The sequence below is a fragment of the Pedobacter sp. BAL39 genome, assembly GCF_000170795.1.
In the GTDB taxonomy this organism is placed as follows: domain Bacteria; phylum Bacteroidota; class Bacteroidia; order Sphingobacteriales; family Sphingobacteriaceae; genus Pedobacter.
On record NZ_ABCM01000008.1, the window covers coordinates 115,343 to 229,502 of the forward strand.

At 47.0% G+C, this 114,160-nt stretch carries 109 protein-coding genes and 4 tRNA genes (2 of these 113 cut by a window edge); 63 read left to right on the forward strand and 50 right to left on the reverse strand.

The genetic code is table 11. The features are described 5' to 3' along the window. The 6 genes from PBAL39_RS12185 to PBAL39_RS12210 form a co-directional block, all read right to left on the reverse strand. A protein-coding gene (locus PBAL39_RS12185; RefSeq protein ID WP_008241814.1) for a thioredoxin family protein crosses the window boundary here: on the reverse strand, positions 1-58 show its 5' end (the start). The gene continues 1,136 nt to the left of window position 1, outside the view; the window shows 58 of its 1,194 coding nt (coding positions 1-58); its start codon is at positions 56-58; its stop codon lies beyond the left edge, outside the window. A gap of 602 nt (positions 59-660) precedes the next feature. Beyond that, the gene (locus PBAL39_RS12190; RefSeq protein ID WP_008241816.1) at positions 661-3,249 is read right to left on the reverse strand and encodes a phosphoenolpyruvate carboxylase; all 2,589 of its coding nucleotides are present in this window, start codon (positions 3,247-3,249) and stop codon (positions 661-663) included. Positions 3,250-3,515: 266 nt separating this feature from the next. Continuing rightward, entirely contained in the window at positions 3,516-5,063 is a 1,548-nt protein-coding gene (locus tag PBAL39_RS12195; protein ID WP_008241818.1) for a DHA2 family efflux MFS transporter permease subunit, read from the reverse strand. 4 nt (positions 5,064-5,067) lie between these two features. Continuing rightward, positions 5,068-6,111, reverse strand: coding sequence for an HlyD family secretion protein (locus PBAL39_RS12200; RefSeq protein WP_008241820.1), 1,044 nt, complete (start codon positions 6,109-6,111; stop codon positions 5,068-5,070). Positions 6,112-6,132: 21 nt separating this feature from the next. Then, complete coding sequence (locus PBAL39_RS12205) at positions 6,133-7,446, reverse strand: TolC family protein (RefSeq protein ID WP_008241823.1); 1,314 nt, start codon at positions 7,444-7,446, stop codon at positions 6,133-6,135. Continuing rightward, positions 7,443-8,066 (reverse strand): TetR/AcrR family transcriptional regulator, encoded by a 624-nt coding sequence (locus PBAL39_RS12210; protein ID WP_008241824.1) that lies wholly within the window; start codon positions 8,064-8,066, stop codon positions 7,443-7,445. The genes PBAL39_RS12205 and PBAL39_RS12210 overlap by 4 nt, the downstream gene beginning before the upstream one ends. 228 nt (positions 8,067-8,294) lie before the next feature. Between PBAL39_RS12210 and PBAL39_RS12215 the strand changes: the two genes are divergently transcribed. Both PBAL39_RS12215 and PBAL39_RS12220 read left to right on the forward strand, forming a co-directional pair. Next, positions 8,295-8,477 (forward strand): hypothetical protein, encoded by a 183-nt coding sequence (locus PBAL39_RS12215; RefSeq protein ID WP_008241826.1) that lies wholly within the window; start codon positions 8,295-8,297, stop codon positions 8,475-8,477. 54 nt (positions 8,478-8,531) lie between these two features. Further along, on the forward strand, positions 8,532-9,086 hold the full coding sequence (locus PBAL39_RS12220) for a DUF2911 domain-containing protein (protein WP_008241828.1): 555 nt from the start codon (positions 8,532-8,534) through the stop codon (positions 9,084-9,086). 5 nt (positions 9,087-9,091) lie between these two features. On the opposite strand, the gene PBAL39_RS12225 is transcribed toward PBAL39_RS12220, so the two are convergent. The 6 genes from PBAL39_RS12225 to PBAL39_RS12250 all read right to left on the reverse strand — a co-directional run bounded on the left by PBAL39_RS12225 (position 9,092) and on the right by PBAL39_RS12250 (position 12,829). Next, on the reverse strand, positions 9,092-9,598 hold the full coding sequence (locus tag PBAL39_RS12225) for a hypothetical protein (protein WP_008241831.1): 507 nt from the start codon (positions 9,596-9,598) through the stop codon (positions 9,092-9,094). Further along, entirely contained in the window at positions 9,595-10,179 is a 585-nt protein-coding gene (locus PBAL39_RS12230) for an RNA polymerase sigma factor (RefSeq protein ID WP_008241833.1), read from the reverse strand. The genes PBAL39_RS12225 and PBAL39_RS12230 overlap by 4 nt, the downstream gene beginning before the upstream one ends. A gap of 26 nt (positions 10,180-10,205) precedes the next feature. Beyond that, positions 10,206-10,574 (reverse strand): DUF6249 domain-containing protein, encoded by a 369-nt coding sequence (locus tag PBAL39_RS12235; RefSeq protein ID WP_039866504.1) that lies wholly within the window; start codon positions 10,572-10,574, stop codon positions 10,206-10,208. A gap of 131 nt (positions 10,575-10,705) precedes the next feature. Continuing rightward, positions 10,706-11,131 (reverse strand): hotdog fold thioesterase, encoded by a 426-nt coding sequence (locus tag PBAL39_RS12240; protein WP_008241836.1) that lies wholly within the window; start codon positions 11,129-11,131, stop codon positions 10,706-10,708. Continuing rightward, a complete protein-coding gene (locus tag PBAL39_RS12245; RefSeq protein ID WP_008241840.1) occupies positions 11,131-11,634 on the reverse strand; it encodes a DinB family protein in 504 nt (167 codons plus the stop codon). Before PBAL39_RS12245 ends, PBAL39_RS12240 begins: the two co-directional genes overlap by 1 nt. Then, positions 11,612-12,829: a HAMP domain-containing sensor histidine kinase gene (locus PBAL39_RS12250; RefSeq protein WP_008241841.1), complete on the reverse strand. Its 1,218-nt coding sequence runs from the start codon at positions 12,827-12,829 to the stop codon at positions 11,612-11,614. Before PBAL39_RS12250 ends, PBAL39_RS12245 begins: the two co-directional genes overlap by 23 nt. A 90-nt stretch (positions 12,830-12,919) precedes the next feature. On the opposite strand from PBAL39_RS12250, the gene gltX reads away from it, so the two are divergent. The 8 genes from gltX to PBAL39_RS12290 all read left to right on the forward strand — a co-directional run bounded on the left by gltX (position 12,920) and on the right by PBAL39_RS12290 (position 22,386). Beyond that, a complete protein-coding gene (gene gltX, locus PBAL39_RS12255) occupies positions 12,920-14,428 on the forward strand; it encodes a glutamate--tRNA ligase (RefSeq protein ID WP_008241844.1) in 1,509 nt (502 codons plus the stop codon). Positions 14,429-14,502: 74 nt separating this feature from the next. Further along, positions 14,503-15,342, forward strand: a complete 840-nt coding sequence (locus tag PBAL39_RS12260) for a neutral zinc metallopeptidase (RefSeq protein WP_008241845.1) — start codon at positions 14,503-14,505, stop codon at positions 15,340-15,342. Between the two features lie 141 nt (positions 15,343-15,483). After that, positions 15,484-16,608, forward strand: coding sequence for a hybrid sensor histidine kinase/response regulator (locus PBAL39_RS12265; RefSeq protein ID WP_008241847.1), 1,125 nt, complete (start codon positions 15,484-15,486; stop codon positions 16,606-16,608). A 15-nt stretch (positions 16,609-16,623) separates the two neighbouring features. Next, complete coding sequence (locus PBAL39_RS12270; protein WP_008241849.1) at positions 16,624-20,220, forward strand: response regulator; 3,597 nt, start codon at positions 16,624-16,626, stop codon at positions 20,218-20,220. Positions 20,221-20,243: 23 nt separating this feature from the next. After that, positions 20,244-20,615 (forward strand): response regulator, encoded by a 372-nt coding sequence (locus tag PBAL39_RS12275; RefSeq protein WP_039866507.1) that lies wholly within the window; start codon positions 20,244-20,246, stop codon positions 20,613-20,615. A gap of 1 nt (position 20,616) precedes the next feature. Next, positions 20,617-21,438: a protein-glutamate O-methyltransferase CheR gene (locus PBAL39_RS12280; RefSeq protein WP_008241852.1), complete on the forward strand. Its 822-nt coding sequence runs from the start codon at positions 20,617-20,619 to the stop codon at positions 21,436-21,438. After that, positions 21,438-22,001 (forward strand): chemotaxis protein CheB, encoded by a 564-nt coding sequence (locus PBAL39_RS12285; protein WP_008241855.1) that lies wholly within the window; start codon positions 21,438-21,440, stop codon positions 21,999-22,001. Before PBAL39_RS12280 ends, PBAL39_RS12285 begins: the two co-directional genes overlap by 1 nt. 22 nt (positions 22,002-22,023) lie before the next feature. Then, the gene (locus tag PBAL39_RS12290) at positions 22,024-22,386 is read left to right on the forward strand and encodes a response regulator (RefSeq protein ID WP_008241856.1); all 363 of its coding nucleotides are present in this window, start codon (positions 22,024-22,026) and stop codon (positions 22,384-22,386) included. A 58-nt stretch (positions 22,387-22,444) separates the two neighbouring features. Here the strand turns inward: PBAL39_RS12290 and PBAL39_RS12295 are convergent, their stop codons facing one another. After that, the gene (locus PBAL39_RS12295; RefSeq protein ID WP_050784342.1) at positions 22,445-24,124 is read right to left on the reverse strand and encodes a Zn-dependent hydrolase; all 1,680 of its coding nucleotides are present in this window, start codon (positions 24,122-24,124) and stop codon (positions 22,445-22,447) included. 136 nt (positions 24,125-24,260) lie between these two features. On the opposite strand from PBAL39_RS12295, the gene PBAL39_RS12300 reads away from it, so the two are divergent. Then, positions 24,261-25,097 carry an N-acetylmuramoyl-L-alanine amidase gene (locus tag PBAL39_RS12300; protein WP_008241859.1) on the forward strand — a complete coding sequence of 279 codons (837 nt, stop codon included), beginning with the start codon at positions 24,261-24,263 and terminating at the stop codon, positions 25,095-25,097. A 103-nt stretch (positions 25,098-25,200) separates the two neighbouring features. Here PBAL39_RS12300 and PBAL39_RS12305 read toward each other — a convergent pair whose 3' ends face one another. Next, entirely contained in the window at positions 25,201-26,862 is a 1,662-nt protein-coding gene (locus PBAL39_RS12305) for a glutamine--tRNA ligase/YqeY domain fusion protein (RefSeq protein ID WP_008241861.1), read from the reverse strand. Between the two features lie 217 nt (positions 26,863-27,079). Here PBAL39_RS12305 and PBAL39_RS12310 point away from each other — a divergent pair, with 217 nt between their 5' ends. The 6 genes from PBAL39_RS12310 to PBAL39_RS12335 all read left to right on the forward strand — a co-directional run bounded on the left by PBAL39_RS12310 (position 27,080) and on the right by PBAL39_RS12335 (position 31,641). Beyond that, positions 27,080-27,862 carry an enoyl-CoA hydratase/isomerase family protein gene (locus tag PBAL39_RS12310; RefSeq protein WP_008241862.1) on the forward strand — a complete coding sequence of 261 codons (783 nt, stop codon included), beginning with the start codon at positions 27,080-27,082 and terminating at the stop codon, positions 27,860-27,862. 168 nt (positions 27,863-28,030) lie between these two features. Then, positions 28,031-29,431: a sigma-54 dependent transcriptional regulator gene (locus tag PBAL39_RS12315; RefSeq protein WP_008241864.1), complete on the forward strand. Its 1,401-nt coding sequence runs from the start codon at positions 28,031-28,033 to the stop codon at positions 29,429-29,431. Between the two features lie 3 nt (positions 29,432-29,434). Beyond that, positions 29,435-30,487: an AI-2E family transporter gene (locus PBAL39_RS12320; protein ID WP_008241866.1), complete on the forward strand. Its 1,053-nt coding sequence runs from the start codon at positions 29,435-29,437 to the stop codon at positions 30,485-30,487. Between the two features lie 46 nt (positions 30,488-30,533). Then, the gene (locus tag PBAL39_RS12325) at positions 30,534-30,800 is read left to right on the forward strand and encodes a YtxH domain-containing protein (RefSeq protein WP_008241868.1); all 267 of its coding nucleotides are present in this window, start codon (positions 30,534-30,536) and stop codon (positions 30,798-30,800) included. Positions 30,801-30,830: 30 nt separating this feature from the next. Next, a complete protein-coding gene (locus PBAL39_RS12330) occupies positions 30,831-31,214 on the forward strand; it encodes a phage holin family protein (protein WP_008241869.1) in 384 nt (127 codons plus the stop codon). Then, a complete protein-coding gene (locus PBAL39_RS12335; RefSeq protein ID WP_008241870.1) occupies positions 31,198-31,641 on the forward strand; it encodes a hypothetical protein in 444 nt (147 codons plus the stop codon). Before PBAL39_RS12330 ends, PBAL39_RS12335 begins: the two co-directional genes overlap by 17 nt. Positions 31,642-31,705: 64 nt before the next feature. On the opposite strand, the gene aspS is transcribed toward PBAL39_RS12335, so the two are convergent. Further along, positions 31,706-33,451 (reverse strand): aspartate--tRNA ligase, encoded by a 1,746-nt coding sequence (aspS, locus tag PBAL39_RS12340; RefSeq protein ID WP_008241872.1) that lies wholly within the window; start codon positions 33,449-33,451, stop codon positions 31,706-31,708. 147 nt (positions 33,452-33,598) lie between these two features. Between aspS and PBAL39_RS12345 the strand changes: the two genes are divergently transcribed. The 6 genes from PBAL39_RS12345 to PBAL39_RS12365 all read left to right on the forward strand — a co-directional run bounded on the left by PBAL39_RS12345 (position 33,599) and on the right by PBAL39_RS12365 (position 37,966). Further along, positions 33,599-34,153, forward strand: a complete 555-nt coding sequence (locus PBAL39_RS12345; protein WP_039866509.1) for an RNA polymerase sigma factor — start codon at positions 33,599-33,601, stop codon at positions 34,151-34,153. After that, entirely contained in the window at positions 34,146-34,679 is a 534-nt protein-coding gene (locus PBAL39_RS12350; RefSeq protein ID WP_008241880.1) for a hypothetical protein, read from the forward strand. The genes PBAL39_RS12345 and PBAL39_RS12350 overlap by 8 nt, the downstream gene beginning before the upstream one ends. Further along, positions 34,676-36,025 carry a hypothetical protein gene (locus PBAL39_RS12355; RefSeq protein ID WP_008241881.1) on the forward strand — a complete coding sequence of 450 codons (1,350 nt, stop codon included), beginning with the start codon at positions 34,676-34,678 and terminating at the stop codon, positions 36,023-36,025. The genes PBAL39_RS12350 and PBAL39_RS12355 overlap by 4 nt, the downstream gene beginning before the upstream one ends. Before the next feature lie 97 nt (positions 36,026-36,122). Further along, a complete protein-coding gene (locus PBAL39_RS25815) occupies positions 36,123-36,422 on the forward strand; it encodes a TerC family protein (RefSeq protein WP_008241884.1) in 300 nt (99 codons plus the stop codon). A gap of 2 nt (positions 36,423-36,424) precedes the next feature. Beyond that, on the forward strand, positions 36,425-36,904 hold the full coding sequence (locus PBAL39_RS25820) for a TerC family protein (protein WP_008241887.1): 480 nt from the start codon (positions 36,425-36,427) through the stop codon (positions 36,902-36,904). Positions 36,905-36,910: 6 nt separating this feature from the next. Next, positions 36,911-37,966 (forward strand): nucleoid-associated protein, encoded by a 1,056-nt coding sequence (locus tag PBAL39_RS12365; RefSeq protein ID WP_008241889.1) that lies wholly within the window; start codon positions 36,911-36,913, stop codon positions 37,964-37,966. Here PBAL39_RS12365 and PBAL39_RS12370 read toward each other — a convergent pair whose 3' ends face one another. Continuing rightward, a complete protein-coding gene (locus PBAL39_RS12370) occupies positions 37,967-38,866 on the reverse strand; it encodes a bestrophin family protein (RefSeq protein ID WP_008241891.1) in 900 nt (299 codons plus the stop codon). 179 nt (positions 38,867-39,045) lie between these two features. Between PBAL39_RS12370 and PBAL39_RS12375 the strand changes: the two genes are divergently transcribed. Both PBAL39_RS12375 and PBAL39_RS12380 read left to right on the forward strand, forming a co-directional pair. After that, positions 39,046-40,593: an MFS transporter gene (locus PBAL39_RS12375; RefSeq protein ID WP_008241894.1), complete on the forward strand. Its 1,548-nt coding sequence runs from the start codon at positions 39,046-39,048 to the stop codon at positions 40,591-40,593. Then, positions 40,590-40,835 carry a DUF6814 family protein gene (locus PBAL39_RS12380; protein ID WP_008241896.1) on the forward strand — a complete coding sequence of 82 codons (246 nt, stop codon included), beginning with the start codon at positions 40,590-40,592 and terminating at the stop codon, positions 40,833-40,835. Before PBAL39_RS12375 ends, PBAL39_RS12380 begins: the two co-directional genes overlap by 4 nt. A gap of 21 nt (positions 40,836-40,856) precedes the next feature. On the opposite strand, the gene PBAL39_RS12385 is transcribed toward PBAL39_RS12380, so the two are convergent. After that, positions 40,857-42,041: a class I SAM-dependent rRNA methyltransferase gene (locus PBAL39_RS12385; RefSeq protein WP_008241898.1), complete on the reverse strand. Its 1,185-nt coding sequence runs from the start codon at positions 42,039-42,041 to the stop codon at positions 40,857-40,859. 33 nt (positions 42,042-42,074) lie between these two features. Between PBAL39_RS12385 and PBAL39_RS12390 the strand changes: the two genes are divergently transcribed. From PBAL39_RS12390 to PBAL39_RS12400, 3 genes are all read left to right on the forward strand, one after another. Beyond that, positions 42,075-42,410 carry a tRNA-binding protein gene (locus PBAL39_RS12390; RefSeq protein ID WP_008241900.1) on the forward strand — a complete coding sequence of 112 codons (336 nt, stop codon included), beginning with the start codon at positions 42,075-42,077 and terminating at the stop codon, positions 42,408-42,410. Further along, the gene (locus PBAL39_RS12395; protein WP_008241903.1) at positions 42,410-42,883 is read left to right on the forward strand and encodes a nucleoside deaminase; all 474 of its coding nucleotides are present in this window, start codon (positions 42,410-42,412) and stop codon (positions 42,881-42,883) included. Before PBAL39_RS12390 ends, PBAL39_RS12395 begins: the two co-directional genes overlap by 1 nt. A gap of 80 nt (positions 42,884-42,963) precedes the next feature. Beyond that, the gene (locus PBAL39_RS12400) at positions 42,964-43,569 is read left to right on the forward strand and encodes a superoxide dismutase (protein ID WP_039866510.1); all 606 of its coding nucleotides are present in this window, start codon (positions 42,964-42,966) and stop codon (positions 43,567-43,569) included. Between the two features lie 54 nt (positions 43,570-43,623). Here PBAL39_RS12400 and PBAL39_RS12405 read toward each other — a convergent pair whose 3' ends face one another. Together PBAL39_RS12405 and PBAL39_RS12410 are read right to left on the reverse strand one after the other, a co-directional pair. Further along, a complete protein-coding gene (locus tag PBAL39_RS12405; RefSeq protein ID WP_008241907.1) occupies positions 43,624-44,556 on the reverse strand; it encodes a hydrogen peroxide-inducible genes activator in 933 nt (310 codons plus the stop codon). A 37-nt stretch (positions 44,557-44,593) separates the two neighbouring features. Then, complete coding sequence (locus PBAL39_RS12410) at positions 44,594-45,541, reverse strand: GDP-L-fucose synthase (protein WP_008241909.1); 948 nt, start codon at positions 45,539-45,541, stop codon at positions 44,594-44,596. A 118-nt stretch (positions 45,542-45,659) separates the two neighbouring features. On the opposite strand from PBAL39_RS12410, the gene trmB reads away from it, so the two are divergent. The 4 genes from trmB to PBAL39_RS12430 all read left to right on the forward strand — a co-directional run bounded on the left by trmB (position 45,660) and on the right by PBAL39_RS12430 (position 47,697). Further along, positions 45,660-46,310 carry a tRNA (guanosine(46)-N7)-methyltransferase TrmB gene (gene trmB / locus PBAL39_RS12415; protein WP_008241912.1) on the forward strand — a complete coding sequence of 217 codons (651 nt, stop codon included), beginning with the start codon at positions 45,660-45,662 and terminating at the stop codon, positions 46,308-46,310. A gap of 144 nt (positions 46,311-46,454) precedes the next feature. Then, complete coding sequence (locus PBAL39_RS12420) at positions 46,455-46,781, forward strand: MGMT family protein (RefSeq protein ID WP_008241916.1); 327 nt, start codon at positions 46,455-46,457, stop codon at positions 46,779-46,781. A gap of 9 nt (positions 46,782-46,790) precedes the next feature. After that, positions 46,791-47,132 (forward strand): carboxymuconolactone decarboxylase family protein, encoded by a 342-nt coding sequence (locus PBAL39_RS12425; protein WP_008241931.1) that lies wholly within the window; start codon positions 46,791-46,793, stop codon positions 47,130-47,132. Between the two features lie 4 nt (positions 47,133-47,136). Beyond that, positions 47,137-47,697, forward strand: a complete 561-nt coding sequence (locus tag PBAL39_RS12430; protein WP_157274008.1) for a DNA-3-methyladenine glycosylase I — start codon at positions 47,137-47,139, stop codon at positions 47,695-47,697. Positions 47,698-47,720: 23 nt separating this feature from the next. Here the strand turns inward: PBAL39_RS12430 and PBAL39_RS12435 are convergent, their stop codons facing one another. Beyond that, complete coding sequence (locus tag PBAL39_RS12435; RefSeq protein ID WP_008241935.1) at positions 47,721-48,422, reverse strand: hypothetical protein; 702 nt, start codon at positions 48,420-48,422, stop codon at positions 47,721-47,723. Between the two features lie 167 nt (positions 48,423-48,589). On the opposite strand from PBAL39_RS12435, the gene polA reads away from it, so the two are divergent. Beyond that, positions 48,590-51,403, forward strand: a complete 2,814-nt coding sequence (polA, locus tag PBAL39_RS12440) for a DNA polymerase I (protein WP_008241938.1) — start codon at positions 48,590-48,592, stop codon at positions 51,401-51,403. Positions 51,404-51,594: 191 nt separating this feature from the next. On the opposite strand, the gene PBAL39_RS12445 is transcribed toward polA, so the two are convergent. Together PBAL39_RS12445 and PBAL39_RS12450 are read right to left on the reverse strand one after the other, a co-directional pair. Further along, on the reverse strand, positions 51,595-52,272 hold the full coding sequence (locus PBAL39_RS12445; protein WP_008241940.1) for a metal-dependent hydrolase: 678 nt from the start codon (positions 52,270-52,272) through the stop codon (positions 51,595-51,597). A gap of 46 nt (positions 52,273-52,318) precedes the next feature. After that, on the reverse strand, positions 52,319-52,624 hold the full coding sequence (locus tag PBAL39_RS12450) for a YbaB/EbfC family nucleoid-associated protein (protein ID WP_008241944.1): 306 nt from the start codon (positions 52,622-52,624) through the stop codon (positions 52,319-52,321). A 339-nt stretch (positions 52,625-52,963) separates the two neighbouring features. Here PBAL39_RS12450 and PBAL39_RS12455 point away from each other — a divergent pair, with 339 nt between their 5' ends. After that, positions 52,964-53,299 carry a hypothetical protein gene (locus tag PBAL39_RS12455; RefSeq protein ID WP_008241953.1) on the forward strand — a complete coding sequence of 112 codons (336 nt, stop codon included), beginning with the start codon at positions 52,964-52,966 and terminating at the stop codon, positions 53,297-53,299. Positions 53,300-53,318: 19 nt separating this feature from the next. Beyond that, a complete protein-coding gene (locus PBAL39_RS12460; protein WP_008241959.1) occupies positions 53,319-54,023 on the forward strand; it encodes a DUF2931 family protein in 705 nt (234 codons plus the stop codon). Positions 54,024-54,139: 116 nt separating this feature from the next. On the opposite strand, the gene namA is transcribed toward PBAL39_RS12460, so the two are convergent. Together namA and PBAL39_RS12470 are read right to left on the reverse strand one after the other, a co-directional pair. Then, positions 54,140-55,216, reverse strand: a complete 1,077-nt coding sequence (gene namA, locus PBAL39_RS12465) for an NADPH dehydrogenase NamA (protein WP_008241960.1) — start codon at positions 55,214-55,216, stop codon at positions 54,140-54,142. A 114-nt stretch (positions 55,217-55,330) separates the two neighbouring features. Then, positions 55,331-56,488, reverse strand: coding sequence for a M28 family metallopeptidase (locus tag PBAL39_RS12470; RefSeq protein WP_008241961.1), 1,158 nt, complete (start codon positions 56,486-56,488; stop codon positions 55,331-55,333). 505 nt (positions 56,489-56,993) lie between these two features. On the opposite strand from PBAL39_RS12470, the gene PBAL39_RS12475 reads away from it, so the two are divergent. The 10 genes from PBAL39_RS12475 to PBAL39_RS12520 all read left to right on the forward strand — a co-directional run bounded on the left by PBAL39_RS12475 (position 56,994) and on the right by PBAL39_RS12520 (position 67,477). Further along, positions 56,994-57,692, forward strand: coding sequence for an N-acetyltransferase (locus PBAL39_RS12475; RefSeq protein WP_008241962.1), 699 nt, complete (start codon positions 56,994-56,996; stop codon positions 57,690-57,692). Positions 57,693-57,705: 13 nt separating this feature from the next. Next, positions 57,706-58,899, forward strand: a complete 1,194-nt coding sequence (gene argG, locus PBAL39_RS12480) for an argininosuccinate synthase (RefSeq protein ID WP_008241963.1) — start codon at positions 57,706-57,708, stop codon at positions 58,897-58,899. Further along, positions 58,889-59,860, forward strand: coding sequence for an N-acetyl-gamma-glutamyl-phosphate reductase (gene argC / locus PBAL39_RS12485; protein ID WP_008241965.1), 972 nt, complete (start codon positions 58,889-58,891; stop codon positions 59,858-59,860). Before argG ends, argC begins: the two co-directional genes overlap by 11 nt. 77 nt (positions 59,861-59,937) lie before the next feature. Continuing rightward, the gene (locus PBAL39_RS12490; RefSeq protein WP_008241967.1) at positions 59,938-61,071 is read left to right on the forward strand and encodes an aspartate aminotransferase family protein; all 1,134 of its coding nucleotides are present in this window, start codon (positions 59,938-59,940) and stop codon (positions 61,069-61,071) included. Positions 61,072-61,109: 38 nt separating this feature from the next. Beyond that, the gene (locus PBAL39_RS12495) at positions 61,110-62,072 is read left to right on the forward strand and encodes an acetylornithine carbamoyltransferase (RefSeq protein WP_008241968.1); all 963 of its coding nucleotides are present in this window, start codon (positions 61,110-61,112) and stop codon (positions 62,070-62,072) included. A gap of 10 nt (positions 62,073-62,082) precedes the next feature. After that, positions 62,083-62,871, forward strand: a complete 789-nt coding sequence (argB, locus tag PBAL39_RS12500; protein ID WP_039866513.1) for an acetylglutamate kinase — start codon at positions 62,083-62,085, stop codon at positions 62,869-62,871. A 30-nt stretch (positions 62,872-62,901) separates the two neighbouring features. After that, on the forward strand, positions 62,902-63,720 hold the full coding sequence (gene proC / locus PBAL39_RS12505) for a pyrroline-5-carboxylate reductase (RefSeq protein WP_008241970.1): 819 nt from the start codon (positions 62,902-62,904) through the stop codon (positions 63,718-63,720). A gap of 5 nt (positions 63,721-63,725) precedes the next feature. Beyond that, positions 63,726-64,793: a M20 family metallo-hydrolase gene (locus tag PBAL39_RS12510; protein ID WP_008241971.1), complete on the forward strand. Its 1,068-nt coding sequence runs from the start codon at positions 63,726-63,728 to the stop codon at positions 64,791-64,793. Positions 64,794-64,867: 74 nt separating this feature from the next. Next, the gene (gene argH, locus PBAL39_RS12515; protein ID WP_008241973.1) at positions 64,868-66,199 is read left to right on the forward strand and encodes an argininosuccinate lyase; all 1,332 of its coding nucleotides are present in this window, start codon (positions 64,868-64,870) and stop codon (positions 66,197-66,199) included. A 24-nt stretch (positions 66,200-66,223) separates the two neighbouring features. Further along, positions 66,224-67,477 (forward strand): pyridoxal phosphate-dependent aminotransferase, encoded by a 1,254-nt coding sequence (locus PBAL39_RS12520; RefSeq protein WP_008241975.1) that lies wholly within the window; start codon positions 66,224-66,226, stop codon positions 67,475-67,477. A 261-nt stretch (positions 67,478-67,738) separates the two neighbouring features. Here PBAL39_RS12520 and PBAL39_RS12525 read toward each other — a convergent pair whose 3' ends face one another. Then, positions 67,739-69,319 carry a peptide chain release factor 3 gene (locus PBAL39_RS12525; protein WP_008241976.1) on the reverse strand — a complete coding sequence of 527 codons (1,581 nt, stop codon included), beginning with the start codon at positions 69,317-69,319 and terminating at the stop codon, positions 67,739-67,741. 182 nt (positions 69,320-69,501) lie between these two features. After that, complete coding sequence (locus PBAL39_RS12530; RefSeq protein WP_008241977.1) at positions 69,502-70,977, reverse strand: DUF6600 domain-containing protein; 1,476 nt, start codon at positions 70,975-70,977, stop codon at positions 69,502-69,504. A 344-nt stretch (positions 70,978-71,321) separates the two neighbouring features. Here PBAL39_RS12530 and PBAL39_RS12535 point away from each other — a divergent pair, with 344 nt between their 5' ends. After that, the gene (locus tag PBAL39_RS12535; protein WP_008241978.1) at positions 71,322-72,035 is read left to right on the forward strand and encodes an SAM-dependent methyltransferase; all 714 of its coding nucleotides are present in this window, start codon (positions 71,322-71,324) and stop codon (positions 72,033-72,035) included. A 44-nt stretch (positions 72,036-72,079) separates the two neighbouring features. On the opposite strand, the gene nadD is transcribed toward PBAL39_RS12535, so the two are convergent. From nadD to PBAL39_RS12550, 3 genes are read right to left on the reverse strand one after another with little or no spacing between them, the layout of a single operon-like run. Beyond that, positions 72,080-72,652 carry a nicotinate (nicotinamide) nucleotide adenylyltransferase gene (gene nadD / locus PBAL39_RS12540; RefSeq protein ID WP_008241979.1) on the reverse strand — a complete coding sequence of 191 codons (573 nt, stop codon included), beginning with the start codon at positions 72,650-72,652 and terminating at the stop codon, positions 72,080-72,082. Positions 72,653-72,673: 21 nt separating this feature from the next. Further along, on the reverse strand, positions 72,674-73,246 hold the full coding sequence (gene gmk, locus PBAL39_RS12545; RefSeq protein WP_008241980.1) for a guanylate kinase: 573 nt from the start codon (positions 73,244-73,246) through the stop codon (positions 72,674-72,676). Between the two features lie 6 nt (positions 73,247-73,252). Further along, positions 73,253-74,116, reverse strand: a complete 864-nt coding sequence (locus tag PBAL39_RS12550; RefSeq protein WP_008241983.1) for a YicC/YloC family endoribonuclease — start codon at positions 74,114-74,116, stop codon at positions 73,253-73,255. A 219-nt stretch (positions 74,117-74,335) separates the two neighbouring features. On the opposite strand from PBAL39_RS12550, the gene PBAL39_RS12555 reads away from it, so the two are divergent. Continuing rightward, positions 74,336-75,049: a hypothetical protein gene (locus PBAL39_RS12555; protein WP_008241985.1), complete on the forward strand. Its 714-nt coding sequence runs from the start codon at positions 74,336-74,338 to the stop codon at positions 75,047-75,049. A 28-nt stretch (positions 75,050-75,077) separates the two neighbouring features. Here the strand turns inward: PBAL39_RS12555 and rnc are convergent, their stop codons facing one another. The 3 genes from rnc to PBAL39_RS12570 all read right to left on the reverse strand — a co-directional run bounded on the left by rnc (position 75,078) and on the right by PBAL39_RS12570 (position 77,388). Then, positions 75,078-75,806: a ribonuclease III gene (gene rnc / locus PBAL39_RS12560; protein ID WP_008241986.1), complete on the reverse strand. Its 729-nt coding sequence runs from the start codon at positions 75,804-75,806 to the stop codon at positions 75,078-75,080. Positions 75,807-75,869: 63 nt separating this feature from the next. Next, the gene (gene fabF, locus PBAL39_RS12565; protein WP_008241987.1) at positions 75,870-77,123 is read right to left on the reverse strand and encodes a beta-ketoacyl-ACP synthase II; all 1,254 of its coding nucleotides are present in this window, start codon (positions 77,121-77,123) and stop codon (positions 75,870-75,872) included. A 28-nt stretch (positions 77,124-77,151) separates the two neighbouring features. After that, entirely contained in the window at positions 77,152-77,388 is a 237-nt protein-coding gene (locus tag PBAL39_RS12570; RefSeq protein WP_008241990.1) for an acyl carrier protein, read from the reverse strand. 158 nt (positions 77,389-77,546) lie between these two features. Here PBAL39_RS12570 and PBAL39_RS12575 point away from each other — a divergent pair, with 158 nt between their 5' ends. The 5 genes from PBAL39_RS12575 to PBAL39_RS12595 all read left to right on the forward strand — a co-directional run bounded on the left by PBAL39_RS12575 (position 77,547) and on the right by PBAL39_RS12595 (position 80,918). After that, positions 77,547-77,969 (forward strand): IPExxxVDY family protein, encoded by a 423-nt coding sequence (locus PBAL39_RS12575; RefSeq protein ID WP_008241991.1) that lies wholly within the window; start codon positions 77,547-77,549, stop codon positions 77,967-77,969. A 140-nt stretch (positions 77,970-78,109) separates the two neighbouring features. Beyond that, on the forward strand, positions 78,110-79,540 hold the full coding sequence (pyk, locus tag PBAL39_RS12580; RefSeq protein WP_008241992.1) for a pyruvate kinase: 1,431 nt from the start codon (positions 78,110-78,112) through the stop codon (positions 79,538-79,540). A 47-nt stretch (positions 79,541-79,587) separates the two neighbouring features. Continuing rightward, positions 79,588-79,675: transfer RNA gene (locus PBAL39_RS12585), tRNA-Ser, on the forward strand. 258 nt (positions 79,676-79,933) lie between these two features. Further along, positions 79,934-80,476 (forward strand): Crp/Fnr family transcriptional regulator, encoded by a 543-nt coding sequence (locus PBAL39_RS12590; RefSeq protein ID WP_198139816.1) that lies wholly within the window; start codon positions 79,934-79,936, stop codon positions 80,474-80,476. 82 nt (positions 80,477-80,558) lie between these two features. Then, positions 80,559-80,918, forward strand: coding sequence for a DUF4260 domain-containing protein (locus tag PBAL39_RS12595; protein ID WP_008241994.1), 360 nt, complete (start codon positions 80,559-80,561; stop codon positions 80,916-80,918). An 11-nt stretch (positions 80,919-80,929) separates the two neighbouring features. Here the strand turns inward: PBAL39_RS12595 and PBAL39_RS12600 are convergent, their stop codons facing one another. From PBAL39_RS12600 to PBAL39_RS12615, 4 genes are all read right to left on the reverse strand, one after another. Continuing rightward, positions 80,930-81,316, reverse strand: coding sequence for a VOC family protein (locus PBAL39_RS12600; RefSeq protein ID WP_008241995.1), 387 nt, complete (start codon positions 81,314-81,316; stop codon positions 80,930-80,932). 80 nt (positions 81,317-81,396) lie between these two features. After that, the gene (locus PBAL39_RS12605) at positions 81,397-81,873 is read right to left on the reverse strand and encodes a DinB family protein (protein WP_008241997.1); all 477 of its coding nucleotides are present in this window, start codon (positions 81,871-81,873) and stop codon (positions 81,397-81,399) included. Positions 81,874-81,941: 68 nt separating this feature from the next. After that, on the reverse strand, positions 81,942-82,700 hold the full coding sequence (locus PBAL39_RS12610; RefSeq protein WP_008241998.1) for an AAA family ATPase: 759 nt from the start codon (positions 82,698-82,700) through the stop codon (positions 81,942-81,944). Between the two features lie 224 nt (positions 82,701-82,924). Continuing rightward, entirely contained in the window at positions 82,925-84,178 is a 1,254-nt protein-coding gene (locus PBAL39_RS12615; protein ID WP_008241999.1) for a hypothetical protein, read from the reverse strand. A gap of 352 nt (positions 84,179-84,530) precedes the next feature. On the opposite strand from PBAL39_RS12615, the gene PBAL39_RS12620 reads away from it, so the two are divergent. Then, positions 84,531-86,924 (forward strand): outer membrane beta-barrel protein, encoded by a 2,394-nt coding sequence (locus tag PBAL39_RS12620; RefSeq protein WP_198139817.1) that lies wholly within the window; start codon positions 84,531-84,533, stop codon positions 86,922-86,924. Positions 86,925-86,941: 17 nt separating this feature from the next. On the opposite strand, the gene PBAL39_RS12625 is transcribed toward PBAL39_RS12620, so the two are convergent. The 3 genes from PBAL39_RS12625 to PBAL39_RS12635 all read right to left on the reverse strand — a co-directional run bounded on the left by PBAL39_RS12625 (position 86,942) and on the right by PBAL39_RS12635 (position 88,635). Beyond that, positions 86,942-87,679, reverse strand: coding sequence for an NUDIX domain-containing protein (locus PBAL39_RS12625; RefSeq protein WP_008242001.1), 738 nt, complete (start codon positions 87,677-87,679; stop codon positions 86,942-86,944). 214 nt (positions 87,680-87,893) lie between these two features. Then, positions 87,894-88,103 carry a hypothetical protein gene (locus PBAL39_RS12630; RefSeq protein ID WP_008242002.1) on the reverse strand — a complete coding sequence of 70 codons (210 nt, stop codon included), beginning with the start codon at positions 88,101-88,103 and terminating at the stop codon, positions 87,894-87,896. A 19-nt stretch (positions 88,104-88,122) separates the two neighbouring features. Beyond that, on the reverse strand, positions 88,123-88,635 hold the full coding sequence (locus PBAL39_RS12635; RefSeq protein ID WP_008242009.1) for a hypothetical protein: 513 nt from the start codon (positions 88,633-88,635) through the stop codon (positions 88,123-88,125). Between the two features lie 360 nt (positions 88,636-88,995). On the opposite strand from PBAL39_RS12635, the gene PBAL39_RS12640 reads away from it, so the two are divergent. The 3 genes from PBAL39_RS12640 (at position 88,996) to PBAL39_RS12650 (ending at position 94,015) form a co-directional block, all read left to right on the forward strand. Further along, on the forward strand, positions 88,996-89,610 hold the full coding sequence (locus PBAL39_RS12640; protein WP_039866545.1) for a porin family protein: 615 nt from the start codon (positions 88,996-88,998) through the stop codon (positions 89,608-89,610). Between the two features lie 184 nt (positions 89,611-89,794). Continuing rightward, on the forward strand, positions 89,795-92,227 hold the full coding sequence (locus PBAL39_RS12645) for a DUF1963 domain-containing protein (protein ID WP_008242011.1): 2,433 nt from the start codon (positions 89,795-89,797) through the stop codon (positions 92,225-92,227). 63 nt (positions 92,228-92,290) lie between these two features. Continuing rightward, complete coding sequence (locus PBAL39_RS12650; protein ID WP_008242012.1) at positions 92,291-94,015, forward strand: glycoside hydrolase family 3 protein; 1,725 nt, start codon at positions 92,291-92,293, stop codon at positions 94,013-94,015. Between the two features lie 65 nt (positions 94,016-94,080). Here the strand turns inward: PBAL39_RS12650 and PBAL39_RS12655 are convergent, their stop codons facing one another. Beyond that, complete coding sequence (locus PBAL39_RS12655) at positions 94,081-94,578, reverse strand: thioredoxin family protein (protein ID WP_008242013.1); 498 nt, start codon at positions 94,576-94,578, stop codon at positions 94,081-94,083. Between the two features lie 85 nt (positions 94,579-94,663). Here PBAL39_RS12655 and PBAL39_RS12660 point away from each other — a divergent pair, with 85 nt between their 5' ends. From PBAL39_RS12660 to PBAL39_RS12680, 4 genes are all read left to right on the forward strand, one after another. Beyond that, positions 94,664-97,906 (forward strand): exodeoxyribonuclease V subunit beta, encoded by a 3,243-nt coding sequence (locus PBAL39_RS12660; RefSeq protein WP_008242014.1) that lies wholly within the window; start codon positions 94,664-94,666, stop codon positions 97,904-97,906. Between the two features lie 2 nt (positions 97,907-97,908). Continuing rightward, a complete protein-coding gene (locus PBAL39_RS12665) occupies positions 97,909-100,821 on the forward strand; it encodes a PD-(D/E)XK nuclease family protein (protein ID WP_008242015.1) in 2,913 nt (970 codons plus the stop codon). A gap of 98 nt (positions 100,822-100,919) precedes the next feature. Then, a complete protein-coding gene (locus tag PBAL39_RS12670; RefSeq protein ID WP_008242016.1) occupies positions 100,920-101,906 on the forward strand; it encodes a pyruvate dehydrogenase complex E1 component subunit beta in 987 nt (328 codons plus the stop codon). Between the two features lie 834 nt (positions 101,907-102,740). Beyond that, on the forward strand, positions 102,741-105,089 hold the full coding sequence (locus PBAL39_RS12680; protein ID WP_008242020.1) for a Tex family protein: 2,349 nt from the start codon (positions 102,741-102,743) through the stop codon (positions 105,087-105,089). A 153-nt stretch (positions 105,090-105,242) separates the two neighbouring features. Here PBAL39_RS12680 and PBAL39_RS12685 read toward each other — a convergent pair whose 3' ends face one another. The 6 genes from PBAL39_RS12685 to PBAL39_RS25370 all read right to left on the reverse strand — a co-directional run bounded on the left by PBAL39_RS12685 (position 105,243) and on the right by PBAL39_RS25370 (position 108,630). Further along, positions 105,243-106,304, reverse strand: coding sequence for a DNA polymerase beta superfamily protein (locus PBAL39_RS12685; RefSeq protein WP_008242021.1), 1,062 nt, complete (start codon positions 106,302-106,304; stop codon positions 105,243-105,245). Continuing rightward, complete coding sequence (locus PBAL39_RS12690; protein WP_008242022.1) at positions 106,301-107,056, reverse strand: nucleotidyltransferase domain-containing protein; 756 nt, start codon at positions 107,054-107,056, stop codon at positions 106,301-106,303. Before PBAL39_RS12690 ends, PBAL39_RS12685 begins: the two co-directional genes overlap by 4 nt. 8 nt (positions 107,057-107,064) lie before the next feature. After that, positions 107,065-107,676, reverse strand: a complete 612-nt coding sequence (locus PBAL39_RS25580; protein WP_198139818.1) for a slipin family protein — start codon at positions 107,674-107,676, stop codon at positions 107,065-107,067. Continuing rightward, positions 107,565-108,161 (reverse strand): hypothetical protein, encoded by a 597-nt coding sequence (locus PBAL39_RS25585; RefSeq protein WP_008242024.1) that lies wholly within the window; start codon positions 108,159-108,161, stop codon positions 107,565-107,567. Before PBAL39_RS25585 ends, PBAL39_RS25580 begins: the two co-directional genes overlap by 112 nt. A gap of 173 nt (positions 108,162-108,334) precedes the next feature. After that, entirely contained in the window at positions 108,335-108,496 is a 162-nt protein-coding gene (locus PBAL39_RS25365) for a hypothetical protein (protein ID WP_008242027.1), read from the reverse strand. A 67-nt stretch (positions 108,497-108,563) separates the two neighbouring features. Next, positions 108,564-108,630: transfer RNA gene (locus tag PBAL39_RS25370), tRNA-OTHER, on the reverse strand. Between the two features lie 401 nt (positions 108,631-109,031). Between PBAL39_RS25370 and PBAL39_RS12700 the strand changes: the two genes are divergently transcribed. Next, on the forward strand, positions 109,032-110,054 hold the full coding sequence (locus PBAL39_RS12700; protein ID WP_008242029.1) for a YafY family protein: 1,023 nt from the start codon (positions 109,032-109,034) through the stop codon (positions 110,052-110,054). On the opposite strand, the gene PBAL39_RS12705 is transcribed toward PBAL39_RS12700, so the two are convergent. The 3 genes from PBAL39_RS12705 to PBAL39_RS12715 form a co-directional block, all read right to left on the reverse strand. Then, complete coding sequence (locus tag PBAL39_RS12705) at positions 110,051-111,451, reverse strand: RtcB family protein (RefSeq protein ID WP_008242031.1); 1,401 nt, start codon at positions 111,449-111,451, stop codon at positions 110,051-110,053. The two genes, PBAL39_RS12700 and PBAL39_RS12705, sit on opposite strands and share 4 nt — an antisense overlap. A gap of 14 nt (positions 111,452-111,465) precedes the next feature. After that, the gene (locus tag PBAL39_RS12710) at positions 111,466-112,218 is read right to left on the reverse strand and encodes a hypothetical protein (protein ID WP_008242033.1); all 753 of its coding nucleotides are present in this window, start codon (positions 112,216-112,218) and stop codon (positions 111,466-111,468) included. Between the two features lie 313 nt (positions 112,219-112,531). After that, positions 112,532-113,005 (reverse strand): Lrp/AsnC ligand binding domain-containing protein, encoded by a 474-nt coding sequence (locus PBAL39_RS12715; protein WP_008242034.1) that lies wholly within the window; start codon positions 113,003-113,005, stop codon positions 112,532-112,534. Between the two features lie 154 nt (positions 113,006-113,159). Here PBAL39_RS12715 and PBAL39_RS25375 point away from each other — a divergent pair. Together PBAL39_RS25375 and PBAL39_RS25380 are read left to right on the forward strand one after the other, a co-directional pair. Beyond that, positions 113,160-113,267, forward strand: a tRNA-Asp gene (locus PBAL39_RS25375). Between the two features lie 69 nt (positions 113,268-113,336). Continuing rightward, positions 113,337-113,481: transfer RNA gene (locus PBAL39_RS25380), tRNA-Asp, on the forward strand. Positions 113,482-113,603: 122 nt separating this feature from the next. Here the strand turns inward: PBAL39_RS25380 and PBAL39_RS12720 are convergent. Further along, positions 113,604-114,160: the 3' portion of a glycerophosphodiester phosphodiesterase family protein gene (locus PBAL39_RS12720; protein ID WP_039866522.1), read on the reverse strand. Its footprint extends 475 nt past the window's final position; only the last 557 of its 1,032 coding nucleotides appear in the window; the start codon falls outside the window, past its right edge — the gene reads right to left on this strand; the stop codon is at positions 113,604-113,606.

The window sequence follows — 114,160 nt, forward strand, 5'->3', positions numbered from 1 at the left end:
TCATCAGTCCCAGCACAAGGACCACCTTAGTATGACTGCCGATTTTATGGAATTGCATAGGCGTATAAGAAGATTGATGAAAGCAAGCTAATTTAAAAAAGCAAGCTAAATAAAAAACACTTCCGCTGCCATTTTGTAAAGCATTATTTACTTTCCGAGCCATTCTTTTTTTGTAAACCATCGTAATTTATCGAATCATTCTTGCTCGCAAAATTATTCTTACCCGATAAGCCATGCTTTACCTGATCATTACTCTTAATCCAAAAACATACTAGGAACTATTCATTGAACCTTCGTTATTGCATAGCCACCCAGATCACTTAACACAATAAATATAACATGTCGGCAAACCTTTTGTAAACATCTTCCAAAAACACCTCACATCTGCCTAACCTTCGGATATGCTCCATATTTGGACCGCGGAATTCCTCAGGTGAAAAGTACTTTACGTCCTCCGGGATCTTCAGCATATCGGCTATTGCAACAGCAAAAAACTCCCTGACGCAAAAAAAGCCAGCGGAAGCTGGCTATAAAACACTGGTAACGCATCATCTAATGCGTACCGCTAATGTAGAATGTTAAAAAAGGGGTTGTGTTTTGAAGACATGCGAAGATTTGCCCTTCAGCAAATATTCGAGGATGAAAAACACAACCCCTTTTTTATGCGAGATTTCGGCCCGCATTCACGATTCCGTAAACTGTGCGGATCGCCAGTTTCTCGAAGGCTTGCTTTTCCGCGCCTTCAGGGTCGTTTTGCAGCTGTTCAAGCGCATAATGCTGGATGAGCACCAAAGGAAGTACGATCTTTTCCCTGACGGCAATGGAGCGCTTTTCGACTGGGTAATTTTCCATGAGCGTCTCATGTCCCGAAAGGCTCAGCAGCATATTTTTAGACAGCTCAAACTCATCATGGAGCATTTTCCAGAAGTCGCCATATTCCTTATCGTTGGCAAAGTGTGCCGTGATGGCGAAGTCGGACTTACTCATGGACATCATGCAATTGTCGATGATGGTTTTAAAGTATCCCGATTCCTGGTAAGTCTTGACGATATTGTCCCAGTTACCTTTTTCTTTTTGATTTTTAAGGGCCGTACCAATACCATAGAAGCCCGGTATGTTTTGTTTCAGCTGACTCCATGCCGTCACGAAGCTGATGGCACGCAGGTCTTCCAGTTTGAGGGCTTCACCGGAGTTTCTTTTTACCGGTCTGCTGCTGATGGTAATTTTAGACAGCAACGTCAGCGGCGAGAATTTCTCCAGGTAGCTGAGGAAGAGCGGGTGTTTGCGGAGGCTGACAAAGGCCTCATAGCTGTCGCGGGCCATATTGTCGAGCAGGTCTTTATGCAAAGGGTCCAGGAGGATGTTGTGTGTCTCTTTCATCCCTGCGGAGATCCCTGCGTTGATCATCTGTTCGATGTTAAACTCGGCACTATCGATGGAGCCATACTGGGAGCTGATGGTTTGTCCCTGGATGGTCAGCTGGATATTTTTGTTGGCGATTTCCTTGCCCATGGAGGCGTAGAAGCGGTGGGTTTTGCCGCCGCCTCGAGAAGGAGGGCCACCTCTGCCGTCGAAGAAGGCCAGCTGGATGTTGTGTTTGTTGGCCGTTGCGGTGAGGGATACCTTGGCATTGAAGATGGACCAGTTGGCCATCAGGTAACCTCCGTCCTTGGTGCTGTCGGAGAAGCCAAGCATGATGTGTTGTTTTCCGCCTCTGCTTTCCAGGTGTTTTTTATAGAAAGGATGACTGTAAAGTGTTTCCATAATTTCGGCAGCACCTTCGAGGTCATGGACTGTTTCAAAGAGCGGCACGAAGTCTACTGTCAGTTCATCTTCCGTCCATCCGTTCCAGAGGAAAAGTTCTATGAGCTGCAGGATGTCGCTTGCTTCCTGGCAGTTGCTGATGATGAACCTATGGCAGGCCAGCTCGCCATTGCTTTGCTGGATCTGTTTAATTTCGGCGATGGTCTGCAGCGTATCCAATGTCAGGGGGTCTGGCTCCTGTGTGAAGTTGATCTTGGCACTTTTAAAGACCATGGTGTCAATTTTTTCCGCTTCACTGAGCTCATCATAATTTTCAGGAAATATGGATACCAGCGGCTTGTTATTGCGGCAATAAGTATGTACGTCCCTAAGGATCCTGCTGTCCTGTCTGATGTCAAGGGAAGCAAAGTGGCTGCCGTAGAGCTCTACCTTGCGAATGAGGTCGGAGACCACATCTGTAAAGAGGCCATCATGACCATCATTGAGGGTCGTTTTAATTTTATTGAGGTGTTCAATCAGGAACTCAGCGATATTTTCTGAGCCTGTATTGGGATCAAAAGCATTTTTATAGAGCACGTCATGGATCAGGGCGAGGTCATCTTCGACCCCTCTGAAGGTGATGCGTCGTTTCAGGTTTTTGAAATCGCGGTAGTAACACCTGAAGAGTATCTGGCGCAGCATTCGGGCCACCTGGATGGTAGAGTCGATGTGCACGTTTGGATTTCCATCTCTGTCGCCCCCAGGCCAGAAGCCCAATTCAATGATCTTTTTAGACTCCAGGTTATAGTCATTCAGGCTTTTGTCCACTTCCGACTGGATGTTGGCGGCGGCGAAGTAGAATACGTTTTCCAGGTACCATGCGAGGCTGAGTGCTTCATCTACCGGCGTTGGCGATTTCTTGTTAAAGAAAGGCGTTTTTCCCAGCTGCTGCAGCAGAAGGTCTATGCTGGAGATGTCATTTTTCTTGATGGCCGCGGTGAGGTCGGTGATGATAGACAGGACGCTGCCCGGATAAAACTGGGTAGGGTGGGCCGTCAGCACCAGGCGCATGGAAAATTCTTCAATGAGCTTCTCTATTTTGTTGTTGAGTGACGCGTTGTCTACCCCTTTTTTAAGGTAAGACAGCAGGGCACTGTGTTCTTCATCCGCATTCAGTTTATTGAATGAGGCATCTTCAACCGCATCAAAAAGTACCACCTGACGCTCGATGTATTGGATAAAACGGAACAGCAGGTCGATGATGTCTTTGGTACTATTATTTTGCGTATACTTTTTAAAGAAGGCATCGATAATTTCTGCCGGTTTCTCCCGCTTATTGACTCCATCTTCACAATATTTGATAAAAAGGGGGAGCAAAGTACCGGTGTCTTTGATCTTGTAGAACGGAAGGGTAAGGAAAAGGCTGTTGTATAACTGAAAACGGGAGATCACTTCGTTGTTAAACAATGATTCACGCTGGCCTTTTGCACGTAATTTCTGCATCATTTGTAAAAGTATATTGATTCGCGATCAAGCTAGTAAAAAGTTCCGAAAAACTGAGTAAAAGCGCAGTAAAATTATTTTGATCTTTTCTGTAGATTGCGTAACTTAGTAGAACAGAGGATAAGCGTCCTTTTAAAAGTATGAAAGCTTTTAGTATAATGAGCGTGCTAATTGCTGAAAATTAATAATTAATTTTTTTTGGGATAAAAAAGCCGTTAAGAATTTCTTAACGGCTTTTTTATGAAAATATAATCTGAAGGAGCAGAACCTTAGTGGAGATCTGCAGGCACCTCTACATTTTTCTTGAACTTCTGGAGGTATAACAATGGGATGGAGCAGAGCAGCACCAGTCCGGCGATCCAGTACGCATCACTATAGGTGAGCAACATGGTCTGACGTGTTACAGTACCTTCAATTGCTTTAATGCCCAAGGCTTTTGCATCCAGGAAAGTATATCCTTCGGCCATAAACTTCCTGATGAAGCCATTCAGCCTGTCGGTGAATGCCGTATTGTATTCGTTGACATTGACCAGCAGGTTGCTGCGGTGAAAGCCTTGTCTGACGTGGATCATGGTCGTCAGTGCGGCGATTCCGAAAGAACCACCCAGCTGCCTCATCATGTTGTTCAGTCCCGATCCCTGGCCGATTTCTGCACCTTTAAGATCCTGGATCGCCAGCGTGGTCAGTGGTACGAACAGCAGTGCCATTCCGATACCACGGATCACCAGCGGGAGGAAGAAATCACCTTCGCCAGACTGGAGGGTGGACTTGCTGAGCATGGAACAGAACACGAAGAAGAGGAACATACCGATGGTTGCCATGAACTGCGCGGGGATGTTTTTCTTCAGCATGATCCCAATGAAGGGCATCATGACAATCGTACACAAACCACCTGGAAAGAGGAGCTCGCCCGTTTGCAACGGCGAGAACCCAAGTAGGTTCTGACAGAAAATCGGAAAGACGAACACCGATCCGTAAAGGCCGAAGCCCAGGATAAAGGAGGTGACCATCCCAATGGAGAAACTCCTGTGTCTCATGATCTTGAAGTTAACGATAGGATGGTCTGTACTCAGCTCACGCCAGATGAACAGCAAGACGCCAAGCACGGAAGTTACCGCAAGGGCCGTGATATATGGGGTAGCAAACCAGTCTTCGCTTTCTCCTTTTTCAAGAACTGTCTGCAGACTACCTACAGCCACTGCCAGTAAAACGATACCCCACCAGTCGACCGGCATACCTTTACCGTCTTTCGGCGTTTCTCTGACGAAGGCATAGGTACAGTAGGCGGCGAGGATCCCTATCGGGATGTTTACGTAGAAGATCCATGGCCACGAGCTGACTTCCAGCAGGTATCCGCCGATGGTTGGCCCTACAGTAGGACCCACTACAGCACCAAGACCGAAGAGGGCTGTGGCAATACCCACATCTTCACGCGGCCAGGTTTCAATTAGGATGGCCTGAGCGGTGGAGATGAGCCCCCCACCGGCAATACCCTGCAGGATACGGAAGACGATCAGTTCCTCCAGGTTGGTGGCATTTCCGCAAAGAAAGGAAGCTATAGTAAAGAGAATGATGGAAAACAGGAAATAATTTTTGCGTCCGAAGCGGCTGCCGAGCCATCCGGACATGGGCAATACGATGACATTTGCCACCGCATAGCCCGTTGATAACCAGGCGACATCCTCAAGGGTTGCCCCCAGGTTACCCTGGATCTGGGGGATCGCCACGTTGACGATCGTCGTATCAATCAGCTCCAGCAGGGAGGCGGTGATGACGGTAAACGTGATGACCCACTTTTTTAAACCTTTTTCGGCCATTTTATTAGTCTTTTATTGAAACAGATACCTTAACACTCATGCCGGGACGCAACTTCGCCAGGATGTCTTTCTGTGCTTTGGTGATCTTAATTTTTACAGGTATGCGCTGTACTACTTTCACGAAATTTCCGGTGGCATTGTCAGGAGGCAGCAGGGATCCTTTTGCTCCCGTGATCGGCGCGAAGTTGTACACTTCACCAATCACTTCATCATTAGGATAGGCATCCACCTCAATTTTTACTTTCTGTCCGGGGGTGATGTCTTCCAGCTGTGTTTCCTTAAAATTCGCGGTTACGTAAATGCTGTTTTCATTGACGATAGAGAATAATGCTTGTCCGGCGGCGATCAGCTGTCCTTTTTGGATGTTCTTTTTGGAAACGATACCCGTTGCAGGAGCTTTAACGTCGGTATAGGATAGCTGAAGCTTGGCGAAGTCCACATCCGACTGGCGTTGGGTGACACCGCTGTTGCTTACCGCCAGCTGCGATTGTGTCGTACCTACTTGTTTCAGCGCTGCGGTATATTGGTCTGTTGCTGCCTTGAATGCGGCTTCAGCAGACTCTTTTTCTGCTTTTGCCTGGTCAAACTGCTGCTGGGTGATCGATCCGTCTTTCACCAGGTTGGCATAACGGGCATAGTCCTTTTGGGCGAGGTTTAATTTTACCCTTGCCGCATCAATATTGGCCTTTGCAGTGCTGGTATTGGCTTGCGTAGCGATGATCTGCGATTGAGAAACGCCAACACCGGCGTTCGCGCCCACCTGACCTGCCTCCGCCTGTTCCACTTTCACTTTATAGTCGCGATCGTCCAGTTTTACCAGCACATCACCTTCTTTTACCATGGTGTTTTCTTCAAAGTTGATGTCCTGCACATAACCTCCCACACGTGCCACTACCGGACTGATGTCGCCATCAATCTGTGCATCATCTGTATCTACGTGTTTGCTGTAGTAGATGTATTCTCTGGTACCAAAAATGGCACCGATGATAATTAAAACCCCTAATATGATGGGAATAACTTTATTCTTTTTTTTCGTTTCAGTTGTCATTGTTTTTGTATAAAAAGGTTTTTACTGGGAAATTTTTCCTGTGGATTTCAATAAGGTGTAATAGGCAAGTCCGGCATCAGCCTTCGCGATCTCCAGGTTGATTTTTGCCTGGTAGAGCAAGGTCTCCGCATCGATTCTGTCGATGGCTGAGGCTACATTGTTTTTGTATTTTGAAGCCAGCAACTTATCGTTTTCTGTGGCCTGCGCAATAGAGGTTTCCAGTACGCTGATCCTGTTGACGGCCAGCTGGTAGTCCTGGTAGTTTTTGTTCACTTCTTTTTTTACCTCATCAGAGAAGATGTCTTTCTGTAGGCCGACATCTTTTTGCTGGATGCGTGCTTCCGTCACCTTGTGTTTGTTGGTCCATAGGTTTCCTATGTTCCAGGAGATGTTGGCACCCAGGGTGATGGGCATGATGAACTGATCTGTTGGCGGGATAAACTTGCCGCTTGGATTGATATAGTAAAGGTCAGCACCCAGTCCGACGGTTGGCAACGTGTTGGCCTTTACCGATTTGATGTTTAAGTCTGCAACTTTGGTATTCAGATCAAATTGTTTGATCTCCTGCCTGTTGCCGAATGCCATGTCCATATATCCGCTGAGTGGCGCCAATGTTTTGGATCCTGTTTCAGGTTCTGCAGGTACAACTTCAGTATTCTCGTCGATGCCAAGTAGTACATCCAGGTTATAGTTGATGATTTTTCTGTTGTTCTCAATTTCAAGGTCCGTCAGGGATACATTTGCTTTCTGCAGCTGGAAACGAAGCACGTCGTTTTTAGTAACAATTCCCTGTTCAAAGAAACGCTGCGATTGTTTAAGCTGGCTCTCGATGGACTCCAGGTTCTGCACAACGACTTTTTTGCTTTGAAGCACTTTGTAAAGCGCATAGTATGTGTTGATCACGGCATAGCTGATCTCCTCTTTGTCTTTATCGGCATCCAGCTGGGCCACTTCAGTGAGCAGCTTTGTAGAAGCTTCTGCATATTTGAGTTTCCCGCCGCCGTAGATCAGTTCTTTTACAGACGCCGTGCCCACAAAGGCATCTGCCCGTTTGGGCAGCTGGAATGGATCGCCGCCGCCAATCACCAATGTGTTGGTGGGAATTTCCGCGTGGTTGTAAAGGAATGACGTTGTTGCTGTTGGCAGCGCTTCATCTTTCACCATGGCCAGTCTGGAAACGGCAAGATCAATTTTATTTTGTGAGCGCTTCAGGTTTTTGCTGTTTTCAATCCCCAGCTGGATTGCCTCATTCAGGCTGAGGTTTTTAGTTTGTTGCGCATATAACATTCCCGGCAGAAGGAAAGCGACGATGCTGAATTTAATACGGTGTGTCATTTTTTGGGTGTTAAGTATGTGATGATGAGGTCTTGCAGGTGACTGATCATCCGTTCAGTGATGGCGTCCCTGTCCTCCGGTTTGTTGATGTCCAGGCTCGTTCCCGAGGTAATCTTCGCGGGGGAGTTGGTGACATAACTGATGGTGCCCATGATGGTGGCGATTAACATCCTGATGTCCACAGCAGGCCTGAACTGGCCCTCTTCGATTCCTTCCCTGATGATCTTTTCTATGACGGCGATGTTTTCCGCCATGGCATTTTTGATCGTGGAGAACATCTCCGGGCGCTGTGACAGGGAGAGCTCCCTGTGCATCATCTTGTGTAAACCCGGGTTGCAAAGGATTTTCCTGGCATATCCTTCCATCACCTTCAGCAATTTCTGCATGGCGGTGAGGTTGTCCTGGCTGACGCTTTCGATGACGGTCCTGAAGACCTTCACACGGTCGGACATGATTTCCATGAATACCCCTTCCTTGGAACCGAAGTAATAGTTGATCATCGACATGTTAGCGCCGGCTTCTTTGGCAATTTGCCTGGTAGAAGTACCTTCGTAACCTAGCTCCATGAATAACCGCTCCGCGGCTTCCAGGATATTAGCTCTTTTATCTTCTTTTTCCATTACTTGATTTGATGGGACAAAATTAATCAATCGATTGATCAATTTTAAGAAACACTAATCGATTTCTAATAATTGACGAATTGCTGACAAGAGTCAGTAATCTGAGGAATACCGTTTAGCTTAATCGTTTAAACATGAAACAAAACTGTGAGGTGTTGGCTCTGGTAAACTCCGGATGCTTTCTATTTTAAAATAAATGAATATCTTTGGGGCTTAAGTATACATACAATGACAAATCAAGAGAACAAAAACAATTTTGACTGGGTTTACTACGTTTTAGGACTGTTTTTCGGCATATTAACTGCAGCCATCATTTCCGGCAGCTTTGGCTGGTCAATTTTAGGTGGGATTATCGGATTCATCTTCGGTGCAGTTTTCTTGAACTCTATCGTTAAGGGACGGGTATATTAATTTTTTGCCTTTTAAATTTTGGCTTTCCCAAAAGGCCATTCCAATAATTTTCACATGAGAAGATTGGCTCTGATTGCCCTGTTCGGGCTGTTCACACTTGTTGCTGAAGCACAAGAGCTCAAATTGCCTGCTGTAGACGCAAGTCCGGCAGACATCGTTTATTATCCATTAAATGCGGCGAAGGTAAAAGATGGCAGTATGCCATTGCTGAGGGTAATTTATTCACGTCCAACAAGGAAAGGGCGTGACATCTTTGGTATTCTTGAGCAGTATGGGAAAGTATGGCGTGCAGGGGCCAATGAGAATACAGAAATCAAGTTTTTCAAAACGGCATTGATTGGTGGCAAGAAAATCAAGGCCGGCAGTTACAGTCTCTTTGCGATCCCGGGGCAGGAAGAATGGACCATCATCATCAACAAACAAACAGACCGTTGGGGAGCGTTCACTTACGACCAGTCGAAAGATGTGGTCCGGGTAAAGGTTCCTGTGAAGTCCGTTAAGGAGCCCGTTGAAACCTTATCTATGACTTTCAGGACGGAGCCAAAAGGTGTCAATCTGGTGATTGCATGGGATAAGGTCTGGGTTGAATTACCTGTTGCGATCAACTAGTTCGTTCAGTTAACGGAATTCTTTGTGTCGTGATTTCTCAGCCGCCGTTTCATCAGGGTGTCCAGGTAAGCAAATGCCAGCAGGACATCTACAAATAGAAAAACTTTCAGGACCATAGGACTGACGGCTTGGCGTAGACCCTGCGTAGCCAGGTCAAGGTTAAGATCAAAGCTGGAGGCACTGCCTTTTACCTGCCCAAAGATATCGGCAAGCAAGAACGCAATCGACGCGATGAAGAAGGCGCTGATGCTGTAAATGATGCGTTTGTCGACCTTTGTGCGCAGCCTGACCGGTGCAGGTTCTGATTTCAGCTGTTCCATCACATTCCTGCTGAAAGACATGGAAGGCGTATCGAGATCGATCTCTGCAATTTGCTGATGTACAGACTGGAGCTCATGATAGATTGCCGCATAAGCTGCATCAGTAACAATCTTATCTGCCGTTGCCTGTAGTTGTGCTGCAGTCCCATGACCATCTATATAATCCCAGATTTCCTCTTCTATTGTTGTCATAACAACTCCTTTACTTCGTCTTTTAATAAATATTGTAATTTTTCTTTCAACCTGATCCTGGCGCGGTGCAGCTTCACTTTGACGGCATTGCTGCTCATGTGCAGTGCTGTCCCAATTTCTTCCAGGCTCTGTTCCCCTTTGTAGAACAGGGTGATGATGACGGCATCATCGGCTGGAAGCGCCGCAATGGCGTTATTCAGCCAGGTATGTCCGGATTTACGTTCTACGGAGAGGAGGTCAACATCTGTCGAGCTCCGGTCCTGGAGCTGGATGCCACTTTCAACGTCGTCTATAGAAGTGGTATCCATCTTTTTCCTGCGCAGGAAGGTCATGGCCGTGGTATAGGTGATGGTATACAGCCAGGTAGAGAACTTTGAGTTTTGCTGAAAGGTGCCCAGTGCGCGATAGGCCTTTACAAAGCAGTCCTGTGCCACCTCTTCTGCATCCTCCCTGTTTTTGGTAAAGCGCATGGCAAGGGTAAAGACAAAGCGCTGGTGGCGCTTTACCAGCTCAGTATAGACATCGGTATTACCTGCCAATACTGCGTTGATCAAGTCTGTGTCGGACTGCTGTTGCGTCATACCTGTATGGGTGCTTCAATATAGGATTAAAGTCCCGGATCTTGTTTCTGCTTGTCCAGCCAGTTTTTCTCTACGATGTAGGAGGCAATCAATCCAAGTCCTCCAAAGATGCTCAGACAGCCAAAATATACAGCCGCCGCCTCATCGTCATCTACGGAGATGCCCCTTACAATAAACAGGGAGATGAGTAAACCCAGGCCAAGGCCGACGAGCAGCAGGCCGAATTTCAGGCTTACAAATGGTTTTGGCGGACTGACATTGTTTTTTAAGCCAATAGGGTCTAAACCCCGCTCAATCATAGCCATTTTCTCTTTATTTGACATGTACCGGATGCCGAAGATCAAGGCTGTTGTAGTGATAAAAAAGGTGGTCGGTACTAATACTTCTGGTCCCATTATTTCTCTTTTTGATGATAGGTCATTATATGTTTTATACCACTATGACCACATGGAAATCAAGCAGGTTACAGCCGAACTCAAAAAAATAATTTAGTTGCAGAAGGGAGCCACAATGTTGTGAAATCGGGTTAGGCCTTTGGCTTCGGCAATATGGCTACAGTAAGACGGCAGATGCAGCTCATTTTACCTTTGTCCGTATAGATCCTGATCTCCCAAACATGCGTTTTGGCACCGATATGGAGTGCTTTGCAGATGCCTGTAACATGACCACTTTTTACCGGGCGGAGGTGATTGGCATTCACTTCCAGTCCTACGGCAATGAATTTTTCCTGATCGATGCACATGGTGGAGGCTACGCTGCCGAGGGTTTCAGCGAGGACAACGGAGGCCCCTCCATGAAGGATTCCCGCAGGCTGCTGCGTACGCTCATCGACGGGCATGGTTGCTGTCAGCGCATCTTCACTGACCTCCGTAAAACGAATGTCCAGTAAAGTGCCCAGGTGTTGTCCGGGCCTTTCATTGAGGCTTTCAGGGCTAAAGGAGGTGAACCACATTATAAATACCTTTCTTCAATGATCTGTGTATGGTGGATCAGGTGTCCTGCGATCACAAAAAGGAGGGCGTGGACATTGATCTGCCTTCCGGAGGCAGTGCCGCTGCGACTGAGTTCGTGTTCATTCAGGGAGCGGAAAAGGAAGAGGTTTGCCTTTCTCAACAACATAAATTCCTCTGTTAGACTCTCCAGGCTACGTTCTGAGAAACGGGCATTGCTCACATAGTCGTCTTCTTCAAATCCAGGCAGGGCATGTTGCTCTGCGCGGGCAAAGCAGGTGAGCCGGTAAACCAGGATGCGCTCAGTGTCAATGATGTGGCCCGCCATCTCCCTGATGGTCCATTTGCCAGGTGCGTAAGCGTGGTCCGCAATGTGCTCCAGGCTTTTTAGGTATTCAGGAAAGCCGGTTGCCTGTTGTTCAAGGATGGCCATGACGTCATCACCTACCTTGCTGATGTAGGTTTCCGCCCAGGCGGGGTAATCATGAGTTTGAGGTCGGTTCATAGGTAATGCTGCTTTTAAGGATGATGCGGAAGGTCGTACCTTTATCCAGTTCAGAATCTTTAACGAAAATCTGTCCGTTGTGGTAATTCTCGATGATGCGTTTGGTAAGGGATAGGCCCAGTCCCCATCCACGTTTTCGGGTGGTATACCCGGGCTGGAATACCGCATCGAACTTGGAGCGTGCGATGCCTTTCCCGGTATCAGTAACATCGATGAACACTTCTTCCTTGGCGAGGTTTTCGATGATGTTGATGGTAATGGAGCCTTCGTTTTCAATGGCGTTTGCGGCATTTTTCAGTAAGTTTTCAATGACCCAGTCAAACAGGGGGACATTGATGAGCGCGCGCACCTGGTCATCACCGGTGATCTGGAAGATGATCTTATCTGAGGTGCGCAGCTTGAAGTAGGCCACGAAGTTATAAATTACGGTGTAGACCACATGATCCTCAACAATGGGTTTGGAGCCGATCTTCGAAAAGCGATCGGTAATGACCTCCAGTCGTTTCAGGTCATTTTCCATCTCGGCAATAAGGGGGTCATCTTCGGCATCAAAACGCGACTTCATCAGTTCGATCCAGGCCATGAGCGAGGAAATGGGAGTGCCCAGCTGATGAGCCGTTTCTTTTGCCATACCTACCCACACCTGATCCTGTTCAGCCTTCCGTGCAGAGCTGAACGCTACATAGGCGGTAAGGAGGAAAAGGCCGATAACTGCCAGCTGGATGTAGGGGAAGTAGCGCAGCTGTGTCAGTGTAGGTGAGTCGCGGTAGTAGATATAGAGGCGCTTGCCGTCGAGGCCGATGATGGGCGTTGGCGGATGCTGCTCATTCATTTTTTTGAGCTCCCTTACAAAAAATGCAGGGTCGTAGGTGACGTTGTCCTTTTTCTCGATGTCATAATTGGTCTTTGTGGAGTCCAGGCCCTGATAGGTGACGATGGCTCCTTCCTCATTGGTGATGATGATGGGTAGTTTGGTGTTGGTCCTCACGAGGTCGATCAGGTCGGTATACCGGTCGTCATCGTACATGACCAGGGTCTGCTCTGTTACCTTCGCAAAGAGCTGAAATTGTACCTGCTCTTCCCGTTCCATCTTTTTCACAAAGAAATCGCTGTAGAATACTGATGCTGTACCGATGACAAAGGCGAAAATCAATAAAAAGAATTTCCAGCGGCGTTTTTTTTCGTATGGATTCATGTCTTACGATGGCAAATTACGAAATAGCATTCAAAAATAGATGAATAGAAGGCTAACGCGTTAAAAAATATATCTTTGCAGGTAGTAATTATGGAAAAGAAAGTAAGAGTAAGATTTGCGCCCAGCCCTACCGGTGGGTTACATCTGGGTGGTGTACGCACCGCTTTATTTAATTATTTGTTTGCTAAAAAACACAATGGATCGTTTATCCTGCGTGTGGAAGATACTGACCAGACCCGCTTTGTTGCCGGCGCGGAGGAATACATTGCTGCCTGCCTGGAATGGTGTGGTATGTCTCCGGACGAAAGTCCGGACGTAGGTGGCAATTACGGGCCGTATCGCCAGAGCGAACGTAAAGCCAGCTACCGCCAGTATGCAGAGCAGCTGGTGAATGATGGTTATGCTTATTATGCCTTTGACACTCCTGAAGAACTGGAGGCCAAAAGGAAGGAAATCCCTAATTTTACTTACGGACTGTCTACGCGCGAGGGCATGAGGAACTCCCTTACGCTGGCTGAGGCCGAGGTGGCCGCATTGCTGGCTGCTGATGCACCACATGTGATCCGCATAAAGATGCCTGAAGATGAGCTGGTCTCTTTTACCGACCTGATCCGCGGGCATGTGAGCTTTGATACAAATCTGGTAGACGATAAAGTGCTGCTGAAGGCTGACGGCATGCCGACCTACCACCTTGCTGTGGTGGCAGACGACCGGGCCATGGAGATCACGCATATCTTCAGAGGTGAAGAGTGGCTGCCCTCAGCACCGATACACATTTTGTTGTGGCGATACCTGGGCTGGGCTGATGAAATGCCTCAGTGGGTACACCTTCCCCTGATCCTGAAGCCTGATGGCAATGGAAAGCTGAGCAAACGTGATGGCGACAGACTGGGCTTCCCGGTATATGCACAAAACTGGACTGATCCGAAGACCGGCGATCTGACTACAGGCTTCCGCGAGCTGGGCTTTATGCCCGAGGCTTTCGTCAACCTGCTGGCCATGCTCGGCTGGAATGACGGTACCGACAAGGAGCTGTTCAGCATGGCGGAGCTGATCGAGAAATTCTCTGTAGAGCGTATCAGCAAGGCAGGAGCAAAGTTTGATTTTGAGAAGGCAAAATGGTACAACCACGAATGGGTTAAAAATACACCTGCGACAGCGCTGCTGCCAATGGTAAAAGCGACGTTTGCCGCTGAAGGCACGGATCTGAGCGATGACGCATATCTGGAACAGGTGATTGACCTGATTAAAGATCGCTGTACACTGCTTACCGATTTTATTCCTCAAAGTTCATATTTTTTTAATGCGCCGTCCGAATACGATCTGCCGGCCGTAAAACCTAAATGGACAGCCGAGAAAGCCGCATTCTTTGAGGCTTACAGCATGGTGATTGCCGACGGGCTGAATGCCGCTGAACTGGAAGAAAAGTTCAAGGAGCTTGCAGCAGTGCACAATTTTAAACCCGGGGAACTCATGCTTCCCTTCCGCATCATGCTGGTCGGCGGCAAATTTGGGCCCGGAGTATTTGACATTGCTGTAGCACTGAAAACAACAGAAACAGTAAAAAGAATCAGCAGGGCAGTGGAAGCTTTCGCTTAAAAAAATTGATTCTGGTTTAAATTGGTATAACAATTGTCGCGCAAACGGGATAAACCAATTTAAACTAGAATTCTATGCAATGGTTCGGTAAAGGGAGCGGGAATATTGAAGACCGGCGGGGGATGAGTGGCGGTGGCCTCATCGGAGGTGGTGTCGGCATTATTATCGTTATTCTGGGACTCTTCTTTGGTCAGGACCTGACCGGTCTGGTGAGCCAGCTGCCCCTTGGTGACGCGGCACCAGTAGAAGGCAAAAAGGGAGATCCACAGGATAAGGAAGCTCAGTTTGTGGACGGCGTCCTGGAATCTACCAACCAGGTATGGGTCAAGCAATTTGACCAGCTCGGTAAAACTTATGAGCAGCCTGTGCTGGTGTTGTTTAGCAACAGTGTCCAGTCGGCCTGCGGGAACGCCAGTTCAGCCGTTGGCCCGTTCTATTGCCCCGGAGACCATAAAGTATACATTGACCTTAGTTTTTACGAAGAATTAAAAAACAGATTTGGCGCTGCGGGCGACTTTGCGCAGGCTTATGTCATTGCCCATGAAGTAGGACACCACGTTCAGAACCTGCTTGGAATTTCAGACAAATTGCAGCAGGCACGTGGCCAGCTGAGTGAAAAAGAATACAATAAGCTGTCAGTGAAACTGGAGCTGCAGGCTGATTATTTTGCAGGACTGTGGGCTCATGATGCACAGCTGTTAAAAGATTTTAAATTAGAAGAAGGAGATCTGGAGGAGGCGCTGACCGCGGCAAATGCCATTGGTGACGACAAGCTTCAGAAGCAGGCCCAGGGAGAGGTGGTCCCCGATGCATTTACGCATGGTACCTCTGCGCAAAGGGTATATTGGTTTAAAAAGGGTTTTGAAAGTGGCAAGATCAGTGATGGAGACACCTTCAATGCCAGGGACTTATGATTTAGTGATGTCAATTTTTTGATATAAAAGGTGTTTAGACACCTATTATTCTATGAAGTTGTATAACTTTAGCAGCAAACTGTTCCACAATAATAGTGAATGCGAGGCCGGGAAAGATAAGCGCCTCATTTAATTTAACAGATGATACTAATTGTTGATGACACGCCCGAGAACCTGATCTCTCTAAAAAAGGTCCTTGAGAAACATAATTTTGAAGTTGATACCGCATCTTCGGGAGAAGAAGCCCTAAAGAAGGTACTCAGAAATGAGTATGTACTCATCATTCTCGATGTGCAGATGCCGGGAATGGATGGCTTTGAAGTAGCGGAGGCGATCTCCGGATACAGCAAGGCGAAGGAAACAGCGATTATCTTCTTGTCGGCAGCAAACACCGAGCTTCGGTTCATCACTAAAGGATATTCTTCAGGTGGGTTGGACTACATCACCAAACCGGTAGATATGGACGTGTTGCTGCTGAAGGTTAAAACCTTTTACCGCATCTACGAGCAAAGCCGAAAACTCATTGAAATACAAAAAGCCCTGCTGGATGAGATTGAGTTCCGCAAACAGGCGGAGCGCAAGAAAGACGAGTTCATCAGCATTGCCAGTCACGAGCTCAAGACCCCCCTCACCAGTGTGAAGGGTTATGTGCAGCTTCTGGAACGCAGCGTTGAAAAGGGAGACGTACCTACACTCAGAAAACACCTCGGTAAGGCGCAGGTGCAATTAGAGAAACTCAACGGCCTGATCACAGACCTGCTGGACATCTCCAAGATTGAAAGCGGCAAGATGAAGTTCAACATGAAACCCTTCGTGATGGATGCCATGCTGGATAATGTGCTGGAGATCATCAATCAGTCTAACCCAGAGTTTAATATCGTTAAAAAAGGCGGCTTCTCCAGGGAAATCTTTGGGGATGAGCTGCGCATAGAGCAGGTTGTCATCAACTTCCTGACCAATGCCATTAAGTATTCTCCAGGAACGACGGAGGTGCAGATCAATGTTGAGGACCGTGGCGACCGCATTTATGTGGGGGTGCGGGACTTCGGCATCGGCATCAGCGAGGAACAGCAGAAGAATGTTTTCGAAAAGTTTTACCGTGTGGAGGAGACAGCGATCCACTTTCAGGGACTTGGCATCGGGCTCTTCATTTCTTCGGAGATCATCAGGAGACATGAGGGGGAGATTGGCGTTAACAGCACACCTGGTGAAGGCTCTGAGTTCTATTTCCATATTCCAATACATTCCATTTCTGAAACAGAATAACACTATTTTTTAAGTATGCAAGCAAAGCAAAAATCTTTGAGAAGAAACCTGCGTGTTGGACTGGGCCTTTCACTGGCCATCCTGTTCATCAGTTCGCTGGCTTCCTACAAAAGTATTGAGGGCCTGATCAAGAGCTCTGATCTGGTACAACACAGCAACCAGGTGATTACCGGTGTTGCCGATATCATTTCGACGTTGAAAGATGCGGAAACGGGCCAGAGAGGGTTTCTCCTTACAGGTGATGAGGTCTTTCTGGAACCCTATACGGGTGCACGCCGCCACGCATTGCTGGTGCTGGATGAGGTGGCCGAGCTGACAAAGGACAATCCCGTGCAGCAAAGGAATGCAAAAGAGCTAAAGTCGGTGATTGATCAGCGACTGACCATTCTCCGTCAGACCATTGAACTCAGACGTCAGGGCGGAAACGTGAGTGTCACCGACCTCAAGAACGGCAAAACTTACATGGACAATGCGCGGACACTGGTAAAGGCTATGGAGACCGAAGAAAAGCGCCTGTTGGGCGAAAGGGTTTCCGAGCTGAACGTCATCTCCGGATATACACCGACTGTGATCGTGATTGCTGCGGTTCTGGCGGTTTTGATTACCTTTTTCTTTTATAGGAAGGTATCGGGTGATTTTGCTGAAAGGATCCGTCTCGAGATGGAGCTGCAGGCCAAAAATGAAGAAATTGATACCCGTATTGAGGTGGTGCGTCAGATTGCCGAGCAGATCTCCAGCGGAGATTATGACGTCAGGCTGGATCAGGACCAGAAAGATGGTTTGGGCAGTGTTGCCGGGTCGCTGAATGCCATGGCAGAGTCGCTAAAATATTCGTTTTCTTTGCTTGGAGATAAAGAATGGCTGCAATCAGGTATCGCCAAGCTCAATGACAAGATGGTTGGTGAGAAAGAAGTTCCTGTACTTGCAGGTGATATTTTGACCAGCATCGTTGAACATACCGACAGTCAGGTGGCTGCCTTTTACCTGCTTGGCGACGACAGGCACATACATCTGACGGCAGGTTATTCCCTTGTGGAGCGCCAGGAGCGTCAGATGTTCAAAATCGGAGAAGGACTTGCCGGACAGGTGTTAAAGTCCGGAAAACAATTGCTGATCAATGACATCCCGCAGGGGGAGATGACCATCAGTTATGCCAGTGGCGACACCAGGCCACGAAACGTAGTAGCTGTGCCTGTATTCAGGAATGGCGAAGTGATCGGGGTGATAGAAATCGGCTCCCTGAACTGTTATACATCATTGCAGCTGGAATTCTTCCAGAACATCGGGGCAAACATCGGTATCGGGATCCATGTCGCGCAGAACCGTAAGAAATTACAGGACTTCCTGGAAGAAACACAGGCACAGGCAGAAGAGCTGCAGGCACAGCATACTGAACTGGAGGGGCTCAACGCAGAGCTGGAGGCACAAAGCCAGAAGATCCAGACCTCCGAGGAGGAGCTGCGCGTACAACAGGAAGAGCTGCTGCAAAGCAACCAGGAGCTGGAGGAACGGACCACATTGCTCGAAGAAAAAAACCAATTGATCCAGGAACGCAACCAGGACATTCAGCAAAAGGCAGAACAGCTGGAGCAGAGCACAAAATACAAGTCCGAGTTCCTGGCGAATATGTCGCATGAGTTGAGGACACCACTGAACTCCATCCTGTTGTTGTCTAAACTGATGTCTGAGAACAAGGATCTGGATAAAGAATACATTGAATATGCGGAGGTGATACAGAGCTCCGGTCAGGGTCTTTTGGGACTGATCGATGAGATTCTTGACCTTTCGAAAATTGAGGCAGGAAAGATGAAGCTGGAGTTTGCATCGGTAAATATTGATGAAGTATCGACCGATATGCGCTCTATGTTCAGTCCGCTGGCAAAGAATAAACAGCTGCAGTTTGCTGTAGAGGTCGAGGAGCGCATACCTGAGGTGGAAACCGATAAGATGCGTCTGGAGCAGATCCTGAAAAACCTGCTTTCCAATGCCATTAAATTCACTACGCAGGGCAAGGTGAGCCTTACCGTTAAAAAGGATGATTCCGGGAAGTTTGTGCAATTCACGGTCACCGATACCGGGATTGGTATTGCTACAGACAAACAGGGGCTCATCTTTGAGGCCTTCCAGCAGGCAGACGGGTCGACCAGACGTAAGTTCGGCGGTACAGGTCTCGGTCTTTCGATCAGCAGGGAGCTTGCGAAGATCCTTGGTGGCGAGATTGAGCTGACCAGCAAGGAAAATGTAGGCAGTTCCTTTACCTTCTCCTTGCCGGTAAGGCGCGTGGATGTCATTGAGGCTGACGTAGAAAAAGAAATCTCCTCAAAGATTACCTATATTGAGAATGCCCTGGAGGAGGTTGCCGAACGATTCACGGTGGATACCATCCCTCAGGAGGTAGAAGATGACAGGAATGATATCCAGGCAGGCGACAAGGTGATCCTCATCATTGAGGATGATACCAATTTTGCGAAAACATTGCTGAACTTCACACGTAAACGTGACTACAAAGGGATTGTAGCCGTTCGTGGTGATGTGGGAATCGAGCTGGCTAACCACTATAAACCGCTGGCAATTCTGCTGGACATCCAGCTGCCTGTCAAAGATGGCTGGCAGGTGATGGAAGAGCTGAAGTCCAATCCGGTGACAAAACCTATCCCTGTACACATCATGTCTTCGCTGGAGATGAGAAAGAAGAGCCTGCTGAGAGGCGCTGTCGACTTCATCAATAAGCCGGTGGCACTGGAGCAGATGAAACAAATCTTTACCAAACTGGAAGATGCACTGAGCAGACATCCTAAGAAGGTATTGATCGTGGAAGAGAACAAACAGCATGCGGAGGCCCTAAGTTACTTCCTGAGCAACTATAACATCCAGACCGAAATTGCCGGCAATGTTGGCGACAGCATTGGTGCGCTGCATAAAAAAGAAGTAGACTGTGTGATCCTTGATATGGGGATTCCGGACAAAAATGCTTACGATACCCTGGAGACTATTAAAAAAAGCGAGGGGCTGGAAAACCTGCCGATCATCATCTTTACGGGTAAGAACTTAAGCAAAGGAGAAGAAACGCGGATCCGTCAGTATGCAGATTCCATCGTCGTGAAAACAGCGCATTCCTACCAGCGGATCCTGGACGAAGCCGGCTTGTTCCTGCACCTTGTGGAGGAAAGACAGGCCGACAGCAAGTTCAAAAAACCACTGTCAGGTAAGCTGGGTGGCCTTTACGAGGTGCTCAATAACAAAACGGTGCTGATTGCAGACGATGATGTACGAAACATCTTTTCGCTCACTAAAGCACTGGAGCAACATAAAATGAAAGTTCTTGCCGCTACGGACGGAAAAGAAGCCCTCCAGATCCTTAAAGACAACCCGATGGTGGATGTTGTGCTTATGGACATGATGATGCCGGAGATGGACGGATATGAAAGCACACGAGAAATCAGAAAGATCAGTGCCTACAAACATTTGCCAATTTTAGCTGTTACTGCCAAGGCAATGATGGGAGACCGGGAGAAATGCATCGCTGCAGGAGCTTCAGATTACATCTCCAAGCCGGTGGATGTGGACCAACTGATCTCCCTGCTAAGGGTATGGTTATATGATAAAGTTTAATGACAAACCGTATTTCAACACATATGGCGGATAATAAAGTATTGATAATAGACGACGACAACCGGAATATTTTTGCACTCTCGGCGGTACTTCGTGCCAGAGGCTACCAGTGTTTGTCGGCCGCAGGAGGAGAAGAAGGCATTGACCTGTTAAAGCAGGACAAGGAGATTTCTGTAGTGCTGATGGACATGATGATGCCGGGTATGGATGGATACCAGGCGATGGAAGTGATGAGCAAAGACCCTGATCTGAAAGAGATCCCTGTTATTGCAGTGACTGCCCAGGCCATGCTGGGTGACCGTGAACGTTGCCTGGAAGCAGGTGCAGTAGGCTATGTATCCAAGCCAATTAATGTGGATGAACTGACCAATTTACTTACCCGATATCTTACCTGATTTGGAGTTACCTGTAGTGAATGATGAGCAAGTAGAGCTGCTGCTGGCGGATCTGCTGGAACAATACGGTTATGATTTTACCGGTTATTCCAGGGCTTCGCTGAAGAGGAGGATCATCAGGTTGTATTCACTGGATAAGGCATTGAGTTTTGCCGAATTCCGGTACCGTGTGAACAATGACCAGGATTATTTCAAACGGTTTGTGGAGCAGATCACGGTGAACGTGACGGAGATGTTCCGTGATCCGGTATTTTTTAAGACTCTGCGCGATACAGTGTTACCCAAGCTGGGCACGTATCCCTTTATCCGCATCTGGCTGGCGGGATGCTCCACAGGGGAGGAGGCTTATTCTATGTCGATCCTGCTGAAGGAGCTCAATTTGCTCCAGAAGTCGTTGATTTATGCCACGGACCTGAACCCCACCGTGCTGGAAAAGGCAGCACAAGGGATGTTCGGACTTGCGCAGATGAAACAGTATTCGGAAAACTACATTCTCTCGGGAGGTACAAACGACTTTTCCAGCTATTATACCGCCAGTTATTCACTGGCGAAGTTTGATGAGGAATTGAAAAGAAAAATTATTTTTTCTACACATAACCTTGTTTCAGATCATTCTTTTAACGAATTTCAATTGATCCTTTGCAGGAATGTGTTGATTTATTTTGACCGGGACCTGCAGAACAAGGTGCTCCAGTTGTTTGATGACAGTCTGGATGACTTGGGGTATATGGCCCTGGGCACGAAGGAGACGATAGATTTTTCACCCATAACGGGTAAATATAAACGATTGGCTAATCATAAAATCTGGCGAAAGGTAAGCTAATGGGAAAGTGTGACGCATTTGTGATCGGAGGTTCTGCAGGAAGCCTGGATGTGCTGTTGAAGGTACTTCCACTGGTACGTACTGACCTGAGCTTTCCCATCGTGATTGTCATACACCGGAAGCATGGCGCAGATTCACTCCTGCCCGACCTGCTGTCGGCACGTACTTCGCTGCGGGTGAAAGAGGTGGAGGAGAAGGAAACCATTTTGCCGGGAACGGTGTATGTGGCACCCTCAGACTACCACCTGCTGATTGAACTGGACCATACTTTCTCTCTCGATTATTCGGAGAAGATCAACTTCTCGCGGCCGGCGATAGATGCCACCTTTCAGACGGCGGCGGAGGTTTACGGGGCAGGGCTGGTATGTCTGCTGTTGTCGGGGTCTAATGCCGACGGTGTGGAAGGATTGAAGAGCGTTAAGCAGTGGGGTGGACTGGCAACAATCCAGGACCCGGAATCTGCGCAGGTGGCTTATATGCCGGAAGAAGCCCGGAAGCGGGTGAACATAGACCGGATTTTGCGTATTGAAGATATGCCGGAATTTATAAATTTGTTGTCATAGGGATTATTAACTAAAAATATAAATGGGAGAACCTAAAAAAGTCTTTGTCTTTGATGACAATACTGATATTCTTGAGCTGTGTACCATCATTCTGGAGGATGCAGGCTACGAGGTGAAAACATCATCTACCTCCAATCAGATTGTTGACCAGGTCATGGCTTACATGCCGGATGTGATCTTTATGGACAACTGGCTGCCAGATGTGGGTGGGATTGACGCCACACGCGAGTTGAAAGCGCATGATGAGCTGAAGCGCATCCCCGTCATTTATTTCACGGCAAATAACGACGTTAAATCGCTTGCAGCGCAGGCCGGAGCTGATGGGTACCTGTCGAAGCCTTTTGACATCCAGGAGCTGGAAAACATCATTCAGCGTCATTTATAAAAGGAAAGGCCATCAGTGATCGTTCACTGATGGCCTTTTTATAAGAAATCATCTGTTGTTATTTGACGCCAAGTACATCTACTCCCTGCTCAAAAACGATATCTACCGGAATTCCTTTTTCTGTAAGTCTGTTCAGGTCTGCTTGTAATTCAGCCGATATCACTGCTTTTTCTTTCTGTGTTTTTTCAACTGCGGCTTTGTCGCCATTGCCCTGAAGGGTGATGATGAGTTTGCTGAGGCCATTCATAGCAGTTTCGAACTTGGCGAAATCTACTTTGTAGGTGCCATTGGCATTCCTTACAAATGCGCCCTGCTCTTTAAAGAAGTTGAAACACTGCATATTCGCTTTTCCATGTGCACTGGCTGCCCCAAACCTTACGGAGCGCAGTATTCCTGCCATATAAGTGGTGTAGAATGACTTCAGGTCGCCTTCCAGCTCTCCTTTTTTGAGGAGTCCAGTCACCATGTACAGGCCAAGTACATCAGCTTTTCCCTCTTCCAGCCATGAATATTGTTCCTGTAGGGCTTCTTTCACGAACCCTTTGCCCGTAACGGTCTGTTTGATGCCCAGGCCGTGGGCCACCTCGTGGAACATGACGTTGGAGAAGAAGGAGTCGAAGTTGACGTATTGTAGCTGGTCCTTATCGATGAGCTCATTGGCAATCGGGATCAGGATCTTATCGAACTTCGCTTTCATGGCATTTTTAAGCTGTGAGCGGCGTGTTCCTTTTTTCTGCTGGATGATCTCATCATTCGGCAGGTTGACGGCGATGGTTTTTGACCCCGCATTGCAGTCGCCGGCATAGTAGATGACATCATAAGCATTGAGCTCAGAGTCTGTTCCCGGTTTTTCTTTCTTATACTTTGCATCCACAGGGAGGCCTTCCTGCAGCTGAGGCAACATGCTGACATATTTCGCCAGGCGTTTGCTCCATACCTTATCTTTTACCAGCACATAAGCCTCATAAGAAGCGCGGGCGTTGAAAAGTTTGTCTTCATAGTTTTCAATGGGGCCGATGATGATGTCGAGGTTGTTGGTTTTCATGTCCATCCAGGCATAGTCGCTGGCGGTGTAATTGTCAGACACCAGCGCATCCGCACGCAGGTTCAGGTAGTTTTTGAAGCCGGCATCCTCCGCCAGCAGTGCAGCCTGTTTCAGTAGGTTGGATGCTTTTTGCAGTTCTGAGGCGTAGAGGATGTGGTAAGGAACGGAAACCAGCTTTCCGGTGCTGTCGCGCTGGATAACAGAATACAGTCCCATTTTGTCCTTTACATCTGATTTTTCAAGTTCTTCCTTGGTCATTCCTGGAGGATAGAAGGATGCTGCATCAGGCTTGGCACCGATCCCTGCAATAAAAGGTTTATCACCATTGAGCCTGTCCCATGGGCCGTAGTTGATGGTCAGGAAACTCCTGGTTTTTTCATCTTTAATGGTGCTCAGGAGGCTGTCCCTTTTCGGGTATGCCTGTTTCCAGAACAGCTCGTCCATAATTTGCGCCGCCTGTATGAGTAGCGGTAGGATTTCACGTTCTTTGGGTGTGAGCTCATTCAGGTTGGTGGTCAGTTTGACCTTTTCATAGATGCCAATCCGGTCATTTACGTAGCGCTGGAGGCTGTCTGTTGCCGAATCTGTCTTGGTAGCTGTGGTAGATGTTCCATTCTGGTTGGTGCAGGCGGCCATTCCTGTCAGCATCACACAACCCGTGATGACAAGCTTTAACTTGCTTATGTTCTTCATATTGTATTTGTTTTTTTGTTTGTAATGCGGTGTGGTGCCAACATACAAACAACGGATTCATTCTTTTTGTTGATGGTCATTAAGATGGCGGCTAAATTAGTAAAAAATAGTAATTTCACGGCTTTATACATCTATTATGAAAAACGTGAAGAAATTTAGAGGGAAGGCTTTGCTGATGGGCACGGTATTGCTGTTGTCGGCCTGTTCTGCGGGCAGGTACGCGGCAACGGAAAAGATTTATAAAGAGAAGGCAAAGGGCTTTGCGACGGTGCTGTCGGCTACACCTCCGGAAGGGCAGCAGATCCCTACGCTGGACCAGGGGATCCAGTCCTGGATTGGCTCCGTGAACTTCGGTATCCGTAAGCCTAATTTTGTGATCATCCACCATACCGCACAAGACTCCCTTACACAGACGGTGAATACCTTTTTGAATGCTAAGGCAGAAGTTAGTGCCCACTATGTCATCGGCAGGGATGGGAAAGTGGTACAAATGGTCAATGATTACCTGCGTGCCAACCATGCCGGGGCCGCGAAGTGGGGTAACGATTCAGACCTGAATTCCTCCTCCATTGGCATTGAGCTGGACAACAACGGAAAGACAGATCCATTTACAGATGCGCAGCTGCGTAGTCTGGTGGGCGTGCTGGAGGTTTTAAAAAAGAAATATAACATCCCTACAGCGAATTTTATCGGACATGCCGACATTGCTCCGGGGCGTAAGGTCGATCCAATGAATTTTCCATGGAAGGTCCTGGCGAAAAAAGGCTTTGGTTTCTGGTATGACGATGTACTGCAGCTGCCTCCGGAAAACTTTGATACCACCTTGGCGTTGCGGATCATCGGTTACAATACCGCTAACCTGAAGTCTGCGATCTCCGCCTTCAAGCTTCATTTTGTACAAAATGACAACACGGCTGTGCTGACTGCAACCGATAAACTGATCCTGTTTAACCTCTACAAGAAATATATGTAGGTTTCATATTCCCTTACTAGGGGTGTATTCCTCAGGTCAAACAAAAAACGGGCGCAGGTTGATGAAACCCTGCGCCCGTTACGCTTCCTGCTCTTAATAAAGCTTATTTGTTTGTTTTAGCCCAGGCATCTTTCAATCCTACAGTACGGTTGAAGATGATTCTTTCCGGGGTCGAATCTTTATCTACACAATAGTATCCTTTTCTGATGAACTGGTACCTGGAGTTGATGTCTGCATTGGCCAGGAAAGGCTCTATGTAGGCATTTTTGATCAGCTCCATGCTGTTCGGGTTAAGGTAATCCTTAAAATCACCTTCTTCAGCATCAGGGGATTCTACGCTGAACAGGCGGTCATAAACCCTGATCTCTGCACTTTTAGCATGTTTTGTGCTCACCCAATGGATGGTTCCCTTCACATTGATGCCACTCGTATCTTCTCCACTTTTGGATTCAGGGATATAGGTACAGTGCACTTCAGTGATGTTGCCATCGGCATCCTTGCGGAAGTCTTCACATTTAACGATGTAGGCATGTTTCAGTCTGACCGTCGCACCCGGTGCGAGGCGGAACCATTTTTTTGCCGGTTCTTCCATGAAGTCCTCACGTTCGATCCAAAGCTCGTTGCTGAAAGGGATCTCCCTGCTGCCACCTTTATCTTCTGCCTCAGGATTGTTCTCTCCGATAAGGGTTTCTTCCTGACCTTCAGGGTAGTTGGTGATGACCAGTTTGATGGGATCCATGACTGCCATGACCCTGTTGGCTGTTTTGTTGAGGTGCTCGCGCACGCAGAACTCCAGCAGGCTGAGCTCAATGATGTTTTCTCTTTTGGCGATGCCGATCCTTTCACAAAATTCGCGGATGCTTTCCGGGGTATACCCACGTCTCCTCAATCCACTTATGGTAGGCATCCGGGGGTCATCCCATCCGCTGACCACACCTTCGTTTACCAGTTGGAGCAGCTTACGCTTGCTCATTACGGTATAGGAAAGGTTGAGGCGGGCAAATTCATATTGTTTTGATGGAAAGATTTCCAGGTGTTCAATGAACCAGTCGTACAGCTCACGGTGTGATACATACTCCAGCGTACATATCGAATGGGTAATGGTCTCGATGCTGTCGCTCTGACCATGCGCGAAGTCGTACATCGGATAGATGCACCATTTGTTGCCGGTCCTGTGGTGTTCTGCGTGTTTAATGCGGTAGATGATCGGGTCGCGCATCAGCATGTTGGTGCTGGCCATATCGATTTTAGCCCTCAAAGTGCAGAAGCCATCGGCGAACTCGCCGGCTTTCATGCGGCTGAAAAGATCCAGATTTTCGGCAATGCTGCGTCCTCTGTCGGCACTATCCGTTCCAGGCTCTGTAGGTGTGCCTTTCAGGGCGGCAATATCTTCGGCAGTACTGTGGTCTACATAAGCAAGTCCCTTCTCAATCAGCTTTACAGCAAAATCGTAAAGGGTATCAAAGTAGTCGGAAGTATAGAGTTCGTTTTTCCATTCAAAGCCCAGCCAACGGATATCTTCCTGCTGACTGTCTACATATTCGGTTTTCTCTGTCACCGGGTTGGTGTCATCAAATCTCAGGTTGGTATAACCACCATATTTTTTTGTCAGTCCGAAGTTAAGGCAGATGGCCTTTGCATGTCCAATGTGGAGGTACCCATTTGGCTCCGGAGGAAAACGGGTAATTAACGTATCGTATTTTCCGCTATTTAAATCGTTCTCAATGATCTCTTCTATAAAGTTCAATGATCTTTCTTCACTCATAAAAACTGTAAATTAATATTCAAAGTTAACATAAAACGGCTAATTTACTTACTTTTACCTTACACTATTCATATAAATTGTGTGCAGAACATGCCACATACCGACATCCAAAAGCCTCCGCAGGGAGTGTGTGTTGTTTGTCTGCTTCAGGGCACAATAAAGGTAATTATCGATGGTTATATAAAGACCGGAAGAAGAAACATAAAATTTTTAAGAGATGGTATATCAGCATATTTTATCAGAATTAAGGGCGGAGGTGCTTTATGTCACCATCAACAGGGAACGTAAATTAAACGCGCTGAACAAAGAGACGCTGTCGGAACTCGCACATGTCATTGCCTATGCGGAAAGTACTGCAGCGGTAAAGGCGGTGCTGCTCACAGGCGCAGGAGAGAAGGCTTTTGTGGCGGGCGCTGATATCACCGAATTTGCTGCTTTTTCAGCTGCTGAGGGTGAAGCGCTGGCGCGGGAAGGTCAGCATAATGTATTTGATGCGATTGAACGCTGCCCTAAACCGGTGGTTGCCGCCATTAACGGATTTGCACTGGGTGGTGGACTGGAGCTGGCCATGGCCTGTCACATCAGGCTGGCTGCGGATCATGCGCGGCTTGGGCTGCCAGAAGTTTCCCTGGGCCTGATCCCAGGGTATGGGGGCACGCAACGGCTGACGCAGCTGGTCGGAAAAGGGCATGCGATGGAGCTGATCACTACTGCGGAGATGATTTCTGCCGAACGTGCGGCGGAGATTGGCCTGGTAAATCATGTAGTTCCAATAGGGGAACTCCAAAGTAAGGCGGGGGAGCTGATCGAAAAAATAAAGCTGCGCTCACCCTCGGCAATATCGTACGCGATTAAAGCCATAAATGCCGCAGTCAGTCATGAGGAGAATGGATTTGAAACGGAAATCTCCGCTTTCGGAGCATGTTTCGGTACCGTTGATTTTAAGGAAGGCACAACTGCTTTCCTGGAAAAGAGAAAACCGAATTTCAGCGGTCAATAGTCCCATCTTGAAGATCTGTCCGCCTGTCAGTTTCGCCGACAGGCTTTTTTATGCCCGATGTGAATGAAAAGATCGTTAATCTAGCAAAAAGTGTAGAAAAAATTTCCCATGATAAAAATTGTATTTATATTTATCTAATTAAACGGGCAGCCCACAATTCATTTTTATATGAGAAACATATTGATTGTTGATGATGAGATAAACATTGGTTTATTGCTATCTAAATTCCTGACCAGGAATTCTTTTAGTGTATCAACAGCCACGAGTGGTAGTTCAGCGATGGAACATCTGGCAAAGGAACATTATGATTTGGTGTTATGTGATTACCGTCTGGAAGATACAGACGGTAGGGAGATGTTGGTAAAAATCAAGGCGAGTTACCCTCGTACGGGTGTCATCATTATTACAGGATATTCCGATATCAAGCTGGCAGTGGAGCTGATCAAACTTGGTGCCTATGATTACATCACCAAGCCGCTGTATCCGGATGAAATCTTAAATACAATCAACAAAGCAATAGATACGCAGGCTGCATTGAGCACCGGACAGGAGACTGCGATAGTGGAAGAGCCTAAGACGAAGCCGAGTAAAGAGATTTATGGGGAGGCGGATGATTTTGTAGCAGGGCAGAGTCCTGCGTCAAAAGAACTGTACAAGCAGATCCAGCTGGTAGCGCCAACCTCCTACAGTGTGATCCTTACCGGTGAAAGCGGTACAGGGAAGGAGTCTGTGGCGATGGCCATCCACCTGAACAGTCCACGGAAAAACCAGCCCTTTGTGGCGATGGACTGTGGTTCACTGACGAAGGAACTTGCAGGTAGTGAATTCTTTGGCCATGAGAAAGGATCTTTTACAGGTGCCTTATATACTAAGATCGGTCATTTTGAGATGGCCAATGGAGGTACCTTGTTTCTGGATGAAGTAGGGAACCTTTCCTACGAGATCCAGGCGGCGCTGCTCCGTACGGTGCAGGAACGTAAAATTAAAAGAATCGGCAGCACGAAGGAGATCGACCTGGATGTGCGCATCATCGTGGCCACCAATGAAAATCTGGGACATGCCATTCAAAAGGGGCGTTTCCGCGAAGATCTGTACCACCGTTTCAACGAATTTTCAATCAACCTGCCGCCGCTGAGTCAGCGCGGACGTGACATCATGGTGTTTGCTGCAAACTTCCTGGAGGTTGCCAATCATGAGCTTAACAGAAATGTGCAGGGCTTCTCTGCGGAAGTGGAAGAATGTTTTCTGACCTACAACTGGCCTGGAAATGTGCGTGAGCTGAAAAATGTGGTACGCCGCGCCACATTGTTGACAGAGAGTCAGGAAATCCAGCTGAAAGCACTCCCACTGGAAATATCTACCTACGCAAAGGCTTCTGCCATGGAACACTCGATCTCAAGGGTAGAAAAACCAAGAGACCTCAAAAATGCAGCATTGGAAGCTGAATATGAGGCCATCCTGAAAGTGCTCAGAGAAGTTAATTTCAATAAAACAAAGGCTGCGAAGATCCTGAATATTGACCGCAAGACCTTGTACAATAAGATGAGGGCAATTAACCTGGAATCCTAAGTGATGTCTCTTTTTACCTACAAACAGCGGAATACCATCAACCTGGTGATCATTATTGCTCTGGGTTGTTTAATTGCCTATTCGCTGCAGGGTATATTTGGTTCTATTCTCAGTACGCTTGTTATGTTCACCATCCTCCGTCCGGCATTTATGTACCTGGTGGAGGAGAAGAAAATGAACAAACGTGTGGCGGCGGTCTTGCTGTTGGTCGTATCGGTGGTGGTGATCATTCTGCCTTTTTATGCACTAAGCACCATGGTAATCGAAAAGATTGCCGACCTGCAGAAGGACCAGATTTATTTTAAAAACCTGCTGTTTAAGCTCAAACACCTCATTCCTGTGGGTGGCGACTTTCAAAACCTGATTGAGGATGGTATGAAAAAAGCAGGTAACTGGGTTACGGAGCTCTTCCCCTCCTTAATCTCGGGCGCTTTTAATACCGTGCTGGGGCTGCTCCTCATGTACTTTCTTTTATATTTTATGCTGGTGGAACGCGAGCGTTTTGAGTCCTCGCTGCTCAAGTACGCGCCCTTCAGAGAGCAGAATGCACAGCGTTTTGCATTGGAGATGAGGAATACGACTTATGCGAATGTCCTCGGACAGGGGTTTATTGCCATGGTGCAGGGCTCGCTGGTGAGTCTTGCTTTTTATGTACTCGATTATCCCGACCCTTTGTTTTGGGGGGTGATCACCACATTCATCTCCTTTGTGCCTGTGCTGGGGCCTCCGATTGTGTTTGTTCCCGCGGCAATTATACAAATGCTCAACGGCAATAATGTTGCTGCCTGGGCCATGTTGATTTTCGGTTTTGTGGTGATCATTAACATAGACAATGTGTTGCGTTTCATGATTGCAAAGAAAGTTGGCAACATCCATCCCATTATTACCGTAATTGGCGTAGTTATTGGTATACCATTATTTGGAATATTGGGCCTTGTATTTGGTCCCCTGCTGCTGTCATATTTCATTCTTTTGGTGAAAATCTATGAAACCAGTGCCATGGCGACGGAAAGATTGGAAAGAATTAAAACAATTTCCGAACACGAGGGGTTATAATTTTATATTCCAGCGTAGTGAATGTTAAACAAAAAATTTAAATGTCATGAATGATAATTCAAAAGTACTAGTTGGGCTATTGGCCGGTTTAGCTGCAGGAGCGGCTTTAGGTTTATTGTTTGCGCCGGATAAAGGCAGTGATACCAGGGATAAGTTGAGCCAGTCGCTGAAAGACCTTGGTGATTCTATCAAAGACAGGGCTGCAGATGAAATCAACAATCTGGCGAACCTTAAAGATAAGGTTGTGAGTTCAGTAAAGAGCAAGCTTCGTGATGCAGAGGAAGAATTTGCAGACGACGTTGAGCACGCTTAATTCACGGTAAACAAGCCAAAATCTAAAATAATGCAGGAAAATAAAGAAAAAGATTTCGAAGACTTACTGGAAGATACCAAGAGTTATATCAATACCCGGATAGAATATACCCGGTTGTATATGGTAGAGCGTGCCTCCAAAGTTTTTGCCGATCTGGTGACCAATGCGGCGGTGGCGATATGTTTTATCCTGGCCTTTCTGTTTGGAACCTTTACTTTAGCCCTGTTCTTATCAGATGTTTTAGGCAGTTATACCAGGGGATTTGGTTGCGTGGCACTCATCTATGTCGCATTGGCATTGATTGTTTATTTTACCAAGGATAAATATATTGAAAAAGCCATCGTAAACTTTTCTATCCGTAATTATTTTAATAAGCTGGCCGACAAGGAGGAGGAAGATGAGCAGAAAGTATAACATCCGTAACCTGGATGACCTTCATGCAGAAGTTTCCAAGCTAAAAGCGGAGTACCGGCTTAAAGAAGAGGTGTTGATTGATGATTCAAAAAAATACGTCCGTCAGTTTACGCCGGGGAACCTGATTAAACGGTTTGCGACACCCTCTGCGTTTTTAAAGGCGGATGACAAGTATAACATCAGCAGTACCGTGTTGTCATGGGCACTTCCAATATTTATGAACAGAACCCTTTTTAAGGGCTCAGGGATCTTAACTAAGACATTGGTTGGGCTTGCCTCCGGAAAGGTTGGAAAGTCGCTTGATGCGGAGCATATATCCGGCATTTTTAATGCGGTAAAATCAATATTTACCGGCTCGGGAAAAAAGAAAACCGTCGATGCGAGGGATATTGATTACGGTATTCCTCCTGATAGTGAAACTTATTAAATGAACATAAAAAAAGGAAGCCTGAGTATATGGCTTCCTTTTTTTATGGATTGATATCAGCTGCTTATATGGTAGATTTAATCTTCAGCTCATTTAACTGTTTATCATCAATGGCAGAAGGGCTGTCAATCATGACATCTCTTCCGGAATTGTTTTTAGGAAATGCGATTACATCGCGGATGCTATCCAGTCCGGCGAAGATGGAGCAGAGCCTGTCAAAGCCGAAGGCGATACCACCATGTGGAGGAGCACCAAATTCAAACGCATCCATAAGGAACCCGAATTGTTTCTGTGCTTCTTCAGGAGAGAATCCAAGGTGCTTGAACATCAGCGCCTGCAGCGTTCTGTCGTGGATCCTGATGGATCCACCACCAATTTCAGTTCCATTGACCACCATATCATAAGCATTTGCCCTTACTGCTCCCGGAGCGGTATCCAGGAGTGAGATGTCTTCCGGTTTTGGAGAAGTAAAAGGGTGGTGCATGGCGTGATAACGTTCCGTCTCCTCATCCCATTCCAGGAGCGGGAAGTCCAGCACCCAGAGGGCACTGTATGTATTTTTGTCGCGCAGACCAAGGCGTGTACCCATTTCCAGACGCAATTCGCTCAGTTGCTTGCGCACCTTGTCCTGTGTTCCTGCCATGATCAATACCAGGTCTCCCGGTTTGGTGTTCATGGCATCAGACCATTTTTTTAATTCTTCTTCATTGTAAAACTTATCTACGGAAGATTTCAACGATCCATCTTCATTGTGTCTCATGTAGATCAAGCCCGTGGCGCCAATCTGAGGACGTTTAATGAAATCTGTCAGCTCATCTACTTGCTTGCGGGTATAAGCCGCACAGCCGGCAGCATTAATGCCGATCACGAGTTCCGCATTGTCAAATACAGGGAAATCTTTTCCTTTAACCATGTCATTCAGTTCTACAAAACGCATGTCAAAGCGGGTGTCCGGTTTATCGGAGCCATAAAATCGCATTGCGTCCGCGTATTGCATTCTAGGGACCTCAGGAAGGTCTATGCCTTTGATTTCTTTAAACAAGGTACGGATCAACCCTTCGAAAGTATTGAGGATGTCTTCCTGCTCAATGAAAGACATTTCGCAGTCGATCTGTGTAAATTCCGGCTGTCTGTCGGCACGTAAATCCTCATCCCTGAAGCATTTGACAATCTGGAAATAGCGGTCGAAGCCAGAGACCATCAGCAACTGCTTAAAGGTTTGCGGAGATTGGGGAAGTGCATAAAACTGGCCTTCGTTCATGCGGCTTGGCACGACAAAGTCGCGGGCCCCTTCAGGAGTAGACTTGATGAGCACCGGAGTTTCCACTTCGATAAAGTCAAGTTTGTCAAGGTAACGGCGTACCGATTGTGCCATTCTATGGCGCAACACCATATTGTTGCGCAACGGATTGCGGCGTAAGTCAAGGTAACGGTATTTCATGCGCAGGTCATCACCACCATCTGTATCATCTTCGATCATGAAAGGTGGCAGTTTTGCTGCATTGAGCACTTCCAGGGCAGTGATTTTGATTTCCACTTCACCGGTAGGCATTTTTAAGTTTTTATTGGATCGTTCTACTACCGTTCCGCTGGCTTTGATGACAAATTCACGGCCCAGATTGCGGGCAGCCTCACAAAGATCGCGGTTGTCATCCATATTGAATACCAGCTGCGTGATGCCATATCTGTCGCGGATGTCAATAAAAGTCATTCCGCCCAGGTCTCTTGATTTCTGTACCCAGCCACATAAGACCACGTTTTCGCCTAAATTCTCAATGGTTAAAGCTCCGCAAGTAGTTGTTCTTAACATTATTAATCAGTATTAGGTCGCAAAAATATTGATTTTGACCCACATATTTCAGGTCGCATTGAATTTAGCGTAGTATATTGAAAATATTTTTGTTTATCGTGCAACGTTTCAAAAAAGCGGGTGTCCTATAGACGAATTAGAAAGCAATTGGAAACGGCATATATAGACAAACACGTAACACTCGTGAACGAGTGCCGGCAGGGAAGCCGGAAGGCACAATTTGAAATTTACAAGTTGTATGCCAGGGCTATGTACAATGTTGCGCTGAGGATTGTGAACTATGAAGAGGAGGCGGAGGACGTGCTGCAGGAATCCTTTCTGGATGCCTTTACACGGCTGGACAGCTTCAGGGGAGAAACAACTTTTGGCCTGTGGCTGAAGCAGATTGTGATCAACAAGTCCATCAATTACCTGCGCAAGCGGAAGGTGGAGTTTGTGAGCATCGAGGCGGTGGATTTGGCAGAGGAGCCCTCTGCGGATGTGGAAGACCTGGCGCTGCGGGTGGAAGAGGTGAAAGCTGGCATAGCGCAGCTTCCCGATAAATATAGGGTGGTGCTGAGTTTGTACCTTTTTGATGGATATGACCACGAAGAGATCGCGCACATTCTGAAGATTTCAGAAAGCACATCAAGGACGCAGTACATGCGTGCAAAAATGAAATTAAATGGATTATTAGCAAAGATAGGAGCAAAAGATGAATAACAAGGGGTTAGAGGAGTACATCAGGGAGCATAGGAAAGAGTTTGATGTCAATTTGCCATCAGACCAGCTTTGGGGTAAGATTAGTGATGCGCTGGATGGGCAGACGGTAAAAAAGCGTTCGGGGGTGCCGTTGTGGTTAGGTATAGCTGCATCCTTGATCGTGGTGATGGGGCTTATTTTTACATATACCTATCGTAACAGAGGAAATGAGGAGCTGCAGATTGCTGACATTAACCCAATATATGCAAAGAAGGAACTGAAGTTTGCGAGCCTCATTGAGGAAAAGAAAGACAGCCTGGAGGTCTTTGCGAAGAAAAATCCGGAATTGTATGCGCAGTTCAGTGCCGATCTGACTAAATTGGGTAACAGTTACGAAGCGTTAAAAAAAGAGTTACAAAACAGTCCTAATCAGAAGGTTGTGGTTAAAGCGATGGTCAAAAATCTTGAGTTGCAGCTGCAGGTGATCAGCCAGCAGTTGTCGATCATCACTGAGGTAGACGAATATAAAAAGGAGAATCAGATATGAAAAAGTTGATGTTGGGAATGATAGGAGTGAGTTTTCTGATCCAGGCGACAATGGCACAGGAGGCCCCGGAGATGCCTGCTGCACAGGAGCAGATGGCGGTTACATTCCCTTTGCCTTTGCCTAAAATTGAAGTAGCGATTCGCCCCGTACGGGTAAAGATAAATGTGGTGAGTACGACTACAACAACTACTAGCGACAATGTCGGGCAGCAACATGATGCAGATGATCCCATGCGGTCCAGAACCATTACTAAGTCTTTTTCCCTGGACCAGTCGGATAAGGTGCTGCTCAGCAATAAATATGGCGAGGTGCAGGTGAAAACCTGGGATAAAAAAGAGGCCCGGGTAGATGTGACCATTAAGGCCTGGGCAAAAAGTGAAAATGATGCCCAACAGATGCTGGAAGACGTGAGCATTACAGCTGCCAAAGAGGGCGATGAGGTCACCTTCCGTACCAATGTAGGAGGAGGAAATTATAGCAGGGGTAAGAATGGCAGCAAGTCCTGGCGAAGGGAAGTAAGGATTGATTATGTCCTTTTTCTACCTGCAAGTGCAGCGCTCAGCCTGAGTAACCAGTATGGAAATGTGGTTATGGGAAATTTCTCAGGCCCGCTGTATGTAAAGGCACAATATGGAAATTTCAATGCCGGTCGACTGATGAACAACAACAACTATGTGTCCGTGCAATACGGCAAGGCTGACATCCAGGAGTTGAACAAGGCCGTAGTGAAACAGCAGTATGGCTCCGGGCTTGCCATTGCTGTTGTTGGTACGCTTGACCTGAATGCGCAGTATGCAGGAGTAAACATTGGCTCCATTAAAGGAGATGCGGTGATCCGCCAGCAGTATGGTTCCGGGCTGACCATAGGCTCTGTCGATAATCTGGATCTGGATGCGCAGTATACGAATGTGAATATCGGCACAGTAAGTGGCAATGCTGCGATAAAGCAGCAATACAATAACATTACCATCGCTAACGTAGGAAAACTAAACCTCAATGGTCAATATACCACTGTAAAAGTCGGAACCCTTAAAGGAGACGCCAACTTCAGGATGGATTACAATAGACTGTCTGTTGACCAGATTACGAGCGCTTGCCGTGCACTGGCAGTAAAGGCCAATTACGTAGGTGTCAGTCTTGGTTTTGCAGATAATTATCATGGCGACTTCAGCGTGAGGACCAATTACGGCAGTTTTAAGTATGGGGATGCTGTAGCGGCAAAGTCAGACCGGGACCCGGACGACAAGAGTTACTCCTCCACCAGGAATTATACGGGGACCATCGGTCGTGGCGGCTCAGGTAAGGTTAGTTTGAGTACCGACTATGGTAGCGTATTGTTTAAGTAAGTTGCTCGCGGACAGCGTAAAACATAAAGTAGGGAAAGCTTGTTGATACAGTCAACAAGCTTTTTTTATATCTTAGCACATCATTTATAACTATCAGATGGAATTTTTAAGCAGTCCTGAAGCGTGGATATCGCTGGTTACCCTGACCGTACTGGAAATTGTACTGGGCATCGATAACATCGTGTTCATTTCTATCCTTGCGGGTAAACTGCCGCAGGAACAGCAGAAGAAAGCACGGCAGACCGGACTTGGCCTGGCGATGATCACCAGGATACTGCTGTTGCTGTCCCTTAGCTGGGTGATGAAGCTGACAGCACCCTTGTTCAACATCGGCGACCTGATAGGTGTTACCCATGCCGACTGGCTGGAAAGCTCGCCATTTCGGGCAGGGACCTGATCTTGATTATCGGCGGACTGTTCCTGATTTATAAAAGCACACACGAGATTCACAATAAACTAGAAGGAGAGGAAGAAGGTGGCATAAAAGGCAAAGTGCACTCCTTTGTCGGCATTATTGTCCAGATTCTGATCCTGGATATCGTCTTCTCCCTGGACTCTGTCATTACCGCTGTAGGGATGGCCGATCATATTGAGATTATGATTGCTGCAGTGGTCATCGCTGTGGTCATCATGTTGATCTCCGCCGGTACCATCAGCAACTTTGTGAATAACCATCCGACAGTAAAGATGCTCGCCCTGTCATTTCTGCTATTAATTGGTGTCTCCCTGCTTGCCGAGGGCCTGGATCAGCACATCCCTAAAGGATATATCTATTTTGCCATGGCCTTCTCGGTACTGGTGGAAGTCCTTAACCTGAAGATGAAAGGTAAATCCCGGAAACCGGTAACGCTAAGAGACACCCCACACGAAAATAAGTAACCCTGCATGATTTCTTTTTTTGAGGCCTCATTGGCCGAATTATCTATACACCGAATCGGGAACAAATCCCAGGAGGAGTTTTACGTATTGTCTGACCAGTCCATTGTCATCAAGGACCTGATGCTGAGCAGCCTGCTGCAACAGTATTTTCTTGGCCCTTATGCCAAAGTAAATGAGGTTTACCGCTTTTTTCATCCCAACAGCGACCTGAACCTGAATGAGGTCTATCATTTTGCTGCCAAAATATTTGAGGATGGCCAGACTTTTCATGAAAACAGCATGGAGCTGGCGAAATACCTTTATGATGTATCAGGACATCCAAAGATCAAACCAGGGGAGCTGTATGTTGCCTATTTCGAGAACGTACAGATTGAGGGAGAATTGCATGATGCAATCGGCATCTTTAAATCAGAGACCAAAGAATCCTTTCTGAAGGTTTATCCTGAGGATGGTGGTTTTGGCCTCGGATATGAGCAGGATGCCATCAACATCAATAAGCTGGATAAAGGATGTCTGATCTTTAATACAGATCAGGAAGAAGGCTATCGTGTTGCGGTAATCGATCAGACCAACAGGAGTGCAGAAGCGGTATACTGGAAAGATGAGTTCCTCAAACTGAAGATCAGAAACGACAACTTCAACCAGACGAGCAGTGTACTTGGCGTGTATAAAAACTTCGTCACGGAAAAGCTGGACCAGGAGTTTGAAATTTCAAAGGCAGACAAAATTGACCTGCTCAACAAGTCGATGAAATATTTCAAGGAAAAAGAGAGCTTTGACATCGACGAATTCTCCAATGAGGTCATTGGTAATGCAGAAGGTATAGAGTCCTTTAAAAACTATAAAAAGAGCTTTGAGGAAGAGTTTGATAGTCCCATTGCTGACACTTTCGACATCTCCGGCGCAGCGGTAAAAAAACAGGCCCGGGTTTATAAGAGTGTGTTAAAGCTGGACAAGAACTTCCACATCTATATTCATGGCGACAAAGAGCTGATTGAAAAGGGTTTTGATGACGACAAATCTATGAACTATTATAAGGTTTACTTTCGCGAAGAGGAATAGTTACAGTACATACTCCTCGTTGATCGGTTTTACCGGATCGGGAATGTCTGTTTCGCCAAGCATCTGCAAAAGGTTGATTTCAATGGTCCTGGTGATCTGGTTGAGCGGGATGGCGGCAGAGTTGTTCTCAAAAGGATTGATGAGGCTCATGCCGTTTACCTGGGTAGACACAAATACAAAACCCACAAGCCAGCCGATAAAAATAGACCAGTAGTCTACATAAGAACTGATGACCAGGGTGATGGAGACGACAAAGAGCCAGATGAACACCTTGGTCAGATAGGTATATGTTGTTGGGAATACGGTGTTTTTAATCCTTTCTGACATCCCCATCTGGTCGGTAAAGCCCACCAGCAATGCGTTCAGTTCAATGAACCTGAAGCTGTCAATCAGACCAGTCTTGGAGATGAGCTGCAGGTCCCGCGACTGTATATTGAGTATGGCATTCTGCTTATTGCTGTGGTCTTCGATTTCCTGGCGGTCGGCAACGCTCAGGTACTTGCTGTACACATTGTCGTCAAAGCTGCGTAATGCGCCTTTCAGGCAATAGAGAAAGGCGATGTGCCTCTTGATCATCCTCACCACAACCTTCTGCGTATCCGGGCTATCATCTGTATAATTGATCAGGCTTCGTGCCCAGGAGCGGGAGTCGTTGACCAGTGATCCCCAGATCTTACGTGCTTCCCACCACCGGTCATAAGCCTGGTTGTTGTTGAAACCAATGAAAAAGGCAATGGCGGTTCCAAGGACAGAGGGGATGATGGAAGGGATATCGAGGTGGTGGGCAATCAGAAAGGTACGTGCAAAATAGGTGACGGTACAGGAGGCGATCATGATGAGGTCTACCTTCCAGGTATTGATGAGGATCCTGCTGAGTCGGATGTTCTGGGCAATGAGCATAAGGTTGTGTGGATTTTGAATTTAATCTACAAACAAATTCCTGATATTGTTTGCAATTAGTGCTTTTAATCCACCACTACAGGTTGTACGCTTTTTTTCTTTGGCTAATCTCCTCGTCTGCTGCAATTTATTGCCAATAAATTGTACTTTAGTCATCAAGCCAAATATCAACCTTCCGTATGAATCAGGAATTACAAAAGAACAGCATTTTCAAAGTGATTGGGGCCTCTTCTCTGGGCACCCTGATCGAGTGGTACGACTTCTATATTTTCGGCAGCCTGGCCACGATTATCGGCGCAAAGCTTTTTCCTTCTGATGCGGGGGCCTCGGCACTCATCAATACCCTGGCTATTTTTGCCGCGGGATTTATTGTCCGCCCTTTCGGGGCGCTGGTCTTTGGCCGCCTCGGTGACCTCATCGGAAGAAAATATACCTTTCTGCTGACGCTGGTGCTGATGGGTGGATCCACCTTTCTGATTGGCCTCATTCCTTCTTATTCCAGCATTGGTTATGCCGCACCGATCCTGGTGCTGATCCTGCGCCTGGTACAGGGACTGGCCCTTGGTGGAGAATATGGAGGTGCAGCAACTTATGTTGCCGAGCATGCTCCGGTCAACCGCCGCGGCTTTTTTACCAGCTGGATCCAGACCACAGCTACCGGAGGCCTGTTTTTGTCGCTGGGCGTCATTGTGCTGACCAAAAATATAATTGGGGCAGCTGAATTTGCCGACTGGGGCTGGCGCATCCCCTTCCTGTTGTCGATTCTGCTGGTTGGCGTTTCTATTTATATCCGGATGAAGATGCACGAGTCGCCGATGTTCAGCAAGCTGAAGACGGAAGGAAAAGTTTCCAAAAATCCTTTGAAGGAAAGCTTCAGCAATAAAACAAACTTTAAGATGGTGTTACTGGCCTTGTTTGGGGCAACCATGGGACAGGGCGTCATCTGGTATACGGGGCAGTTCTATGCACAGTCGTTCCTGGAGAATACCTGTAAGCTGGACTTCAACGACTCCCGCTACATCCTCCTTTGGGGCATTGCCTTTGCGACACCTTTTTTTGTGATCTTCGGAGCCTGGAGTGATAAAATAGGACGCAAGTGGATCATGCTCACAGGTATGCTCCTCGGCATCATCTTTTACCGCCCGATCTATCAGGTATTTCTGGATGATACCGACTTCAGCAGGGTGCAGCCCAATGAAATTATGGAAGCCTCGGTACCTATCCTGACAAGTACTGTCATAAAAGGAACCAGCGATACGCTGCAGGAGCGCCGCACGAACGTCAGTCTGCTGAACGGTGCCACTTTCGGGAAGATAGAAAGCCGCATCAGTTACGCCGACCGCTCGAGGGCGGCAGCACCACAAGCCGACAAGTATTTAGATAAAAAGCTGACACCGGCGGTGTTCTGGAAATTTGTATTCCTGATTTTCTTCCAGATCCTGCTGGTGACAATGGTATACGGTCCTATTGCCGCCTTCCTTGTAGAGCTGTTCCCTACAAAGATCAGGTACACCTCCATGTCCCTTCCTTATCATGTCGGGAATGGTGTTTTCGGAGGTCTGGTGCCCTTTATTGCAACACTCGTTGCCAGTTTCCCCGGATCGACCCCATTGTCGGGCCTCTGGTATCCTATTGGCGTCGCCGCGCTGAGCTTTGTGATAGGTGCCATTTACCTGAAGGACCACAAGCGCAAATCCATTGAAGAACTTAAAACATCAGAAATATGAAAGGACTAAAACGAATACTTGGATTGTGCTGGGTCCTGCTGGGCCCACTGTCCATGATTTTTATGTTTATCCAGGCTTACGAGAAGGTGGGGCTCGCCGCCGAGGGGGTAGAAAAGACAAATACAGCCCTGCAGTGGGGAATCATATTGTGTATATTTATTCCGATCAGTGCAGGGCTGGTGATCTTCGGCCGGTATGCGATGGCTGGCGAATATGATGAATTGCCCGACAACGCAGAGTAAGAATTGGAGTACGCGAAGGGATTAAAGTACGCGAATCAGCAGGCCTTTGAGGTATTCACCTTCCGGAAAGGAAATCCTTACCGGGTGGTCTTCAGGCTGACTGAACTGCCTGATGATCTGCACTTCTTTCCCCGCGTCCAGGGCGGCCCATGCGATGATCTGCTTGAAGGTCTCCATGTCTACCGCACCCGAGCAGGAATAGGTGGCCATAATGCCGCCCGGTTCCAGAAGCAGCATACCCAGCCTGTTGAGGTCTTTATAAGCCCTTGCGGCACGGTCGAGTGCAGACCTTGACGGGGCATATTTTGGCGGATCAAGCACGATGACATCAAACTTGCGCCCCTCTTCTTTAAAAACACGCAGTTGTTTGTTCACATCCGATTGAATGCTCTGCTGCAGGCTGGCATCAAAGCCATTTAGCTGCAGGTTGTGCTGCAGGGTCTCTATCGCCAGCGGGGAGCTGTCAACACTCGTGACCTCCGCCGCGCCTTGCTTCAGGCTGTTGAGGGAGAAACCGCCGCTGTAGCAAAAGCAATCAAGCACCTTTTTACCTTTTGTATATTCAGAAAGGATCAGTCGGTTGTCGCGCTGATCGCAGTAGAAACCTGATTTCTGTCCTTCGGCGATGTTGATGTGGTATCGGATGCCATTTTCCATCACCTCGATAAACTCTGGAGGATGCTCACCCCACAAAAGCCCCTGTGTCGCTTCCAGCTGCTCGTGTGTACGTGCAGTGGCATCGCTCTTGTCAAAGATCCCTTTTGGGTTCAGTGCTTTACGGAGGATGTCGATCAGTATTGGTTTAACGTGCTCCATGCCGGCACTCAGGATCTGCAACGACAAAAAGTCCGCATATTTGTCGACAATCAGCCCCGGGAGGAAGTCTGCCTCACTAAATACAAGCCTGCAGGTGTTGGTATCTGCATTCAGCAGGTGTGCCCTGGAGGAGATGGCATTGTTCAGCTTCTGCTCATACCATTGCGCATCGATGGTGATGGCTTCATCCCATTCCAGTAGCCGCAATGCCACGCGGGAAGTGGCATGGTAATACCCGTAGGCAAGAAACTCGCCGCTGGCAGAACTGAGCCTCACGACCTCACCATTTTCCGGTTTTCCTTTAACTTTATCAATTGCGCCGGAAAAGATCCAGGGGTGGCGTAGCGTTGCCGCTTTTTCTTTGCCCTTTTTTAGTATTACATCAACCATTCTGCAAAGGTATAAAAATTGTAATTTTGTCAGATGGAAGAAATTAGCTGGAATGATTTTGAAAAAGTAGAACTCCGAGCGGGTACCATTCTGGAGGTTTTTGATTTTCCTGAGGCCCGTAAGCCGGCCTATAAGGTTAGGGTGGACTTTGGCGAGTTTGGAATCCGGATGAGCAGTGCCCAGATCACTAAACATTATACCCGGGAGGAACTGGTGGGGCGCCAGATCGTTGGCGTCATCAACTTTCCCAAGAAGCAGATCGGCAAGTTCATGTCTGAGTTTCTTGTTACTGGATTTGCAGATGAAAATGGAGATATTGTATTGACAGCCCTGGCTGGAAATGTGCCCAATGGCAGTAAATTAATCTGATGAGCTACTATAATTTTGAAGAACAGCCTAATCCGGCTGCGGAAGATGAGCATTACATGCGCCTGGCGCTGGAGGAAGCAAACAAAGCATATGTCGCGGAGGAGGTACCTATTGGTGCCATTGTGGTGTGTAAAGGCCGGATTGTAGGCCGTGGATATAACCTCACCGAGCAGCTCAACGATGTGACAGCACATGCGGAAATGCAGGCCTTCACGGCAGCAGCACAGACGCTGGGGGGCAAATACCTGAAGGATTGCACGATCTACGTCACCGTGGAGCCCTGTGTGATGTGTGCCGGAGCGAGCTACTGGATGCAGGTCGGGCGACTGGTATACGGGGCAACGGAGCCTAAACGCGGGTTTACCTCCCGGGGAGCTAAGCTGCTGCATCCTAAAACGATACTGAAAGCTGGAGTGCTGGCTGAAGAATGCGGTGCACTGATGACGCGTTTTTTTGCGAATAAAAGAGGGTAACTTGACAAACAGTTGAACAAAAGTTAATGTTCGAATGTTATATTTGTCTTGAAAACAAGTTTAAACTTAAATATTTTAATATGGCTTTTGAATTACCTGCGTTACCTTACGCAACAGATGCACTAGAACCGCATATCGATAAACTGACTATGGAAATTCACCATGGCAAACACCACCAGGCTTACGTTACCAACTTAAATAAAGCTTTAGAGGGTAAACCTGAAGCGACTCAAAGCATCGAAGATATCGTTAAAAACATCTCTAAGTTTCCTGCAGCAGTAAGAAACAATGGTGGTGGTCACTTTAACCACTCTCTGTTCTGGGAAGTGCTGGCGCCAAACAAAGGCGGCGAGCCTAAAGGTGAGCTTGCTGAAGCCATCAATGCTGCTTTTGGATCTTTCGCAGATTTCAAAACTAAATTTGCTGATGCTGGTGCGACCCGTTTTGGATCAGGCTGGGCTTGGTTAATCGTTACTGCAGATCATAAACTGGCGGTAACTTCTACACCTAACCAGGACAATCCTTTGATGGACATCGCTGAAGTAAAAGGTACACCGATCCTGGGTATGGACGTATGGGAACATGCTTACTACCTGAAATATCAAAATAAACGCCCGGACTATATTGCTGCTTTCTGGAATGTAGTGAACTGGGATGCTGTGGCTGAACGCTTCAAAAAAGCTTAAGACAAGCGTTAAATAAAAATAAAGGCCCCGCAGTGATCTACGGGGCCTTTATTTTTAGATGCCTACTACATCTTTCTTTTTCTTTTGCTTCATCGTTTTCGGGATGACGGAAAGGATCTCTTCCCTGAGTGCATTCAGCATTCTCTTTTTGATGAAGTTTTTATGTGTCACCAGGCTGATCTCGCGTACGGGTTCCGGCGACTTAAAGTAACGGACTTTACTCAGCTGTTTAGCGCTGAGTTCTGCCAGGGCAAGCTCCGGCAGCAGGGTTGCCCCATTGTTCACGTCTACCATACGGATCAGCGTTTCCACACTGCCCGTATTGTAGGTGAGTCCCTGAAGTCTGCTATCTTTTGTCGACCTGCAGATGTTGAGCACCTGCGAGCGCATACAGTGTCCTTCATTGAGGAGCCAGATGTTCTCATCATCAAGGTCATCGGGATCAATGGCTTTTTTCTTATACAACTTGCTGTTTTTGCTGATGTAGGTGACAAAGTTTTCGTAGTATAGGGGGCTCTCCGATATGGAGTTATCCGCCAGGGGGGTAGCCAAAATCCCACAATCCAGTACGCCTGTTTTCAGGTGATGGATGATGTCTTCCGTAGTATATTCCCAAATCAGGAGCTTCAGATCGGGGAACCTCTCCATCATGCCGGAGATCACTCTTGGCAGGAGGTAAGGGGCCACGGTAGGAATGATACCCACCTTCAGCTCACCCACTACATCCTGCTGCTGGCTGCTGATGATTTCCTTGATCTTATGGCTTTCCTGAAGGATGACACGTGCCTGCTCAATGAGCTGTGCGCCGATTTCTGTAGGGACCACCGGCTGTTTACTGCGGTCGAAGATTTTGACATTCAGCATCTCTTCCAGCTTTTGCACCTGCATGCTGAGTGTAGGCTGTGTCACAAAACATTTCTCTGCAGCACCTACAAAACTTCTGTAGGTGTCTACAGCGACGATATATTCAAGTTGTACTAGGGTCATAGTTAAAATTTATCTGCTTAAAGCAAATATATCAATTTTAACTATGAGCGCTCAGGGAATTTACTTTATTTAAGAAATCCTGGTAGGCAAGTCCGATACCTTCTTCCAGTTGTACCTGATGTTTCCACCCCAGGGCATGTAATTTGGAGACGTCCATGAGTTTGCGCGGCGTGCCGTCGGGTTTGCTGCTGTCAAATGTCAGTTCACCTTCAAAACCGACCACTTTTTTGATGAGCAGTGCAAGCTCTTTGATGGTCAGGTCTTCGCCGGTGCCGATGTTCAGGAAGCCTGGTTCATCGTAATGCTGCATCAGGAAGTAACAGGCTTCAGCAAGGTCATCCGCGAAAAGAAATTCACGCATAGGTGTGCCTGAACCCCATATGTTGACCTCCGTGGCATTACTTTCCTTTGCTTCGTGAAACTTGCGGATCAATGCCGGCAGCACGTGGGAGTTCTGAGGGTGGTAGTTGTCGTTGTAACCATACAGGTTGGTCGGCATTACAGAAATGAAGTTACAGCCATACTGGGCACGGTAAGCATCACACATCTTAATACCGGCAATCTTGGCAATGGCATAAGGTTCATTGGTCTCCTCCAGTAGGCCGGTCAGCAGGGCTTCCTCTTTGAGCGGTTGCGGGGCCAGCTTCGGGTAGATGCAGCTGGAACCCAGAAACATGAGTTTCTTCACGCCAGTTTTATAAGCCTGGTGGATGACATTATTCTGAATAGACAGGTTTTCGTAGAGAAAATCTGCCCGGTAGGTATTGTTGGCAACGATACCGCCTACTTTTGCGGCAGCAAGGAACACATAGTCCGGCTGCTCCGCCTCGAAGAAGTCGGCCACGTTCTGCTGGTTGCGCAGGTCAAGCTCTGCGGAGCTGCGGGTGATGATGTTGTCAAATCCAGCTGAAACCAGCTTTCTGTAGATGGCAGAACCCACCATGCCGCGGTGGCCTGCAACGTATATTTTTGCGCTTTTTTCCAATGTGATCAGTACTTGATGTGTTACAAAAATACGAAATATCCCGCAGCATGTCTAGAAATATCCTGCAGCATGTTTAAGAGAAGATTTAATTGTAATTTTGCGTCAAAATATTTTAATAGTGGGCAAAGATAAATTACGAAAATTTGCGGAAATAGATACTTTTCCAAATGTATATCAGCTGGAAGCAGGTAAGGCACTGAAGGGCCAATGGGGAGCGGTACATTTCAAGAATGACCATCCGATTGTATTGGAGCTGGCCTGCGGCAAGGGCGAATATTCGGTCAACATGGCTAAATTTTTTCCGGAAAAAAACTTCATCGGCATCGACCTGAAGGGCAACCGGATCTGGCGCGGTGCCAGGACTGGTGTAGACGAGCACATCGATAACCTCGCCTTTCTGAGGATTCAGATTGAGGACATTGTGGAGTATTTTGACACAGATGAGGTGGATGAAATCTGGATTACATTTCCGGATCCACAGCCGCAGGATAGCCGTGAGAAGAAAAGGCTGACTTACCCTGCGTTTTTAAACAAGTACAAAACCTTTCTTAAGCCGGGCGGCATGATCAACCTGAAAACGGACAATGATGGTCTATATGCTTATACCGTCGATACCGTGGCTGCAGAAGGCCTGGTTTGTCATAAGAAAACGGATCATTTGTATACCTCTGAGCTGTATGACGAGGTGCTGAAGATCAAAACCCACTATGAGCGGATCTATCTAAAGGAAAACAAAAACATCAATTACATACAGTTTTCATTTGACTAACGTTTAGTCGGCAAAAGGATGCTCAGTTTCGCTGTTGAACTGGCTGCTGAGGAATACTACTGGTTGGAGTACGCTGAGCTGGCGGGGGCGCTGAACTGCCTGGAATGTTTAATTGGTGCATCACCGTCTGAATAAAATAAAGATATGGAACAATCATTTTACGATCAGGTTTTTGAGTTGGTAAGGCTGATTCCTAAAGGCCGTGTAAGCTCCTATGGTGCAATCGCCAGGAGCCTTGGTGCCGGTGGTTCGGCACGGATGGTCGGTTATGCGATGAGCAATGCCGGGCTCGCACATCCTAAAGTGCCGGCACATCGCGTAGTGAACAGCAGCGGGCTGCTGACCGGCAGGTTTCATTTCAGTGATCCCAATGACATGGAACGGCTGCTGGCTGAGGAGGGGGTCCGGGTGAAGAATGATAAGGTGGTCGACTTTAAAAAACTAATGTGGGATCCTTTACAGGAGTTATAAATCAATATTATGGGAAAATTAGTAGAAGAGTTTAACGAATATCGTTCAAAGATGAACGATAGGATTATGGAAACCGCCAATACAAATATCAAGCGCTTTTTTGCACTGGATACAACCTCTTATGCAGAGGGTGCACTGAATGTCAAAACCAAGGAAATGCTGGGGTTGGTGGCGTCCATGGTGCTCCGTTGTGATGACTGCATCAAATACCACCTGGAGAAGTGTTATAACGAAGGCGTAAGCCATGCGGAGATCAATGAGGTGTTCATGATTGCCAACCTGGTGGGAGGTTCAATTGTGATTCCCCATTATCGCCGTGCAGTGGAATATTGGGATGAACTTAATGCTTAATGCGATGGTAGAAACGAAAAGGTGTGCCTGGTGCGGTACAGATCCATTATATGTCAAATACCATGATGAAGAATGGGGTAAACCCGTTTATGACGACCATACGCTGTTTGAATTTTTGTTGCTGGAAGGTGCACAGGCTGGACTGAGCTGGATCACGATCCTGCGCAGGAGAGAGGGCTATCGTACTGCTTTTGGCGGTTTTGACGTAAAAAAGGTCGCTGCTTTTGATGAGGCTGATGAAGAACGGCTGATGAACGACCCGGGGATCATCAGGAACCGCCTTAAGGTTAAGGCGGCCATCAGCAATGCAAAACTCTTTATCGGTATTCAGGAAGAATTCGGCTCCTTTGCCAATTACATCTGGGGTTTTATCCCAGGAAAACAGCCGATTCAAAATGTAGTAAAGTCGATGGCGGATGTGCCGGCAAGGACCGAGCTTTCTGATGCCATCAGTAAAGACATGAAAAAGCGCGGATTTAAATTTTTCGGAACGACGATCTGTTATGCGCACATGCAGGCCACTGGATTGGTCAATGACCATGTGGAAGGTTGCATTGCCCGTTAAGTGGGCTTTTCGGACTTTTTAGGTTATGGTTTGTGCATCTCGTTATAGGCCGTCACGAAAGCTTTGACCAGTTTGGCATCAAAGCTTTCTGTAGCCTTGATCCGCTCAGCGAGGTCCTCATCGTTGCTGAGCTTCTGCAACAACACATTTTTAATCTGCTGATTTTTAGCTTCTGAGTTCCCGCTTTCTACAGGGAGCTCCTGCATCGGGCCTGTGCCATACTTCTCAATGAAATAGGCACTCGGTGGCCTGTTTTTACTGACGGGTTCCTGGCTGCTCCTGCCACCACCACCAAAGGTGATGCCGCCACCCACACCTACGCCTCCAAAACCGCCACTGCCTGCACCGATGCCCACACTTGGCCTGATCCTGCTGCGCTTAGGCTGCGGCTCATCCAGGGCATTGCTCATTCCTCCAAAGGAATAAAGGTTCACGGCGCCGTAAGCCTCCAGTTTGAAGAAACGGTATTCCATCTTTTTCTTCAGCACAATGGGCTTGCTGACATAAGTTTCTCCATTCCACACAAACTCCTTGATGTCCTTTGCGAAATACTGTACGATGCTCTGGTCGTCTTTTAACAGGGCAACGGTGGAGTAATTGGTGCCCTTGATGGTACCCCGAACATAATTGCCATCTGAAATGGTGACCGCATCCTGGGCAACTGCCGTGCTGCTGCCAAACAGCAGCGCAAAAGATAGAAGGTGGAGTATTCTGGTGATCTTCATGATACCCAAATAACGGAAATTATTTGTGCTTTGTTATGAACGCTCCGCAAGAAATTGCCGAAAGGCTTGAAGGGAACAGCCGACTATTAGTACCTTTATCGGGATGAAGCCATTCTTGTGGATTCATCCGCATAAAGTATAGACGTATAAAGAATAAATATATACCAATGAAAAAACTCTTTCTCCTTGATGGTATGGCGCTGATCTACCGGGCGCACTTTGCATTGAGTAAAAACCCCCGCTTTACTTCTACGGGGATCAATACATCTGCAGTGATGGGCTTCGCCAACACGCTCATGGAAGTACTTAAAAAGGAAAAACCCAGTCATATTGCCGTGGTATTTGATACGGATGCCCCTACAGAAAGACATGTGGACTTTGAAGCGTATAAGGCACACCGGCAGGCGATGCCGGAGGACCTTTCTGCAGCACTGCCTTACGTAGTAAAACTCATCGAGGGTTTTAACATACCGGTGATCACCAAAGATGGTTATGAAGCCGACGACATCATCGGTACACTGGCCAAAGAAGGTGAGCGCCAGGGTTTTCAGGTCTACTGCATGACCCCGGATAAGGACTTTGCGCAGCTTGTTTCCGAGAACATTTTCATTTACAAACCTGCAAGGATGGGCAATGAAATGGAGATCCTTGGTGTGCCGGAGGTGCTCGCAAAATGGGACATTGAAAATGTGCTGCAGGTGATTGATATCCTTGGGCTTTGGGGCGACGCGGTCGACAATATTCCCGGCATTCCCGGTATTGGCGAGAAAACAGCCAAATCGCTCATCAGGCAGTATGGCTCGATGGAAAACATCATTGCGAATGCTCATGAGCTGAAAGGCAAACAACGGGAGAATGTAGAGATGTATGCGCAGCAGGGACTGGTGTCCAAAAAGCTGGCGACGATTATCCTGGATGTTCCCGTAACTTTTGATCCGGATGCATTGGTACTGGAGGCGCCGAGCAGGGAGCTGCTGGAGCCGCTTTTTGCAGAGCTTGAATTCCGTACCATCGGCAAGCGTGTCTTTGGTGAAGATTTCAGTGTCAATGAGGCCAAGGTAAATACTTCAGGTCAGATGGATATGTTCGGCAATGTCACTGCTGGCACTGATACGGAGTCGAAGGTTTTTGTGGCGCCGCCGGAGCTTTTTGCGGAAGCGGAGAATGCAAAAACAATAGAAAATACGGAGCATGATTACCGTCTGATTGATACAGCAGATCTGCGCAAAGCGTTGATTGAGGAGCTGCTGCAGCAGGAAAGCATCAGCTTTGATACTGAAACAACAGGTACAGATGCCAACCTTGCAGAGCTGGTGGGCCTGTCGTTCAGCGTGAAACCAGGTGCCGGATATTACATTCCCCTACCTCCGGAAAGAACGCTTGCGCAGCCGATCCTCGATGAGTTTAAAGTGGTGCTGGAAAATGAAAATATTGCCAAGATTGGTCAGAACATCAAGTATGATATGCTGATCCTAAAATGGTATGGCCTGGAGATCAAAGGAAAACTCTTTGACACCATGCTGGCGCATTACCTGATTGATCCGGATACCCGGCATAACATGGATGTGCTGTCGGAAAATTACCTTTGTTATTCCCCGATCTCCATCACTAAGCTGATTGGCCCTAAGGGTAAAAACCAGGGCAATATGAGGGATGTGCCGGTAGCGCAGGTGGTCGACTATGCCGCTGAAGATGCTGATGTGACCCTCCAGCTGGCAAATGTATTCAGGCCGATGTTAAAGGACCTCAACGCCGAACAGCTGGCGACGGAAGTGGAAAACCCATTGATCTACGTGCTTGCCGACATCGAAAGTGAAGGGGTAAGGATCGACATCGAAACACTCGTCAACTACTCCAAAGAGCTGGAAACAGACATCCGTAAGTTTGAAAAGAATGTATATGATAAGTGTGGTGTAGAATTTAACCTGGCTTCGCCTAAACAGCTGGGAGAGGTGCTTTTTGACCGTCTGCAGCTCGATCCTAAGGCAAAAAAGACCAAAACCGGACAATACCAGACCGGGGAGGATGTGCTGCTGGCCCTGGCCAGTAAAAGTGACATCGTTCAGGACATCCTGGACTTCCGTCAATTGCAAAAACTGAAGTCCACTTATGTGGATGCACTTCCGCTCCTGGTGAACCCTAAAACGGGAAGGGTACATACCAGCTACAACCAGGCGGTGGCTGCAACGGGACGCCTCAGCTCCAACAACCCCAATCTTCAGAACATTCCTATCCGCACGGAGCGCGGCCGAGAGGTGCGCAGGGCATTTATTCCTAGGGATGAAAACCATGTATTGCTTTCTGCGGATTATTCGCAGATTGAACTCCGCATCATTGCTGACATCAGCAAAGAGGAAAATATGCTGCAAGCGTTTAATCAAGGACTGGATATCCATACTGCTACAGCCGCTAAGGTGTACGGTGTTGCCATTGAAGAGGTGACGTCCACACAACGCCGGAATGCCAAAGCGGTAAACTTCGGGATCATCTACGGGCAGTCGGCCTTTGGCCTCTCACAGAGCCTCGGCATACCACGCAAGGAGGCTGCGGAAATTATCGACCAGTACTTCACACAGTATCCGGGGATCAAGAAATACATGTCGGATACCATGAACTTCGCCCGGGAGAATGGTTTCGTAGAGACCATACTGGGGCGCAGAAGGTACCTCCGGGACATCAACTCCGCAAATCAGACGGTACGTGGCTTTGCAGAACGAAATGCGATCAATGCACCCATACAGGGCTCTGCAGCTGACATGATCAAAGTGGCGATGATCAACATCCACAAAGACATGAATGCACGTGGAATGAAGTCTAAGATGACCATGCAGGTACATGATGAGCTTGTGTTCGACGTCCTCAAAACAGAGGTCGACGAAATGAAAGAGATCATTTCACATCGGATGAAAACCGCAATTGCGACAACAGTGCCGATTGAAATAGAAATTGGCCAGGGAAATAACTGGCTGGAAGCGCATTAGCGTCCGGATGTTTTCCTAAAAAAGAGGATGACCATTCAAAGACCGAAATCTTTTGTGCGGAAGGGCACAAAAGATTTCCACGTCTTTTCAAGGTACATCCTCTTTTTTTTGAGCATCAACTATAGCGAGGGGTTTAACAGGCTTAGTGTCTTGTGATGCCGTTTTACTGTTTTTTTTGTCATTAGTGTTCGTTACAGTTCAATTGTTTCGCCGATCGCTGGTAACAACAACTGTTTATTGGCTTTTGCAAACAACTCTTTTGCCGCATGGGTATCTATTTCGATTTGAGGGAAGGTGTTGTAGTGTACACCAATCACTTTGTCGCAGTTGAAATACTTTGTCGCAATCAACGCATCTTCCGGATCCATCGTGAAATGACCTCCGATGGGAAGAATGGCGTAGTCAAGCTGGTAAAGATCAGCTAGCACTTTCATCTCAATGGTCAGTGAGGTATCACCAGCAAAGTAGATGTTTTTTCCGGCCGTTTCCAGGACAAAACCTGCGGGTGTTCCGCCGTAGCTGCCGTCAGGAAGAGAGCTGGAGTGTGATGCAGGGACCATTCTCACTTTACCGAAGTCAAATTTCTGTGGCCCGAAGTTCATAGGGATCAGTTTCGTGAGGCCTTGCTCGCTTGCCCATTTTGCCACTTCTACCATGGCGATGACCTGAGCTCCTGTCTGTTTTGCCAGTGTTACCAGGTCTGCAAGGTGGTCGTCATGTCCATGGCTCACCAGAATATAATCGGCCTCGATGGTCGTGATGTCGATGTGCTTTGCTAAAGGATTGTGCGTAATGAAAGGATCGAAGAGAAACTTCCTGCCATCTGCCTCAATGAGGAAGCAGGATTGGCCGTAATAGGTATATTTCATAATGTGATTTGATGGTTGTGTTGTGGACATCTTTTTTAACGTACGGTTACTGACCGAACATTCCTCCGAGACCTCCGAGCATATCTTTGGTCGCTGCCTGCATTTCTGTGGCACTTACCTGATCTGCCTGTGCCAGCGCTTTATTGATGGCGGTAAGCAACAGCTCTTCGAGCTCTTCTTTGTCGGCTTCTTTGTAAAAAGCCTCTTCAATCTCTACCGAGGTAATGGTTTTATTGGCTGTTGCTGTGACACGGATGGCGCCACCTTCCACCTCACCAAATACAGAAACGTGATCCAGTCTCTTTTTGATTTCATCGGCCTTCTGTTGTGCGGCCATTAATTTGTCGAACATATGAATCGTTTTTTTATGTAAAAACGAAATTAAGGCAATTTGGTTTAAACAAATCACCGGGAATGAACATTTATCAGTATTTTAACAATTAGATGTTTTAACAGCTATTTTTGACTTGCTTGCAGGTCTTAATGGGCTGGCAGACCGGTATGCCGGAAAAGTGGGTTGGAAAAGGAGACTGGAGAAAGAAGGTGCGGAAGAAAGCATATCAGACTGGAAAGGTAAAAACGAAAATAGCGGTATGTGCTTTGCAGAGGTTTTAATTGCATGTTTGTACTTGGATATATACCCCTAAACATACAGCGCTGAAAGCGGAGAATCGTCTCCATAAAAAAGACCATGGAAAATAATGAAATGGAAAATAAAGAGCTAACGCCATCGCCGAAATACGATCAGGAGCGACAGTCTTCTATCAGTGTACAGCTGATTGTTGGCATCATCATTCTGATGATCCTCTTCCTGAATGTACCCCACAACACTGAGGATGAAAAGTTGTTCCAGGTGCCGTTGATTAGTGGCATGGTGACCGTTCTGCTCGGAGCTTATGTTTTTATGTACAGGGGGAAGGGGCATGTGGCGGGCAAAGTCCTCTTTATCATTTCACTGATCATTACAGGCGTCCTTATTGCCGGCCTGATTTTTATCATTGGCCTGGGCCAGGCATTCCAGCATTAATACGGATTAACGAATCATCATGAAGAAACTAAATACGTTCAATAAGATCCTTCTGGTCACGGCTGTGCTTCTGGGGTTGGCAACGCTGATCCGCTTTCTCAGTTATCACTCCAGTCCACGGTATTACTATGACGCCTCTGTATCTTTTCCTACTGATTTGCCAGTCAGGGTCTGGACGGCGAAGTTATTGCTCGAAGGGAAGGATGAAAAGCGCATCCAGACAAAGTCGGTCTCTGATGGCTATGGGAGCTGGGGATTTGGTGATTCTCCCGTGATTGATCACAAAGAGCGGCTACCACTTGCTGTTGTGATCAGTTACGCCTCCTTTCGCGACAAGGCCTTTTACAGGGATACCATTCCGCTGCCCCTTGATACCCTCCGCAGTATTTTTGAGACAGAGGAGGCACGCGGGTTGCGTACTTCAATTTATGGGATGCCAGAGGTAAAGCGGTTCAACATCGTGCTGGGTATCGCCAATAGAGGAAATGTCGTGATCTGGATCCAGGGAGAGGAGTTTGAACGTACACTGCTGAAACATCATATCGATGCCTACGTCCCCAGGAAAAAAGGAGATGACTTTTTTCAGCGGGTGGCATCATCACCAAAGGATTATTTCAGTAGGGAGTTCGAATCCGACAGTCTGCGGATTCAGGAATCTGGTGGGGTTGGGGAAAAGGAGGTCAACTATATCGATACCCCTTCACATTATTTGCGTGGATATTAGACCCGCATAGGTGTTAAAAAAGCCATGCTCCTTCGGGCATAGCTTTGATTCATAAGTAGATATAATGTTTTGCTGCGTTTCTCTGTCGGTGTTGTAAGCACTTACGGAAACGAAAGCTATCTGGTTTTCCTGGGTTTTGCCCTTTCGTACTGATGAGGCCATTCCGGTTCTTCCTGCAGCTGGTAGGCGGCATGCAATGGGAAGTAAGGATCCCTGAGCAGCTCACGCGCCAGGAAGATCAGATCTGCCTGCTTTTCACGAAGGATGTCTTCGGCCTGCTGTGCTTCAGTGATGAGCCCTACGGCTCCTGTAAGAATGCCGGTTTCGTTCTTGATGGCTTCTGCAAACTGCACCTGGTAACCCGGGAATACCGGAATCTGCTGATGGATGGCCAGGCCACCCGATGAGCAGTCGATCAGGTCCACGCCTTTCTCCTTCAATATCGCGGACAACTTCAGGGATTCTTCGGGCGTCCAGCCTCCCTCAGCCCAGTCGGTAGCCGATATGCGCACAAACAGCAGTCGTTCGTCCGGCCATACCTGTTGTACGTCTTCCAGGACCTCCATAAGCAGTCGGATCCTGTTTTCAAAACTCCCGCCATACTCGTCTGTACGCTGGTTGCTCAATGGAGAAAGAAACTGGTGGAGGAGATAGCCATGAGCTGCATGCAACTCGATCACCTGGTAACCTGCTTCTAAAGACCTTGCTGCCGCGTCGCGAAAATCTTTCTTCACCTTTTCGATGCCCTCCACGTCGAGTGCCATTGGTGCTTCGTCGCCCTCGCGAAAGGGGATGGCACTGGGTGCGTAGGCCTGGTATCCTCCATCCTGAAGCGTTACCTGAGTACCGCCCTGCCATGGTGGAAGGGTACTCGCCTTGCGACCCGCATGGGCCAGCTGAATGCCCGCCAGGGAGCCGTTGGCATGAATGAAGTCTGTAATCCGCTTCAACATCGGCAGGTGTTCATCTTTCCAGATGCCAATATCAGCACTGCTGATCCGTCCTTCGGGAGAGACCGCACTGGCCTCTTGTATGATGAGCGCCGCACCGCCGACAGCCCTCGAGCCTAAATGCACCAGATGCCAGTCGCTGGCAAAGCCGTCTTCGGCAGAATACTGGCACATAGGGGATACGACAATCCTGTTTTTCAGGGTAACACCTTTGATGGTGAGCGGGGATAATAAAACTGACATAATTTGATCGATTTAAAGCAAAGTAACAAACAGCTATCGGGAATGTTCACTTTCAAAAGCAATCAAAACACTGGGATGACAAGCTGAATACAGGCATGACATTGCAGGATGCGGTTATCTGGCTGCGGGTTTCATCAGCTGACTGTTAAAAGCGACAAATAATTTGAACAGCTGCTCATAGGCAGTCAGGGGAAGCGTCGTTGCGCGATCATCGACATCGTGGTAGGCGCTGATGCCGCCCTGGGTATACATGAAAAATGCAGGTACACCGGATTCTGTAAAAAAATAATGGTCGCTGTTCGCTGCTTTTCCACGTGGGTTGATCTTTACCAGGTAATGGTGTTTGTTGTTGATCTCGTTGAGCAGCTCAAATTCTTTGGAATGAAGGGTCGCATTGACGACCGTGATGCCGGTGCCGCCGGTCCCGACCATATCTACATTGATCAGAAAGCGGATGTTTTTAAGGTCTGTAAGCGGGTTTTCAGTGAAGTATTTTGAGCCCATCAGTCCGATCTCCTCTCCGGCAAAGCAGATGAATGCGATGGTGTAGGGCTGCGGATGTTTTGCGTAATACTTTGCGAGGTTGAGCAGGAAGGAGACGCCACTGGCATTGTCGTTTGCACCGGGAAAGTAGGTGCCGTCGCCCATGCCGCCAAGGTGGTCGTAATGGGCGGTGATGAAGATGATCGAGTCGGGTTTGCTTTTCCCTCTGACCATCCCGCAGATGTTATCTGCTTTGAATGCGGGGAGCAACTTGTTTTCCACGTGAAGCTCCATATCTTTTGGGGGGCCTTCAATGGCGCCAGTCCTTATTTCTATTCCGGTATAATCGGCCTGTTCAGGGGCGACAGACCAGGTCAGCTTGCCTTTAGTCCTTACAATCACACGCTGAGTGCTGTTGATGAAGGTTGTGCTGTCGCGCTGCATCAGCTTCATGTACCCCTCTCTGCCCTGGCTTTCCGGCATGACAATAAAGTCTTTGCCCGCCTGAAGCGCCTTACCATTGATCTTCAGCGACATCTTGCCGGGGAAGGTGTTCACGGGATAACTGAGCTCCTGCATAAAAGAATCGCCGGAAAGGGGCTGCAGCCCAGAGGCCTTAAATTCATTACTGATCAGCAGCGCGGCCTTTGCCATACCTTCATTGGTATACCCCCTTCCCCACAAGGTAGGAGAGGTAAGGGTGTCAATCATCTTTCTGGCATATGTCATGTCCTGCGCCAGAACGGGCTGCGCGGCGGCGATCAGCAGGATTAGTAAGTATTTCTTCATATTCGGTCTCAATATCGGTGGCTGTGGTATATTTTTTGTAATAAATATTCGCCCGCTAAGGGTGAATGTAAGCTAAAATATACCCTTTAGTAAATATAATATTTTTGAGTAGATGAGACTGAAAATTTTCTGCGGCTTTATGAGGGCCTGATAATCATCATTTTTGTCTTGTTTTTTACCTAAAAATGTAAAAAAATAAAAAACGTATTGCACAACTCAATATTTATTTAAACCTTTGCGCCTCAACTCATTTAAAGAATTATTAGAAACAGAAAATGATCAAGCAAATTATACATAAACTTTCAGTTGTTGAAGCAAAGAACATTGCTTCCAAAAGTTTATTTATTGAGCGCTTGCGACCCATATTTTCTGTAACCACCAACCGGCAAAATTATACGCCTCGTATTTGAGTAATCTCTGAGTAATACTCAGCAGCATTTCCACAGAGGATTGCCTCTCAAAAAACAATTAATCAGAACATTCATATTTTTTCGTTATCATATTAATGAATATAAACGATTTTATAGTGCAGGTTGCACTTCCTGAACATCGTGTCTTTGCAGAAGAAATCTGCGAGGAAATGTTGGAGTCTGCAAAAGCACGCGGCACAGGTATTGCCAAGCGTTCACCGGAATATGTTGCAGGGAAGATCATCGACGGCAAGTCCGTGATTGCTTTTCACAAGGACGGCACCTGGGCGGGTTTTTGCTATATCGAAACCTGGAGCCATGGACAGTTTGTAGCCAACTCCGGCCTCATCGTCAGCCCCAAATTCAGGAAAGCCGGTCTAGCCCACGCCATCAAGGAAAAAGTATTCGCTCTTTCCCGTCAGAAATATCCGAAGGCAAAAATATTCGGCCTTACTACGGGGCTTGCGGTGATGAAGATCAACTCTGATCTTGGTTATGAACCCGTCACTTACTCAGAGCTTACCCAGGATGAAGACTTCTGGAAAGGATGCCAGAGCTGCGTCAACTTCGAAATCCTCACCATGAAAGAGCGTAAAAACTGTATGTGTACCGCCATGCTGTACGATCCGGCTACGCAAAAACATGATGTCGCCAAAAAGTTTGCCGAAGAGCTGGAGAAAAAACCCAGACTGTATGAGCGCTTTATGCGCATCAAGCAACAACTCGTATTGAAAAAATCAACGAACAAAGGTGCCAAAGCCTTGTTCTTACTGTTCACCGTATTATTTAAATAGCTGTTATCTTAAGATGAAGAAGAAAGTTGTATTAGCATTTAGCGGAGGTTTAGATACCTCATTTTGTTGTATTTACCTGGCACAGGACCGCGGACTGGAAGTCCATTCCGTGATCGTGAATACTGGTGGTTTCTCTGAGGAGGAGCTGCAGGAAATCGAAAAACGAGCTTATGCCCTTGGTGTTGCTTCTCATGCGGTAGTAGACGAAACTGCCAACTATTATGACGGCTGTATTAAATATCTGGTATTCGGCAATGTGCTGAAGAATGCGACCTACCCACTGTCGGTAAGCGCTGAACGTGTAAGTCAGGCGACCGCTATTGCCAACTATGTCAAGAAAATAGGTGCCGACTATGTGGCACATGGCAGCACTGGTGCCGGCAACGACCAGGTGCGCTTTGACATGATCTTCAACATCATCATTCCCAACGTGGAAATCATTACGCCGATCAGAGATCTTAAGTTATCCCGCGAAGCGGAGATTGCTTACCTGGCCAACCATGGCGTGGAATATAGTGCGGAGAAAGCAAGGTACTCCATCAATAAAGGTCTTTGGGGAACATCTGTAGGGGGAAAAGAAACGCTGACTTCTCATGAAACACTTCCTGAGGAGGCATGGCCAACACAGGTGTCAGAAACCGAAGCCCGTAAGCTGGAGCTGACCTTCGATAAAGGGGAGCTGGTTGCGATAGACGGCGAAAGCATGTCTCCGGTAAAAGCCATCCAGAAACTGCAGGCCATTGCTCAGCCTTATGGTATTGGCAGGGACATTCACGTGGGTGACACCATTATCGGAATCAAAGGGCGTGTGGGCTTTGAGGCCGCCGCACCGATGGTCATCATCAAGGCACATCATACTTTAGAAAAACATACGCTAACAAAATGGCAGCTTTCATGGAAAGAGCAGCTTTCTTCTTTCTACGGGAACTGGCTGCATGAAGGACAGTTCCATGATCCGATCATGAGAAATATCGAAGCTTTTCTCGCAGATACCCAGAAAACGGTGAGCGGAAAAGTGTTTGTAGAGTTGCTGCCATACCGATTCCAGATCATTGGCATCGAGTCTGCACATGACCTGATGAGCAACAAATTTGGAAGTTATGGGGAGATGAACAACGCCTGGACGGGTGAAGATGTAAAAGGTTTCTCCAAGATTTTTGGCAACCAGGTAATGATCTGGCATAAAGTGAACAGCAATGAAGGTTAGGGCAGGGATTATAGGAGGTGCGGGGTATACGGGCGGAGAAATGCTGCGCCTGCTGCTCAACCACCCCTCCGTGGAAATTGCGTTTGTGCACAGCAACAGCAATGTCGGGAACCTGATCTCAGATGTTCATACTGACCTTTTTGGGGATACTGACCTGCGCTTTACAGGAGAGGTGTCGCCAGACATTGATGTCCTGTTTCTATGCGTAGGCCATGGCGACGCGAAGAAGTTCCTGGATGCCAACCCGATTGCGGATCATGTTAAAATCATTGACCTCAGCCAGGACTTCAGGCTGAAAGCTGCGGCTGCTGACAAATGGGTGTATGGATTGCCGGAACTCAACAGAGAACGCATCCAGTCGGCAAAATATATTGCCAACCCGGGTTGTTTTGCGACTTGCATACAGCTGGCATTACTGCCATTGGCCGCAAAAGGATTGTTGCCGGCGGAAGTGCACATCAATGCAACAACCGGATCTACCGGTGCAGGGCAAAGCCTTGCGCCAACCTCACACTTCAGCTGGCGCAACAACAACCTTTCTGTTTATAAAGCTTTTGAACACCAGCACCTCAATGAGATTGGCGAAAGCCTGCTGCAGCTGGATGATGCATTTGACGGCATCCTCAATTTCATTCCCCAGCGCGGTGATTTTACCAGGGGCATCCTTGCCGCCATCTACCTTGAAAGCGACCTTACTGAAGAGGAGGCGCTGAAAGTTTATGAAGACTACTATGCGGCACATCCTTTTACGCATGTCAGCAAGAAAAATATAGACCTGAAGCAGGTGGTGAACACCAACAAAGGCTTACTACATGTAGAAAAACATGGCAGCAAGCTGTTTATCGTGAGCATCATCGACAACCTGCTGAAAGGAGCAAGCGGACAGGCTGTTCAGAATATGAACCTGATCTTCGGACTCGAAGAACGGCAGGGACTGGCATTGAAGGCAGCAGGGTTTTAATTCCCCTGCTGCTCCCCGGAACGCCGGACTCACGCAGCGCCTGCTGCTTATTTTCCTTACCTAAAACTACCATTCAGATGAATTTATTTGACGTATACCCACTAAACAATATAGAAATTACCAAAGCATCGGCCAGCACTGTCTGGGATGCAGAAGGACAGGAATACCTGGACCTCTACGGAGGACATGCCGTGATCTCCATTGGCCACACACACCCGCACTATGTTAAAAGATTAACGGAGCAGCTTAATAAGGTAGGCTTCTACTCCAACTCGGTACTCATTCCCCTGCAGGCACAGCTGGCAGAAAAACTGGGGCAGGTATCTGGTAAAACGGATTATCAGCTGTTTTTGTGTAATTCCGGTGCCGAGGCAAATGAGAATGCCCTGAAGCTGGCTTCTTTTTACAATGGCAGAAAAAAAGTGATTGCCTTTAAAGGTGCATTCCACGGAAGAACTTCCCTGGCGGTAGCAGCAACGGATAATCCTAAAATTGTTGCTCCAGTAAATGAAACAGAAAACATCATCTTTCTTCCCCACAATGACGTTGCTGCTTTGAAACAGGCTTTTGCCGATCACGGCAGGGAGATCTCTGCGGTCATCATTGAAGGGATCCAGGGTGTAGGAGGGATCAAAGAAGCTGCTGTTGAGTTCCTGCAGGAGATCCGCAGCCTTTGCGATGCCCATAATGCTGTTTATATCGCTGATAGTGTCCAATGTGGTTACGGAAGAACCGGGTTATTTTACGCTCATGATTATGCCGGGGTATCGGCCGATGTGTATACCATGGCTAAAGGCATGGGCAATGGCTTTCCTGTTGCAGGGATCTCCATCGCACCGAAGTTTAAACCATGGCATGGCATGCTGGGTACCACTTTTGGCGGTAACCACCTGGCCTGCGCAGCGGCACTGGCAGTATTGGAGGTGATGGAGCAGGATGAACTGATGAAAAATGCAGCAGAGGTAGGCGGCTACCTGATAGAGGAGCTGAAGAAAATCGAGGGCATTAAGGAGGTCCGCGGACGTGGGCTGATGATCGGGATCGAGCTGCCTGAAAGCCTTCCCAATGTTAAAAAGGACTTGCTGTTCAAATACCGCATCTTTACCGGTGAAGCGAAGCCCAATGTCATCAGGTTACTGCCGGCACTCAACTTAACAATAGCACAGGCAGACCAGTTTTTAAATAGTTTTAAACTTGCTTTAAAGGGCTAGACTGTGGTCGGCGCTTTAACCATAAAAAATATTTCAGCATGAAACAATTTACTTCAGTACATGATGTAGAGGACATCAAAGCGCTTGTTGCAGCGGCACTGGCGTTAAAAGAAAGCCCTTATGCACACCAGGGGCTTGGAAAAAATAAAACCATTGGCCTGGTATTCCTTAACCCAAGCTTGCGCACACGTCTGAGCACACAGAAGGCTGCCCTGAACCTCGGCATGAACGTCATGGTGATGAACATGGACAAGGAAGGCTGGGCGCTGGAAACACAGGATGGCGTGGTGATGAACGGCGGTACGGTGGAGCACATTCGTGAAGCGGCAGCCGTCATGGGCCAGTATTGCGACATCCTGGGTCTGAGGTCTTTTCCAAAGCTACAGAGCAAAGAAGAGGACTACAGCGAAGATTTTTTCAATAAGTTCATCAGCTATTGCGGGGTACCCGTAGTGAGCCTGGAAAGTGCAACACGCCATCCCCTGCAGAGCCTTACCGACCTGGTGACCATCAGTGAGACCTGGAAGGGTGTGGCAAAACCAAAGGTTGTGCTGGCCTGGGCACCACACATTAAAGCATTGCCGCAGGCGGTGCCCAACTCTTTTTCAGAGTGGATGTGCAAGGCACAACAGGAAGACCTGCTTGACTTTACCATTGTACAGCCAAAAGGTTACGAGCTGAATGAAGACTTTACTCCTGGTGCAGCCATCTCCTATAACCTGGATGAAGCACTGGAAGGTGCAGATTACATCTATGTAAAAAACTGGTCTAGCTACAAGGAATATGGAAAAGTGCTGACCTATCCTGAAGGCTGGATGCTTACCAATGAGAAGCTTAAAGGGACAAATGATGCAAAGGTAATGCATTGCCTGCCAGTGCGCAGGGACCTGGAGCTTTCTTCAGAAGTGCTGGATGGACCAAATTCCCTGGTCATCCATGAAGCGGGTAACCGCCTGTGGGCAGCACAGGCCGTGTTAAAGCAATTGCTTGAAAATTTATAAATTGCCGGATATGAACAGACTTAGCGTTATTAAAATCGGGGGCAATGTGATTGACAACTCAGAGAAGCTACATCAGTTTCTTCTGGATTTCAATGCGCTGCCCGGTGATAAGATCCTGATCCATGGCGGCGGTAAGATTGCCACAGAACTTGGCTCCTCCCTGGGGGTGGAAGCCAAAATGGTAGATGGACGCCGCATCACGGACATTGAAACGCTGAGGGTGGTGACGATGGTCTACGCTGGTCTGATCAATAAAAATATGGTGGCCCAGCTCCAGGCGAAAGGCTGCAATGCCATCGGCCTGACAGGTGCTGATGGTAACATCATCAAAGCAGTAAAAAGACCGGTGAAGGACATTGACTATGGTTTTGTAGGCGACCTTGACGCGAATTCTGTCGGTTCGTCTACCCTGGATAGTCTGCTCAAAGCAGGACTGGTGCCGGTGCTTTGTGCCATCACACACGATGGGGATTCGCAGCTGCTGAACACCAATGCGGACACCATCGCATCTGCCGTTGCGGTAGCGATGTCTGCACGATACAACACGGTGCTTGTTTATTGTTTTGAAAAACGGGGCGTGATGCGCGACATTGACGACGATGCCTCTCTGGTGCCGGAAATCAGGATGTCTGAGTTTGAAGGTCTGAAGGCAGAAGGCGTCGTTTCGGGAGGAATGATCCCCAAGCTGCACAATGCTTTTGAAGCGATAAAAAGCGGCGTGAAAGCGGTCTATATTGGCAAGGCGGATGAGCTGCCTCAAATGGACCAGCAAGGCTTTGGAACACGCCTGACCCTCTAACTACCTATTATAGACCTAAACCAACATAAAATGAAACAGTATAAAGGCAATATTGCCATCCTGGGAAGCGGAAATATCGGCCTCTCCCTGGCGAAAGGACTGGTAAAGGCGGGGTATGCCCAGCCTGCACAGATCAGCCTGACACGTAGAAACGTGAGCAGCATGGGTAGCTTCTCGGAGCAGGGATTTGTGATCAGCACAGACAATGCGGCGGTGGTTGCTGCGGCAGACATCGTGGTGCTGGCAGTATTGCCCCAGCAGCTGAACCAACTGCTGGATCAGATCATCCCCGTGGTTGATTTCGGGAAACACCTTTTTATCTCTGTAGCCTCGGGCGTGAGCTGCCAGGACATCAGGGCAAAGCTGGGCGAGCAGGCTCAGGTGGTGCGCGCAATGCCGAATACGGCCATCGCCATTGGTCAGTCGATGACCTGCGTTGCAACAGACAATGCGGCGGCTGTAAATATTGCTGAGGTGACGGCTATGTTTGAAACCGTTGGTGCGGTGGTAAAGATCAACGAGGACCTGATGACTTCGGCCACTGCCTTATGTGCCTGTGGCATCGCCTTTTTCCTGCGCGCCATCCGTGCGGCATCGCAGGGTGGGGTGGAGATCGGTTTTCATGCGGACGAAGCACTCAAAATGGCTGTGCAAACTGCCAAAGGAGCGGCCGACCTCCTCCTCCTGATGCAGTCGCACCCGGAACAGGAAATTGACAAAGTAACCTCGCCGAAGGGCTGTACCATTGCTGGCCTGAACGAGATGGAACACAATGGGTTCAGCTCCTCTCTAATTAAAGGCATTAAGCTCTCCGCCATTAAAGCCGGAGCACTCTATACAAAAGAATAAGTATTATGATAAAACAACTGCAAAAAGATAGTTTAGAATTGTTGAAAGAATTGATCAGCATCTCTTCATTTAGTAAGGAGGAAGATAAAACTGCTGATACGATTGAGCAGTTTTTGCAGCATCGTCACATCAAAACACAGCGTAAGCTGAACAACATATGGGCCTATAACAAGCATTTCGATGCCGCTAAGCCCACTTTACTCTTAAACTCCCACCACGATACGGTGAAGCCGAATTCAGGCTATACACGCGATCCTTTCGCTCCGGAAGTGGAAGATGGCAAATTGTATGGGCTGGGGAGTAATGATGCGGGAGGATGTCTGGTATCGCTGATCGCGACCTTTCTGTATTTCTATGAGCAGGAAGATCTTGCCTATAACATCTGCCTGGCCACAACTGCCGAGGAGGAGATCTCAGGCAACCACGGACTGGAATGTATCCTGCCGGATCTTGGCGAGCTGGAGTTTGCCATTGTTGGTGAACCGACCTTAATGAACCTGGCAATCGCAGAAAGGGGACTGCTGGTACTGGACTGTACAGCTACTGGTAAGGCAGGACATGCAGCACGTGAAGAGGGTGATAATGCCATCTACAAAGCGCTGAAGGATATAGAATGGTTCCGTAACTACCGCTTTTCTAAGGTTTCCGAAGTGTTCGGGCCGTTAAAGATGTCGGTGACCATCATCAATGCGGGTTCTCAGCACAATGTGGTGCCTGCTACCTGTACCTTCACTGTGGATGTACGTGTAACGGATGCCTACACCAATGAAGAGGTACTGAAAATTATCAGGACGAATGTAGACTGTGAGGTGAAACCACGTTCCATCCGCCTGAAACCGTCGTCAATTGACAAAGAACATCCACTGGTACAGTCGGGGATTGCGCTTGGAAGAACCACCTATGGCTCGCCGACAACTTCCGATCAGGCCCTGCTCAGCATCCCTTCCCTAAAAGTGGGTCCCGGTGATTCTGCGCGGTCGCACATGGCGGATGAATATGTCTTCGTTGAGGAAATAAATAAAGGGATTGAGCTTTATATCAGTATGTTGAACCCGGTGGTGAAGGGGCGGTAAATCCTCCCCGGTTCTCTATTAATTATTGTACTTTTGCAAAAATATACCCTCCGGGGCTTAAAAACAGTTGACAGATGAAGATTTGGCAGAAAAATATAGCTGTAGATAAAGACATTGAAACGTTTACCGTAGGCAGGGACCGCGAATTGGACCTCCAGATGGCCGCCTTTGATGTGCTGGGCTCTCTTGCGCATGTGGAGATGCTGGAAAGCATTGGACTGCTGACTGCCGGGGAGCTTAAAGCGATCCAGGTGGAACTGAAGCACATTTACGCTGACATCCAGGCCGGCCGATTCGTCATTGAAGATACGGTGGAGGATGTACACTCTCAGGTAGAGTGGCTACTGACCCAGCGTATTGGCGATGCTGGTAAAAAGATCCACAGCGGGCGCTCCAGGAATGACCAGGTGCTGGTAGACCTTAAACTCTACTTCCGAAGCTGCATCGAGGAGATGGTAGGCAATACATCGGTGCTCTTCCATCAGCTGATCCAGCTGAGCAACACGCATAAAGATAAACTGCTGCCTGGTTATACACACCTGCAGATCGCCATGCCCTCCTCTTTTGGATTGTGGTTTGGTGCCTACGCGGAAAGCCTGGTGGATGATATGGAAATGATGCTGGCCGCCTATAAAATCTGCAATAAAAACCCACTGGGTTCCGCTGCCGGTTATGGCTCTTCTTTTCCGTTGAACAGAACGATGACCACCAGCCTGCTTGGCTTTGAGCGGTTGAATTACAATGTAGTGTATGCGCAGATGGGCAGGGGTAAAACGGAACGTGTGCTTGCACAGGCGATGTCGGCTGTTGCGGCCTCCCTGGCGAAAATGGCCATGGATGTATGCCTGTTCATCAACCAGAACTTTGGCTTCATCAGCTTCCCGGCGGAGCTGACCACAGGTTCAAGCATCATGCCCCACAAGAAAAACCCGGATGTCTTCGAGCTCATCCGTTCCAGGTGTAACAAGATCCAGGCCTTGCCCAATGAAATCGCCATGATGATCACCAACCTGCCTTCAGGTTACCACAGGGACCTTCAGCTGCTGAAAGAAAACCTCTTTCCTGCAATGGTTTCCCTGAATGAATGCCTGGAAATGACGACTTACATGCTGCAACACATCAGCATTAAGGACAACATCCTTGCTGATGACAAATATGCGTATCTCTTTAGTGTAGAGGTGGTGAATGAGCTTGCCCTGCAGGGGGTTCCTTTCCGCGAGGCCTATAAAATTGTTGGGGAAAGTATTGATAATGGTACTTTTGCGCCCTCTACAGCGGTAAATCATACCCATGAGGGCAGCATCGGTAACCTGTGCAACCCTGAGATCGAGGAAATGATGAACGACATCCTCTCGCAGTTTAAATTTGAAAAAACACACGCCGCAATTGCGAAATTGCTGGCCTAATTAATTGAAAAACCAAATACAAATATGAAAGTATCCGCTTTAGCAAGTTCTCTTATTGGCTCTGAGATTATCAAAATCGGTAATGAAGTCAATGAAATGAAACGTAAAGGGGCACAGATTGCCAACCTGACGATTGGTGATTTTGATTCCTCGATTTATCCCATTCCAACTGAGCTGAAAGAGGGAATCGTTGCTGCTTATCACGCCAACCAGACGAACTATCCTCCTGCTGATGGTATCCTGCCATTGCGGGAAACGATAGTCTCCATCCTTAAGGAACGTTACGGACTGGAATACGGTACTTCAGAAATCCTGGTTTCCGGCGGATCACGCCCACTGATCTATGCCACTTACCTCGCATTGATTGATCCGGGAGATACTGTTGTCTTTCCTGCACCGTCATGGAACAACAACCACTATTGTCACCTTACCTCTGCGAATGCCGTAGCGGTAGAAACAGATGCTGAAAATAACTTCATGCCCACAGCGGCACAATTGAAACCACACCTGAAAGGGGCTACACTGCTGGCTTTATGCTCGCCTCTGAACCCTACAGGTACCATGTTTACGGCAGAGCAGCTTGCTGAGATCTGCGATGTGGTGCTGGAAGAAAATAGATCCCGTACTGCGGATGAGAAACCGCTTTACCTGATGTATGACCAGATTTATTCCCTGCTTACCTTTGGTGTGGACCACGCTAATCCGGTGAGCCTGAGACCTGAAATCAGGGATTATGTCATCTTTGTGGATGGTAGCTCGAAATGCCTGGCAGCAACAGGCGTAAGGGTGGGATGGGGCTTTGGTCCTGCAGACATCATCAACAGAATGAAAGCACTGGTAGGACACATGGGCGCCTGGGCACCTAAGGCAGAACAAGTGGCTATGGCGGATTATTTTAGTCAGACTGCCGTGCTGGACAAGTTCCTGGAGGCTTTTAAAGCGAAGATCCAGGATAGTCTGAATGCACTTTACAGTGGGTTTATAGATTTGAAGTCGGAAGGATTCACTGTAGATGCCGTGCAGCCAATGGGTGCCATCTATCTCACGATCAAAATTGATTATATCGGAAAAACTACCCCGGAAGGCGACGTGCTGAAAAACAGTGCTGATGTGAACTTCTACCTGATCAAGGAAGCACAGGCGGCGTTGGTGCCTTTCTCTGCTTTTGGTAACGAAGAAAATATGCCTTGGTTCAGGGCTTCTGTAGGGGCCTGTACTTTACAGGACATCAAAGACATGATGCCGAGGATTAAAGCTGCGCTGAGCAAGCTGAAATAGGTTTTCTGTATGCCGGTCCTGGTAACCTGGGCGCTCATTTAGATGACAAAAAGAAGGATGTACGATTCAAAGACCGAAATCTTCTGCGCTGAAGGGCGCGAACATTTCCACGTCTTTTCATCGTACATCCTTCTTTTTGTCCGCCGAAAAATAGCAAACGGGAAACCTGTACGAATACGGTATTGCCGGTTTATCTTATGCCAGCTTTATTTAATGCTTAACTTTTACCTGATTATTAGCGTACCATCAATACCCTGATGCCTACTTAAATTCTGAGGTTTTGTGGAATTCGATATCGGGATAGTCCCTCATAGTCATATTGATCATGAAATCATTATCCGCAAGGAAAACCGGATTTCCGTCTTTATCTTCACCAATGTGCTGCTGTTTTCTTTTTAGGAACTCCTCCAGTTTCTTTTTGTCTTTTGAAGTGACCCAGTTAGAACGCCCGTAGCTCAGCATCCTGAAATGCGCCTTTGCACCGTATTCGTGCTCTAGACGGAAAGCGATGACCTCAAACTGCAGTTCTCCAACGGCACCGATGATTTTACGGTTACCAGGCTGGGCGGTGAAAAGCTGTGCAACACCCTCTTCTGTGAGCTGCTGTATGCCTTTTTCCAACTGTTTGGTGCGAAGTGGGTCTCTGTTCTCTACTTCCTTAAATATTTCAGGAGAGAAGCTCGGAATGCCCTTAAATTGCAATTGTTCTCCTTCTGTAAGGGTGTCGCCGATTTTAAAGTTACCGCTGTCATACAATCCGACAACATCTCCGGGCCATGCTTCTTCCACGATGCTCTTCTCGTTGGCCATAAAATCCATTGGATTGGAAAATTTCAGTTTCTTCTGCTGGCGTGCGTGGAAATAGAATTTGTTTCTTTCAAATTTCCCGGAACAGATCCTCAGAAATGCAATCCTGTCGCGGTGTTTTGGATCCAGGTTGGCATGGATCTTAAACACAAATCCAGTGAAGTTTTTCTCATCTACCATGACCTCACGTTGTTCAGCCTCTCTACTTCTAGGGCTAGGCGCGATCTGCACGAAGGTGTCCAGCAACTCCTTGATCCCAAAGTTGTTGATCGCACTGCCGAAAAATACAGGTGCGAGCAGACCTTCTGTATACATGCTCTTGTCGAGGTTGCCATATACGCCTTCAACAAGCTCAAGATCACCTTTTAGTCCTTCCAGCTCCTTGGGCTTAAGGAAGTTGGTCAGGTTGGCATCGTTCAGGTCGCTGACCTCTATTACCGGTTCGCTGATTTTTGTCTTATCCGCCTCAAACAGGTTGAGGTGTTTGTTATAGATGCTGTAAACCCCTTTAAACGTGTGTCCCTGGCCGATTGGCCAGGAGAGGGGGCAAAGGCTGATGTTCAGCTTGTCTTCGATCTCATCCAGCAGGTCGAAGGCATCCTTTCCCTCACGGTCCATCTTATTGATGAAGATGATTACCGGCGTATTCCTCATCCGGCATACCGCCATCAGCTTTTCAGTCTGTTCCTCTACACCCTTTACACAGTCGACCACCAGGATTACACTGTCGACGGCCGAAAGGGTACGGTAAGTATCTTCAGCGAAGTCTTTGTGACCAGGGGTATCCAAAATGTTGATGCGTTTGCCGCTGTATTCAAAGCCCATTACCGAGGTGGCAACGGAAATTCCACGCTGCTTCTCAATCTCCATAAAGTCGGAGGTATTGCTTTGGCTGGCCTTGTTGCGCTTCACAGCGCCGGCAGTATTGATCGCACCTCCAAACAGCAGGAACTTCTCCGTAAGAGTGGTTTTCCCTGCATCGGGGTGACTAATGATAGCGAATGTTTTTCGTTTTTCTATTTCTGGGTGAATCATAAAGAATTAAGCCTGTTTGCTTGATGAGGCTGCAAAGATAATTATAATAAATAAAAGAAACTGATAAGAGATACGGTTGGCTCCGTTCATGAAAATGCCCCCAAAAAGTGTATGGCTTTTTGAGGGCATGCATTGCTTTTTTTGTCCTAGTATGCTAGACAGATTTAAACAGTTGATGCTAATTAACCACCTCTGCCTGTCCTTGAAGGCCTGCTGCTGCCATTGCTGCTGCGTCCTTCAGAAGAACGGCTCGGCTGACTTTGCTGTACACGCTCAGGTCTGCTTTGTTGTTGTTGCTGCTGACGTTGCTGTCTTTGTTGCTCAGCTTGCTGTTGTCTTTGAGACTGCTCCTGACGTTGCTGTTGCTGTCTTTGTTGTTCGGCCTGTTGCTGGCGCTGCTGATCGGCTTGCTGTTGACGTTGCTGATCGGCCTGCTGTTGCCTTTGGGCCTGTTCCTGACTCTGGCGTTGCTGTCTTTGTTGATCTGCTTGCTGTTGGCGTTGTTGATCGGCCTGCTGCTGTCTTTGCGATTGCTCCTGGCTTTGGCGTTGTTGTCTTTGAACCTGTTCCTGACGCTGCTGGCCCTGTTCCTGGCTTTGACGTTGCTGTCTCTGCTGCTGTTGGGCAGCTTCAGATCTGGAGTTTCCACTTTCTGCAGAACGCGGTGTCCTGGCAGGTATGCTGCCATTCTCCCTTGAAGGATTGGTGTTGCCACGGATGTTTCCTCTCTCAGGAGTAGTTCCGTTACCATTGGTTACACCACTGCCCCTGGATGGACGGGTACCCTCTGTTCTGCCAGGAGCGGTTGTATTGCCTCTTGGTGCCGTATTACCTCTTGTCGCGGCATTGCTGCGATCGGCAGAAGTTCTTGACCTGGTCACATATTCATCGCCTCTCACCGCCTCACGTGGCGCCTGTACACTACCTCTGTCGGCCCTGGAACGTCCTGGATTATAGATGTTGATGTTGTTTCCGCTGATGCTGGTTCTTCCTGACCTTGAAGAACGGTTGATGTTATACACCGCAACATCGGATCTGGTAGCCCTTCTTACGTCGTCAATCCTCGGACCTGAATAATAAGTCCTTCTGTTCCTGACATAAGTGTTATTGATGATGGTCGTATTGTGAATGATCGTCACATTTCTCCTCGAATAATACCTCGGGAAGCTGTCATAATAGATGTTCCGCTGCGGTACGAATACCCACCACAGGTCAGGGATACCAATATTGATGTTGACATTGAACCCCGGGCCCATAGGTGCCCATCCGTAATATCCGCCGCCGCTCCTCCAGCTTACCCATGCTGGTCCCCAAACGGTATCAGGGATCCAGATCCACTGTCTGTAGCTGTTGTATACCCATCTTCCGTAATGGAAAGGCGCCCAGCCCCAGTCGTAATTGGATACCCAGGTATTTCCGTATTCTGTCATCGCCCAGCGTCCATTGGTGTAGTAAGGCCTGAAATCACCCTGCTCCACATCGGGGCGCCATACGTACCCATACTCGGGATCCTGGATCCAGGTGCCGTAGGGTGATAATTCGTCGTAAAAAGATTGAAGCGAAATGTCGTCGTCCTGTGCCAACACCCGCTGTGTGGTTCCGGTTAGAAGGAGCAGTAGCCCCAACAAGATTGCCGGTAATTTGATGAACTTTTTCATTTTGTGTGTGATTTAATTTTACCTAACGCTTTTTGTGTATCAATTTGAGTTCCAACCAACCCAAAAGTTTAATCTGTCTGTGAAATATTACATTATGCTTATTTGGATTCGCCTAATAATATTGGCTAATCCCGTGATATTTCCGTTATTTTATTTGTATCTGGTTAGTGCTCCGCTACCGCATCTGTTAAGATTTATATGCAGATCCTTTATATACAATTTACGTAATTCTTTTGATATGAACACTTTTTGTGTGTTAAGATGACGTATCGCTTATAATAATGGGCCTCTGATGGTGCTTTACCGCAATTTATTTTCTTCCTTTGTAGATTAAACGAAAATTTATGCAAAAAGGTACCTTATTCCTCATTCCCGTTCCTCTGGCTGAGAACGCCACGCAGCAGTCTTTTACTCCCTTTGTTGGAGATACCATCAATGCGATTACCGTTTATATCGTTGAAAATGAGAAAACTGCGAGGAAGTTTTTGAAGGAAGCAGGTCTGAAGACTCCACAAAGTGAGTTGGTGATCCACGACTATGGCAAGCATAAACGCAATACTTCCCTTGCCCCATTTTTTAAGGAGCTTGCTGCGGGTAAGGATGTTGGTCTGATGAGCGAAGCGGGATGTCCGGGTGTGGCAGATCCTGGTGCCGAGATCGTTGCTGAAGCGCACCGCCGCGGGATCAAGGTGGTTCCCCTGGTAGGTCCAAGTGCCATATTGCTGGCATTAATGGCATCGGGATTTAATGGGCAGAGCTTCACCTTCCACGGTTACCTGCCGATAGATAAGGTGGAACGGGCAAAACGCATCAAGGAACTGGAGCAACTGGCCCTCAAAAACAGGCAAACGCAGATTTTTATGGAGACTCCATTCCGCAATAATCACCTGTACGAAGATGTGCTCAAAAATGCATCACCACAAGCCATGCTCAGCATTGCCTGCAACATCACAGGAGCAGACGAATTTATCAAGACCCAGTCGGTAGCGCTCTGGAAAAACGAACGCATAGACCTGCACAAGAAACCAGCGATATTTTTACTGTATAAACAAGGCTAATCAAAAAATGCCCCGGGAGATGGTCAGCAAAAATACCTGCCGCATTAGCGGTACATATTTTTGCTTTCTATAAAGGACTGTACCTCGTCGGTAACGAGGTACTGAATGTTTTTTCCTGCCTTGATGGCTTTGCGGATGAAACTGGAAGAAATCTCCATCTGCGGGGTGTCTGTGATGACAATAGCCGGGTTCGCCTCCCATTCTGACAGGTCGACTCCCGGTCTGGGATACACGTAAATCTCGTAATCCCTCAGCAGCACTTCATAATTTTTCCATTTTTTCAGGGAGGCAAGGTTATCTGCACCCATGATGAGCGCAAATGATTTCTCCGGGTACCTCTCCTTCAGGAAAGCAAGGGTGTCAATGGTGTAAGAGGGCTGTGGAAGGCCAAATTCGATGTCGCTCACCTTCAGGTTTGCGGCATTTTCAGTGGCGATTTTTGCCATCTCCAGCCGGTCATACATATTGGTCAGGCCTGCCTTGTCCTTCAGCGGATTGTGTGGCGATACCACCAGCCATACCTCTTTCAGCCCGGTAAACTCCGCCATATAATTGGCAATGATCAGGTGTCCGGTATGGATGGGATTGAATGATCCGAAAAATAACCCGGTTTTCATGGGATAGTTTGCTGCGCAGGTTTAACCTTTATTGATGAAATCTCCAATCAGTTGCTCTGCTTCCTTGCAGGCCGTCTCCAGATCGTAGTTTTTGAGGATGATGTCAAACTTGTCTGCATAATTCAGCTCTTTTTCAGCCTTTATAAAGCGCTCCTGCAGCTTTTCCTGACTGTCAGTTCCCCTGCCGGTCAGACGTTCCTTCAGGACCTCCAGAGAAGGTGGCTGAACGAATATGGCAAGGGCATCCTCTTCATATTTGCGCTTCAGACGCAATCCGCCTTCTACGTCAATGTCAAAGATCACATGCTGACCTGCATTCCAGATCCGCTCAATCTCGGAACGGAGGGTTCCGTAAAAAGTGCCGTTGTAGACTTCTTCGAATTCTACGAACTCCTGGTGCGCGACCTTATGCAGAAAAGATTCTTTAGAGATAAAATAATAGTCTTTCTCATGCTGCTCGTCACCCCTGGCTTCACGTGTGGTTGCAGAGATGGAGAAACTCAGCTCAGGAAATTTCTTCAGCAAGTGTTTTACAATAGTGGTTTTGCCTGCACCTGAGGGGGCAGAAAATATAATGAGTTTACCTTGTATCATGCTTGCTTATAAAACGTTTAATAGTTGTTCTTTAATTTTTTCCAGTTCTTCTTTCATGCCCACAACCAGCTGTTGTATCTGTGCGTCGTTTGCTTTCGCACCCATGGTATTGATCTCACGACCGATTTCCTGGGAGATGAAACCAAGCTTTTTACCATTGGCATCTTTACTTTTCAGTGTGGCTGTAAAATATTCACAGTGACTTTTCAGTCGTGTTTTTTCTTCTGTAATATCCAGTTTATCAATATAATAAATCAATTCCTGCTCCAGCCTGTTCTGGTCAACATTTACCTTGCCCACATTTTCTTCCAGGAACTGGTTCAGCCGGCTTCTGATCTGGGGTACACGCAGGGGCTCCAGGATCTCCACCTGTGCAAAGAAACCGAGGATGTTTTTGATCCGCAGTTCGAGGTCTTCCTTAAGGACATTTCCTTCGGTAATGCGAAACTGGTTGAAATTGGCCAATGCGGTATTGAAGGTGCTGTATAAGATGTTCCAGTCATTTTCGTCTACCTCTTCTTCCGCATAGCTGATCACCTCTGGGAAGTTCAGTGCGGCCTGAAGCAGGTTACTGGAGTTGGCACCCAGGTCAGTATTCAGCGCTTCCAGCTGTTTGTAATAGCGGGTCAGGAGTGCTGCATTGATGGTTGCACCCTTCAACGACTCTTCACCACGATCAATGTTGATGGAAAGGCCGACCTTCCCACGTTCAATTTCCTTACTGCAAATGTTGCGCAACAGCAGTTCCTTATCAGAAAAAGCTCTGGGAACTTTTAAGTTGAGTTCTAAAAATTTGCTGTTTAGAGACTTGATCTCCACGGAAAATTTTACGTTTCCTTCGTCGGTAGAGGCCAGACCAAAGCCCGTCATTGATTTTATCATGTGCAAAGATATCATTTATTGTTAATTGATTAAATGTAGCCATTTAAATAAGCGCGAAATAACATTCCGGCCCTTTTATTGCTAACTTATAATGGCTTTGTTTTAAGAGTACCTGGGCTTTCACAGCTTGCCGCTTCTGCTCATTTAACGTTTTTTAACTTAATAGCCTGCCAAATATTGGTTAAGTTTACAAAAATATTCACTGTCATGAGACCTTCCTGCCTAAAGTTTTTTGTGTTTTTCTTGCTGATTTTCAGTTCGGTATCTGTTGCTTTTGGGCAGCAGGACTTCCTGCTGAAGGGCGCAGTAATTGAAAAAGGGAGCGCTACAAGGCTTGAATCCGCACAGATTGTCAATAAAAGGAATGGCTTTACCGTCATGAGCAGCAACCTTGGTCTTTTTGAGATCAAAGCCAGCATAGGTGACACTCTTTTGGTCATGAAAAGAGAATACTCGGATATGGAAGTACCTGTTGCAAGTAACAAAGACCTGGTAGTTTACATGGCGATGGGAAATACGCTTAGGGAGGTACGGATTACCGGTCAGTCGAAAAAGGACGAGCTGAATGATGTAAAAAGAGACTTCAAAAATAAAGGATCGTTTTATCAGGGGAAACCCCCATTGCTTTCCTACATATTCTCTCCGCTGACAGCGGTGTATGAGTTGTTTGGTCGCACACCAAAAAATGCAAGGCGCTTTGGGAATTATTACAACAATGAGCTGCAACAGACGCAGATTGATGGTTTTTTTAACGAGTCACTGATCAAAAAGAATACAGGGCTGGAGGGGAAGGAGCTGGAGAATTTCATGTTAAACTACAGACCTGACTACGAAAAAGCCAAAAACTGGACCGAATATGATGCGATCAAACACATTAAAGATTCCTATAAAACATATACGGATACTTTGAAGAAGAAATAGCGGAGAGTAATTTTGTCTTGAAAGACTATTAGATGGTAAGCGTTTCGCATGCTTTTTCTGCAGCGAGTTTTTCCGCATTCTTTTTATTGTAATCCCTGCCAATACCCACACTTTCTCCATCAATTACGGCGCTGATGGTAAAGAGCTTCGGACTGTCTCCTTCGCTGTTTTGTACCATCTCAAAAATGACGTCCTTGCCATGACGCTGACACCATTCGATGAGCTTGCTCTTGAAATTTGTCTCTGTCAACTCCAGGGTATGGATGTCAACATAGGGTTTAATGATCCTTTTTAGCAGGAAATCTTTAGTGAAGTTGTATCCTTTGTCGAGATAAATGGCACCGATCAATGCCTCAAATGCATCTCCAAGCATGGAGTGATGTTTGGTCTGAACGTTTACGGTTTTCTGGTCGAATACGATGAGCTGATCGAAGCCCATTTTACGCGCCAGCTGGTTGAGGTTTGCCCTGTTGACAATCTTGGAGCGCATTTCCGTCAGAAACCCTTCTTCCTTATAAGGATAGTTCTTGAATAACAGCTCCGCGACGACGGAGCCGAGAATGGCATCGCCTAAAAACTCGAGCCTTTCGTTACTGCTTCTACTTCCATTTTTTAAAACTTTCGCCACAGACCTGTGCCTGAATGCCATTTGATATAAAATGGTATTTCCGGGAACAAAGCCCAAGATGTTTTTTAACTTTTTTATAAATACTTTATTTGGTGAAAAATAAAGCTTATACAGGTCAAATAATGGCATTAAAACAGTTTACAAAAATTATAGGAGACTACCGGGATAGTCTCCTTAACAGATATTTAATCTTTATTCTTCGTATTTTTTGAAAATCACAGATGCATTATGACCACCGAAGCCAAAAGTGTTGCTTTGTGCAGCACGGATGGTGCGTTTTTGAGCCTTGTTGAACGTGAAGTTTAGCTTTGGATCGAATTCAGGATCATCATTAAAATGATTGATCGTAGGTGGCACTATGTCATTTTTGACAGCAAGGATGGCGGCAATGGCCTCCACAGCACCCGCTGCACCCAAAAGGTGACCAGTCATTGATTTTGTAGAACTGATGTTAAGTTTGTAAGCATCTTCGCCAAACAGGTCAACAATCGCTTTGCTTTCTGAGATGTCTCCCAGAGGGGTAGAAGTACCATGAACGTTGATGTAATCAATGTCTCCGGTCGTTAAACCTGCGTCATTCAATGCATTCGTCATGACCATTCTTGCGCCCAGTCCCTGAGGATGAGGTGCGGTAATATGGTTGGCATCAGCACTCATTCCGCCGCCAACTAATTCAGCATAAATCTTTGCACCACGTTTTTTCGCGTGTTCCAGCTCCTCAAGGATGATGGTTCCTGCTCCTTCTCCAGCCACAAAGCCATCTCTGTCTCTGTCAAATGGCCTGGAAGCCGTTGATGGATCGTCATTTCTTGTGGAAAGGGCATGCATCGCATTAAATCCTCCAATTCCGGCTTCGTTAATGATGGCCTCAGAACCTCCGCTGATGATCACGTCACACATATTCAGACGAATATAATTATACGCATCAATCATGGCATTGGTAGATGAAGCACAAGCAGAAACAGTGGCGAAATTCGGGCCCCGAAGACCATATTTTATGGAAATGTGGCCGGGAACAATGTCAATAATTACTTTAGGAATGAAGAACGGGTTGATGCGCGGCGTGCCGTCACCAAGGAAAAAGTTCTTCATTTCATCCTGGAACGTTTTAAAACCGCCAATACCAGAACCCCAGATTACGCCGATACGGTTGGTGTCTAATTGTGAAAAATCAAAATTACCATCCTTTACGGCCTCATCTGTAGCCACTAAAGCGTATTGAACAAATGGATCTAACTTGCGGGCTTCTTTTTTATCTAAAAAATCTTCTGGGTTGAAGTTCTTAAGTTCACATGCAAACTTCGTCTTGAACTTTGATGTGTCAAAACCTGTAATAGGGCCAGCGCCACTCACTCCATTTAACAAACCATCCCAGAATTCTGGGATAGTATTGCCTATTGGAGTGAGTGCACCCAACCCTGTAACTACTACTCTTTTTAATTCCATTTATACGGATTATACGGAGACCGTATTTTTACTTAACGTTTTTCTCTAAGTAAGCAATTGCTTGACCAACAGTACCAATAGTTTCAGCCTGATCATCAGGAATCGCTACATTGAATTCTTTTTCGAACTCCATAATAAGCTCTACAGTATCTAAAGAATCCGCACCCAAGTCGTTAGTGAAAGAAGCTTCTGGTGTAACTTCGTTTTCATCCACACCTAATTTTTCAACGATAATAGCCTTAACTCTTGAAGCAATATCAGACATAATGATTATAATTTAATGGTTAAATAATTCAGTGCAAAGAAAAATAAATATTTACACATTTCAAATGTTTTTATTTCTCTTCCAATTTTAATGTTTTTATTTTGAACATCAATGTAAAATTAGTTTTATAATTTTGTAATCCCGTAAAAAAGTGTGATTTGAACAAAACCTACCTGAAATTATCGTTAGATCTTGATTTCGTATTGATTGCAATCACTGCTTCTTTAAAGGATTATATGCTCTGTCATAAAATCAATACCAAGCTCAGCTTTAACTTCGAAAAGATTGAGGATCACGAGGTTTACATCAATATGGACGATGATGAACCCCTGTCGTTCTCCAAGTATTATTTCTTCGTTGAACAGGGTGAGATTGAATATTACATCGTTAACAATCGAAACGCCGAAGGGTTTTTGATTCCTGAGATGAATAAGGTCGATTTTTTTATGATCATTCACCAGTATATTGATAAAGAAGACCTTAATTTTATTCTTTCCGGACTAAATAAACTGCCTGATATTCAGGTTGCTGCGCAAATTGACCCCCGTAAACTCCGGTCCAGGGAAAATTTGGTAATGTAAATTTTATATTGCAGGTGTATTAAATACACTATATTTGATTCTACAAAGTCATAAAAATAACAATAATAATGAGGCCAACAATGGTTTTTGAGGTCAAAAACCGTCGTCTTGTTGGTGGACAATAACTTTAAGTAACCAAGATGAAACCATTTCATTCCAGAACAAAAATCGTAGCGACCCTCGGGCCAGCATCAGCTAAGCCTGAAGTTTTGTACAGCATGTTTAACGCCGGATTAGACGTTTGCAGACTTAACTTCTCTCACGGTTCCCAGGCAGACCACCAGGTCGTGCTTGACACCATTCGTAACCTCAATGAAAAACACAACTACAATGTAGGTATCCTGGCAGATTTACAGGGCCCGAAAATACGTATAGGGATGGTGAAAGATGGTGGTATTCACTTGGTTAACGGTAACAAAACCATCATTACTACCAAAGAGTGTATCGGTAATGAGGAACGCATCTACATCACTTACGAGACTTTTCCTAAAGACGTTAAAGCTGGTGAAATCATCCTTCTGGATGATGGGAAACTGCAAATGAGAGTCGTGGAAACCAACTTTGAAGATGAAGTGGTTTGTGAGGTTGTTCATGGTGGTATCCTGACTTCAAGAAAAGGGGTAAACCTGCCAAACACTAAAGTTTCTATTCCTTCCCTGACCATCGAAGACCGCAAAAACCTGGAGTTTGTACTTCAGAATGATGTGGAGTGGATCGGTCTTTCTTTTGTGAGAAATGCAGAAGACATCACCGAATTAAAAGATATCATCAAAGAAAGAGGCAAAACCGCCCGTGTAATTGCCAAAATTGAAAAACCTGAAGCCATTGCCAATATCGATGAGATCATCGCTGTTTCAGATGGTATCATGGTTGCACGTGGTGACCTCGGAGTGGAAATGCCAATGGAAGAAGTTCCTTTGCTGCAAAAAATGATCGTTCAGAAATGCCGTGCGGCTTCTAAACCGGTCATCATCGCTACGCAGATGCTGGAAAGTATGATCACTACACCTAGGCCAACACGTGCTGAGGTGAATGACGTTGCCAACTCTGTATTGGATGGTGCTGATGCCGTGATGCTGAGCGGTGAGACTTCTGTAGGGGAGTTTCCGCTGATCGTTATCGAGACCATGCAGAAAATCATTCAGAACATCGAGGTGAACAATTATCCGTTCCACCCTGAAAAGTTCCTTAAGCCTAAGTCTGAGAGCTTCCTGAGCGATGCTTTATGTGACAGTGCAACCTTCTTGTCCAAACAGACCAACGCTGTTGGTATCGTTTCAATGACAGTAAGTGGTTACACTGCATTTGAAATCTCCAGCCACAGGCCTAAAGCATTAACTTATATTTTTACCAGCAACAAATCGCTGTTAAATACTTTGAGCCTTGTTTGGGGGGTTCAGGGTTTCTATTACGACAAATTTGAGAGTACTGATGAAACCATTCTGGACGTTAATGCTCTGCTTAAAGAGTACAAACTGGTCAAAAAAGGTGATGTCATCATCAATACCGCAGCCATCCCAATGGAGAAGATGGGTAAAACAAATATGTTGAAAATCACAGTTATTGAATAATATACTGTAGAATTCAATTTTTTTTCTACTTTTGCAATCCGCAAAATGGAGAGGTGTCCGAGTGGTTGAAGGAGCACGCCTGGAAAGTGTGTATACCTCAAAAGGGTATCGAGGGTTCGAATCCCTCTCTCTCCGCAGATTAAAAGTAGACAAAGCCTTTAGATCATCTCTAAAGGCTTTTTTTTGACTTAGTTTTTATACATAGGTGGATGGTCTATGTCTGTTTTATCAAGATATGAATCCGGATCTATTATGGCTTCATAATAGTAAAACGTCTCTAATGTAACCTGTCATGTTATTTTTCAGGCCTTTAGGTATGATCATTAATTTCATAAATTAGCGCTGATGGATGAAAAAGAGCTGCTTAAGTTTAGAACCGCTTTAACTCGATTTGTGCCGTTGAATGATGAAGACTGGGGGTTATTATCTCCTTTTGTCACCTATCGCAACTTAGCAAAAGGAGAACACTGGATCACCGAGGGGAAAAAGGAACAGTACCTGGGATTTATCCTAGAAGGGAACATGAGACACTACTACATCCGCAATGGTGAAGAAAAGACGACATACTTCTACTTCGAAAACCACCTGACAGGTTCTTATTTCAGTGCGCTTAACGGCGCGGCATCGTTGGTGACAATTGAGGCGCTTACCGATTGCCGGTTATTGAGCTTTCCATACGACGTATTGGTCTCCCTATATGACGAATCTCATGCCTGGGAGCGCTTCGGACGTATTCTCGCCGAGTATCTGGCTATGGGGTTGGAAGAACGGATGTCTGAATTGCTGATGCTCAGTCCTGAAGAACGGTATGTAAAACTCATAGAAGGAAATAAAAAGAAAATTATCGAAAGAATCCCACAGCACTACATTGCGAACTACCTAGGAATTACTCCTGTTAGCCTGAGCCGTATCCGTAAGCGGCTGACTAGTAAATGATGTGCTTTCTTTTTTATTATCTTTTGTTAACGTTTTAATAGTTGCTGACGGCTGATCTTTGAACTATCAAAAAGCAACAAATATGAAAAAGCTCATTCAGGTTGAGACCATCGTCCCATTTCTGATTTCAATAACATTGATCAATCTTTTGCCCATTAGCTTCACATGGTGGGTATGGATATTATTATTTCTGGCACCGGATATCAGTATGTTTGGCTACTTACTGAACAATAAGGTTGGAGCCATTACCTACAACATCTTTCACCATCAGCTCATCGCGGTAGTGGTGGCAGGAATTGGATTGCTGACACAGCAACCTTTTCTGGAACTGGCAGGGCTGATTTTACTTGGACACAGCAGCCTTGACCGCGTAATGGGTTATGGCCTGAAGCTGAGCCAGGGGTTTAAATACACACATCTGGGTGCAGTAGGACAGAAGTAGTCATTTCGCCTTTATGATAATGGTTCCTGGATCACTGATAATATATTCCCTGCAGGATCTCTAAACCAGGCAATAGCGTGGCCTTCTCCCCGGGCAATACCTTTGTCATCGGTTTTAATGCCGGGTTCGTCGTAATGTTCAAAATGAACACCCTTTTCAGTGAGTTCCCTTACAGCGTCATCCACATTATCTACCGGAAAGTTAAGCACGGTAAATGTCGCCGGCTCATGGTTCTCCTTCGGGTAAATCAACAGGTCGCTGGAACCTGCAAGGTGTACCTGAAGTACGCCCATTGGGCTGTCTTCTACTTCTAGGCCGAGGATGTCGCGGTAAAATGCTTTTGCCTTCTGAATATGATCAACGGAAAATCCGCTGAATGCTTTGCTGTTTTTAAACATGATCTGGTGTTTTTATGATGAGCAAATAGAAATGAATTGTAGAGAATTGAATTGTAATTGCTGATGGAGACTTACAGTGCTCAGGACTTCCAGGCCCCTAAGAGGCGCCTGATAACAATAATTTCTGAAATGTGATATGCGGTGTGGTCGGCGATTTGAAGTGCCTCACGCAGTACCGTCTGGCCGTCACCATGGGGGATCGGTTTGTATAGGTTGCTACTGTGGAGGAGCGTCCTGAACTCTTCCAGGTCATCATCGATCTGTCGTAAGCTTTTTTCCCAGGCGGCCGCATCTGCCGGAGCAGTCTCCTTTGGCCAGTATTCATCCGGCCATTTTGGGGATTGATGGTTTCCATCTTTGCAAAATTCCAGCATATCCCACTGCGCAATGCGGATGTGTTCTACCAGCTGCCAGATGCTGTAAGGTAAGCCATGTGGCTGCTCGCCCACCAAGGCCAGGTCCAGGTCGGCAATAGCGTCCTTCAATCCAACGTGAGCACCCCCGCCTTTTAGTAGCTTTTCTAATTCGGCAATCAGTATCTTGTTCTCATTTTCCATAATACTTACATTTATAGCAATTGATGAAAATCAATAATTACTACAAACTGAATCAAAAGAAAGTTTTTCTAATCGTCTGATTGTTGCAGAAGTATGGATAACATGCGGTCCGGGTCGTTTATAAATGCCTTGGATATTGAAAACAACTCGGTCTCCTGATACTTTTTATGTTCAATTCCTTCCGTACTCAACTGGTAGATGATGGAGTCGGGATAAGCAAGTAAAATCGGCGAGTGTGTGGCAATGAGAAACTGTGCACCTTTGCCAACCAATTGGTGAATGCGGGACAACATCGCCATCTGACGTTGTACTGATAAGGCAGATTCGGGCTCATCGAGCAGGTAAATCCCGCTTCCACTAAACCGGTTCATGAATAAAGCCCAGAAGGATTCCCCGTGTGACAGCTCATGCAGGGAGATCCCTCCGTAAGAATCGATTACCTTGCCGCCATAGGATGATCCTTTGTCCAAAGCCTCAATTTCGGAGGCGAGGTTGTAAAAACTCTCCCCACGGAGAAAGAAACCATCGGAGATCCGCCGGTGACTTTTGGCTACCCTGATGTGTTCATGCAGGGCTGAATGGGATGCATAGGTATTGAAATTAAAGTTTTTACTGCCGCCTTCGGGATTAAAGCCAAGGTAAACCGCAATGGCCTCCATCAATGTCGATTTCCCCAGTCCATTTTCTCCAATGATATAAGTAACACTGGGATGGAATTTTAGGGTCTTCAATGTGCGAAGTACAGGCAAGTTGTAAGGGTAGGACTGCCTCAGTTCCTGCGGTATGTCAAAATTGACCTCTAAAAGATAACCTGGCTGATCTCTCATTGTTTCAAAGCAATTTAGGTAGTTCGTTTGAAAGTTCCTGTATTGAAAAAAATTTAAATTCCTTTTCAGACCCAAATCTTTGCTGAAGGGCAAAGATTTGCACGTCTTCAAAGCAAATTAAATTTCTTTCTGCGCCTTAAACCATCTCTCTCCATCCGACTCCATCCGAAGGGTTTACTTTAAACATTATCGGGCCGTCCATTTCTGAGCGCCTGGATTCTGGATCAACCATCTTCTTCCTTATGCTTGCTTTGATCCTGATGGTTAGCGGGAGGTGTTTGACCTGATTGTTTGGGATTTGGGATTTTAATACTGATGTTTTTTGCAGGGTACCAGGGCGATGCCAAAGCCGGTTTTGTTGATGATCTGGTCTGATTTGCCTCCGGTATTGTTGGTGACTGGACATTATTGGTAATCAATTCAGGTTCTTGCCCCTGTGGATCTGCAGTTTGTCCGCTAGCTGCGTTAGTTGTGCCTGCAGGGCCCGAATGGTTTCCTGCTGAGGTAAACGTGAGGAAGGGGTTGTTTCCATCCAGGGCTGCACTCAGGCAGTAGGGGGCTGTTTCTGGCTGAGGGGCTGAAATGGTATTGTTTGTTTGTTCGGCACCGGCCTGTATATCATCATCTGAGAGCACAATATAACTGTTCTTTTTGGCTTTAGTTTTGGCTGGTTTGGGTGCTTTGTCTTCGAAGTAGAACTGTCCCTCCCACCAGGTTTTGTCGGGTTTCCCCGCAAATGTGCCAGGGTTAACACTGAAATCGCAGATCATGGCAGGGCTCATCTCCGGTGAGTTTACCGACAGCTGGTATCTGGGCCATTTGTAGTGGTAGTTGAGCGCAATGGAAGTGATGCAGTAACAGCCTTCAGGAACGTCAAAAGTCCATTCCTGTGCTATGGTATGAGTATCTTCCTTTGAGATCTCAAGAATGGGGCTCATCTCATAGGTCGGTATTTTTTCGTATTTATCTTTCAGCGCACTGCATTGGATATTGAGGAAAACCGTGCAGGAATTGGCATTATCCGGGAAATAAAGATCCTTTTTGATGTCGATCTGAGGAAGTGTGACACGAAGTTTGCCGTTCAGCAAGCGTGTATCCGGAAGTGTCCATAACAGCTCCTTCAGCTGAGATTTCATATTGAATTCAAAGCCCACCAACGACTTAAATGAGCGTGCATGAAAATCATAGTTCAGCGTGTCCTTGTCGCAATGCCTCCTTAAAATGATGCCCATCTGCCGGTTTAAGCGGTTGACCATTTCGCCGTCTGGTATGAAATGCAGCGAACCGTCCAGCTGATAACGGATCTGGGCTGCAAACTTGCTGGCATCACCGAACAGACTGGCGGAATTTTTAGTTTGCTCGGTTTGCTTACCTGCTTTTGGACCGTTTTTGGCTCTTAGTGTATTGACCCCACGGTGTTCACTGAAAACCACTGGTCCAACGGCGCCTATAATATTTTCTCCTACTATTCTTGCCATGAGTTCATTAATTGTAATTAGCGATTAACTTTATACTAAGTTAAATATAACTTCCTATACGATGCAAATGTAATTTACATCAACCGCATATCCAGTCTACCTTTTGCTTAGAAAATGTGGTATAAACGTGGAGTATATGCGGATTTGATGTAGGTTGGATAGCTTCAGTGATCGAACTTAAGCCGGTCTTGGATGCTTCCTGATATAGGTCATATATCTCATTTCTTTCATTTATAGTAAATTAGTTTGCTTAGTATTGCACTTTTATAAAACACTCAAATTACTGCCGTTCAGAATGACAAAAATGAATACCTGGCAAAAATGCTGTCGATTGTTATTGGTAGTGTTTATCATGATGTGGACAAAGTCTGCCCTTGCACAGAATCCGGCGCCCTTTGCACTCCGTGGACTGGTAATGGATCAAAAAAATCAGCCCTTACCGGGCGCTTCAGTTAGCCTCATCGATATGCGTAATGGGAAGATTTTCCAGAAAGCTGTCACAGATCGGGAAGGGAGGTTTTCGGTGGTGCTGGGAAAAATGACGCTTCGCTTGCTGATAAGCTATGTGGGATTTAATGTTTATGAAAGCGATACCATCCTGGTTTCTGGAAACCTCAACCTCGATCCTATTGTGCTGAGAGATGGAAAGGACTTGTCGGAGGTCAGCGTAAAAGGACAGCGTACGCCTCCATTGATACAGGCTACCGGCGGCAAGATCATCTATAATGTTGCTGCTGGCATTAATGCCCAGGGATCAAATGTGCTGGAGGTACTGCGTAAGGCACCTGGAGTCGTTGTGTCCAGCGACAATGTCATCGGCATTGCTGGAAGGGAAGGGGCCTTGGTGCTTCTGAATGGTAAGCAAACCTATATGCAGCCTGCCGAGCTTGCCGATCTGTTGAAATCCCTGCCTGCCACCAATGTGAAGTCCATAGAGGTACTCAACAATCCCTCGGCACAATACGATGCAGCTGGTTCGGGAGGGATCATCAATATCGTGCTGAAGAAGAATGAAAACGAAGGTTGGAATGGCACTTTCAGTACAGGTCTCGGTTATGGCTTCAGCTTGAAAAACAACAGTGCGTTATCCTTCAACTACCGGCAAAAGAAACTCAATGTTTTTGGTAATTATAGTCACAATGTCGGCAACTTCGGCCTTCGGTATGGTATGGATCGTGATGAATCTGGTACGGCTTACCGTGGCTGGTCTAAGGATACCGACAAACGTCAATCCATTGCTTCTGGTCTTGGACTGGATTACCAACTGAACGACCGACACAGCATCGGTGGCCAGCTGACCGGTAATTTTCTCTTTGGTGGTGGATCAATCTATACAAATACCGCCATCAGTGACCTCACTACGGGCTTGCTGAAGAATACGCTGTTCTCGGAAAGTGATTATTATCATCAGTCATCAAAAAGATACAATACCAACCTCAACTATCGCTATGAAGATACGCTTGGCACGCGGTTCCAGCTCGACCTGGATTATGGTACCTTCAGGTCTGGTACCGGCAATTTACAGCCAAACACATACTACCTGCCCGATGGTTCGGTGGCGGAAAGAAACAGCAATAGGATTCTGACAGGCAGAGATATTGACCTTTATGCTTTCTCAGGAGGTTATGAGCAGAAACTGGGGGCTGGGAAGCTGTCGCTCGGCCTGAAATATTCAAGTGTCATCTCGGGAAATCTTTTCGACTTATACCGTCTGACTGGAGATAGCGAGGAGCTGGATCAGGCCGGTTCAAATGACTTTAATTTTAAGGAGCGCATCTTCAGCAGTTATGTTCAGTATGAACATCAGCTCGGCAACAATTTGTCCCTGCAGGCAGGCATGCGCCTTGAACAGACCAATGCTACGGGAACATTGATCACCGCACAAAACCAGGGGCAGCAGAACGGGGAGATCAAAAGGAACTACCTCAATGGCTTTCCGTCAATTGCGCTGGAGCTGAAAATTGATGAAGAACAACGATTGTCACTCATCTATGGCAGAAGGATTGACAGACCTGCTTATCAGGACCTCAATCCCTTTGATCAGCCACTCGACGGCATATCTTCCCTTAAAGGAAATGCTTACCTGCTGCCGCAAAAGACCCAGCGCATCTCCCTGCAGTATCAGCTCAAAAAGACAATTTTTGACTTGTCATTTTCACGCATTGGCGATTATTTCGCCCAGATCACAGACACCCTTGGAGCAGATAAGGTGGTCATGCAGCCCAGAAACCTCGGAACTCAACAGCAGGTTGCGCTCAACCTGATTCAGCAGATCAGGTTAATAGATGCCTGGGAGCTTAGCATCAATGCACTGATGTATTACAAACACAATGAGATCGCTTTTGATGATAATCGGCATTTCAATTTGAAAAGAGTAGCGGGAAGTCTCAACGTTCAGCAGACCATACGTTTGCCATGGCAGATCAAAGCGGAACTGGCAACAGTTTTTAATACAAAACGACTGGGTGGGGCAAATGATATCTCCCGGCACAACAGTCAGGTAGATATTGGCTTCCAGCGAGGTTTTATGAATGACCAGGCTAAAGTCGGACTGTCATTTACAGATGTTTTCCTGGGCAACACGTGGGATGCCACCAGCTACTACAGCGGTTATTACATCAGGAACTATGGTTATGTAGAATCACGTCAGGTGAAACTCAACTTCAGTTATAACCTTGGAAACGCCAAAATAAAAGCGCCAAAGGATAAGGAATCGGGATTGAAATCTGAAACGGACAGGTTGTAGCTATCTTCTGCGAAAACCTACCAAAGTGGTTGAAGGCCATCTTTTAGCGCGGCATTGTATTTATCAACGTCAAACTCATAGAGGTTGGGTGCTTTATGTGCGCCCCCGCGTCTGGTTTCATCGAGTTTCTTCAGGATGTTAAAAGAAGTCATCTTCCGGTAGAAATTGCCCCTGTTCAGCTTTTTATTCAGAATGGTCTCATAGAGCTTCTGCAGCTCAGGCATGGTAAACGCCGAAGGAAGCAGGTTGTATCCAATGGGTTTATAGTTTAGATGCAACCGCAGCGCTTCCAGCGCCTTGTCAATGATCTCTCCATGGTCCATCGCCATCTCCGGAAGCTCATTCAACTGCTTCCACTCGCAGAAGTCGGAAATGTCATCCGGAACAGCCTTAATCTCTGTATTGTCTACTAAAGCATAATAACCGACGGTAAGGAAACGCTGTTTGTTCCACAAACCATCCTCATGATCTTCAAAAAAACCTTGCGAACGATTGGGCGCACCCATTACGCCAAACTGATGCAGAAAGACTTTGTCGGCACCGCTGCGTTCCTTTAAAACTCTATACGCAGCTGCATCCAGGTCTTCTTCTTTTAGCAGGTAGCCACCTGGAAGCTGCCACTTCGTAGCGTCCTTCATTTTTAGCAACAGGACTTTGATCTCTCCCTCATGGAAACCAAATACCACACTGTCTATGGAGATGTGTGGTAAAAACTTGGCCCAGGCCTCTTTGCTACGTTCTATGAGGTATTGCATTGCCCCCTAAAATAGAAAGTATTTAGACAAAAAGCATAGAAAATTTGCAGATTATAAAAATACTGCTTACCATTGATTCTTTTTGAAGCAATAGTTTTGCAATATCAATTATTTAACCGTTTACGGTGGTGATCTCCGGGGGGTGATATCAACGCCGAAAGCCTGCAATCAATATGATCTGCAGGCTTTTCGGTTCATTAGGGGAGGGGTTAATCTACGAGAGTCTATGTTGTGTCCAGGGGCTGTCTTTCATCAGGTCTTCGGCAATGCCGATGATGCCGTCGAGGCTCATGTTGGCGCCACTCCATAGTGCGGTTTGCTGCTGTGGGCTGAGCGCTTGAGCGGCAGTATCTGTACGGTATTTTTTGCCGGAGAGTGCTGTAAACAGCGAGCTCATTTTTTTAAAAAAACTGGCGTTAGACATAGGGAGATGTATTAGAGGTTTAGGATGATATCTTGATGGTTGCCTGATCTGCTTTTCTTTTGATCTCCTCCACAAAACTCTGGTAGTCGCTTTTCGAAAGAAAGTCGTCGGCATCAAAGGCATATTTTAGTCCCATTGAAGGAGCATGAATGTTGATTTCCTCTTCGTCAGACTCGGTATTGATGTCCACAGCGGTGATGGTATGATAGTTCACCTCTGTGAGCACTCCCTTGTAACCCTCCACCCGGGTAAAGCGGAAACTTTGATCGCCAAGGACAATTTTCTTTTGATTGCTGTTGAAGGCTTTTGTTTTCAGTAGATTGTGGATGGTCAGCAACAGTAGAAACAAGCCTATACCGAAGAGGATTACATTTGGCCATGGGTAAGGAAGGAAATCCAGGCGGATGTTCCTGTAGCGGATCTGCTCAATTCTATTGACGGCGCTAAAACCCATGCCTGCGATGCCGATCACCCCGACGATCGCCCCATAAAGACCATAGTCACTTCTGTAGGTCAATTCTCTAGTGTTCATTGTTGATGTATTTAGATAGTTAATTTCTGCTGATCAATTGTTATAATCTAAAGGTCAGTATACTTTCCGATAGTTAAAGCCCTGTTTAGTATTCGCTGGTATCAGTGTAATATTTGTTTGCCTGACCTTATTATTTGTCTGATGTTATTCTCAAACCAGCGTCTGCCGACTGCCTTTGTATCAAATTTGATACATTTTTTGGCAGCTGATATGGCCGGTTAGCGGTAGCCACAAAATTTAAGAATAATTGTTTTATGAGCTGTTAATCGGTGTTTTGTGTGTTGCAACAACGAGTTTGAGCTTCGTCCTAAAGCGGATTGGCACATTTCTTTCATGTTGCTGTTTATAAAACTACACAACATGAAAAAGATAATTATTTTGGCCATCGGCCTTTTCGCAGCAACTGCTGCAAGCGCACAGAGCCCAATTAGGTTGGGTGTTAAAGCAGGTTTAAACATTCCTGACATCATTAAAGGTGATGGAAACAATGATTTTGATACTAAAGTAAATCCTGGTTTCAATGCCGGTATTACATTGGATATTCCATTGATTACCGGACTGGCATTTACGCCGGAGTTGTTGTATGCTACAAAAGGTTACAAAGCAGAAACGGCTTTTGGTAACTTCACGCAGACCACACACTTCATCGATATTCCAATCCTTGCAACAATCAATCTTGGTGGAAGTGGATTGAACCTGGTTGCAGGTCCTCAGGTATCTTTCCTGACTAAAACGAACAATAAGTTTGACAGCGGTTTCGGTACTGTTGAGGAAACCATCATTGAAGATAAGTCAGACCGCTTTAAGAAAAGCCTCGTAGGTGGTCTGATTGGTTTCAGATATGACATTAATGACAAAGTAGACATCCATGGCCGTTATGCCCTGGACTTCCAGAAAAATAATGAAGACGGATCAAGAGAAACTCCTGAATATAGAAACCAGGTGTTCTCTGTTGGTCTGGGACTAAAGTTTTAATCACATTACCTTTGGAGAGGGTGCTTCCGGCTATTGAAGCCTGGGGAGCACCCTTTTTTTATGGGAGAATACCGGCCGGGTTGCTATTGTCATCCGAAAAATGCTATTTTCGGAATCAATTCCGGCCTTTTTTTGTTAAGATCTGCAGTAATGAATTAAATTCCTGATGATAAGATAAGATCCGATGCAAACTACTTCCACAGAAACACTCAGCGTCAGTTTTCCTACTTTATATGAGCATATCCGCATTTCATGGGAAAGCATTCAGGCCGAACACAGAAAAGATAACGACTACCTTTCTTATATTAATGTCGGCTTACAGGAGCTCAGTTTCTACGACAAATACAAAGGAGATGACCTTCCTGCAAAATTTAGAGCAAGCTGTCTGGAGCAACGCGGTATTGTGGACCTGATCGCAGACAAAACATTACCCGTTGCCGGTGCCCGGGCTGAGATCAGAACGGTGAAGTCGCCCGAAGGATATTTCTACTATTTCGGTGTGTTGCCTGTCAGCAGTCAGTTCTGCTACACCTTTATCGGTGATTGTGAAAGTGTCTCACGAGAATTTTATGAGCCATTGTTTGATAAAATATTCGAAAGCCTTCAGTATTTCGGCAACCCTGCGGAGGCATGGAAGAAACAGCAGGAAGCAATTGAGGCCCTTTTTTCCAAATACCAGACCGATACGACAACATCCGCCACGGAAGAAAAAAAGGAGGTCGAGTCTTTTGCCGTTCCGGCAGATGGCAGGGAGCACTGGCAAATTGGTGATCATACTTTTGTCCTTACCGCGCAGCCTGAACTCTCCATTTCAGATGGCGACGGTGCCTTGTATGTGAGGATCGACGGGCTGGCACCTGATGACATGGATCAGGAACAAAGTGACCTCATCAACGATTATGAGGACAGAAAGGTCTACCTTCAGTTTTATTTTAAGGGCATTTACAATGCTGGGATACCCACCGGCAGGTTTTCATTTGAGAAAGAAAAAGAAAACACCTATTTGTCCTACTTATGGAAAGGAGGTTTTCATTATTTGCAGGAGCTCAGCGCAGAGGTGACGCTGGAAGATGGCTGGCTGGGCATCAATGGCTATTTCAATGAATACCCGGTGCGCCTGGCGGTAAAGCTGCCTACAGATCAGCTGGACTGGACAAAATATCGCTTTCTCTCAGAACAGGAGGTCGACACTGCTAAACCAGCCATAGTACATCAGCTATGGCTGAAAGATCCTTATCCCGGGTTGATCCATGAAACCCTTCAGCCATTGACCCATCTTCGGATGTTGTCCATTGACTTTCCGGGCGACAGCAAGCAGGCCGGCGACTTTAAAGAGGTACCTGTCGCAATAAAACGTTTCGGGGAGCTGACAGAGTTGTCGCTGACCGGCGTTACGGCGCTGGACAGTCTTCCAAAATGGCTGGGCGATCTGAAAAAGCTGGAAACCATACGTTTGTCCGGCAGTCAGGTAGAAGGGATCCATCCGTATATCTTGCAGCTGCCGGTATTGAAGAACCTCTACCTCAGCGGCAATCAACTGGGCTCCATTCACCAGGCATTACCTCCGCGACTGGACACCCTGGTGCTGTCAGGCAACCAGCTGAGCTCAGTACCCGAATCGGTGCTGCGTTTAAAATATCTGAATATTGAGGAGAATCCACTGAAACAACTGCCTGCCGGACTGGATAAGATCCCGAGGTTATACCTGGAGCTGGAAAAGAAAAGAAGCCTGCTGGATTATACTTATAAGGGTGCTGATGGTCTTGGAACAGTTGCTTATGATGATCAACGCTTTTATGCGAAGCAGGATTCTGAGTTGCTGAAGATACTGGAAGCCGGGATTGAGGGTTCAGGGTTATCAAGGTTCAAAGAAGGACTAGTCGACCGTAGCCGTAAATCAGTGGCGCTGGCGACAACAACTGAAGACGATTACTCGGAAAAAGGAAACCACCGTTTTGGGGGGCTGCCAGACTTACCTGCTGGTGTAAATTATCCTTTCTTTACTGACGCTGATGGAAATGAACAGGGACTGCAGTTCATCGCGCAAATCAATTGTGCGGATGTTGCCCATCTGCAGGATTACCTGCCCAGGAAGGGCATACTTTATTTTTTTATCAAAGATCAGGAAGAGATGGGGCCGCAGGTATGGTATTACGATGTCGAGGATAAGGATCTACAGTCCGCCGCGGCATTGGATATCGATCCGGAGTTTATTTACGATGACAATGGCATCTATACCCCTTTTAGGGCGGAATCTGGAAAATACGCCAGCATCCCCAACCTCTACAATGCCAGAAGTTTATACCCGGAGCTATCGGAGCTCGAAGAATTGTACGATGAAACGGAAGAACTGGAAAGCCGCTTAAAGGGTCATTCCGTAGATCCTGTTCATACGATAAACTCTTATGTATTCAAGCAGCACGGCACGCCGGAGATGGAAGCTGTAGACGATAAAAAGGGGGATCCTGACGAATGGACAGTGCTCCTGTGCGTCAGTTCCGATCGAAATACCGGCTTTAACTTTTGGGACGCCGGGGAGATCTACTTTGTGATCCATAAAAGCGACCTGGAAAAGAAAGATTTCTCGAATGTATACTGCGGATTGGAAAGCAGCTGATATTATTTAACTTTGATGGGCTGCGCACCTCAGGGCAGTCCACCTGAACAAGACCATCATTGAATGAAGCTTAAACATACCATCACCACCTCGCTGCTGATGCTTACTGCAGTATATACCGCTACAGCACAGCGGGCGCAGGCCCCAAAAACATCCTATCTGCAATCTCTGGAGCGCCCCAATGAATGGGTGGACTCAGTTTTCAATAAGCTGAGTAAACGTGGAAAGATTGCCCAGCTGTTTTTTGTCAGGGCACATACCAATCTTGGTCAGGCCTATGAAGATTCTGTAGCACGTGTGGTGCGGAGAGAACGCATCGGCGGACTGGTATTCTTCCAGGGAGGGCCGGGCAGGCAGGCGATCCTGACCAACAGGTATCAAAAGTTGGCGCGTACCCCATTGCTGGTTACTTCCGATGGGGAGTGGGGGCTGGGCATGCGACTCGACAGCACGATTTCTTATCCCTATCAGATGTCGCTTGGTGCCATTCAGAACCAAGAGCTGCTGTATCGTATGGGGCGGGAAGTGGCTAAGGACTACCAAAGGATTGGCATGCACATGAATCTGGCACCGGATGTGGATGTAAACAACAATCCCAAAAATCCGGTAATCAATTACCGCTCTTTTGGAGAAGACAAATATAATGTGGCCCGTAAGTCGGCATCTTATATGAAAGGGATGCAGGATGGTGGCCTGTTGGTGAGCATTAAACACTTTCCGGGTCATGGGGATACGGATGTAGATTCACACTATGATCTTCCTGTGCTCCCTTATACAAAAGCGCGCCTGGACAGCCTGGAAATTTATCCTTTTAAGGAGCTGATCAATGCTGGAGCTGCCGGCGTGATGGTGGCGCATATGAATATTCCAAAGCTTGATCCGACGCCCAATATGCCATCGACCTTATCAAAACCCATTGTTACGGGCATCCTGAAGGAGCAGCTTGGATTTAAAGGACTGGTAATTTCCGATGCCATGGAGATGAAGGGTGTGGTCAAGTTTTTTAAAGATGGAGAAGCGGATGTGATGGGGCTGATTGCCGGCAACGACATCCTGGAGCTTTCCGAAAATAGCGCGCGTGCGGTAAAGCTGGTGCGCAAGGCTGTTGCCGAGGGTCGGATCAGCATGGACCAGATTGACGCCAGTGTCCGTAAGGTGCTGACGGCTAAATATTGGGCTGGTTTAAGTGTAAAGGATACCATTAATGAGCATAATGTTTTTGCAGGTGTGAACAGACCGGAGAGTTATGCCCTGGTGCAAGAGCTCGCCAATGCATCCATGACCATGCTCAAAGGCGGGCAGTCGCATGTCAGAAGCTTTTCGCCCCTGCGCAGAACGGTGATCATCAGTGTGGGGACTCCAGAAGTTACCACCTTCCAGCGCGACCTGGGTAGCCATTATCCAAATTCCGTGTTTTATTCCATAGACAAAAATGCCAATGCCAACACCATTGCAAAGGTAGTTCGTGAGATTGATGCTTTTGATCAGGTGGTGATTGGCATCCATGATACGCGGAGCCGCCCGTCAAACGGAATGGTGCTGAGTGCAGACCTGAAGGCTTTCCTGAAAAATATGGCGACTAAGAATGCGATGTTCGCACTTTTTGCAAACCCGTATAACCTGGCCACACTGCCGGGCCTGGAAAAAAGCAAAGGGCTGCTGGTGGCCTATCAGAAAGAAGATTTTATGCAGCATGCTGCGGCATCGGTGATCAAAAATCAACTGATTGCCACAGGAAGGCTGCCTGTTACCGTGAATACCTTCTTTAAGTACGGCGATGGGGAGTAAGCTTATTTACAAGGATTAACTTGTCTACAAGGATTACGCTTATTTAAAATTATAGCGGAGAATAACTATTTGTTATTCTCCGGTTTCAATGCTGCGGGAGCCCATCCTGTGAGAAACTCTGTTACCTTTTTTACACTATGACCTTTTCCTTCTTCGAGGTAGGCTGAGTTTTGCGTATGCAGGCGCTGGCCATTACCATCTAGGATGACAAATACTGGGTAGCCAAAACGACCGGGGTAGCCCAGTTCAGCCATGACGGCCTCATTTTTATTTTCCTTACTGTAGTTGAGGAGTACGGTCTCGTAGTTGTCGTTCAGTAAAGTTTTCAGCTCAGGCGTGGCATCTACCAGTTTATGGAAGGCGATGCACCATGGGCACCAGTTCCCACCTACCTGGATGAACACATGTTTACCCTCTTTTTTTGCTTTCGCTACCGCTTTGGCAATGTCTGCTTTGGCATTAGCCTCAGGGTTATATAATTTTACTGTTTCCTTTGCTGTTTGTGCATAGGAAGATCCTGCGAGGGCGATGCAGGCGAACAATATCAGTGCGATTCGTTTCATAGGATTGCTGTTTAATGGCGAATGAAATACGAAAATAAGAAACAATGGATGGTTTTGTGTAATCTGAATATTGTTTTAGCTTTACATGATGCCTCTACAGCCTCTAAAAATACTTCAAGCTTCTGCAGGATCGGGTAAAACATTCAGTCTTACCGCTCATTATTTGACCATCCTGCTGTCGGGAGAAACCAAGTACCGTGAGATCCTGGCGGTGACCTTTACCAATAAGGCTACCGAAGAGATGAAAACGCGGATTATGGAAGTGCTCCGCGGTTTTGCTACCGCTGCAGAGGAGGTGGAGGATTATCGTTTGCTGGTGCTGAAGGGCCATCCGGACCTGGACAGGCAGGAGCTGCAGGAGAAATCGGCGCGCATTTACAAGCGGATTCTGCACGACTACAGTCGTTTTTCGGTAAGTACCATCGACGGCTTTGTGCAGAAAGTCATCCGTGGTTTTGCCTTTGAGCTGGGGCTGGACTCCGGTTATGCCTTGGAGATGAACTTCGACAAGGTGAAAAATGAACTGGCAGACCGCCTCGACGAGCAGATGGACAACAACCCTGCCCTGTTGCAGTGGATCATTGATCTTGCTTTAGACCGGATCAGCAATAACATCAGCTGGAATTACCGTACCGAGCTGACGGACCTTGCCGGGGAGCTTTTTAAGGAACGTTATCAGCCCTTCGACCAGGCGATACAGGAACTCATCCAGCATAGCGACCTGAATGTGTTGTTTGCGGAATACAGCAAGGCTACCAAAGAACAGGTTTCTTTTTTTGAGCGCAACATTAAAGAGCTTGCCTTGCGGGCGCTGACCGTCTTTGAGGCTGCGGACATCAGCCCGGATCAGCTTAAGGGGAAGTCGCGCTCCCCACTCCTCGCCATTCAGAAAGTGGCCGATGGCGATTTCTCTAAAATCGAGAGCCTGGCGAAACTGATTAATGAGCCTGAAGAGTGGTTCAAACCGGGCGCCGATCCGGGTCTTTACGGCAACCTTAACCCTTTGCTCGCTAAATTACGCGATACCTACGTGGCAGAGCTTCCTGCCTATATCCTGGCACAGGCTTTCAACAAAAATTTATACTACCTGCGCCTGATGCAGGAAATGGCCGTGCTGCTCAAGACCTACCGTCAGGAGAGCGGCAACCTGCTGATCAGTGATGCACAGAACCTGCTGAAGGGCATCACAGGAAGTGATGATAGCAACCCGGCTTTCATCTGGGAGAAGACCGGCAGCAGATACCGCCATTTCCTGTTTGACGAATTCCAGGATACTTCCGCCAACCAGTGGGGCAACTTCAGGCCATTGCTGAGGAACGCCATGGCGGAGGCAAACGGCCGCCTGATCGACCACCTCATTGTCGGGGATGTGAAGCAGTCGATCTACCGCTGGCGGAATGGCGACTGGAACATCCTCCATCAGCAGGCAAAAAAAGACATTGGCGAGCTGTATGTTACTGCCGCCAGTCTGGAGGAGAACTACCGTAGCACGGAGAACATCATACGGTTCAACAATATGCTTTTTAAGGCATTGCCCCTGCTGATGCAACGTCGCCTGAATGAGGCCATTGAGGGGCAGTCGGCGAATGCCGCATTGCAGCAATGGTGGCAGGAGCGGGGTTTTGACAGGATCATCACCGACGTTTACCAGGAGGCGGAGCAGCAGCTGACGCCAAAAACAGCTGAAGGAGGATGTATCGACATTAGTGTCGTTAGTACTGATGCCGAGGGGGCCAGCCTGGGCAGGTCGGGCTTTAAGGCTGAGGCCATCCGCAGGATGGTGCTTACCCTGAAGCGGCTGATTGTTGAGGAGCAGCGTTATCAGGCAGGAGATGCCTGTGTGCTGGTGCGTTCCAATGCAGAGGCTGTTGCGGTGGTAGATGCACTGATGGAAAACCAGATCAATGTGATCTCCGGGGAAGCGTTGCTCATTGAAAATAATACCGCAGTGAAGATCATCATTAACACATTAATGGTGATGGCCGGACTGCCCAACAATACTGCTTTGTATAAGGCAAACTGCATCAGCCTCTATGCGCAGCTGAAGGGGGAGCAGGTCATTCCGGTGCATTGGTTTGACCTGAAAGAGAAAGGCCTCCATGAGCTGTCGGGCATCCTGCCTGCTGTACTTTGTGAGCACTGGAAAAGCTGGATGCAGCAGCCCTTGCCGGAGTTGCTGGAGAAGATGATCGGTGCCTATGGCCTCGACCAGCCCTCGCAGTCTGCACACCTGCCTTACCTGTTTGCACTGCGCGACCTTGCGGGGAACTTTGCACGGCAGGGCGAAAAGGGGATTACCTCCTTTCTCAGCTATTGGGAGGAGGAGGGAAGAAGGAAGACCTTGCCCTCTTCGGAAAGTACCGATGCGGTACAGGTCATCACCATCCACAAATCCAAGGGCCTCGCCTTTAAGGTGGTGATGGTGCCCTTCTGCAACTGGGATATCAATGGCAAGGCCAACAGCATCTTCTGGGTGCCTGCCGCGAATACGCCATACCACCAGCTGCAGAGCATCCCCCTGAAATATAACAAAGACCTGGCTCAGTCGGCAGTAGCCATCCCTTATTACGAGGAACTGCTCTATAACAATATGGACTCGCTGAACATGTTATATGTCGCGACGACCAGGACAAAGGAATACCTGTACATGACCTGTCCGGGGAAAAAAACAGATACGGTGAGCACCATCGGCGACCTGCTGTCGCTCACACTAGGCGAGCAACTCAATGAAGATGGAGCATTTCTGATCGATGACCCCGTGCTGAAAAAGAAGGGGCCGCCCAGTGTGGCAGCCAATCGGCCGGAGTTGCTGAACCTGCATGAATATCCGACTTCGGGCAGGCTCAGTGAGGTGTTTAACAATGACCTGAAAAGGCGTGAGCTGGAGTTGCTGACCGGCAATGAAGCCGGCCGTCATGGCAGCATACTGCATGAGGTGCTGGCACGTGCTGCGGATCTGGTGGAGGCAGAGGCCGTTCTGAATACCATGCTCAATGAGGGCTATTTCAAGGTAGATGAACTTGGCGGCCTGAAGCAGCAGGTATATCATGTGATGCAACACCTGGAGCTTCAGGAGCTGCTGCGCAGCAGCAAGGAGACGGTCAATGAAAAAAGCATCATCGACATCGACGGGAAGAGCTACCGGCCGGATAAGGTACTGATCTCAGGTTCGGAGGTGACAGTGATCGACTATAAGTTCACCTCAAAGGAGAGCAAGGCACACATCCGACAGGTGCATGGCTACCGCAATTTGTTGCTGGCTATGGGCTATCGGCAGGTGAAGACCTATTTGTTTTATGCCCTGAGCGGCGAATTAAAATTAGTGTAAGCATGAAGCCCTTTTTAAGAGAAGTTGCAGAAGATCTGGTGGCGCGGCTTGGTGCCGAGCTACATCACGCAGCAATCGTATTTAATAATAAAAGGCCTGTGCCTTATCTCCAGAACCACCTGGCTGATGTCATTGGTAAGCCTTTCTGGAGTCCTTCGTTTTTTACCATACAGGAATTCTTCGCCTTGTCGACACGTCTGGAGATCGCTGATGGCTTTACACAATTCTTTACATTGCTGCAGCAGTACAACCTGCTACTGGCGGAGGAGGGCAGTAAACCGCTGAACCCGGATGTCTTTTATCCCATTGCGAGGATCATCCTGAGCGACTTTGCGCAGATCGACAATGACCTGGTGAATGCCGGTCAGCTGTTTGAGGAGCTGAAGGACATTGCCATCATCGAAAGGGACTTTCAGCACCTGAGCCCCGAGCAGCAAGCCTTTCTGGAGCAGTTCTGGTCGTCCTTCTCCGCAGGCAAGCAGTTGAACCACCAGGAGCAGTTCATCCGGATGTGGAGACGCATGCCGAAGTTATATGCCGGATTTCACGCTGCGCTGGAGGCAAAGGGCCTGACCACGATGGCGCATGTTTACCGTTTGCTGGCAGAAGGAAAGGCCGACCGGCCTGAGTTTGTGGCCGACTTTGCCCGGGGTAAACTGGTCTTTGCAGGATTCAATGCGCTGAGCAATGCCGAGGCGGAGATTTTTAAGCGCTGGCAGAAGGAGGAGAAAGGCCTCTTTTATTTTGATACAGATGATTATTACATGAAGGACGATACCCAGGAAGCGGGGCTGTTCCTTCGGAAAAACATAGAACGACTGGGTTTGCCGAATGCACTTGTGGAACAAAAAGAGCTGATCCGCAGCATTCAGAAGGAAGTGAAAGTCTACAAAACTCAGGGTCAGACGGCACAGGCGAAGATCCTGCAACAGGAGCTGCTGCAGGATTATCCCATGCTGGATAGCCGCGACAATGCCGGAAAGATCGCGCTGATCCTTGCTGATGAAAGCCTCTTGCTGCCGGTGTTACAGACCATTCCCACATCCTACCAGACGGTGGAGGGATTGAACAGCATCGACCTGAATGTAACCATGGGTTATCCTTTGCTGGCCTCGTCGATCTTTGGACTGGCGGACCTCTGGCTGAGCATCCAGTCACAGCTGACGGAGGGGAAGAAGGACACCGTTTATTACCGGGAGGTGGAGGCTTTTCTGTCGCATCCACTGACAGGTGTTGCTGCCGAACAACGGGATGTGTTGCAGCAGGAGATTCTTGCCGGTCAGCTGGTGGAAGTGCCATTGTCGCGATTGCAGGAGAGCCTGTTGTGGGAGCTGTTCTTCAGTCGTGTGAGCGGTGGATTGACCGCCATTTCCAGTCTGCAGCAGGTGTTCAAGCGCATCCTAGAGCGCCAGCTGGAAGATAAAACGCTGAAACAGACGGAGGCCGATCTTTTTGCGGCCACCATCAAGGAGCTGAACAGGCTGCACGATACACTGGAGCTTTACGCCTCCCGGCTGCCTTTACCTTTTGTGTTGTCGCTGATTCAAAAGGCCATACAGGGCATTGCGGTGCCACTCAGCGGGGAGCCCCTGCAGGGCATCCAGGTGATGGGGCTGCTGGAAAGCAGGAGCCTTGATTTTGAGCATGTATATGTTCTTGGTCTGAATGAAGGTGTTGTCCCACAGGTAAATGTCTCCCCCAGCTTTATTCCCGACAGCATCAGGCGGGCTTATGGTCTGCCGGTACTGGAAAACCAGGATGCGATCTCAGCATATATGTTCTACAGGCTTCTGCAGCGTTCCCGGAAGGTCAGCCTGGTATATAACGGGCAGGCTGACGACAACAATACAGGGGAGCCGAGCCGTTTTCTGCGCCAGCTGGAATTTGAAAGTGGCTATACCTTTAAATATTATGATCAGTCGCAGGCCCTGGCCATTGAAACGGTGTCCGACTTTAGCATTCCTAAAACAGGTGCCGTGCTGGAGCGGCTCCATGCTTATCTGGAGGGCCATGCGGCTTACCAGCCACGGCTGTCAGCCACAGCCATCACCACCTATCTGAATTGCCCGATACAGTTTTTCTATAAATACATCGCGAAGATTGAAGAGCCTAAGGAGCTGGCAGAAAACCTGGAGGCCAATAGCATTGGTTCTACCCTGCACCTGGTGCTGGAGCGTTTTTATGCGGGGCTGAAGGCCGATGATGACCACATTACGAAAGCGCGCATTTCGGGGGCACGCAAGGCGCTCGGCGAATTGTGCAAGTCTGCATTTGCAACGGTAATGTTCGACCAGGAGGAGGCCCGTGCGGAGCATAGCGGTATGGAGCAGGTGATGTTGGCCATCGTGGCAGAATATGCGAATGTGATCCTCGATCATGACGAACAGCAAGCCCCCTTTACACTGATAGAGCTGGAGAATGATGAAGACTACAAGATTCCTTTTACCATAAAGGTGCAGGGGGAGGAGCGGCGTGTGACTTTATTTGGGATCATCGACCGTGTAGATCAGCGCAATGGGGTGGTCCGGATTGTAGATTATAAGACCGGCAGGGACGAGATCGGCTACAGCAGCATTGAGGAGTTGTTTGAGCGAGATAGTCCGCAGCAGAACAAAGCCCTGGTGCAGACGCTCTTTTACACTTATGTGTATGAGCAGGCGCGCGGGATTCGTGGTGTGGAGCCGAACCTGTACATTGTACGTAAGATGAGGGAGGAGGGCACACTTTTCTACAGTCGCGAAAGCCGGAAGAAAGTGCTTTTACAGGCAGAGCATCTGGAAGCACTGAAGGAGAATTTCAGCAGCCTGCTGCGGCTGAAGCTGGAGGAGCTGTTTGATCCATCGGTGCCGTTCAGCCATACTACAGCGATGGAAAACTGCGTTTATTGTCCATACAGCAACCTTTGCGGGAAATAATATATGGGAAATGACATAAAACAAAGTGTAATTAAAACACTACTTTATAATTAATTTACAATAGTTATATTTGCCGACAGTTAATATTTGAATATACAATGAGAGAGATTCAATTTAGAGAAGCGTTACGTGAAGCCTTGAGCGAAGAAATGCGTAAAAACGAGAACATTTTTTTAATGGGCGAGGAAGTAGCGCAATACAATGGTGCCTATAAGGTTAGTCAGGGTATGTTGGATGAGTTTGGTGACAAGCGCATCATTGACACGCCGATTGCCGAGCTGGGTTTTACAGGTATCGGTATTGGTGCCGCGATGAATGGATTGATTCCAATCGTAGAGTTTATGACTTTCAACTTCTCTTTGGTTGCTATTGATCAGATTATTAACGGTGCTGCAAAGATGTTATCTATGAGCGGTGGCCAGTTTTCTATTCCTATGGTCTTCCGTGGCCCTACAGGAAATGCAGGACAGCTGGGTGCTCAGCACTCTCAGAACTTTGAGAACTGGTATGCAAACTGCCCGGGTCTGAAAGTGGTTGTTCCGGCAACACCTTATGACGCTAAAGGTCTGTTAAAGCAGTCTATCCTTGATCCGGATCCAGTGATCTTCATGGAGTCGGAGGTCATGTATGGTGATAAAGGTGAAGTTCCTGAAGGGGAGTACTACCTGCCATTAGGTAAAGCAAATGTGGTGAAAGAAGGTACTGATGTCACGATTGTTACTTTCGGTAAGATGCTGAGCCGCGTGGTGAACCCTGCAGTGGAAGAACTGACAAAAGAAGGTGTTAACGTTGAGGTGATTGACTTGCGTACAGTACGTCCTATTGATTACGCGACCATCATCCAGTCGGTAAAGAAAACCAACCGTTTGGTGATTGTTGAAGAAGCATGGCCTTTGGCTTCTATCTCTTCAGAGATTGCTTTCAATGTGCAGAAAAATGCTTTTGATTATTTAGATGCTCCGGTATTGCGTATCACCTGCGCAGATGTGCCGCTTCCATACGCACCGACATTGATCGCTGCAAGTCTTCCAAATGCGGAGAAAGTGGTTAAAGCTGTTAAAGAAGTAATGTACGTTGCAAAATAAGCAGCTGTATTCCTGATATTTGAAATCCCGTTGGCGAAGGCCAGCGGGATTTTTTTTTACTACATTCTGTATTATATACTCATATCATAGTGAAAGTCCCGTACGTGAAAAATAGATTTATCTGTAAACATAACTGCTTATTCTTTTATCGCCTGTTTTGTTTAGAATGCCTTTTTCGGTACCTGATTTAAGATCACGACTTGCGGTTGCGGGAGAAATTGTTTTGAAATATTGAAGATACTCCTTACGAGTAAAATTCCTGTTCCCTACTACTTCTTTAAAAATGGAAATTCTATCATCATTCAGAAGTGAAATATTTGGGGTAGAATATAGCATATTTAGGGATTTAATATGCTCTCCAACGTAAATACAATAAATGGAGTTGAATGGCCAAGGCTAATGATGACTGTATTGTTTTGATGCGATTGGACTTTCGGAGCTGTGCAGGAGGTCTGTTTAGTTGTACCGAATTTACTTCGCCAATTTTTTCTGAGACTCTTGATAATAAGTTGAGTATTTCACTTGTGATTGTGTATGGAGGTTTGGTGAATTTCATAGCGATAGTATCATATGATACTATCAAAGTTAATTACATTTTAGTAATGTAATGTTAAGGCTCATTTTTTCTGAATTGGGCTATTTTGTTTTTGCAATTCATTATCCCTGAAGGTGGTTCCTGTCTAACTGGCGACGACATACCGAAAGGCACCTTCGTTGAGCTGTGCGGACCGGTAATTAAACAAATCATTAACATTTTATTTATTTGAGGATGTCAAATGTTAGGGGTAATTTTGGCGCCAATTGTGCGTTTAGGACATCAAACCAGAGTATAAGATGAGTCATCATTCTAAAATCATCGCTGCAGAGTTAAGTGTGGCAGAAAAACAGGTCCTTGCGACCATTGAGTTGTTGGATGAGGGTGCTACCGTACCTTTTATCTCCCGTTACCGTAAAGAAGTTACCGGCAGTCTGGACGAGGTGCAGGTGGCGGGGATCCGCGACAGGTTTCAGCAGCTGCGCGAGCTGGACAAAAGGCGTGAGGCCATCCTGAAGGCACTTGCCGCGCTGGATAAGCTGACGCCAGAGCTGGAGGCGCAACTGAATGCGGCAGCAAACATTGCTACAATCGAAGACATTTACCTGCCATATAAACCGAAGCGTAAAACAAGGGCTTCAGAAGCACGCAAAAAGGGACTGGAGCCTTTGGCACTGACCATTCTGGAGCAGGGGAAATCTGATCCTGAAGCCGAGGCTGCAAAATTCCTGAACGAAGAACTTGGTGTTCATCACGCCGAAGAGGCACTTGCGGGTGCTCGAGACATCATCGCGGAGATCATCAACGAAAATGCGGAAACACGTACATCAATGCGCCACTACTTCCAGCAAAAAGCGACGTTCAAGTCGACAGTAGTAAAAGGCAAGGAGGAAGAGGGCATTAAATATAAAGACTATTTTGAGTGGGAGGAGCCTTTAAAGGGCGCACCATCACACAGGGTACTTGCCATGCGCCGGGGGGAGAATGAGTCGATCCTGAAGCTGGAAACGATGCCTGAGGAAGATGGGGCAATCGATATACTGGAGCGTCAGTATGTGAAAAGTGCCAATCTTGCAGGGGCACAGGTGAAGATGGCCATTCAGGACTGCTACAAGCGGTTGCTTGGCCCGGCAATGGAAACGGAGGCCCGTTCGTTGTCGAAAGAAAAAGCAGATGAAGAAGCCATTCGGGTGTTCGTCGAAAATGCCAGGCAATTGCTGCTTGCAGCGCCAATGGGACAGAAGAATGTGTTGGCGATAGACCCGGGGTTCCGGACCGGCTGTAAGGTCGTTTGTCTGGACAGACAGGGTAAGTTGTTGGAAAATACCACCATCTATCCGCATACGGGACAGGGCAATATTAAAAATGCCGCTGACAAGCTGAATGAGCTTTGCAAAAAACACGAGGTAGAAGCCATTGCCATCGGGAATGGTACTGCAGGCAGGGAAACGGAAGTTTTTGTCCGCGGCCTTGGTCTGACAGGCATTACCGTGGTGATGGTCAACGAAAATGGTGCTTCTATCTATTCTGCATCAGAAGTTGCGCGTGAGGAATTTCCTACTCAGGACATTACCGTACGTGGGGCGGTTTCTATCGGTCGCAGGCTGATGGACCCTTTAGCGGAGCTGGTAAAGATCGATCCTAAATCTATCGGGGTAGGTCAGTATCAGCATGATGTGGATCAGAATAAATTACAGCAATCGCTGGATGATACGGTGGTCAGCTGTGTGAATGCGGTAGGTGTGGAGTTGAATACGGCATCAAAACAAGTATTGGCCTATGTATCAGGTCTTGGTCCTCAGCTGGCGCAGAATATTGTGAATTACAGGAATGAACATGGGGCATTCAAAAACAGAGAAAGTCTGAAGAAGGTGCCTCGTTTAGGAGATAAAGCATTTGAACAGGCTGCAGGGTTCTTAAGGATCAGGGATGCGGAACAGGTATTGGATACCAGTGGTGTACATCCGGAGCGTTATGCGTTGGTCAATAAGATGGCCCGCGACTTGAATTGTACGGTTGCACAGCTGGTGAAAGATGCGGAATTGAGAAAACAGATCAAACTGCAGCAGTATGTGAGTGAGGAGATTGGTTTGCCGACTTTAAACGACATCGTGAATGAGCTGGCTAAGCCAGGAAGGGACCCAAGGGAACAGTTTGAAGCTTTCAGCTTTACTGATGGTGTCAATGAGATTGCCGACCTGAAAACGGGAATGAAGCTACCGGGTATCGTCACAAACATCACCAACTTTGGTGCTTTTGTGGATATCGGCGTCCATCAGGACGGACTGGTGCACACCAGCCAGCTTGCAGACCGTTTTGTAGCAAATCCGAATGACGTCGTTAAAGTACACCAGAAAGTCGAAGTGACCGTGGTGGAGGTAGACGTTGCACGCAAGCGCATTTCGCTTTCTATGAAGACCGGAAAGGCTCCGGAGAAGCATCAACGCAGAGAAGCAGGTAGGCCTTCAGCAGCTGGAGATAAAACAAAAAGTTTTAATCAGCCGGGATCCGGTAAAACGGGTGCTGGTAAGCCAGGAGGAGCAGCGGCAGGCGCAAAACCAGCGCGTAAGCCGGAACAGAAAACAAAAGCTCAGGCTGATGGTGATCTTCAGCTGAAGCTGGAAGCTTTAAAAAATATGTTTAAGTAAGATCGATTCAGATATATAAAAAACCGGTTGTCTTAGGAAAGACAATCGGTTTTTTTATTTGCTGAAATGTGAAATCGTCTTTCTGTGAAAGACAGTTATTCAAAAATCGTCTTTCACAGAAAGACGATTATGTTATTCTTCTGATATCGTCTGTTAAGTTTGATAGAGTTCTTCTCTCATTTTTACAAGTATCTTTTCTATTTCCTCGTTATCCGGGCGTTCCGGCAAACTACAGGTTTCAGCAGCTTGTTCTATCTTTTCTATGGTAGCTTCAGATAAAGACAACAATGTTTCATAACTATATTGTCCTGATTTGATGTCCAGCAGTTCCTTTCTGTTCGGGCGTCGCACATTTAACTGTCCGGTGCTGAGAATTTCATGTGTGACCTGTAATAACCTTAGGGTATGCATCATGTTTTTGGCATCATAGGGTTCTCCATGTTCCTTATGTTGCTGGTACCGGGCTTCATTTCTTTCCTTCACCCAGTTCCAGTAAGAGGTATGCTCCTTGCAATATATGGAGTACGCGTCCTGATTAAAAAAGAGGTAGGCCACTGCTGTGGCTCCTTTTGGAATAGAGGAAAGTGAAACCTCATTTGAGGCCTCAGATGACACTATGCCTTTATAGTTCCGCGTCTGCTCCTGGTCATAAAACAAGGAGTGTAAGCCTTTCGAATGCGTCATTTTTGATAATCCGCATTGTTGCTGACGGTAATTTTTTGTTTGCAGCCACCTATCCAGCGGAGTCATATCCTGACCACTGAGTACATAACAGAAGTCTGTAACAGGTTTTCTCTTAATAGGAAATGGGTTCATGATCTTCTTTTTAAGCCCCCTTGCCTTTCTGATTTGGGTGACAGCATAACCGGCGAAGGTATCTTTACATAACTTCGATAGGAATGATGAGATGTTGAGCCGCTTCATGACCGGGTGCATGAACAGAATATCCTCCTCCGGAGCCGCCAGCATTTCAAGTATGTTGGGATTGTTCCGGAGCAGGAGTTCAACAAACCTGCCCAGCTCATAGTAGACCTTATCATTACGCTCGTCGCTGATCTGAGGAAGATCTGTAAGTCCGAAAAACTGATCCCGGGAAAGGTAGTATACCCCCTTTATATCAGTGTCTGAAGTTGCTGTTGCCAATCCGTAGGCCCTGCTGCCGCTGACACATTCGAACAGCAGCAGGCCACGATCTTTCATTTCCTGTATGGTCATTTTTCTTCAAGTGTTTTCTTTAAGAATTGGTTTAAAGGTACAACATCAAAATTCCGCTCGATTAGTGTTTTTTCAGCAGAGCTGATGCGTATCATTTCATTGTCTATATATGCTTTTAATATGGGGTCTATCATGACCAGTTCCTGCTCCCTTGCAGTCGCTTTATAGGCGACCATATCATTGACTATCTTTTGTAATGGTCCAGGAAGCAGGCCCGCTAAGGGGCCTATTTCCATGGGAGCGATCTGGTTCTTGTCCAGACACCATTTCGCAGAGAGCAATGATCTGAGCACGTAGAAAAGTTTCTTTATCCCTATTTCGCCGGTATCACTTAAGCTTTCGTATGCTCCTCTTGCGATGCCAAGGTAATGGTGGATGTTGCGTCTTTCATTGAAAAAATGAGCGCACATCTGCCACAGTTCCTGTTTAAATAAAGGATCTGTACGGTATATTATGGGTGATTGTAGCCACTCAAATATGGTCGTGTTACTCTTCATCATCAATCGCAATACCTTTCTGAGGTCCCAGCCGTAGACATCCAGTTCTGCACTGATCGGGAAGCTGAGGTGTTCTGTTTCGGGCATTACCGAAAGATAGTTGTCCATCGGTCTTGTGTAAACAAAACGCACATCATAGTCGCTGTCCGGGGATGGGAACTGCCATCCCCGGCTGCCTGATTCGCAGGCAAAGTGTATTTTTATCTGGTGCTCCTGTTCTATAGATCGGAGCCTATCCAATATTATCGTTTTCATTATTGTTTCTATTTTACAAATAACTGTTTCAGCTGCTCCATGATCTGGCCGTTGCCGGACAGGCTGATGGTGTTGATCTTTTCGGTGATCTTCTCGACATACTCCATTTCTTTGAGCTTGTAAAGCATGGCGTTGTCTTCCATCAGTTTGGCGGTATTCAACAGGCTTCTGGTGGAAGCTGTTTCCTCTCTTCTTGTAATCAGGTTCGCCTGCGCTCTTTTTTCGGCAACCAGCACCTGGTTCATGATCTCCCTGATGTCACCCGGCAGGATGATGTCTTTTACGCCACAGCCTATCAATTGTACCCCCAGCATTGCCACAGCATCTTTGGCTGCGGTTAATACTGAGCCGGATATCCGTTCTTTATTTTCCATCAGCTCATCAAAGCTTAGCTTTCCAATGAGCTCGCGGAGCTCCAGCTGGATGTTTACATACAGTTGTTTTTCGAAGTCCTTGTTCTCCAGCAATGCCTTTTTAACGTTGAATACCTCGTACTGCAGGGTGAAGTTCAGCCTGAGTTGTGCTTTGTGTCCCTGGTCAGGATTTCCTGACCCGAAATATCCATGTTCTGCAGTCTGGTATCGGCTTTCAGGACCTGTATATTGGTCGGGTTTTTCCACCAGAAATAAGTTCCTGCAGGAAGTTCCTTTTCAAACTTTCCATCAATGAGCATCAGCCCTGTTTCATAGTTCTCCACCTTAAAGGACCTCACATAAGCTGACATCTGTGGTTTTTCAAGGATATAGCGTTCAATGGAGTCGGTCGTATTGTAATCGCTGATGTCGACAGTCAGGAATGAATAGTTGTTCAGTCCTTTCCAGAAGGCATATTTACCAGGAGCGAGCACCTGTTTAAAGTTGCCATTTTGAAAAACAAGGGCAATCTCTTTATCTCTGACGTCGATGACATGCACCAGTGGTTCAAAGGTTTTATCCAGCAATAATACATTCAGTTCGGTAGTAGCGATGAAGGTTTTCGACTGATCGTAGACTTCTACAGTCTCTCCAGACCAGAACCAGTAGTTTCCGGCAGTGATGGCTTTTTTAAATGTTCCGTTTTTATAGACCAGTCCTACATGGTCGGTATTGATTTCTATATTTTTCATTTTGTTAGTGTTAATGGTTGTGTATTTATTTTATCTTTTTTAAGGTGTTGTTTCTGTAATAAGCAAATTGAAAACATCCATCCGATGCCTGCGGAAGAAAATGCTGTTTGGAGTTTCTCTTCCCTGCTGTTTTATGTCAACTACGAGCGTTTCTATAGTGGTCATGGACAGCCTTAGAAGGTCTCCTCCATCTGTTGTTTTCCTGCAGAGCAGACATCAGGGTTGCTTTTGTAGTATTGCCGCTCCTTTTCCGGTTTTTCCCTTGGAGGATCAGCCTGCCTATGCAGGCTTTGAGCAATCTTACTCAGCCGGATGTTTTCTCCTTGCGTGTTCATCAGGGCATTTGAAAAGTTGCCTTCTTTTGTGGACCGAAGTCCGGTGCATTACCATTTTGCTATTCCATGGACAATGGAAGCAGGATTCGAACCTGCATAGGATTGTTTGATCTACCACTGATCTACTTCTTTTCAGAAGGCGGGAGTCGAACCCGCGACCCAACAATGGACAATAAAGGCTTCCGGTGATCAGGATATGATTGCTCATACTTTGGGGCCTTACAGAAACCCTCAACATGGATCCACCTTTTATTCGTTTATTGTCATTCTCTCCCCAGGAGAGAATATTTTGATGTACTGATGTACAGTTGATATCAAAGAACTGGTTGCCTTCCGGCGACATTACAAAGATGCCAGGTGGGCGACGCAGCTGACTTGCGCAGTGGGACGATGAAAGTGATTAATTTTTTATATAGCTGTTAATTAATGATTTACATTCGTTTTCGGCCTTCTTTAATCTGAAAAAAGTTTTTGTTACGCAGTTCAGTTGCGTAGTGCTAATGAATTTTTACTTTTATTGTAAATAAATGAAGGTATGTCGATTAACAAATTAGCCCTGATCCGATACAGAACGATTGATGAATGTTTAAAAAACAGGTACCGTAAATGGACGCTGGATGACCTGATTGAAAAGGTTGCCGACATGATCTATGAATATGAGGGCATCGACTCAGGGGTAAGCAAGCGGACCATCCAGGCGGATATTCAATTGATGAGAAGTGATAAGCTAGGTTATAACGCACCGATTGTGGTTACCGACAGGAAGTATTATTCCTATAGTGACCCTGCGTACAGTATCACCAATGCGCCGATCAACAACAACGATATTGAGAAGATGAAAGAGATCGTCGATGTCCTGAAGCAGTTTAACGGTTTCAGTTATTTTGAGGAGATGAGTGATATGGTGGCGAAACTGGAGAACAACCTCAACAAATCTACCAACAAAACCAGGAACTGTATCCAGTTTGAGAGCAACCAGCAACTGAAGGGCCTTCAGTACATCAATCCGCTGTACCAGGCGATACTTCATAAGCGGCCGTTACTCATAGAGTACAAGTCTTTTAAGGCGAGGGAAGCACGTAACCTCATTTATTATCCTTATCTGTTGAAGGAATACCGGAACAGGTGGTTCCTCATTACCAGGGCCCGCAAGGGCTCTACGCTGCTGACGCTGGCACTTGACCGCATCATAGATTTTCAGGAACTAAGCCAGGAGCCCTTTGTAGAGTATAAAGGTGTAGATTTTGAACGTTATTTTGATGACCTGCTGGGGGTGACTAAGTCGGAGAAGGACCGTGCGCAGCGGGTAATCTTAAAAGTAGACCATCAGAACGCTCCATATATATTAACGAAGCCAATGCATAAATCGCAACAGGTTTTGAAGGAAGATGAGGACGGCATCCTCTTTAGGATTGACGTCGTCCTCAACTTCGAGCTGGAGCGGGAGATTCTTGGCTTCGGGGATTGTATGAAGGTACTGGCCCCGAGGATGCTGGCTAAACGGATAAAAAGGCGACTGGCGAATGCCGCAGGGCAGTACCAGGAAGGAGAAAGTTAATCTTTATTCATGCGCACGATCTTTGGCATAAACCTTCCCTGAACCTCTATGAGGCTTTTCTGTAACGCCATTACCTTGTCGATATCCTTATAGGCATTTGGATTTTCTTCGACACTGCCCCCAATCAGCGTCACCCCTGCATTGCTAAGGATTTTTTTCAGCGCTGAGGCCGTCATATTGTTTTTGGCTTTCTGACGGCTCATGGCCCTGCCTGCCCCGTGGGCGGCCGAGTGCAGAGCTGCTGGTATTCCTTTACCCATCACCAGGTAGGCGGCGGTAGTCATGCTGCCCGGGATGATCCCCATTTCACCGGCATGGGCCGGTGTGGCGCCTTTGCGGTGCACGATCACTTCCCTGCCATCTTCCAGCACATCTCTCCATGCGAAATTGTGATGGTTTTCGACCGTGGCCAGTGCTTCCAACCCGAGGGCTTTCAGAAGGTTATGATGAATGACCTCGTGACAGGCTTTGGCGTAGTCGCCAGCAAGGTTCATACTGAGCCAGTAATCCTGACCTGCTGCGGTATTCATGTCCAGCCAGGCCAGTCTTTCCGCTTCCTTAGGTAGTTTACATTGCGCCATTGCCATCCTGGTGTAATGCTGCGCAATGTTGGCGCCCAGTCCGCGGCTCCCTGAGTGGGACAGCAGGGCCAGGTATTTTTTCGGTGCCAATCCCATTGCATTGTCCGGATAGAGCTCAATTTCTCCAAACTCGACAAAATGATTGCCGCCGCCGGAGGTTCCCAGTTGCCGGGCAGCCTTGCCCTGGAGCTTTTTCAGTAGTTCTGTTTCTTTAAACATGCTGCTGTCCATGATTTCATGGTCCGGCAGGGCCGGCAATGTCCCCTCCATACCGAAGTGTGTCCACTCTTTGAGCGCGATCTTGGCCTGATGACTATATCTTTTGAAAAAGCTATCAGTTTCATCTATAATGGTCATCGCCATTCGACATCCGATGTCTACGCCTACGGCATAAGGGATAACTGCGTCTTCGGTGGCCAGCACCGCGCCAATCGGGAGTCCGTATCCTGTATGTGCGTCAGGCATCAGGGCTCCCTGTGTTGCGACGGGTAGAGACATGGCCAGTTCCATCTGTTTTTTTGCACCCTGATCAATGTCTTTTCCACCGTAAATCCTAAGCTGGCCCCTCTCCTGAAGCAGGTTATAGGCTTTGAAGTCCTGGATTTTGGGTCTGTCCATCCATGTGAGTGCAATGGGGCTCAGTGTTTCATGATCTTCGTATTTCTCTGGCTGGTCTTTAATATGAGTTAATAATTCTGTGATTTGTATTTTACTGTGGTGCTTGAAGTGTTTAGCCATGATGTTGATCACGAGACTTCTTGCTTTATCATTGGTGTAACCTATTTTACTAAGTTCTTTTGTTTTTAAAATGCTCATTGCGTTTTGTTGTACTAATATTCTGTGATTTTATTTTCCAGGTATTCATTGTAAGCATTCCTGTACAATGTATTGCGATAACTCCTGTTTCTGCGGAGTGTCCATTTTTGGTAAGCATAAAGACCTCCACGGAGCCTTTCCATCTTATAGTATAGATCATTGCCTTCAATATGATTGTCCAGCAATCTGATCTCACGCTCAAGTTCAGGGTCCTTCATTTTCAGTTCGGTGATGATGTGCGGTCTGATCCGCAATACAAATCTCCATGGCTCAATGAAGCGGTACTTCCAGGTGAGGGTATTCCGTTTCTTGTCTTCCGCTTCATAAAGCTGGAAGCAAAGGCTTTCTGCTTCGTTGAAATTTGGCCCTTTCCGGCTATCTTCCCATTCCTGAACTGTAAACTCTGCGAGTTTCTGGACTCGTTTGCCATAGACCCTTTTCTGTTTTCTCCTGGTTTTTCTATGTTTAAATGTTCTATCGTAATCGTATTGTACAGTATTGATTTTTAAGAGTATATTCTGGTAGAATTCCGCAAGCGGAGATCTGAGTTGGTCTTCCCTAAACACGAAGTCCCGTTTCCAGCCGCGCTGAAAGGGTTCGTCGAGGGGAACCATTGGCAAATTTATCCTTTGCTGCCAGAGGAGTTCTCTTTTTTTAAATAGCTGGATTAATTGTTTTTCAAAATCTTTCTTCTGAAGTCGTTTTTTGCGTCTTGCAGATTTTAATCTGTAGGGCAAGACATCAAACGTTTGTTTGCGGGTGTCCATTCGGAAGCCTTTAATGTAAAATGTAATGTGAATTTGTCCTTTTGATCAGGACATACCCCAGACAGGCTCCGGCAGGGCGGATTGGAGGCAGACGCATATCGTACTCAGGGGTAGAAATACCCTTAACACAAGCCGTTAAATCAAAAGATCAGGTGAAGACGTCTGCCAGTATCAGGCAGCGGAGAAAAGGGGCGATATGTAGTTACGCGACATCATGATTCCTGTAATTTTAAATAAATAACAATAGGAATTGGGACAAAGGTAATACAATTGCCTGATACTGGAAAAAAATATGTTGCTCGTTTATTGCTTGTTATAATTCTATCTGTCTCCGGATACTCTCTTCCAGGGAGATCAGTGTTTCCGTTCGCTGGATTCCTGAAACAGCCTGAATTTCTTCGTTCAATACGTGTCTCAGATGATTGGTGTCCCTGCAGATGATCTTAGCGAACATGCTGTAGGCGCCCGTTGTATAATGAAGCTCCACAACTTCTTTTATTTTGCTGAGCTGGGCAACAGCATCTTTGTACTGGATTCCTTTTTCGAGATAAATTCCGAGGAAGGCACAGATGTCATACCCTGCTTTTTGTGGATCGATGATCAGGTGGGAGCCTTTGATGATGCCCATTTCCTGTAGTTTTTTCATCCGTACATGGATTGTGCCGCCTGAAACGATCAAATCCTTCGCAATTTCAGTGTAAGGCTTCGTCGCATCCTGCATGAGCTGCTTTAGAATATCGATATCGAGGTTATCAATTTCTAAATTTTGGCTTTCTTTTTTAAGCATGATTTTTATATTTGGTAATGTTATTCAAATATAATTGAAATAATCATAAAAATAAAAATAAATGATTATAATATTTGCAACGTTATGGTGTTCTTGTTACATTTGTATCAAGCAAGTCGGTAAAAAATTAGTTCTTTAACAATTGCTTACATTCTGTAGGGTGGTGAAATTGGCAGACGCACCTCCTTGTCTCGGTGGTGGAGAATATGGGAAACCCGTAAGGGCTAACCACTCCTTGAAGGTTCGACTCCTTCCCCTACAGCGCTTTTAAAGTAGAGGTATAACAATCAACCTAAACCAAAACTCTACTTTAAAATGTTCTTTTAAATCATGTTGGGTGGTGAAATTGGCAGACACGCCTCCTTGTCTCGGTGGTGGGGATAAATGGATAAACGCAGTTTATGGGTTGACCACAAATTAATTTTTGAACTGTAGCTAACTACCCCTTGAAGGTTCGACTCCTTCCCCAACAGCCAGTTTTTTTATGAATAATAAGTTAGTTAAAATGAGTGCCCCCGGATAGGGTCACTCATTTCTTAACGCAAAAAAAGCCTGTCCCTCAAGAGACAGGCTTTCTTGTTTAACCTCTTAAACAAAATTATTTTTTCAGCTTTTTGAGCAGCAGTTCCGGCTCATTGGTGGTGATGAAGTCTGCATTTTCCTTGATCAGCCAATCCATTACCGCTTCGTCATTTACAGTCCATACATTGATGGTTAGTTTGTTGTCTCTTGCCTCTTTGATCCAGGCCGGATTTTTCTGCAATGCACTATAATGGTAATCCAAGCCATAAAAATGCGCTGCTGCCAGCTCTGCAGGTGTTTTGTCCCCTTTCAGGTAAGCGACTTTGGCGTAGGGAGCAAGCTTCATGATCTCCAGACAAACCTCATAATCAAAGCTGATGTAGTCTACCCAGGCTTCAGCTTTAAGTGTTCTTACGGCATCCATCACTTTATGAGTGAGCGCAATTGCACGCTCCTTGCTGATGGCTGAAGGTTTGATCTCCAGGATCAGTTTGGTTTTGTTCTGTTTCATTCCAGCCTGCATGTAGTCCGCAAGTGTTGGCAGGTTTTCACCATTGGCCAGCTTCAGGGCTGCAAGCGTTTGTGCATCCGTTTTTTCAATGTCCTTCCCCTGGATGGCATCGTCGTGGTGAA

Excerpts from the sequence above, each read along its gene's own strand:
- PBAL39_RS12390 (WP_008241900.1), top strand. The coding sequence starts at position 42,075 with ATGGAAGAAATTAGCTGGAATGATTTTGAAAAAGTAGAACTCCGAGCG.
- PBAL39_RS12315 (WP_008241864.1), top strand. The coding sequence starts at position 28,031 with ATGAGAAACATATTGATTGTTGATGATGAGATAAACATTGGTTTATTG.
- PBAL39_RS12375 (WP_008241894.1), top strand. The coding sequence starts at position 39,046 with ATGAATCAGGAATTACAAAAGAACAGCATTTTCAAAGTGATTGGGGCC.
- PBAL39_RS12425 (WP_008241931.1), top strand. The coding sequence starts at position 46,791 with ATGGGAAAATTAGTAGAAGAGTTTAACGAATATCGTTCAAAGATGAAC.
- PBAL39_RS12610 (WP_008241998.1), bottom strand. The coding sequence starts at position 82,700 with ATGAGAGATCAGCCAGGTTATCTTTTAGAGGTCAATTTTGACATACCG.
- PBAL39_RS12400 (WP_039866510.1), top strand. The coding sequence starts at position 42,964 with ATGGCTTTTGAATTACCTGCGTTACCTTACGCAACAGATGCACTAGAA.
- PBAL39_RS25815 (WP_008241884.1), top strand. The coding sequence starts at position 36,123 with ATGGAATTTTTAAGCAGTCCTGAAGCGTGGATATCGCTGGTTACCCTG.
- PBAL39_RS12250 (WP_008241841.1), bottom strand. The coding sequence starts at position 12,829 with ATGAATCCATACGAAAAAAAACGCCGCTGGAAATTCTTTTTATTGATT.
- PBAL39_RS12195 (WP_008241818.1), bottom strand. The coding sequence starts at position 5,063 with ATGGCCGAAAAAGGTTTAAAAAAGTGGGTCATCACGTTTACCGTCATC.
- PBAL39_RS12335 (WP_008241870.1), top strand. The coding sequence starts at position 31,198 with ATGAGCAGAAAGTATAACATCCGTAACCTGGATGACCTTCATGCAGAA.
- PBAL39_RS12710 (WP_008242033.1), bottom strand. The coding sequence starts at position 112,218 with ATGGACACCCGCAAACAAACGTTTGATGTCTTGCCCTACAGATTAAAA.
- PBAL39_RS12205 (WP_008241823.1), bottom strand. The coding sequence starts at position 7,446 with ATGACACACCGTATTAAATTCAGCATCGTCGCTTTCCTTCTGCCGGGA.
- PBAL39_RS12305 (WP_008241861.1), bottom strand. The coding sequence starts at position 26,862 with ATGAGTGAAGAAAGATCATTGAACTTTATAGAAGAGATCATTGAGAAC.
- pyk (WP_008241992.1), top strand. The coding sequence starts at position 78,110 with ATGAAACCATTTCATTCCAGAACAAAAATCGTAGCGACCCTCGGGCCA.
- PBAL39_RS12535 (WP_008241978.1), top strand. The coding sequence starts at position 71,322 with ATGCAAAAAGGTACCTTATTCCTCATTCCCGTTCCTCTGGCTGAGAAC.
- PBAL39_RS12645 (WP_008242011.1), top strand. The coding sequence starts at position 89,795 with ATGCAAACTACTTCCACAGAAACACTCAGCGTCAGTTTTCCTACTTTA.
- PBAL39_RS12475 (WP_008241962.1), top strand. The coding sequence starts at position 56,994 with ATGAATATAAACGATTTTATAGTGCAGGTTGCACTTCCTGAACATCGT.
- PBAL39_RS12620 (WP_198139817.1), top strand. The coding sequence starts at position 84,531 with ATGATGTGGACAAAGTCTGCCCTTGCACAGAATCCGGCGCCCTTTGCA.
- aspS (WP_008241872.1), bottom strand. The coding sequence starts at position 33,451 with ATGTTAAGAACAACTACTTGCGGAGCTTTAACCATTGAGAATTTAGGC.
- PBAL39_RS12370 (WP_008241891.1), bottom strand. The coding sequence starts at position 38,866 with ATGCTCATTGCCCAGAACATCCGACTCAGCAGGATCCTCATCAATACC.
- PBAL39_RS12630 (WP_008242002.1), bottom strand. The coding sequence starts at position 88,103 with ATGTCTAACGCCAGTTTTTTTAAAAAAATGAGCTCGCTGTTTACAGCA.
- PBAL39_RS12190 (WP_008241816.1), bottom strand. The coding sequence starts at position 3,249 with ATGATGCAGAAATTACGTGCAAAAGGCCAGCGTGAATCATTGTTTAAC.
- PBAL39_RS12225 (WP_008241831.1), bottom strand. The coding sequence starts at position 9,598 with ATGACAACAATAGAAGAGGAAATCTGGGATTATATAGATGGTCATGGG.
- PBAL39_RS12215 (WP_008241826.1), top strand. The coding sequence starts at position 8,295 with ATGACAAATCAAGAGAACAAAAACAATTTTGACTGGGTTTACTACGTT.
- rnc (WP_008241986.1), bottom strand. The coding sequence starts at position 75,806 with ATGCCATTATTTGACCTGTATAAGCTTTATTTTTCACCAAATAAAGTA.
- PBAL39_RS12525 (WP_008241976.1), bottom strand. The coding sequence starts at position 69,319 with ATGATTCACCCAGAAATAGAAAAACGAAAAACATTCGCTATCATTAGT.
- PBAL39_RS12705 (WP_008242031.1), bottom strand. The coding sequence starts at position 111,451 with ATGAGCATTTTAAAAACAAAAGAACTTAGTAAAATAGGTTACACCAAT.
- fabF (WP_008241987.1), bottom strand. The coding sequence starts at position 77,123 with ATGGAATTAAAAAGAGTAGTAGTTACAGGGTTGGGTGCACTCACTCCA.
- PBAL39_RS12435 (WP_008241935.1), bottom strand. The coding sequence starts at position 48,422 with ATGAAGATCACCAGAATACTCCACCTTCTATCTTTTGCGCTGCTGTTT.
- PBAL39_RS12530 (WP_008241977.1), bottom strand. The coding sequence starts at position 70,977 with ATGAAAAAGTTCATCAAATTACCGGCAATCTTGTTGGGGCTACTGCTC.
- PBAL39_RS12290 (WP_008241856.1), top strand. The coding sequence starts at position 22,024 with ATGGGAGAACCTAAAAAAGTCTTTGTCTTTGATGACAATACTGATATT.
- PBAL39_RS12350 (WP_008241880.1), top strand. The coding sequence starts at position 34,146 with ATGAATAACAAGGGGTTAGAGGAGTACATCAGGGAGCATAGGAAAGAG.
- PBAL39_RS12595 (WP_008241994.1), top strand. The coding sequence starts at position 80,559 with ATGAAAAAGCTCATTCAGGTTGAGACCATCGTCCCATTTCTGATTTCA.
- PBAL39_RS12285 (WP_008241855.1), top strand. The coding sequence starts at position 21,438 with ATGGGAAAGTGTGACGCATTTGTGATCGGAGGTTCTGCAGGAAGCCTG.
- PBAL39_RS12660 (WP_008242014.1), top strand. The coding sequence starts at position 94,664 with ATGATGCCTCTACAGCCTCTAAAAATACTTCAAGCTTCTGCAGGATCG.
- PBAL39_RS12385 (WP_008241898.1), bottom strand. The coding sequence starts at position 42,041 with ATGGTTGATGTAATACTAAAAAAGGGCAAAGAAAAAGCGGCAACGCTA.
- PBAL39_RS12450 (WP_008241944.1), bottom strand. The coding sequence starts at position 52,624 with ATGTTCGACAAATTAATGGCCGCACAACAGAAGGCCGATGAAATCAAA.
- PBAL39_RS12650 (WP_008242012.1), top strand. The coding sequence starts at position 92,291 with ATGAAGCTTAAACATACCATCACCACCTCGCTGCTGATGCTTACTGCA.
- PBAL39_RS12430 (WP_157274008.1), top strand. The coding sequence starts at position 47,137 with ATGGTAGAAACGAAAAGGTGTGCCTGGTGCGGTACAGATCCATTATAT.
- PBAL39_RS12635 (WP_008242009.1), bottom strand. The coding sequence starts at position 88,635 with ATGAACACTAGAGAATTGACCTACAGAAGTGACTATGGTCTTTATGGG.
- PBAL39_RS12365 (WP_008241889.1), top strand. The coding sequence starts at position 36,911 with ATGATTTCTTTTTTTGAGGCCTCATTGGCCGAATTATCTATACACCGA.
- PBAL39_RS12220 (WP_008241828.1), top strand. The coding sequence starts at position 8,532 with ATGAGAAGATTGGCTCTGATTGCCCTGTTCGGGCTGTTCACACTTGTT.
- PBAL39_RS12405 (WP_008241907.1), bottom strand. The coding sequence starts at position 44,556 with ATGACCCTAGTACAACTTGAATATATCGTCGCTGTAGACACCTACAGA.
- PBAL39_RS12395 (WP_008241903.1), top strand. The coding sequence starts at position 42,410 with ATGAGCTACTATAATTTTGAAGAACAGCCTAATCCGGCTGCGGAAGAT.
- PBAL39_RS12490 (WP_008241967.1), top strand. The coding sequence starts at position 59,938 with ATGAATTTATTTGACGTATACCCACTAAACAATATAGAAATTACCAAA.
- PBAL39_RS12295 (WP_050784342.1), bottom strand. The coding sequence starts at position 24,124 with ATGAAGAACATAAGCAAGTTAAAGCTTGTCATCACGGGTTGTGTGATG.
- PBAL39_RS12380 (WP_008241896.1), top strand. The coding sequence starts at position 40,590 with ATGAAAGGACTAAAACGAATACTTGGATTGTGCTGGGTCCTGCTGGGC.
- PBAL39_RS12520 (WP_008241975.1), top strand. The coding sequence starts at position 66,224 with ATGAAAGTATCCGCTTTAGCAAGTTCTCTTATTGGCTCTGAGATTATC.
- PBAL39_RS12270 (WP_008241849.1), top strand. The coding sequence starts at position 16,624 with ATGCAAGCAAAGCAAAAATCTTTGAGAAGAAACCTGCGTGTTGGACTG.
- PBAL39_RS12625 (WP_008242001.1), bottom strand. The coding sequence starts at position 87,679 with ATGCAATACCTCATAGAACGTAGCAAAGAGGCCTGGGCCAAGTTTTTA.
- PBAL39_RS12665 (WP_008242015.1), top strand. The coding sequence starts at position 97,909 with ATGAAGCCCTTTTTAAGAGAAGTTGCAGAAGATCTGGTGGCGCGGCTT.
- gltX (WP_008241844.1), top strand. The coding sequence starts at position 12,920 with ATGGAAAAGAAAGTAAGAGTAAGATTTGCGCCCAGCCCTACCGGTGGG.
- PBAL39_RS12210 (WP_008241824.1), bottom strand. The coding sequence starts at position 8,066 with ATGGAAAAAGAAGATAAAAGAGCTAATATCCTGGAAGCCGCGGAGCGG.
- PBAL39_RS12420 (WP_008241916.1), top strand. The coding sequence starts at position 46,455 with ATGGAACAATCATTTTACGATCAGGTTTTTGAGTTGGTAAGGCTGATT.
- PBAL39_RS25365 (WP_008242027.1), bottom strand. The coding sequence starts at position 108,496 with ATGAACACGCAAGGAGAAAACATCCGGCTGAGTAAGATTGCTCAAAGC.
- gmk (WP_008241980.1), bottom strand. The coding sequence starts at position 73,246 with ATGATACAAGGTAAACTCATTATATTTTCTGCCCCCTCAGGTGCAGGC.
- PBAL39_RS12685 (WP_008242021.1), bottom strand. The coding sequence starts at position 106,304 with ATGACCATACAGGAAATGAAAGATCGTGGCCTGCTGCTGTTCGAATGT.
- PBAL39_RS12615 (WP_008241999.1), bottom strand. The coding sequence starts at position 84,178 with ATGGCAAGAATAGTAGGAGAAAATATTATAGGCGCCGTTGGACCAGTG.
- PBAL39_RS12455 (WP_008241953.1), top strand. The coding sequence starts at position 52,964 with ATGGAAAATAATGAAATGGAAAATAAAGAGCTAACGCCATCGCCGAAA.
- PBAL39_RS12245 (WP_008241840.1), bottom strand. The coding sequence starts at position 11,634 with ATGAACCGACCTCAAACTCATGATTACCCCGCCTGGGCGGAAACCTAC.
- PBAL39_RS25585 (WP_008242024.1), bottom strand. The coding sequence starts at position 108,161 with ATGAAAAATATAGAAATCAATACCGACCATGTAGGACTGGTCTATAAA.
- PBAL39_RS12320 (WP_008241866.1), top strand. The coding sequence starts at position 29,435 with ATGTCTCTTTTTACCTACAAACAGCGGAATACCATCAACCTGGTGATC.
- PBAL39_RS12470 (WP_008241961.1), bottom strand. The coding sequence starts at position 56,488 with ATGAAGAAATACTTACTAATCCTGCTGATCGCCGCCGCGCAGCCCGTT.
- PBAL39_RS12640 (WP_039866545.1), top strand. The coding sequence starts at position 88,996 with ATGAAAAAGATAATTATTTTGGCCATCGGCCTTTTCGCAGCAACTGCT.
- PBAL39_RS12275 (WP_039866507.1), top strand. The coding sequence starts at position 20,244 with ATGGCGGATAATAAAGTATTGATAATAGACGACGACAACCGGAATATT.
- PBAL39_RS12655 (WP_008242013.1), bottom strand. The coding sequence starts at position 94,578 with ATGAAACGAATCGCACTGATATTGTTCGCCTGCATCGCCCTCGCAGGA.
- PBAL39_RS12230 (WP_008241833.1), bottom strand. The coding sequence starts at position 10,179 with ATGACGCAACAGCAGTCCGACACAGACTTGATCAACGCAGTATTGGCA.
- PBAL39_RS12310 (WP_008241862.1), top strand. The coding sequence starts at position 27,080 with ATGGTATATCAGCATATTTTATCAGAATTAAGGGCGGAGGTGCTTTAT.
- PBAL39_RS12670 (WP_008242016.1), top strand. The coding sequence starts at position 100,920 with ATGAGAGAGATTCAATTTAGAGAAGCGTTACGTGAAGCCTTGAGCGAA.
- PBAL39_RS12715 (WP_008242034.1), bottom strand. The coding sequence starts at position 113,005 with ATGCTTAAAAAAGAAAGCCAAAATTTAGAAATTGATAACCTCGATATC.
- argG (WP_008241963.1), top strand. The coding sequence starts at position 57,706 with ATGAAGAAGAAAGTTGTATTAGCATTTAGCGGAGGTTTAGATACCTCA.
- PBAL39_RS12300 (WP_008241859.1), top strand. The coding sequence starts at position 24,261 with ATGAAAAACGTGAAGAAATTTAGAGGGAAGGCTTTGCTGATGGGCACG.
- PBAL39_RS12325 (WP_008241868.1), top strand. The coding sequence starts at position 30,534 with ATGAATGATAATTCAAAAGTACTAGTTGGGCTATTGGCCGGTTTAGCT.
- PBAL39_RS12550 (WP_008241983.1), bottom strand. The coding sequence starts at position 74,116 with ATGACGGGCTTTGGTCTGGCCTCTACCGACGAAGGAAACGTAAAATTT.
- argH (WP_008241973.1), top strand. The coding sequence starts at position 64,868 with ATGAAGATTTGGCAGAAAAATATAGCTGTAGATAAAGACATTGAAACG.
- PBAL39_RS12570 (WP_008241990.1), bottom strand. The coding sequence starts at position 77,388 with ATGTCTGATATTGCTTCAAGAGTTAAGGCTATTATCGTTGAAAAATTA.
- nadD (WP_008241979.1), bottom strand. The coding sequence starts at position 72,652 with ATGAAAACCGGGTTATTTTTCGGATCATTCAATCCCATCCATACCGGA.
- PBAL39_RS12700 (WP_008242029.1), top strand. The coding sequence starts at position 109,032 with ATGTCGATTAACAAATTAGCCCTGATCCGATACAGAACGATTGATGAA.
- PBAL39_RS12495 (WP_008241968.1), top strand. The coding sequence starts at position 61,110 with ATGAAACAATTTACTTCAGTACATGATGTAGAGGACATCAAAGCGCTT.
- PBAL39_RS12460 (WP_008241959.1), top strand. The coding sequence starts at position 53,319 with ATGAAGAAACTAAATACGTTCAATAAGATCCTTCTGGTCACGGCTGTG.
- polA (WP_008241938.1), top strand. The coding sequence starts at position 48,590 with ATGAAAAAACTCTTTCTCCTTGATGGTATGGCGCTGATCTACCGGGCG.
- PBAL39_RS12555 (WP_008241985.1), top strand. The coding sequence starts at position 74,336 with ATGAGACCTTCCTGCCTAAAGTTTTTTGTGTTTTTCTTGCTGATTTTC.
- PBAL39_RS12355 (WP_008241881.1), top strand. The coding sequence starts at position 34,676 with ATGAAAAAGTTGATGTTGGGAATGATAGGAGTGAGTTTTCTGATCCAG.
- PBAL39_RS12510 (WP_008241971.1), top strand. The coding sequence starts at position 63,726 with ATGATAAAACAACTGCAAAAAGATAGTTTAGAATTGTTGAAAGAATTG.
- PBAL39_RS12235 (WP_039866504.1), bottom strand. The coding sequence starts at position 10,574 with ATGGGACCAGAAGTATTAGTACCGACCACCTTTTTTATCACTACAACA.
- PBAL39_RS12200 (WP_008241820.1), bottom strand. The coding sequence starts at position 6,111 with ATGACAACTGAAACGAAAAAAAAGAATAAAGTTATTCCCATCATATTA.
- PBAL39_RS12265 (WP_008241847.1), top strand. The coding sequence starts at position 15,484 with ATGATACTAATTGTTGATGACACGCCCGAGAACCTGATCTCTCTAAAA.
- argB (WP_039866513.1), top strand. The coding sequence starts at position 62,083 with ATGAACAGACTTAGCGTTATTAAAATCGGGGGCAATGTGATTGACAAC.
- PBAL39_RS12605 (WP_008241997.1), bottom strand. The coding sequence starts at position 81,873 with ATGGAAAATGAGAACAAGATACTGATTGCCGAATTAGAAAAGCTACTA.
- argC (WP_008241965.1), top strand. The coding sequence starts at position 58,889 with ATGAAGGTTAGGGCAGGGATTATAGGAGGTGCGGGGTATACGGGCGGA.
- PBAL39_RS12445 (WP_008241940.1), bottom strand. The coding sequence starts at position 52,272 with ATGAAATATACCTATTACGGCCAATCCTGCTTCCTCATTGAGGCAGAT.
- PBAL39_RS12260 (WP_008241845.1), top strand. The coding sequence starts at position 14,503 with ATGCAATGGTTCGGTAAAGGGAGCGGGAATATTGAAGACCGGCGGGGG.
- PBAL39_RS12600 (WP_008241995.1), bottom strand. The coding sequence starts at position 81,316 with ATGTTTAAAAACAGCAAAGCATTCAGCGGATTTTCCGTTGATCATATT.
- PBAL39_RS12680 (WP_008242020.1), top strand. The coding sequence starts at position 102,741 with ATGAGTCATCATTCTAAAATCATCGCTGCAGAGTTAAGTGTGGCAGAA.
- PBAL39_RS12330 (WP_008241869.1), top strand. The coding sequence starts at position 30,831 with ATGCAGGAAAATAAAGAAAAAGATTTCGAAGACTTACTGGAAGATACC.
- proC (WP_008241970.1), top strand. The coding sequence starts at position 62,902 with ATGAAACAGTATAAAGGCAATATTGCCATCCTGGGAAGCGGAAATATC.
- PBAL39_RS12240 (WP_008241836.1), bottom strand. The coding sequence starts at position 11,131 with ATGTGGTTCACCTCCTTTAGCCCTGAAAGCCTCAATGAAAGGCCCGGA.
- PBAL39_RS12690 (WP_008242022.1), bottom strand. The coding sequence starts at position 107,056 with ATGAAAACGATAATATTGGATAGGCTCCGATCTATAGAACAGGAGCAC.
- namA (WP_008241960.1), bottom strand. The coding sequence starts at position 55,216 with ATGTCAGTTTTATTATCCCCGCTCACCATCAAAGGTGTTACCCTGAAA.